The sequence below is a fragment of the Conyzicola lurida genome (genome assembly GCF_014204935.1).
Taxonomy (GTDB): Bacteria; Actinomycetota; Actinomycetes; order Actinomycetales; family Microbacteriaceae; genus Conyzicola; species Conyzicola lurida.
Window position 1 is genome coordinate 683992 of the sequence record NZ_JACHMJ010000001.1, and the last position, 114300, is coordinate 798291.

A 114300-nucleotide genomic window follows, 5' to 3' on the forward strand; every position below is an offset into this window, starting at 1 on the left:
GCGCCGCCGAGTAACCACCCGCACCACAACGGAAGCCGCAGTGAATACAGCAGGAACGTCACCCCAGAACAGGTTCGTGGTAGCCCTCCGCTACCTCGCGCCCAAGATCGTCCAATTCGTCTTCGTGATCTGGGCGACCTACACGGTGACGTTCCTGCTGATCCACCTGCTTCCCGGCGACCCGTTGCTCGCCGCCCTGTCCGTCAAGGGCGGCGACGCGACGGCCACCGACCCGGAGTCGCTCGCGCTGCTCCGGGCGCAGTACGGCCTCGACGGTTCCCTCTGGGACCAGTACGTCGGCCACATCGTCTCCGCCCTCCAGGGCGACCTCGGCGTCTCGATCGCCACCGGGCAGCCGGTCGGCGACATGATCGCCCGCGCCCTGCCGAACACGGTGAGCGTGGCGCTGCTCGCCCTCGTGCTCGGTGTCGTCACCTCGGTCGTCATCACCTACTTCGCCTACATCGCCCGCTGGCGCTGGGTACGCACCACGCTGCTCCAGATCCCGCCGCTCGGCGTCGCCATCCCGGCGTTCCTCAGCGGCCTCGTGCTGGTGAGCGTCTTCGCCTTCGGGCTCGACCTGCTCCCGTCATCCGGCAGCCGCAGCCCTCTCAGCGTCGTGCTGCCCGCGGTCACCCTCGCGCTGCCCGTCGGTGCCATCTTCTTCCAGGTCTTCTCCGCCGCCGTGCTCGAGGCCATGGCGAGCCCGTACGTCTTCACCGCCGTCGCCAAGGGTCTCGCGCCGCGCACGATCTTCGCGCGCCACGTGCTGCGCAACTCGCTCCTGCCCTCCATCACCATCCTCGGCCTGCTCATCGGCTACCTCGCCGGCGGCACCGCCGTGGTCGAGACGGTGTTCTCACGAGACGGCATCGGCCGCCTCACCGTGGACGCCGTGCTGTCGAGGGACTCCAACGTCATCCAGGGAATCATCATCGTCGTCGCGCTCGTCTACTCGGTGGTCAACCTGATCGTCGACCTCTCCTACGGCATCATCGACCCGCGCACCCGCGCCAAGCTCAGCGGCACCTCGGTGGCCCGCGCCAAGGACGAAGCGGCGGTCGAACTGTGAGACTCCTCCGTCAGCCCGGCATCATCGTCTCGGGCCTCGTCATCCTCCTCTCCGTCGTCGTGATGCTCTGGCCCTCGCTCTTCGCCACGCACGACCCGTACGAGAGCATCGCCCTCGACCGGCTGCAGGGTCCGAGCGGCGCCCACTTCTTCGGCACCGACCACCTCGGCCGCGACCTCTACTCGCGCGTCGTCTACGGCGCGTTCCTCTCCCTCGCCGCGGCGGGCGCGGCGGTGCTCGTCGGCGTGATCGTCGGCGCCGTCGTCGGACTGCTCTCGGGCTTCATCGGCGGCCGGTTCGACTTCGTCGTGATGCGCTTCGTCGACGTGCTGATCGCCGTGCCGAGCATCCTGCTCGCGCTCATCGTCGTGGCGAGCCTCGGCTTCGGCCCGTGGTCGGTCGCCCTCGGCGTCGGACTCGGCGCCACCGGCTCCTTCACCCGCATCATGCGCTCGCAGGTCGTGCGTGTGCGTAACGAGGAATACGTCGAAGCCGCCCGAACGCTCGGTGTGCGCTGGCCCTCAATCGTCTTCACCCACATCCTGCCCAACTCGGCCCGCCCCGTCATCGCCTACGCGGCGCTCGAACTCGGCTCGGCGATCCTCGCCGTCTCCGCGCTCAGCTTCCTCGGCTTCGGCGCCCAGCCGCCCGAGCCCGAGTGGGGCGCCCTCGTCTCCGCCGGCCGCGACTTCGTGTCGACGGCCTGGTGGCTCAGCGTCATCCCCGGTTTCGTGATCCTCGTGATCGTGCTCGCCGTCAACCGCATTGCCCGCGCGATCGGAGAGAACCGATGAACGACAACATCCTGACGGTCAGCGACCTCATCGTCGACTACACCTCCCGCAGCGGCACCACGCACGCCGTGCGCGGCGTCGACTTCAGCGTGCCCCGCGGAGCGATCGTGGCCATCGTCGGCGAGTCCGGCTCCGGCAAGAGCACGATCTCGCAGGCGCTCGTGCGCAGCCTCGCCGAGGGCGGCAGCATCGTCGCGGGCGCGATCGACTTCGACGGCCGCGACCTCGCCATGCTGCCCGAGCGCGCCCTGCGCCGCATCCGCGGTGCCGAAATCGGCTTCGTGCCGCAGGACCCGAGCAACTCGCTCAACCCGCTCATCCGCGTGGGCGAACAGATCGCCGAGATCCTGCGCCTGCACAAAAAACTGAGCAAGGCGGATGCCGCGGCTGAGGCCGTACGGATCCTCGACGAGGTCGGCATCCCCGACGCCGCCGCCCGCGCCGCCCAGTACCCGCACGAACTCAGCGGCGGAATGAAGCAGCGCGTGCTCATCGGCATCGCGTGGGCCTGCACGCCCAAGCTCGTGATCGCCGACGAGCCGACGAGCGCCCTCGACGTCACCGTGCAGCGCCACGTTCTCGACCGCCTCGAACAGCTCGCCCGCGAGCACGGCACCACCGTGCTGCTCGTCACGCACGACCTCGCGGTCGCCGCCGACCGGGCCGACCAGATCATCGTGATGCACCGCGGCCTCGTCGTCGAGACGGGCACCGGCGCCGAGGTGCTCGGCAACCCGACCCACGAGTACACCCGCGAGCTCGTCGCGGCCGCGCCCGGCCTCTCCAGCGCGCGGCTCGTCGCGCAGGCCGCGACGGTCGAGGCACAGGGCGCGCGCGAGGCTCTCACGCTCGGCTTCCGCGCGCCGACGGCCGCCGCGGCCGACGACATCCTCCAGGTGTCGAACCTGACGAAGACCTTCGTGCTCAAGAGTGGCGGCGTCGCGACATCCTTCACGGCTTCCGACGACGTCTCGTTCACCGTCCCCCGGGGCAGTACCTTCTCGATCGTGGGGGAGTCCGGCTCGGGCAAGACCACCACCGCGCGTATGGTCGCCCGCATCACCCCCGCCGACTCCGGCACGGTGCGGTTCGACGGCGAGGACATCTCGGCGGTGAAGGGCGAACAGCTGCGCCAGTTGCGCCGCCGCATCCAGGTCGTCTACCAGAACCCGTTCGGCTCGCTCGACCCGACCATGTCGGTCACCCGCATCGTCACCGAGCCGCTGCGCGCGTTCGGCATCGGCACGCGCGACCAGCGCGCCGAGACCGCGCGCGCCCTACTGCACGCGGTGCGCCTCGACCCCTCGCTCGCCGACCGCCGCCCCGTGCAGCTCTCGGGCGGCCAGCGCCAGCGCGTCGCGATCGCCCGCGCCCTCGCGCTCGGCCCCGAGCTGCTCGTGCTCGACGAGCCCGTCTCGGCGCTCGACGTCTCGGTGCAGGAACAGATCCTGCAGCTGCTCGTCGACCTGCAGGCCGAGTTCGGGCTGAGCTACCTGTTCATCTCGCACGACCTCGGCGTCATCCGCCAGGTCTCCGACCACATCGCGGTCATGCGCCTCGGCCGCATGATCGAGCAGGGTCCCGCGAAGATCCTCATGGCGAACCCCGCCGAGCAGTACACCCGCGAGCTTCTCGAAGCCATTCCCGGAAGGCGTCACGCGTGACCCTCGCAGACCTGACGACCGCGGACACCCGCGTCGACGAAGAGACGATCCGCGCCCTGCCCAAGGCCGAGGTGCACGTGCACCTCGAGGGCGGTTTCGACCTCATCGACCTCATCGACCTCGCCAAAACGGCGGGCGTCCCCCTGCCCGGCCCCGCACGCTCGCTCTTCGACGTGAGCACGCACGACGCGGTCGAGGCCCCCCAGATCACCTCCGGCGGCGGTGCCAAGAACGGTGTCGGCGTCGGAGGCCTCAGCGGCTTCCTGAAATTCCTCGACTGGGAGTGCGGACTCGTCACCACCCCCGAGCAGGCCGCCCGCACCGCGTACAAGTTCGCCGCCCGCGAGAGCGCATCCGGCATCCGCTACGCCGACGCCGTGATCAACCCCACCCACTGGAGCGCGTGGGCCGGCCGAACCCCGCAGCTGTTCGAGGCCTTCGCCGCCGGACTCGACGAGGCGGCCCAGGACGGCCTCGCCGAGATCGGACTCTGCCTGTCGCTGCTGCGGTCGCAGAGCGGCGCCGAGGCCGTCGAGATCGTCGAGTGGATGTCGGCCGCCCGACCCGCGCGTGTCGTGGCGCTCTCGGTCGACGGCGACGAGCGCGTCTCCGGTCGCACCGGCGCGAAGTTCGCCGACGCCTTCACCCTCGCCCGCGACGCCGGATTCCACCGCACGGTGCACGCCGGCGAATCGAGCGGACCCGAGGGCGTATGGGACGCCGTCGACCTGCTGCACGCCGAACGCGTCGACCACGGCGTGCGCTCCATCGAAGATCCCGCCCTCGTCGCCCGCCTGGTCGAGAGCGAGGTGTCGCTCGGCATCTGCCCGCGCTCCAACGTCACGCTCGGCATCTACCCGGACTGGGCGAGCCACCCGATCGAGAGACTCCGCGAGGCCGGCGTCACGGTCACGGTCAACACGGACGACCCGGCACCCCTCGGCACCCGTCTCGAGTCCGAGTGGGCCATGTGCGCCGACACCTTCGGCTGGTCGCTCGCGGACCTCGGCGAACTCGCGCACAACTCGGTGCGCGCGAGCTTCGCCAACGACGACCTCAAGCGCGACCTGCACAGCGAAATTTCCTCTTTTATTACGGATGCCGCGGCCGCCGATACGGCAGAATCACAGTCATGAGCACCGCGCTGCGGCCAGACCTGCTCCCGACCAACGAGGAGCTGGCGGTGCTGCGCCGGGTCGCGATCGGGCAGGCGCCCGCCGACCTGATCATCCGCGGCGGATCGGTACTGTCGGTGCACACGGGCGAGTTCCTGCTGCGCGACGTGGTCGTCTCGGGCCGGCACATCGCGGCGGTCACCCCGGTCGGGCACTTCGACTGCGAGACCGTCATCGACGCCGCCGGAAAGCACGTCCTGCCCACGTTCATCGACGCGCACCTGCACATCGAGTGGACGATGCTCACGCCCGGCGAGCTCGCCCGGCTGAGCGTGCCGCGCGGCACCACGACCGTGCTCACCGACCCCGACGGGCTCGCCAACGTCGCGGGCATCGACGGTATGGACTTCATGCGCGAGACCGGCACCCCGTTCCGCATCTTCGAGCAGGTCAGCCCCTCGACCCCGGTCAACGCTGCACTGGAGCGAGGGGGAGCGGTGATCGCCGAACAGCTCGTGCTCGACCGCCTCGACGACGCCCGCTCGGTCTCGCTCGGCGAGGGCAACCCGTTCGACCTGAGCGACGTCGCCACCAACCGGTTCCGCCAGGCGATGGTCGCCGGCAAGCGCATCACCGGCCACTCGGCGCGGCAGAGCGGCGAGGGACTGTGGGGCTACCTCGCGGCCGGCGTCGGCGACGACCACAACGCGGCGACGATCGACGAGGTGCTGGAGCGCGTGCGTCTCGGCGCCATGATCACCCTGATGAGCGGCTCGATGAACGACAACACGGTCGAGGTCTTCGCCGACCTCGACCGGGTCGGCCCCGCCCTCGACCACATGTCGTTCTGCGCCGACGACAAGCACGTGCTCGACATCGCCACCGAGGGCCACATCGACCACCACGTGCGTCAGGCGATCGCCGCGGGCATCCCCGCCGCGCAGGCCTACCGCATGGCCAGCTGGCAGCCCGCGCTGTACTACCGGCTCGACCACCTGATGGGTTCGGTCACCCCGGGCCGGCTCGCCGACCTGCAGATCATCGACGACCTCGCCGGAGTGCGGGCCGAGCGCGTGATCGTCGGCGGAGAGCTCGTCGCCGTCGACGGCGTGCCGTACTTCGACAACACCGACGACGTGCCCGAGTGGCTCACCGCCACCATGCACGTGCCGGAGGAGTTCCCCGCCTCTCTGCTCGCGGTGCCGGCTCCCGGCGAGACCGCGACGGTGCAGGCGATGGAGATGTACGACGGCTACTTCAAGCGCGCCTTCCACGTGGCCCTGCCCGTCGTCGGCGGGGCGGTCACGTCCGACGTCGAACGCGACGTACTCAAGATCGCCGTGGTCGACCGGCACTACGGCGACGGCCAGTGCGGGGTCGGATTCGTGCGCGGCTTCCAGCTCGCCCGCGGCGCCCTCGCCGTCACCATCAACTGCACGAACGCCAACATCGTCGCGGTCGGCACCAACGACGACGACATCGCGGTCGCCGTCGGCGCGTTGCGCGACCAGGGCGGCGGTTTCGTCGTCGTCGACGGCGGCGAGGTCGTCGCCCGGGTTCATCTGCCGGTCGGCGGCATGATGAGCGCGGCCCCGTGGGAGACCACCGCGGCGCAACTCTCCACCGCGAACGACGTGGCATTCGAACTGGGATGTCGCATTCGCTCGCCCTTTATGGTTCTGTCGTTTGTGGGGCTCGGTGTCGTTCCCGACCTTGGGCTCACGGAACTCGGTCTGATCGACGCCACGAGCCAGAGTTTCATCGACCTGGTTCTCACGTCGGGCCCCGACGGCATCGCCTGCCGCTGCCCGAATCACGACTATCCCGTGCACAGCATCATGGAGGACCACTCGTGACAATCAACCGACCGCTGCCCGTCGACGCCGCGGCCCGTTCCGAAGACGACCGCATCCGCGGGGGAGTTCTGCGCTTCGTCCGCGAGGCGGCACTCGCCCACGAGTCGCTGCCCGGCGAGGTCGAACTCGCCAAGCGGCTCGAGTGCACGCGCCAGCAGGTGCGCCACGCGCTCTCGTCGCTCGAACGCCAGGGAATCGTCAAGCGCCGCCAGGGCGCGGCGACCGTCGTCGACCCGGTCGCCCTTCGCATGAGCGTGCGGCTCGAAGAGCAGCTCGAGCACTCCGAACTGCTCGCCCGCATGGGCTACCAGTCCGCCGTCGAGGTGATCGAGTCCGAACTCATAGCGATGCCCGGCTCGATCGCGCCGCTGCTCACCTCCCAGGCCGGACCGACCGCACTCCGCGTGGTCAAACGCTGGACCGCCGACGGCGTGCCCGCCATGGTCGCGGAGAACCACGTGGCGTTCCCGCGGGACGTGCCCGACGACATCGTCGGCGAAGAGTCCGTCTTCACCCTCGCCGAGCGGGTCTGGGGCGAGTCGATCGTCTGGGAGGTCGCCACCCCCGGCGTCACCATCCTCGACGCCGAACGCGCGGAACTCCTCGGCCTGCCGGTCGGTGCCGCCGCCCTCACGCTCGAGATCATCGGCACCACCGTGAGCGGCCGCCGCACCTTCCACGCGTTCGAGACGCACAACCCCGCCATCGTCAGCTACTCCTTCGTGCGCACCGTGCGGCCGCCGTGGAGCAACTCGTACTCCGGCGACTAGCCGGCTCCGTCATCCGCCCGACCCAAGGACCAGCATGATCTCGCGCCTCTCACCGACCGCCCCGCCCGCCGACGAGCAGGCCTGGATCGACACCGTCACCGAGCTCGCCGTCGGCTTCGCCGAGCGGGCGTCCCACTACGACGAAGTCGGCGAGATCCCCGTCGAGAATCTCGAGGCGCTCGCGACGAGCGGGCTGGATGTCGCGTGCCTGCCGGTCGCGGCCGGGGGACAGGGCCTCTCCTTCCGCACCATCGGCGCGGTCATCTCGATCATCTCCGCGGCCTGCCCCTCGACCGGGGCTCTCTGGCTCATGCACATCGGCGCCGCCTACGGTCTCGTCACCCTCGGCTCGCCGACGGCATCGGCGTTCTTCGCCGCGGAGCTCACGGCGGGCAAGCGCTTCGCGAACGCCCTCTCCGAGCCGACGAGCGGCAACATGTTCCTCATGCCGCAGCAGGCGGCCGAGCCCGTGGAGGGCGGCTACTCGCTCGCGGGCGCGAAGCGGTTCGTCTCCGGCTGCGAGATCGCCGACTACTACCTCACCAACACGCTCGTCGACGGCGCGCCCGCGTTCTTCGGCGTCGCCCGCGACGAGACGGTCAGCTTCGTGCCGATCTGGGACACCATGGGCATGCGCGCCACCCGCAGCCAGCTGATGAGCTTCAACGGCACGCTGCTGCGCGAGGAGTTCCGCTGCGCCCGCCCCGCGCCCGAGCAGGCGAACCTCATCTCGGCGGGGTTGCCCTTCGTGTCGATCGGCATCGCCCAGTCGGCGCTCGACGCGTTCTCGGCGCAGGCGCGCGGACGCGTCATCCCGAGCACGGGGGAGCCCCTCTCGAAAATGCAGTGGCTGAAGTTCGACACCGCCGCGCAGTACACGCAGCTGCGGGCGGCACGCCTGCTCGCCGAGCAGACGATGTGGCTCGCCGACATCGCGCACCCCGACGCGACGATGGTCGCGGTCGAGGCGAAGTACCTGGCGAACGAGGTCGCGAAGACCGTCGCCGCGCTCGGCGTGAAGGTGGGCGGCGGTTCGGGCTACCTGCGCACGTCCCCGATCCAGCGGCACTTCCGCGACGCGCAGGCCGGCGCGCTGATGGCCTACTCGGTCGAGGTCTGCCAGGACGTCATCGGCGGCTGGGTGCTCGACCCCGAGCCCGCCCCCTGACTCCGGTTCGTCGGAGCGACGCTGAGCGACGTCGCGCTCGCGGTGTTGTGTCGCGGGGCCGCTGAGGTTTGTGCCGCACGCGGATGCTCGTGCAGGCGCGTGCGCGACAAATCACCGCGCGCCGCTGGCGAGACGGCTACGGCTCCGGCGTGAGCTCGGGCGCGCCGTCGATGGTGCGGCCGAGGCGGTTGCTCGCCGTCGTCATGTGCGTGCCCATCGCCGCGGCGACCGCGGCGGGGTCGCGCGTCGTCAGCGCCTCGAACACGGCGCGGTGCTCGTCGAGTGCGTTGACGGCGTCGTCCTCGGCCTGCAGGCCGCGCTCGACCCAGACGCGCAGCAGCGACCGGATGCTCTGCAGCAGGTCGAGCAGCACCTGGTTGCGCGAGCCGCGGGCGATCTGCAGGTGGAACTTGAGGTCGGCCTCGATGAACCGGCTGCGGTCGTTCACCGTCTCGCTCATGATCTCGACCTGGCGCCCCAGCTCGCGTAGCTCGCGGTCGGTGAGGTTGACGGCGGCGAGGGTCGCGGCGAACACCTCGAGCTGTGCGCGCAGCTCGATGAGGTCGGCCGTGCGCGGCGCGCCGAGCATGAGCCCCCAGCTGAGCGTCTCGGGCAGCAGCTCCGAGGCGTTGCCGCGCAGGTAGGTGCCGGAGCCGGGACGCACGTCCACGATGCCCAGGATCTCGAGGGCCGCGAGGGCCTCCCGTACGGCGGAACGGCCGATACCGAGGGATGTCGCGAGCTGCCGTTCCGCGGGCAGGCGGGTTCCGGGCTCGATCTCCCCGCTCGTGAAGTAGTCGAGCAGTCGCTTGGCGACCGCGCTCACGGCGGTGCCGCTCGGAACGCTTCCGATCGCGGCACTCATTTGGTCGGCGGTGTTACCGGGATAGGCAGGCATGGGAGAACTCAGAATACCCGCTCGGTGAGCGGACTTTAACTATTTGCAAATTGGTCAACCGGTTGTTAGGTTTGACCCTCGAGTGCGAGCGAACTGCATCGAACGATCTACCGAGCGATAACAAGGGAGTTACCAGTGGCCAACCCGAGCGTGGAAACCAAGGTTTCCGCCGTCGAGAAATCGACCATCAGGAAGGTGTCGATCCGGCTCGTCCCGTTCGTCGCCCTCATGTTCTTCATCAACTACCTCGACCGGTCGGCCATCGGCTTCGCCGGACCGAACGGTATGAACGACGACCTCGCACTGACCGTGACCCAGGTCGGATTCGCCTCCGGCGTGTTCTTCATCGGCTACATCCTCCTCGAGGTCCCCTCCAACCTGGCGCTCGCCCGCTTCGGCGCCCGCCGCTGGCTCGCCCGCATCATGGTCACCTGGGGCATCGTCGCGGTCCTCTTCACCTGGGTCGGCAGCTTCGAGCACCTCGCGATCCTGCGCTTCATCCTCGGTGTCGCCGAAGCCGGCTTCTTCCCCGGCGCCATCCTGTTCCTCAGCCTCTGGGTCCCTTCGCGTCACCGCGGCAAGATCCTCGCGCTCTTCTACCTGGCTCAGCCGCTCAGCACCGTCATCGGCGCACCGCTCGCCGGCCTCCTCATCGGCGCCCACGGCTTCCTCGGCCTCGAGGGCTGGCGCGTGATGTTCCTCGGTGTCGGCCTGCCCGCGATCATCGTCGGCCTCATCGCCTGGTTCTACCTCAAGGACAAGCCCACCGACGCCAAGTGGCTCACGCGTGAAGAGCAGCAATGGCTCACCGCAGAGCTCGCGGCGGAAAAGACCAAGACCGAGGCCCTCCACGTGGTCAAGGGCAAGCAGCACGGCGGACTCCGCACCGCGTTCTCGAGCGGCCGCGTCTGGGTTCTCGCGTTCATCTACTTCGGCTTCATCTACGGCCTGTACACCCTCGCGTTCTTCCTGCCGACGATCATCGCCGGGTTCCAGGAGATCTACAACGTGGAGTACAACGTCTTCGAGCGCGGCCTGATCACCGCCATCCCGTACATCCCCGCCGCCTTCGCCCTCTGGTTCTGGACCAAGGACGTCTCCAAGCGCGGACTCAAGACCTGGCACATCGCCGGTCCCGCGGTCGTCGCTGCGCTCACCATCCCGCTCGCGCTGTTCGCCGGTTCGCCCGCGCTCACCGTCGCGATCATCGCGCTGACGGCCATAGCGATCTTCGCCGTGCTGCCGAACTTCTGGACCCTGCCCACGCAGTTCCTCACCGGTGCCGCAGCCGCGGCCGGCGTCGCGCTGATCAACACGGTCGGAAACCTCGCCGGCTTCGGTGCCCCGTACATCACGGGTGCCGTCGCGGACGCCACGAAGGACGCCAACGGCGAACCGCAGTACTTCGTCCCGATGGCGATCGTGGGCTTCTTTATGCTGCTCTCCGCCGTTTTGATGGTGTTGCTGGCCCGTGCCGGGAAGAAGAACGCCCCGGCAGACGGCGACGTCGCCGTCACCATCGCACATTAGTCACCCGGGGCAGCCGCGATCGGCGGCTGCCCCGCCCTCAGCTTCAGGAGTTCACCCCATGACTCGTCTGTTCAACGATCCGACCGAGTTCGCCGACGAAATGATCGACGGCTTCGTCGCCGCGAACCACCTGCAGGTGCGCCGCGTCTCCGGCGGAGTCGTGCGCTCGACGCGCTCGACCCCCGACTCCGTGGCCGTCGTCATCGGCGGCGGTTCCGGCCACTACCCGGCCTTCGGCGGTCTCGTCGGCCAGGGCCTCGCGCACGGCGCGGCCATGGGCAACCTCTTCGCCTCCCCCTCGGCCGGGCAGGTCTACTCGGTCGCCACCGCCGCGAACAACGGCGGCGGCGTCCTGCTCAGCTACGGCAACTACGCCGGCGACGTGCTGCACTTCACCCAGGCGCAGGAGAAGCTGCGCAACGAGGGCGTCGACTGCCGCACCGTCACCGTCACCGACGACATCGCGAGCGCCTCCATCGCCGAGAAGCACAAGCGTCGCGGCATCGCCGGCGACCTCACCGTCTTCAAGGCAGCGGCCGCCGCCTCCGAGGCCGGATACTCGATCGACGACGTCGAGCGCGTCGCCATCCTCGCCAACGAGCGCACCCGCAGCATCGGCGTCGCCTTCACCGGCTGCACGCTCCCCGGCGCGGACACCCCGCTCTTCACCGTTCCCGAGGGCCGCATGGCCGTCGGCATGGGCATCCACGGCGAGCCCGGACTGCGCGAGACCGACGTGCCGAGCGCCGACGGCCTCGCCGACCTGCTCGTGGGCGAACTGCTCGCCGAACTGCCCGACGGAATCGGGCAGGCCGACGGCCAGCGCGTCGGCGTGATCCTCAACGGCCTCGGTTCGGTCAAGTACGAAGAGCTGTTCGTCGTCTACAAGCGCGTCGCCGCCCTGCTCGAGGAGGCCGGCCTCACGGTCGTCGACCCCGAGGTCGGCGAACTCGTCACGAGCTTCGACATGGCGGGCGTCTCGCTCACCCTGTTCTGGCTCGACGACGAACTCGAGACCTTCTGGCGCGCGCCCGCCGACACCCCCGCGTACCGCAAGGGATCGGTCGGCGCCGCCGAGCAGATGGACGAGGCCGAGATGCACGACTCCGTGGCCACCGCCGCGGTCGTCGAGCCCGGCAGCCCCGAGTCGCAGGCCGCCGCCGTCACCGCCCTCGCCGCGATCGAGGCCGTCCTCGCCGTCATCGAGGAGAACGCCGACGAACTCGGGCGCATCGACGCCGTCGCCGGCGACGGCGACCACGGAGTCGGCATGCAGCGCGGCGCCCGTGCCGCAGCCGCCGCCGCCCGCGACGCCCAGGCCAAGGGCGCGGGTGTCGAAACGCTCCTCGTCTCGGCCGCCGATGCGTGGGCCGACCGTGCCGGCGGAACCTCCGGTGCGCTCTGGGGCGTTATGCTCCGTGCACTCGCCGGCGAGGTCGGCGACACCGCCGCCCCGACGGCAGAATCCGTGTCGGCCGGCGTCACCGCCGCCCGCACCGGCATCCAGTCGTTCGGCAAGGCCGAGGTCGGCGACAAGACCATGGTCGACGCGATCGTCCCCTTCACCGACACGCTCGCGGCCGAGGTCGCGACCGGTAAGGGACTGACCGCCGCCTGGTCGACCGCCGCCGACGCGGCCACCGCCGCCGCCCGCGAGACCGCCGACCTCCTTCCCCGCATGGGACGCGCGCGTCCGCACGCGGAGAAGAGCCTCGGCACGCCCGACGCGGGAGCCCACTCGTTCGCGCTCATCGTGCAGTCCATCGCCGTGGTCCTCACGGCAGAAAAGGGAGAAACAGAATGACCGACACCCTCCGTATCGTCATCGGAAGCGACGACGCCGGCTTCGACTACAAGGAGATCCTGAAGAAGGACCTCGAAGCGAACCCCGGAGTCGCCTCCGTCGTCGATGTCGGCGTCGACGCCGACGGCCACACCGCCTACCCGCGCGTCGCGATCGCCGCCGCCGAGCTGGTGGCCAAGGGCGAAGCCGACCGCGCGCTGATCTTCTGCGGCACCGGCCTCGGCGTCGCCATCTCCGCCAACAAGGTCGCCGGCATCCGTGCCGTCACCGCCCACGACAGCTTCTCCGTCGAGCGCGCCGTGCTGAGCAACAACGCGCAGGTTCTCACCATGGGCCAGCGCGTCATCGGAATCGAGCTCGCCCGCCGCCTCGTGCGCGAGTGGCTCACCTACCGCTTCGACGAGTCGAGCGCGAGCGCCGAGAAGGTCGCCGTGCTGAGCGAGTACGAGGCGACAGGCTCCTGCTGATGACCGACCGCAGAGCGACCGTCGGCGTGAGCCTGAAGATGTACTTCGGGCACGCGCAGACGCTCGCGTGGTGCGCAGAAGTCGCACGAGTCGCGCGCGAGCACGACGGTGTCGACGTCTTCGTCATCCCCGACTTCGTCTCCATCGTCGACGCCGTGCGCGTCTTCGACGGAAGCGGCGTGACCGTCGGCGCCCAGGCCCTGTCCTGGGACGACGCCGGCGCGCTAACCGGCGAGGTCAGCGGTTCCGTGCTCGCCGAGGTCGGCGTCGGAGTGGTCGAGGTCGGCCATGCCGAGCGCCGCCGCATCTTCGGCGAGACCGAGGCGATCGTGGCGTCGAAGACGGCCGCCGCGCTGCGCAACGGCCTCGCGCCCGTGCTCTGCATCGGCGAAATCACCGAGGGGCCAGCGGATGCCGCGGCCGACGAATGCCTCCGTCAACTGGAGGACGCCCTGAACGGCGCTCCGGCGGGCAAGGTCATCGTCGCCTACGAGCCCGTCTGGGCCATCGGTGCCGCGCAGCCCGCGCCGACCTCGCACATCCGCGCGGTCAGCGCGCGCCTCCGCGCCGCCGTCGCCGACTGGACGGACCGTGACGGCAGCGTCGTGATCTACGGCGGCAGCGCCGGACCCGGCCTGCTCACCGAACTGGGCGACGACGTCGACGGCGTCTTCCTCGGCCGGTTCGCCCACGACCCCGCCGCTCTCGCGGCCGTACTCCAGGAGGCGACCCGATGATCGGTCTCGGTACCTATTCCTTCTTCTGGCAGCACTCCGAGCTCTCGCCCCAGCGGCTGACGCTCTCCGACATGCTCCAGCTCAGCTCCGACGAGGGCGTCGAGGTCTTCCAGATCTGCGACTACGCGCAGGTCGAGGACCTGTCGACGTCCGGGCTGCGCGAGCTGAAGGCGACAGCCGACGACCTCGGGATCGCACTCGAACTCGGAACCCGGGGCGTGGCATCCGCCCATCTCGACACGTACCTCTCGATGGCGACCGCTCTCGGCGCCACCACGGTGCGCAGCATGATCAACACCGCCACCGAGAAGCCGACGCTCGCCGAAGCGCAGGCCCAGCTCGAGGGCGCGCTGCCTGCCTGGGCCGACGCGGGGGTCGACCTCGCGCTCGAGACGTACGAGCAGATCTCGTCGACCGACCTCGTGTCGCTCGTCGAGGCCGTCGCCCACCCGAATCTGGGCATCTGCCTCGACCCGGCCAACTCGGTCGCGGCGCTCGAGAACCCGCGCGACGTCATCGACCGCACCGCCCCGTACGTGAAGAACGTGCACTCCAAGGACTTCGCGTTCACCCGCCGCGGTGGATGGGTCGGTTTCACTCTCGAGGGCGTGCCCCTCGGAACCGGGCTGCTCGACTACGACTACCTCCTCGAGGTAGTGCGTCCCGAGGAGCGCGGCATCAATCAGATCATCGAGCACTGGCTTCCGCTCGGCGAGTCCATCGAGGACACCATCGCCCTCGAGAACACCTGGAATACCTCCAACCTGCAGTACCTAAGGAGCAAGTAATGTCGAACCCCATTTCCATCGCTGTCATCGGTGCGGGCGGAAAGATGGGCACGCGAGTGTCCAACAACCTCGCCAAGACCGACCACACGGTGTACTACAGCGAGAACTCGCCCGCCGGCCAGGCCCGCATGGCCGACCTCGGCCGCACGGTGACTGCCAGCGAAGAAGCCGTCGTCCTCGCCGACGTCGTCATCCTCGCGGTGCCCGACCTGGCCCTCGGCCCGGTATCGAGCGCGCTCGTCCCGCTGCTGCGTCCGGGCACCGTCGTGCTGACCCTCGACCCCGCCGCCGCGTACGCCGGTCTGCTCACCACGCGTGAGGACGTCGTCTTCGCCGTCGCGCACCCGTGCCACCCGTCGGTCTTCCTCGAGCGTCACACGCCCGAAGAGTACGCCGACACCTTCGGCGGGATCGCTGCCCCGCAGGACGTCGTCGCGGCCATCGAGAGCGACGACGACGAGAAGCGCGCCATCACCGAGGCGACCATCTGCGCGATGTACGCGCCGGTCATCGACGTGCACTGGGTCACCGTCAAGCAGCTCGCACAGCTCGAGCCGACCCTCGTGGAGACCATCGCCTGCATGATCGGCGCACTCCTCAAGGAGTCGCTCGACGAGGCGATCAACACCATGGGCGTCCCGGAGCCCGCCGCCCGCGCCATCCTGCTCGGCCACACGCAGGTCGCCCTCGCGAACTCGCTCAAGGGCGACAACCCGTTCTCCGACGCGTGCCTCATCGCGATGGACTACGGCCGCTCGAACATCATCAAGGAGGACTGGAAGAAGGTCTTCCAGGACGACGAGCTCGACAAGAACCTCGCCGCGATGCTGCACCTCGACGCCATCAAGCGCTGACTGCCGAACGCAGAAAGCCCCGTCGTCCGAGAGGATGGCGGGGCTTTTCGTGTGCGCACCGGCGCACGTCCGACAGGACCGATCGCCCGTCTCGCCCGTCCGACAGGACGGATCGCGCGGCGCCGGCCGCGGCATCCTGTCGACCAGCTCTGCCTGACCAGACGAGTGGATGCCGCGGCCGGCCCACCCGGACCGGCACGGGCCCGGCATGCCCGCCGGCCGCGCGGCAGAATGGAGGCATGGGGTTGTTCGGACGCAAGAAGCGCGTGTATCTGGGCGAGTACGTCGAACCCGCGCCGGTCGAACCGCCGCCGGTCGAGCGCGTCGTGCACGAGGGCGCCCTCATCGGCGAGTCTGTCGTGCGTCTCGTCCTGCGCAACCGTGTGATCGTCGACGCGCTGCGCGAGCACAAAGACCTCGACCGTCCCGGTCTCGCGCAGCTCGCCGCGGTCGAACTCGAGCGTCTCGCCCAGCACGAGCGCGAATCGGCCGAGCGGGTGCAGGGCCGCCGCGAACGCCAGGAGGCGGCCGACGCGACCCGCAAGCGCAGCGCCCTCGACCCCGACGACATCGAGGAGAGCCACCGGCGCGAACGGCTGCATCGGGAGATGGCCGACGCTTTCGTGACGCGGGCCACCGACGGCGCGCTGCTCGACAGCCTGGTCGAACGGTCGTTGGAGGAGGCGTGGTCCGAGATCGGTCCCGTGTTCCTCGAGCGCGCGGGGGAGCAGTCGCTCGTCGTCGACCGGGATTCCCGCTACGAGCAGGAACGCGTCGACCGGGTCGGTACGCTGCTCGCCCTCGACCTGACGAAGCTCGCGATCGAGCGCGGCGTCGAGCTGTAGAACCGAGCCCTAGGACGCGCTCGGCAGGTCGAACTCGAGCGCGGTCAGCGGCCTGGCCGACGACTCGGTCGTCGCGGCGGTGCCGATCACCTTCGACTCGTCGAGAACGTTGAGCTTGCGCGCGGTCACGAGCACCCGGCTCTCGAGCGAGTTCGCGAACGCGTTGTAGTTCGTCACCGTCGAGTCGATCGAGCGGCGCAGCTTGTCGGCGTGCTCCGACAGGAGCGACAGCCGCTGGTACAGCTCCTTGCCGAGGTCGAACAGGTTCTTCGCGTTCTCGGTGAGCACGTCCTGCTGCCAGGTGAACGCGACCGTCTTGAGCACCGACCAGAGCGTGACGGGGGAGGCGAGCGCCACCCGCTTGCCGAACGCGTAGTCCATGATGCTCGGATCGGCCTCCATGGCGGAGGCGACGAGCGACTCGCTCGGGATGAACGCGATCACCAGCTCGGGTGACGCGTCGAGCCCCGCCCAGTACGCCTTGCTCGCGAGCGTGTCGATGTGATTGCGCACCACGCGCACGTGCTGCTTCATCAGCGCCTCGCGGCGCGCGCCTTCTTCGCCGGTCGCGGTGACGGCGATCTGCGACGCCTCGAGGTAGGCGGCGAACGGCACCTTCGCGTCGACCGCGATGTTCTTGCCGCCCGGCAGGTGGATCACCATGTCGGGGCGGCCGGCACCCGCGTCGGAGGAGATCGACGACTGCACGTCGAAGTCGACGCGCTCGATGAGTCCGGCGGCCTGCACGACGTTGCGCAGCTGGGTCTCGCCCCAGACTCCGCGTGTGCCGTTGTTGCGCAGCGCGGAGGCCAGCGACTCCGCGGTGCCGCGCAGGCGCTCCTCCGACTCGGTCGCGTTCTTCAACTGTTCGCTCAACTGCCCGTGCTGCAGGCTGCGCTGCGCCTCGAGCTCGGCGACCGTCTGCTGCATCGTTCGCAGGGTCTCCTGCACGGGCGAGAGCGCCTGCAGTACCCGGCTGTCGTTTTCGTGCCGCTGCTGGTTGACCCGCTGCTGGCCGAGCAACTGCTCGACCTGCTCGCGCAGCGCCACCGCCGTGGCGTCGGCGGCCGCCGCCTCGGCCTTCAGCTCGGCGACGACGTCGAGCGGCTGGCTCGACGCGGGTCGCGAGCGCGCCACGAGCAGCCCGATCACGCCGCCGAGCACGACGCCGATGACCAGACCGAGGAGCAGGGAGATGATGGGGTCCATGGGCCCAGTGTCGCACCGGGTACCGACACGGCCGGGGGCGCGCGCCGCTCTCACACGGATAAATGTCCGGGAAATGTCCACGCACTACAGTGCTGCCATGAACATCGTCGAACACTTCATCAATGGCGCGTCCTTCAGCGGCGAATCGACGCGCACAGCCCCCGTCTACAACCCGGCGGCCGGAGTCGTGCAGCGCGAAGTGCGCCTCGCGAGCGTCGCCGACGTGGACGTCGCGGTGCAGGCGGCCGCGGCGGCCTTCCCCGACTGGGCCGGCGCTTCCTGGGCCAAGCGCCAGGGCGTGCTCTTCACCTTCCGAGAACTGCTGAACGCGCGCAAGGGCGAGCTCGCTGCCATCCTCACGAACGAGCACGGCAAGGTCACCTCCGATGCCCTGGGCGAAGTGGCCCGCGGTCTCGAGGTGGTCGAGTTCGCGACATCCATGCCCCATCTGGCCAAGGGCGAGTACAGCGAGAACGTCTCCACCGGCGTCGACGTGTACTCGATCCGGCAGCCGCTCGGTGTCGTCGGCATCATCAGCCCGTTCAACTTCCCGGCGATGGTGCCGCTCTGGTTCTTCCCGATCGCGATCGCGGCCGGCAACACCGTCGTGCTCAAGCCGAGCGAGAAGGACCCGTCGGCCGCAATCTGGATGGCCGAGCTCATGAGAGAGGCCGGTCTGCCCGACGGCGTGCTCAACGTGGTGCACGGCGACAAGGAGTCGGTCGACGCACTGCTCGAGCACCCCGGCGTCGCCTCGATCAGCTTCGTCGGCTCCACCCCGATCGCGAAGTACGTCTACGAGACCGGCACCCGGCACGGCAAGCGCGTGCAGGCGCTCGGCGGCGCGAAGAACCACATGCTCGTCCTACCCGACGCCGACCTCGACCTCGTGGCCGACTCCGCCGTCAACGCGGGCTTCGGTTCGGCGGGCGAACGCTGCATGGCGATCTCGGTCGTCGTCGCCGTCGAACCCGTGGCCGACGAACTCGTCGAGAAGATCAGAGACCGGATGTCGCAGCTGACGGTCGGCGACGGTACACGCGGCTGCGACATGGGGCCGCTCATCACCCGTGAGCACCGCGACAAGGTGGCGGGCTACATCGACGTGGCGATCGCCGACGGCGCCGACGTCGTGGTCGACGGCCGCGGGGTCGAGGTCGACGGTGAGAGCGACGGCTTCTGGCTCGGCCCGACGCTCATCGACCAGGTCTCGACGACGTCGGACGTCTACACGCACGAGATCTTCGGCCCCGTGCTCAGCGTCGTGCGCGTCGCCACGTACGACGACGGGCTCGCGCTCATCAACGCGTCGCAGTACGGCAACGGCACCGCGATCTTCACCAACGACGGGGGAGCGGCGCGCCGTTTCCAGCGCGAGGCGACCGTCGGCATGATCGGCATCAATGTGCCGATCCCGGTGCCGGTCGGCTACTTCTCGTTCGGCGGCTGGAAGGACTCGCTCTTCGGCGACACCAAGGCCTACGGTCCGGACGCGGTGCACTTCTTCACGCGGCAGAAGGCGATCACCAGCCGCTGGCTCGACCCGAGCCACGGCGGCATCAACCTGGGCTTCCCGCAGAACTGACCCTCGCCCGTACCTGCGCCCGACCGACAGGACCGCGGCCGGTTCACCGGCCGTCTGGTCCTGTCGATCGTGCGACGGGTGCGACGGGTGCGACGCGTCCTGTCGGACGGACGAACCGGGCTCGACGACCCCGCGCTAGTTGACCGGCCCCGTCCACTTCTCGCCGGGGCCCTTGCCCACGGCGTCGGGGATGCTCGACGCCTCGCGGAACGCCAGCTGCACCGTACGCAACCCGTCGCGCAGGGCGAGGGCGTGGTGGTCGCCGAGGTCGGGGGCGCTCGCCGTCACGAGCCCGGCCAGCGCGTTGATCAGCTTGCGTGCCTCGTCGAGATCGATCTGGGACGCGGCATCCGGGTCGTCGGCAAGTCCCAGCTTGACGGCCGTCGCACTGAGCAGGTGGATGGCGACCGTGTTGATGACCTCGATGGCCGGCACCTCTCCGATGTCGCGGATCTCGATGTCCGGATCGAGGTTCGCGCCCGAGTGATCGTGTCCGTCACCGCCGTGGAGAGTGGAGCTGGCGGGGTGATCGTGGGAGTAGGGCTCGCTCATTGGGGACTTCCTTAGTCTTTTCGCGCGGTGTCTGCTATTCTTGTGCAGGCTTCGGGGCTTGCCCCGATACGAAAGTGGAGATTCTCCCACCCGTCAACCGCTTCTCAAGGTTACCGGGTAGTTACACCCCGCCAGCGATGCACCGAACACGTGCGCCGAGGGTAGATAAACAGGGTGTTGGCGTAGCAACTGCAACGCGTGATTCTTCTCTTCGTCCCTGCCCGGCATCCGTCGGCCAGAGTGGCTACCAGATTTACAAGAGGAGCTCCGCATCAGCGATCCCCGTACTAACGACCGAATCCGTGTACCGGAGGTCCGACTCGTCGGACCCGCCGGAGAGCAGATCGGTGTCGTTGCCATTGACGTGGCACTTCGACTTGCCCAGGAGGCCGACCTGGATTTGGTTGAGGTTGCTCCCAACTCCAAGCCCCCCGTCGCAAAGATCATGGACTACGGCAAGTTCAAGTACGAAGAGGCTCAGAAGGCCAAGGAAGCCCGTCGTAACCAGGCGAACACGATCCTCAAAGAGGTCCGTTTCCGCCTGAAGATCGACGTGCACGACTACGAGACCAAGCGCAAGCGTGCCGAGGGCTTCCTCGCCGCGGGCGACAAGGTCAAGGCCATGATCCTGTTCCGTGGCCGCGAGCAGTCGCGTCCCGACCAGGGTGTCCGCCTTCTGAAGCGCTTCGCCGAAGACGTCGCCGAGTTCGGCACCGTCGAGTCCAGCCCCACGATCGACGGCCGCAACATGGTCATGGTCATCGGACCCCTGAAGACCAAGGCGACGGCGAAGGCCGAAGCCGAGGCACGTCGCGTCGCCAGCAAGCCCTCCAAGGGCGGGGCGGATGCCGCGGCAGACGCCGACGAGACCGACGACGTCGACTCCCCAGAAACCACAGACGCAGCGGTGGAAACACCCGCCGCAGCTTCTGCACCTACAGACGCACCAACGAAAGAGGATAAAGATGCCTAAGCAGAAGACGCACTCGGGCGCCAAGAAGCGCTTCAAGCTCACCGGTACCGGCAAGATCAAGAAGCAGGGCGCAGGCATGCGACACAACCTCGAGGTCAAGTCGAGCAAGGTCAAGCGCAGCCTGAACAAGGACCGCCTCGTCGCTCCCGCCGACGCGAAGATGATCAAGAAGCTTCTCGGCAAGTAACGCCGGCGCCCACTAAGAGACTTTGAAGGAATAGAACAATGGCAAGAGTAAAGAGAGCAGTCAACGCTCACAAGAAGCGTCGCGTCATCCTCGAGCGCGCGAAGGGCTACCGCGGACAGCGTTCGCGCCTGTACCGCAAGGCAAAAGAGCAGGTCACCCACTCGCTCGTCTACGCGTACCGCGACCGCCGCGCCCGCAAGGGTGACTTCCGTCGCCTGTGGATCCAGCGCATCAACGCCGCGTCGCGCGCGAACGGCCTGACCTACAACCGCCTCATCCAGGGCCTCAACCTCGCGGGCATCCAGGTCGACCGTCGTATCCTCGCCGACCTCGCGGTCACCGAGCCTGCCACCTTCGCAGCGATCGTCGCCACGGCCAAGGCAGCACTGCCCGCCGACACGAGCGCTCCCAAGGTCTCGGCCTAGTTCGACCACTTTTCACTCCGCCGCGCTGGCACTCCTCGTGAGTGTCAGCGCGGCGGCGGTTAAAGCGCCTGCCGCCCGCCTAAACTTGGCCGCATGATCGACAACCCGCGCTCCCCTCGAGTACGCGGCGTGGCAAAGCTTGCCAAGAGAGACGCCCGGTCCCAGACCGGGTTTTTCCTTTTGGAAGGCCCCCAAGCCGTTACTGAAGCCCTCACCTACCGGTCGGAGCTTCTCGTAGAGCTCTTCGCGACCCCCACAGCACTCGACAAGTACCCCGAGATCGCGAGAATCGCCGACGAGATCGGCCTCGAGGTCGAATTCGTCACGGAGGACGTGCTCGACTCCATGGCCGACACCGTGACGCCGCAGGGCATCATCGCTGTCTGCAAGCAGTTCCCGACCTCGCTCAAGGACATCCTGGCGGGCGAGCCCAAGCTCATCGCCATTCTCGAAGAGGTGCGGGATCCCGGCAACGCCGGCACGATCATCCGCGCCGCCGACGCCGCGGGTGCCGACGCCATCATCCTCACCGGCCGCAGCGTCGACCTGTACAACCCCAAGGTCGTCCGTTCCACCACCGGCTCTATCTTCCACATCCCCGTGGCGATCGCCGCCGACCTCGAGACGGTCATCGAGAAGGTCAAGGGCTACGGCCTGCAGATCCTCGCCGCCGACATCAAGGGCGCCGACCTGCTCGAGGCGCGCACCAGCGGCGTCCTCGACAAGCCGACCGCGTGGCTGTTCGGCAACGAGGCGCGCGGCCTGAGCGACGAACACTTCGCCCTCGCCGACAGCGCGATCACCGTGCCGATCTACGGACAGGCCGAATCGATGAACCTGTCCACGGCGGCATCCGTCTGCCTGTATGAAAGCGCCTTCGCCCACAAACTGGCCTGAATTACGCGACTTGGTTTTGTTTCAGCTGGGTAAAGAAGTAGCTGAGAGTTTGTACCCCGCCCGACCCGTGTGGTTGGGTGGGGTACATGGAACCTCTAGTCGTTGTAGACCACGTCAATAAGCACTACGGCGAACTCCACGTTCTGAAAGACATCACCACCACGATTCACCGCGGCGAAGTGGTCGTCGTCATCGGTCCCAGCGGTTCGGGTAAATCCACGCTGTGCCGGGCGATCAACCGCCTCGAGACCATCGACAGCGGCACCATCAGCATCGACGGAAAGCCGCTCCCGGCCGAGGGCAAGGACCTCGCCCGTCTGCGTGCCGACGTCGGCATGGTGTTCCAGAGTTTCAACCTGTTCTCGCACAAGACGATCCTCGAGAACGTCACCCTCGGCCAGACGAACGTGCGCAAGCGCTCGAAGGCCGACGCCGACAAGAAGGCGATGGAGCTGCTCGACCGCGTCGGTGTCGCCAACCAGGCGAACAAGATGCCGTCCCAGCTCTCCGGCGGCCAGCAGCAGCGTGTGGCCATCGCCCGCGCCCTCGCCATGGACCCCAAGGTCATGCTCTTCGACGAGCCGACCTCGGCACTCGACCCCGAGATGATCAACGAGGTGCTCGACGTGATGGTCGGCCTCGCCAAGGACGGCATGACCATGGTCGTCGTCACCCACGAGATGGGCTTCGCGCGCAAGGCCGCGCAGCGGGTTCTGTTCATGGCCGACGGTGCGATCGTCGAAGAGGCCACCCCCGAGAAGTTCTTCACCGACCCCCAGAGCACGAGAGCCCAAGACTTCCTCTCGAAGGTCCTTACCCACTAACCGGTGGGTGAGCAACACAGCACCACAGCAACCAGGAGGACACCATGAGACTCAAAAAAAGTCTAATGATCTCAGCCATCGCCCTGACCGGTGTGCTCGCGCTCAGCGCCTGCACGAACTCGGCGGCCCCCGAAGCAGAAGTGACCCCCGAGGCGGAGGTCACGTTCGAAGCCGGCACCACCATGGCGGCACTCAACGAGGCCGGCACCATCACTATCGGCACGAAGTTCGACCAGCCGCTCTTCGGCCTGGCCGGCCCCGACGGCGACCCCGTCGGATTCGACGTCGAGATCGGCAAGCTCATCGCCGCCAAGCTCGGCATCGCCGCGGACGACATCGAGTGGACCGAGACGGTCTCCAAGAACCGCGAGCCGTTCATCCAGTCGGGCGAGGTCGACCTCGTCATCGCGACCTACACGATCAACGACACCCGCAAAGAGGTCGTCTCGTTCGCCGGACCGTACTACGAGGCCGGCCAGGACATCCTGGTCCTCGCGGGCAATCCCGACGGGATCGAGAGCATCGACGACCTCGCCGGCCAGACGGTCTGCTCCGTCACCGGCTCGACGTCGGAAAAGAACCTCGTCGACGCCGGCGTGACCGTGCTTCCCGCAGCCGGCTACGGCGACTGCCTCGAGCCGCTGCGCTCGGGCGCCGTGGTCGCGGTCTCGACCGACAACGTGATCCTCGCCGGTCTCGCCGACCAGAACTCGGGTGAGTTCGAAGTCGTCGGCAACCCGTTCACCGAGGAGCCCTACGGCATCGGCCTCGCGCTCGAAGACGACGAGTTCCGCTCGTGGATCAACGACGTGCTGACCGAGTCCTACGAGGACGGAACCTGGGACGCCGCATGGGAGTCGACGGTGGGCAAGGTCCTCGAGACCCCGACGCCCCCGGCCGTGGACAACTACACGCGTCCGTAGTCTCACCGCCGAGATCAGGGCCCGCGCCGCGAGAGCGACGCGGGCCCTGATCTCAGTCACGCAAGTCACCAGCGCCAGTCAACGGGCGAGAAAGGGAGGTGGGCAATGGATGCCATTATCGAAAATCTTCCGACATTCCTGAGCGGTTTCGGCAAGACCCTCGGCCTGCTCGGCCTGTCCGGCAGCCTCGCGCTCGTGCTGGGCGTCGTCGTGGCCGCCATGCGGATCTCGCCGGTCGGTTCCCTGCGCGGCTTCGCCGCCTTCTACACCGAGATCGTGCGCAACACCCCGCTCACCCTCGTCCTCTTCTTCTGCGCCGTGGTCCTCCCGTACCTCGGTGTGCGCCTCGACTACTTCGTGTTCGCGGTCGCCGGCCTCACGGTCTACACCTCGCCGTTCTTCGCCGAGGCCATCCGCTCGGGCGTCAACGGCGTGCCCATCGGCCAGGCCGAAGCGGCACGCAGCCTCGGCTTCGGATTCGGCCAGACCCTGCGCCTCATCGTCCTCCCGCAGGCGATCCGCATGGTGGTCCCGCCGCTCATCAACGTCTTCATCGCTCTCACCAAGAACACCTCCGTCGCCGGCGGCTTCTTCGTGATCGAGCTGTTCGCCTCGGCGAGCGTCGTCATCAACGTCCGGGGTGACGAAGTGATCGCCATCCTGCTCGCGGTCGCGGCCTTCTACCTCGTCGTCACCATCCCGCTCGGCCTGATAGCCGGCCAGGTCGAGAAGAGAGTGGCGATCCTGCGATGAGTAACTCGGTCCTCTACGACGTCCCCGGGCCCAAGGCCCGCCGCCGCTCGTTCATCATCTCCATCATCGGCGGCGTGGTCATCGCGGCCGGTGTCGCCTGGCTCATCGCGGGCCTCGCCGCTCCGCGGGTCTCGGTCAACGGCGCCGTGAGCCCCAGCCTGCTCGACCCCAGCCGCTGGGACATCTTCACCGACGTGCAGCTCTGGCTCGGCGTCGGCGACGGTGTGCTCGCCACGTTGCGCATGGCCGCGGTCGCCGCCGTCCTCGCGCTGACGCTCGGCGTGCTCTTCTGCTTCGGCCGTACCTCCGACACCAAGTGGATCCGCATCCCCACCTCGGTGCTGCTCGAGTTCTTCCGCGGCATCCCGGTTCTGCTCCTGATGCTTTTCACGCTCCTCGTCTTCAGCACCGGCGCGTACTGGGCCGGCGTCATCGGTCTCGGCATCTACAACGGCGCGATCATCGGCGAGGCCCTGCGCGCCGGCGTCAAGTCGCTGCCCAAGGGACAGCGCGAGTCGGGCCTGGCCATCGGCCTGACCCCCGTGCAGACGCGGCTCAAGATCGAATTCCCGCAGGCGTTCCGCCAGATGCTGCCGATCATCATCGCCCAGCTCGTGGTGCTGCTCAAGGACACGTCGCTCGCCTACGTGATCGCCTACCCCGAGCTGCTGCGCCGGGTCATGACGTACCTGTCGAACTACTACGGCAACAACTACCAGTTCTCGCTATTCGTCATCGTTCTCGCGATCTACCTCGCGATGAACTTGTCGCTGTCCTGGCTCGCCCGCGTGGTCGCGCGTCGGACGGCCGGCGGCGCGAAGGGCAAGCGGGGCAGAAAGGACGAGCCCGTGATCGACATGGCGAAGCTCCCCGACGCGGGCATGGGCGGCGGCGTGGGTCCGCTGTAGCGGTTCCGACTAAACTCGGTGCTTGTGTCAGAACCCACCGAGATCACCGAAGAGGCCGTCGCAGCGGCGGTTGACGCCGCCCTCGCCGCGGTCGCCGCAACCACGACGGTGAGCGAGCTCAAGCTCGCCCGCGCCGCCCACACGGGGGAGACCTCGACGCTCGCGCAGCTCAACGCGCTGATGCGCAGCGTGCCCGGCGACCAGAAGGCCGCCGCGGGCAAGCTCGTCGGCGGCGCCCGAGGCACTGTGAACCAGGCCGTCGCCGCGCGCGAGGCCGAGCTGGCCGTCGCCGAGGAGAACGCCAAGCTCGCGGCCGAGGCTGTGGACGTGACGGCGATCCCCGTCCGCTGGAAGGCCGGCGCGCGCCATCCCATCTCTCTTCTGATGGAGAAGATGAGCGACACGTTCATCAGCATGGGCTGGGACGTCGCCGAAGGCCCCGAACTCGAGAACGAGTGGTTCAACTTCGACTCGCTCAACTTCGACGAGGACCACCCGGCCCGCGCCATGCAGGACACCTTCTTCGTCGACCCGGTCGAGAAGCACCTCGTGCTGCGAACCCACACCAGCCCGGTGCAGAGCCGTTCGCTGCTCACCCGCGAGCTGCCCGTCTACGTCGTCGCGCCCGGCCGCGTCTACCGCACCGACGAGCTCGACGCCACGCACACCCCCGTGTTCCACCAGATCGAGGGCATCGCCATCGACAAGGGCCTCACGATGGCGAACCTGCGCGGCACTCTCGAGCACCTCGCCCGCGCCACCTTCGGCGAGGGCGCGCAGATCCGTCTTCGCCCCAACTTCTTCCCGTTCACCGAGCCGAGCGCCGAAATGGACGTCTGGCAGCCGAACGCCAAGGGCGGCGCACGCTGGGTGGAGTGGGGCGGTTGCGGCATGGTCAACCGCAACGTGCTGCGCGCTGCCGGCATCGATCCCGACGAGTACCAGGGCTTCGCCTTCGGTCTGGGCATCGACCGCACGCTGCAGTTCCGCAATGACATGAATGACATGAGAGACATGGTCGAGGGCGATACCCGCTTCAGCCAGCAGTTCGGAATGGTGGTCTGATGCGTATCCCAATCAGCTGGCTCGGCGAGTACGTCGACCTGCCCGAGGACGTCTCGGTCGAGCACCTGCACGCCGCGCTCGTCAAGGTCGGCTTCGAGGAAGAGGGCTTCCACGGCTTCGACCTCACCGGACCCGTCGTGGTCGGCCAGGTGCTCGAGTTCACTCCCGAGCCCCAGACCAACGGCAAGACCATCAACTGGTGCAGTGTGGATGTCGGAGAGCCCGAGCCCCGCGGAATCGTCTGCGGTGCCCACAACTTCGCCGTCGGTGACAAGGTCGTCGTCTCGCTGCCCGGCGCGGTGCTGCCCGGACCGTTCCCGATCGCGGCCCGCAAGACGTACGGGCACGTGTCCGACGGCATGATGGCGTCGGCGCGCGAGCTCGGTCTCGGCGAGGAGCACGACGGCATCCTTCTGCTCAAGAACCTCGGGCTCGACCCCGAGGTCGGCGTCGACGCGCTCGAACTGCTCGGCCTGCACGACTTCGCCGTTGAGATCAACGTCACGCCCGACCGCGGCTACGCGCTGTCGATCCGCGGCGTCGCGCGCGAGTACTCGCACTCGACGGGCGCGGCGTTCCGCGACCCCGTCTCGGTCGCTGCGCCCGTCGAAGCGTCGGGCTTCCCCTTCGCCGCCGCCGACACCGCACCCATCCGCGGCCGCGCCGGCGTCTCGGTCTTCGAGACGCTCGTCGTGCGCGGCATCGACGCGACCCGCCCGACCCCGTCATGGATGGTCGCTCGTCTCGCCCTCGCCGGAATGCGCTCGATCTCGCTCGCCGTCGACATCACCAACTACGTGATGCTCGAACTCGGCCAGCCGATCCACGGCTACGACCTGGCCACGCTCACCGACGGCATCACCGTGCGCCGCGCGACCGCGGGCGAGACGATCGTCACGCTCGACGGCCAGACCCGCACGCTCCACGTCGAAGACCTGCTCATCACCGACGGGTCCGGCCCGATCGGCCTCGCCGGCGTGATGGGCGGCGCGACCACCGAGATCGGCGCGGGCACCACCGACGTGCTCATCGAGGCCGCGAACTTCGACCCCGTGTCGATCGCCCGCAGCGCCCGCCGCCACAAGCTGCCGAGCGAGGCGGCCAAGCGCTTCGAGCGCGGTGTCGACCCGCTCGTCGCGGCTCCGGCCGCCGCGCGCGTCGCCCAGTTGCTCGTCGAGCTCGCCGGCGGAACCGTCGACACGCTCGGCTCCTCGTACAGCACCTACGCGCCCGCCGAGGCGATCGAACTGCCGACCGACTACGCCGCGCGCATCATCGGCGTCGACTACACCCCGCTCGAGATCGAGACGGCGCTCACGACCATCGGCGCGACGATCGCGCCCGCGGCCGGCGCCTACATCGTGACGCCGCCGAGCTGGCGCCCCGACCTCACCGACAAGGCGACCCTCGTCGAGGAGGTCGCCCGCATCGTCGGCTACGACCGCATCCCGTCGGTACTGCCCACCGCGCCTCCCGGCCGCGGCCTGACCCGCCCGCAGCGCCTGCGCCGCGCCGCGTCGCAGGGACTCGCGAGCGGCGGACTCACCGAGGTGCTGTCCTACCCGTTCGTCACCGACGCCGCGAACCAGCTGTTCGGCTCCGCGACCGCCGAAAAGGTCACCGCGATCAAGCTCGCGAACGCGCTCGACTCCGAGTCGGCCTGGATGCGCGTCTCGCTGCTGCCCGGCCTCATCGACGCCGCACGCCGCAACCTGTCGCGTGGTCTCACCGACCTCGCGCTCTACGAGATCGGCCTGGTCTTCCAGCCCGTCGCCGGGGTCTCTTACGGCAGCGGCCCGCTGCCCAGCGGCACCGAGCGCCCCTCCGTCGAGAAGCTCGCCGAGCTCAACGCCGGCATCCCGCCGCAGCCGTGGCACGTCGCCGCGCTCTTCGTCGGCGACGCCAGCCCCAAGCAGCCGGGCGCCGTCGCTGTCGCCTCCGGTCTCGCCGACGCCCTCGGCGCCGCGCACCAGCTCGCGCTCTCGGTCGGTACCGCGCTGACCGTTCGCCAGGGCAGCCACCAGGCCATGCACCCCGGACGCACCGCGTCGCTCTGGGTGGGGGAGACCCTCGTCGGCTACGCCGGCGAACTGCTCCCGGCGATCGCGGACGACCGCGACCTGCCCCGCGTGGTCGCGCTGCTCGAGGTCGACCTCGACGCGCTCATCGCGACCGCCTCCGAGGACGTCACGCCGTCGACGATCGTGTCGTTCCCGGCCGCGACGCAGGACCTGTCGCTCGTCGTCTCCGCCGACACCGCGGCCGGCGACGTGCTCGCCGTCGTGATCGAGGGTGCCGGTGCGCTCCTCGAGAACGCGCGGCTCGTCGACGACTACCGCGGCACCGGCATCGACCACGGCAGCAAGTCGCTGACCTTCGCGCTGCGCTTCCGCGCTCCCGACCGCACGCTGACCGCGGCCGAGGCCACCGAGGCGAAGACCGCCGCGGTGACGCTCGCGGCCGAGCGGTTCGGGGCGACGCTGCGCGAGTAGCTCCTTAAAGCAGCCAGAAGGAGCGCCGGAGATCCTCCTCCCCGTATGTCAACGGTGAAGAATGTCGGGTTCAATCGGTGGCGGTCGCTACCTCACTGTCAGTATTTGATATATGCTCATTGGCAAAAGGGTGGAGGACGAATGTGGACAGGTCGTCGAGCGAGAAACGTTTGGGGAAGCCCGGACTGACGATTGGCTGGCCAGCACTATCGCTGGGACTCGGGATACTGGCTACGGGCTCGCTTGGAACTTTGGCTGTCGTCGCGACGATTAGCGAGGTAGATGCGTTGTCAACCGTCGCTTTGGCGCTGGCAATCCTGGCCTTCGCGGCGCAGATTGTGGTGTCTCTATCGCAGGCGCAGGGACAAGCGCACCAGCAAACGGAAATTGGGAGGGTTAATGCGGAGACTCGCGGGCTATTGGCGCAGATAACTGCCCAGTCTGACTCGCTCCTTGCCAATCAACGTGAGCAGTTCACCAAGGTTCTTGATGCAGCCCTTGGCAGCGACCTCATTCGAAACGCAGTGACGGAAGTTGCCACTGCCGATGGCGACGACGCCGAAAATCCAATGACACCCGGAGAGAATGATTCCGCGCCGAGTATTGATGTAGATGCACTGTCGGAGAATCTCCAAAAGACATTGAAAACGGCCTTCGAAAACGTTTCGGCCTCGAGGACGGCTCAGCGCTCGGCAGGATCGCCCCCGCGCATTCCTGATTCCGACAGGTTTTCTGACCTACTGGATTCGGTGAAATCACTTCCGGACGCTGACCACGACGGCAAGCGTGCTTTCGAAGTATTCAAGTCTTTGTCGCCTCTTGAATTATCCACACTGAGCAGTCGGGCATACTCCGATCTGGATAAAGCACGACGCGGGCGTCAGCCCGAAGGCGTACTGAGAAATGTAACCAACCTCACCCCTGCGACTCAAAGGCTTGTGGACTTGGGTCTAATCGAATTCACCGAGAGGACGAGACCAGCGGAAACCTGGACTCGACGCATAACGCCGCTTGGCTGGAAGGTAGTCAGATTCCTGTTGGGACGAGGAGACATGTCTGCTTTCACCGGGTAGTGCTTCGAGTTAGCATGCTCCGTTCGATGAGGTGTGTCGGCGTCGCGACTCAGTCGACCCATGAATTGAGCGTCGTGTCCAGCTAGCTATAGTCAGCCGCGGTATGTAGTCGCCAGAGCTCTTGTATCCCTAGGTTGCCAATGAAAGCCGGGCAGCAGGCGAGGCAATTCTTGCTTGCGCGCCTTGTTGGGATTACTTGATTCGTCAAATTCAGCGCTGAAATGCCGCGATATGGCTCGCCCATGACCGTATCGAAACCCTGTCGCGTCGCGCCACGGTTTCGATTCGGGCCGTAGACGGCCCTACTCAACCACCGATTCGGCCAACAGGTGCCGCGTACAGTACGCTCGCTCCGTGGCCATTTCTCGCATCGCACTCCCGACCAGCTCCGTGCTGTCTTTCGGGCTGCGACGTCGTGCCACCTCCGAGCGACTCTAGGCGTCGAGCACCCGACAGGGTCGACCCATCCGTGGTCCCCGTCCACCTCGCCGCCGCCTCATTCCCATCACCCCACTGAATAAGGTTGAGTCATGTCACTTTCCGTTGCCGTCGCCGGCGCTAGCGGCTACGCCGGAGGCGAGCTCCTCCGGTTGCTCGCCGCGCACCCGGAGTTCACCGTCACCACCGTCACCGCGTTCAACAACGCCGGGGAGAAGCTCATCTCCCTCCAGCCCCACCTGCGCTCTCTCGCGCACCTCACGCTCGTCGCGACCACCCCCGAGAACCTCGCCGGGCACGACGTCGTCTTCCTCGCCCTGCCGCACGGCAAGTCGGGAGAGATCACGGCGGCCCTGCCCGAGGGAACCCTCGTCATCGACTGCGGGGCCGACCACCGCCTCACGAGCGAGAGCGACTGGGCCGACTTCTACGGCGGCGAGTACTTCGGTGCCTGGACCTACGGCCTGCCCGAGCTGATCCACGCCGACGGCACCAAGCACCGCGACGAGATCGTCGGCGCCAGCCACATCGCCGTCCCCGGCTGCAATGTCACCGCCATCTCGCTCGGCCTCGCGCCGGGCATCCAAGCCGGTGTCCTCGAGGCCGACGACATCGTCGCGATCCTCGCGGTCGGCCCGTCCGGTGCCGGCAAGGCTCTCAAGACGAACCTGCTCGCGAGCGAGATCCTCGGATCCGCTTCCGCGTACGGCGTCGGCGGCACCCACCGTCATACCCCCGAGATCCGGCAGAACCTGGCGCTGGCCGGCGGCACCGCGGTGAGCGTGTCGTTCACTCCGATGCTCGTGCCGATGAGCCGGGGAATCCTCGCGACGTCCACCGCCAAACTCGCCCCCGGCGTCACCGCCGCGCAGGTGCGGTCCGCGTTCGAGACCGCCTACGCCGACGAGCCCTTCGTGCACCTGCTGCCCGAGGGCGAGTTCCCGCGCACCGCGGACACCGTCGGCGCCAACACCGCGCTCGTCGGCCTCGCCGTCGACGAGTCGACCGGCCGCGTCGTCACGGTCACCGCGATCGACAATCTCGTCAAGGGAACCGCCGGCGCCGCCATCCAATCAGCCAATATCGCCCTCGGTTTCGCAGAAACCACGGGTCTCAGCACCAATGGAGTAGCACCGTGAGCGTCACACACCCGGCAGGATTCGTCGCAACAGGAGTCGTCGCCGGTCTCAAATCGACGGGCAAGCAGGATGTCGCCCTGGTGCAGAACCTCGGACCGGAACAGGCCGCGGCCGTCGTCTTCACCAGCAACCGCGCCAAGGCCAACCCCATCATCTGGTCGCAGCAGGTGATCACCGACGGCATCGTCTCGGCGATCGTGCTCAACTCGGGCGGGGCCAACTGCTACACCGGGTCGTTCGGTTTCCAGACCTCGCACGCGACGGCCGAGGCCGTGGCCGAGGGACTCGGCATCTCGTCCGGCGACGTGCTCGTCTGTTCCACCGGCCTCATCGGGGTCGGCGGGCAGGACTTCCGCGACAAGGTGCTCGGGGGAGTCGCCACCGCGGTGCCCGCGCTGAGCGCCGACGGCGGACACGACGCGGCCCTCGCGATCATGACCACGGACTCGAAGCCGAAGGAATCCGTCGTGCAGGGCGCCGGCTGGTCCATCGGCGGCATGGCGAAGGGCGCGGGCATGCTCGCACCGGGTCTCGCCACGATGCTCGTCGTGCTCACCACCGACGCGCTCGTCACGAGTGCCGACCTCGATTCCGCGCTCCGTGCCGCCACGCGCGTCACGTTCGACCGGCTCGACTCCGACGGCTGCATGTCGACCAACGACCAGGTGTCGCTGCTCGCGAGCGGCGCCTCCGGCGTCACCCCGAGCCTCGAGGCGCTCACCGCCGCCGTCACCGCGATCTGCGCCGACCTCGCCGCCCAGCTGCAGGCCGACGCCGAGGGCGCGAGCCACAACATCTCGATCGAGACGATCAACGCGGCCAGCGAGGACGACGCGGTCGAGGTCGGCCGTTCCGTCGCCCGCAACAACCTGTTCAAGGCCGCCGTCTTCGGCAACGACCCGAACTGGGGCCGCGTGCTCGCCGCGATCGGAACGACGACCGCCGAATTCGACCCCTACGACGTTGACGTCACGATGAACGGCGTACGGGTCTGCCGCTCGGGGGAGCCCGACCAGCCGTCCGACGCCGTCGACCTCACCCCGCGCGCCACGCACGTGCTCATCGACCTCAAGGTCGGCACGGCAACCGCGACGATCCTCACCAACGACCTCACGCACGACTACGTGCATGAGAACAGCGCGTACTCCAGCTGATGGGCGTCTTCAGGGAAGCCCAGGGCCTCGAGGTCGGCATCAAGACCGCCGTGCTGATCGAGTCGCTGCCGTGGCTCAAGCAGTTCCACAAGAAGATCATCGTCGTGAAGTTCGGCGGCAACGCCATGGTCGACGACGAGCTGCAGCGCGCGTTCGCCGAAGACATGGCGTACCTGCACTTCGCCGGCATCCACCCCGTCGTCGTGCACGGCGGCGGGCCGCAGATCTCCAAGCGCCTCGCCGAACTCGGCATCGACAGCGAGTTCCGCGGCGGCTACCGGGTCACGACCCCCGAGTCGATCGAGGTGGTGCGCGACGTGCTCTCCGGCACGATCAGCCGCGACCTCGCCGAACTCGTCAACGAGCACCAGCCCGGTCTGGCCGTCGCCATCTCCGGCGAAGACCGCGGACTCTTCGGCGGACGCCGCCGGGGTGCCGTCGTCGACGGACAGCCGGTCGACCTCGGCCTGGTCGGCGACGTCGTCGAGGTGGATGCCGCGGCGATCCTGGAAGCGGTCGAAGCCGGCCGCATCCCGGTGGTGGCGTCTATCGCCCCCGATCTCGACGCGCCGGGCCAGTCCCTCAACATCAACGCCGACTCGGCCGCCGCAGCGCTCGCGATCGAGCTCGGCGCGGCCAAACTGGTGATCCTCACCGACGTCGCCGGTCTCTACCGCGACTGGCCCAACCGCGATTCGCTCATCTCGATCATCGACACGGAGGAGCTCACCGAGCTGCTGCCCGCGCTCGAGTCGGGCATGATCCCCAAGATGACCGCGTGCCTCGAGGCCGTCGAGGGTGGTGTGGCCAAGGCCGCGATCATCGACGGCCGCGAGCCGCACTCGATCCTGCTCGAGGTCTTCACCCACAGCGGTGTCGGCACGGAGGTGGTACCCGTATGAACGACAGCACCGCGGCCTACAAGTCGCGCTTCACCTCCACCATGATGGGCAACTGGTCAGCACCGCTCACCACACTCGTGCGCGGCGAGGGCTGCCAGGTCTGGGACGCCGACGGCAAGCGCTACCTCGACTTCCTCGGCGGCATCGCCGTGAACGCGCTCGGCCACGCCCACCCGGTGCTGGTCGAGGCGGTCAGCCGCCAGGTCGCGACCATCGCCCACGTCTCCAACTACTTCGCCACCCCACCGCAGGTCGAGCTGGCCGAGCGACTGCTGCGTCTGACCGGCGCGGGCGACAGCGGACGCGTCTACTTCGCGAACTCCGGCACCGAGGCGAACGAGGCGGCGGTCAAGCTGGCCCGCCGCAACGGGCAGCACAAGAAGATCATCGCGCTGAACAACTCGTTCCACGGCCGCACGATGGGCGCTCTCGCGCTCACCGGCAAGACCGCGCTGCGCGAACCGTTCGAGCCGCTCGTGCCGAACGTCGTGCACATCGATTCCACGATCGAGGCGCTCGAGGCCGCGATCGGCGACGACGTCTCCGCGATCGTGATCGAGCCGATCAAGGGCGAGGCCGGGGTCATCGACCTGCCGGCCGGGTTCCTGAAGCGCGCCCGCGAACTGACCACGGAGTTCGGTGCGCTGTTGATCCTCGACGAGATCCAGACCGGAGCCGGCCGCACCGGCGTCTGGTTCGCGTACCAGCGCGAGGGCATCGTGCCCGATGCGATCACGCTCGCGAAGGGTATGGGCGGCGGAATCCCCGTCGGGGCTCTCGTGACCTTCGGTGCGGCATCCGGCCTCTTCACTCCCGGCCAGCACGGCACGACCTTCGGCGGCAACCCGCTCGCGACCGCCGCCGCCAACGCGGTGCTCGGCGAGATCGAGGCGTCGGGACTCGTCGAGAACGCGGCACTGCGCGGCGCACAACTGCGCGCGGCGATCACCGCCATCGGCTCTCCGCTCGTCGCCGAACTGCGCGGGGAGGGCCTGCTGATCGGCGTCGGTCTGACTGCGCCGGTCGCCGCGGCCGTCACGGCGCGTGCACTCGAGCTCGGCCTCATCGTCAACGCGCCGAACGAGTCGAGCATCCGACTCGCGCCGCCCCTCATCATCGGCGACTCCGAGATCGCCGAATTCATCACCCTCTTCACCCAGGCCTTGGAGGCTTCCGCATGACCCGCCACTTTCTCCGCGACGACGACCTGACCCAGGCCGAGCAGCTCGAGATCCTCGACCTCGCCGTCGAACTCAAAAAGGACCGCTACGCCTCGAAGCCGCTCGCCGGACCACAGACCGTCGCCGTCATCTTCGACAAGTCGTCGACCCGCACCCGCGTCTCTTTCGCCGTCGGCATCGCCGACCTCGGCGGCAGCCCGCTCATCATCTCCACGGCGAACAGCCAGCTCGGTGGCAAAGAGACGCCGAGCGATACCGCCCGCGTGCTCGAGCGCATGGTCTCGGCGATCGTCTGGCGCACCTACGCGCAGAGTGGCCTCGAGCAGATGGCGCTCGAGACCACCGTTCCCGTGGTCAACGCGCTCAGCGACGACTTCCACCCGTGCCAGCTTCTCGCCGACCTGCTCACCATCCGCGAGCACCGCGGCGAACTCGCCGGCCTCACCGTCACCTTCCTCGGCGACGGCCGCAGCAACATGGCGCAGTCCTACCTGCTGGCGTGTGCCGTGGCGGGCATGAACGTGCGCATCGCGAGCCCCGACGCCTACGTACCCGACCCGCAGGTCGTCGTCGACGCCGAGACGATCGCCGCGGCCAACGGCGGCTCGGTCGCGCTCTTCACCGACCCGGCCGAGTCCGTCACCGGGGTCGATATCGTTGTCACCGACACCTGGGTGTCGATGGGCAAAGAGGACGAGAAGGCCGAACGCGTCGCCACCTTCGGCGCCTACCAGGTCGACTCCGCCCTGATGGCGCTCGCGAAGCCCGACGCGCTCTTCCTGCACTGCCTCCCCGCCGACCGTGGCTACGAGGTGACCGCCGACGTGATCGACGGCGAGCAGAGCGTCATCTGGGACGAGGCGGAGAACCGCCTGCACGCCCAGAAGGCGCTCCTCGTCTGGTTGCTCGAGCGGGCATGAGCCTCTCGCCGACGGACGCGGTGAACCCTGTCGTCGCACGCCTGCGTGCGTACGGCAGGGCGCCGCGGATCGTCGGCATCGACATCGCCCGCGGTCTGGCGGTGCTCGGAATGTACGGCGCCCACGTCGGTCTCACCGAGCCGTTCGACTTTGCCCGGCCTGGCACCTGGCTCGACGTGGTCAACGGCCGGTCGTCGATCCTCTTCGCGTTGCTCGCCGGCGTCTCGATCGCGATCATCTCGGGCGGCACCCGCACCCTCGACGGGGTCGAACTGGTGCAGGCGCGCGTGCGCATTTTCACCCGGGCCGCGATCATCTTCGGGCTCGGCGGGTTCCTCGAGTTCCTCGGCTCGGGCATCGCGATCATCCTGCCGACCTATGCCGCGCTGTTCGTGCTCGCCCTGCCGTTCCTGCGGTGGCGATCGCCGCGGCTCTTCGCGTTGGCCGGGACGGTCGCGCTGATCGCGCCGTTCGTGCAGCTCATCGTCGCCAGCGGGGGAGAGGGCGGAGGCGGAGCCATCATGGAGCTGCTCTTCACCGGCCACTACCCGGGTGTCATCTGGATCGCCTTCGTGCTCGCCGGCGTCGGTATCGGACGGCTCGATCTCGCCGCGATCCGCGTGCAGCTCTGGATGCTCGCCGCCGGCTTCGTGCTCGCGGTCGTGGGGTACGGCGGGGGAGTGGTGGCGCAGGCGGAGGTACCCGCACCGGCCGTGAGCCCGCCGGTCGGGACCGTCGACTTCTCCGTGCTCGCCACGGTCGAAGCGCACAGCGGCAGCCAGTTCGAGGTCGTCGGCTCGGCCGGCTTCGCGATCCTCGTGGTCGCGCTCTGCCTGCTGGCCGCGCGGGTGGCCAAGTGGCCCCTCTTCCCGGTGGCCGCCGTGGGCTCGATGGCGCTCAGCGCGTACACCGTGCACGTGCTCATCGTCGCGGTGATCGGCCGCGACGCGTTCGCGCAGCCCGACAACGGCCTGTACCTCGGCTTCGTCGTCGGGGCACTCGTCGCGTGCAGTATCTGGGCGGTGGCCGTGGGCCGCGGCCCCCTCGAACAGGCGCTCACGCGCGCCTCCCGGTGGGCGGCCGACACGGCCGACCGCCGGTAGTCTTGTCAATGATTTAACCCAAGGAGAAAACACACATGGCGGAACGCGTCGTCCTTGCCTACTCAGGCGGACTGGACACTTCGGTAGGAATCGGCTGGCTCAAAGACGCCACTGGCAAAGAGGTCGTGGCGCTCGCCGTCGACGTCGGCCAGGGCGGCGAAGACATGGACGACATCCGCCAGCGAGCGCTCGACTGCGGCGCCGTCGACTCGATCGTCGTCGACGCGAAGGACGAATTCGCCGCGGACTTCCTCATGCCCGCCCTCAAGGCCAACGCCATGTACCAGAAGACCTACCCGCTGGTCTCGGCACTGAGCCGCCCCGTCATCGCCAAGCACCTCGCGATCACCGCGAAGCGCCTCGGTGCCGACAGTGTCGCCCACGGCTGCACCGGCAAGGGCAACGACCAGGTGCGCTTCGAGGCCGCCGTCGCCGCACTCGCCCCCGACCTCACCAGCATCGCGCCCGTACGCGACCTCGCGCTCACCCGCGACAAGGCGATCATCTACGCGGAGGAGCACAACCTCCCCATCCGCCAGAGCGCCAAGAACCCGTACTCCATCGACAAGAACGTCTGGGGCCGCGCGGTCGAGACCGGATTCCTCGAGGACCCGTGGAACGCCCCGATCGAGGACCTCTACGAGTACACCCAGGACCCCTCGGTCTTCAAGGAGGCCGACGAGATCACCATCACGTTCGAGGCCGGTATCCCCGTCGCCATCGACGGTGTCTCGCTGAGCCCGCTCGCGATCATTGAGGAGCTCAACGCCGTCGCCGGCAAGCACGGCGTCGGCCGCATCGACGTCGTCGAGGACCGCTTGGTCGGCATCAAGAGCCGCGAGGTCTACGAGGCGCCCGGCGCCATCGCGCTCATCGCCGCGCACGAGGCCCTCGAGAGTCTCACTCTCGAGCGCGACGTCAACCGTTACAAGCGCAGCGTCGAAGCCGAATGGTCGAACCTGGTCTACGACGGGCTCTGGTTCTCCGGTCTCAAGCGCAGCCTCGACGCGTTCATCGACCACACCCAGAAGTACGTCTCGGGCGACATCCGCCTCAAGCTGCAGGGCGGCCGCGCCGTCGTCACCGGCCAGAAGAGCGACAAGAGCCTGTACGACTTCAGCCTCGCGACTTACGACACCGGCGACACGTTCGACCAGTCGCTGTCGAAGGGCTTCATCGAGATCTGGTCGCTTCCGAGCAAGATCTCGGCCCGTCGCGACGCAGCGAGCGAGTAGAACGATGGCACAGGGTGACGGCACCGCTGGATCCACGGGCGAAGGCTCCCTCTGGGGAGCACGCTTCGCCAGCGGGCCGTCGCCCGAACTCGCGCGGCTGAGCCGCTCGATCCACTTCGACTGGCAGCTCGCGGGCTACGACCTCGCCGGTTCGAGCGCGCACGCGAAGGCGCTCGCCGCGGCGGGCTACCTGACAGACGACGAACTCGAGCGGATGCTCGCGGCGATTTCCGAGCTGGGCCTCGCCGTGGTCTCGGGAGACTTCGAAGCGCGCGAGGACGAAGAGGACGTGCACGCCGCGCTCGAGCGCGGCCTGATCGAACTCACCGGCACCGAACTGGGTGGAAAGCTCCGCGCGGGGCGCAGCCGCAACGACCAGATCGCCACGCTGATCCGGCTCTACCTGCTCGACCACTCGGCGGCGATCGGCCACCTCGTGGTGCAGCTCATCGACGCGATCGCGAGCCAGGCCGAGAACCACATCGACGCGGTGATGCCGGGCCGCACGCACCTGCAGCACGCGCAGCCCGTGCTGCTCGCGCACCACCTGCTGGCCCACGCCTGGCCGCTCGTGCGCGACCTCGAACGTCTGCGCGACTGGCGCGTGCGCGCATCGACTAGCCCGTACGGTTCCGGCGCCCTCGCCGGCAGTTCGCTCGGCCTCGACCCCGTCCTCGTCGCGCGTGAACTGGGCCTCTCCGGCCCCACCGAAAATTCGATCGACGCGACAGCGAGCCGAGACAACGTCGCCGAGTTCGCGTTCATCACCGCGCAGATCGGCGTCGACGTCTCCCGTCTCGCCGAGGAGATCATCCTCTGGAACACCCGCGAATTCGATTTCGTCAAACTCGACGACGCGTTCTCCACCGGGTCGTCGATCATGCCGCAGAAGAAGAACCCCGACATCGCCGAACTCGCCCGCGGCAAGGCCGGCCGGCTCATCGGCAACCTCACCGGGCTGCTCGCGACGCTCAAGGGCCTGCCGCTCGCCTATAACCGCGACCTGCAGGAAGACAAAGAGCCGGTGTTCGACTCGGTCGAGACCCTCGAGGTACTGCTGCCCGCCTTCACCGGCATGGTCGCCACCCTGCGGTTCAACACCGACCGCATGCGCGACCTCGCGCCCCAGGGTTTCTCGCTCGCGACCGACGTGGCCGACTGGCTCGTGCGCCAGCGCATCCCGTTCCGCGAGGCCCACGAGGTGAGCGGATCGCTCGTGCGGTTCTGCGAGGAGAACGGTCTCGAACTCCACGAGCCGACCGACGAGCAGTACCTCGCCGTGTCGCCCCACCTCACCGCCGGCGTGCGCGAGGTACTCACGGTCGACGGCTCGATCGCGAGCCGCGACGGCGCCGGAGGCACCGCCCCCGTGCGCGTGGCCGAACAGCTCGCCGCCCTCACCGCGCGCGTGCGCGCCCTGAACGCGGCCAGCTGACATGGCCGACAAGAAGAAGCCCGGTTTCAGCTGGTACGAGCCGCTGCAGAACCGCGGCCGCATCATCGTCATCTCCGTCGCGGGCCTGATCCTCGTTGGCGCGATCGTCGCGGCGATCGTGCTCGGCATCCCGGTCTTCTAGGTCCGAAGATACAAGCCCCGATGTTCGACCGGAGCTTCCTCGCCCGCCCCGCGGTCGAGGTCGCCCCCGAGTTGCTCGGCTCCCACCTCGTCGCGGGCGAGGTGGTGCTGCGCATCACCGAGGTCGAGGCCTACCTGGGGGTCGGCGACGACCCCGGTTCGCACTCGTTCCGTGGCAAGACCCCGCGCAACTCGGTGATGTTCGGCGAGCCCGGGCACCTGTACACCTACTTCACCTACGGCATGCACGTCTGCGCGAACGTGGTCTGCTCGCCCGCGGGCACTTCGTCGGCGGTGTTGCTGCGCGCCGGCGAAATCGTCGAGGGACGCGGGATCGCCGCGATGCGCCGCACGACCTCGCGCACCCCGGCCGACCTGGCCCGCGGACCGGCGCGGCTCACCGTCGCCCTCGGAATCACCCTCGCCGACGGCGGCACCGATCTCGCCGCGGGGCCGCTGCGGCTCGAAATGTCGGCCGCGCCATCCACGTTCTCGACGGGCCCGCGCACCGGTGTCTCGGGTCCCGGCGGTACCGACGCCTACCCGTGGCGGTTCTGGCTTCCGGGCGATCCGACGGTCTCGCCCTATAAGGCCCACGCCCCCAAGAAACGATCGTGACCGGTTGGTCGACTAGCCTGTACGGGTGTCTTCTCCAGCAGCCCAGGTACCCGCAGTCCAGCGCAACGACGACTCGTTCGACGACGTCTGGGACGAAATCGTCTGGCGCGGCCTCGTGCACGTCTCGACGAACGAGGAGGAGCTGAAGAAGCTGCTGTCCGGCCCGCCGATCACCTACTACTGCGGATTCGACCCGACCGCCCCCAGCCTGCACCTCGGCAATCTGGTGCAGCTGCTGCTCATGCGCCGCCTCCAGCTCGCGGGCCACAAGCCGCTCGGACTCGTGGGCGGTTCCACCGGCCTGATCGGCGACCCGCGGCCGACGGCCGAACGCACTCTGAACACCCCCGAGGTCGTGAAGGAGTGGGTCGGCTACCTGCAGGGCCAGGTCTCGCGGTTCCTGAGTTTCGAGGGTGACAACGCCGCCCGCCTCGTCAACAACCTCGACTGGACGGCGCCGCTCTCGGCGATCGACTTCCTGCGCGACATCGGCAAGCACTTCAGGGTCGGCACGATGCTGAAGAAGGATGCCGTGAGTGCGCGTCTCAACTCCGACGCGGGCATCAGCTACACCGAGTTCAGCTACCAGATCCTCCAGGGTCTGGACTTCCGCGAGCTCTACCGCCAGTACGACTGCGTCCTGCAGACCGGCGGAAGCGACCAGTGGGGCAACCTCACCAGCGGCACCGACCTCATCCGGCGGTCCGAGGGAGTGTCGGCGCACGCCATCGGCACCCCGCTGATCACCAATTCCGACGGCACCAAGTTCGGCAAGAGCGAGGGCAACGCGATCTGGCTCGACCCGACGATGACGAGTCCGTACGCGATGTACCAGTTCTGGCTCAACACCGACGACGCCGACGTCGTGAACCGGCTCAAGATCTTCACGTTCCTCGACCGTGCGCGCATCGACCAGCTGGCCGAGCTCGTGGCGAGCGAACCGTTCCGCCGTGAGGCTCAGCGCACCCTCGCTTTCGAGGTAACCGCATTCGTGCACGGTGTCGCCGCGACCGAGTCGGCGATCGCTGCGTCGGCTGCCCTGTTCGGGCAGGGCGAGCTCGAGACTCTGGATGCCGCGACCGTCGCCGCGGCGATGGCAGAGCTCCCGTCGGCAACGGTGACCTCGACCACCACGGTCGCGCAGGCGCTCGTCGATACCGGTCTCACCAAGGGTCTCGGCGAATCCCGTCGCGCCATCGGCCAAGGCGGGGTGTACCTGAACAACGTCACGGTCACCGATGATGCGGCCGACTTCACGGGCGCCGCTCTCGCGAGCGGTCATGCCGTGCTGCGGCGCGGCAAGAAGACGCTCGCGGCAGTCCTGATCTCGGAGTAGTCCCCGGCATCACACGCCGATCCATGTAACACGTTCGACACGAACCCTCGCTATCCTCAACTTCAAGCGAGGGAGTGGGCACATGGTGGATCCGGACGGGCACGAGACGGCACTCCGCGACAGCGACACGTTCGACTCCCTAGTCGCGACGGCGCCCGCCGGCCCGTCCCGCATCGATCCGTCCATGGTGCTCGACTTCTCCGACCGGCCCGCGCGCGAGCGCAAGCACACGTCGCCTCTCGAATGGGCGGGTCTCGTGCTCGCCGTGATCCTTCCGCCGCTGGGGTTGCTGGTGACCGTGGTCGCCCGCATCGTCATCCGTCGTCGCCACGGCTGGACCACCGGCGTCGCGGTCGCCGCCACCGTCATCTCGATCGTGCTCACACTGGTCTTGGCCGGGGGAGCGGTCTACCTCAAGAGCGTCAGCGATGCGGATGCCGCGGCCGAGGCACTCCTCGCCGAAGCGGCCCCGCTCTGCGAAGCCATCGCCGCGACCCCCGACGTACTCGACACCCCGGCGTACGGCTGGCCGACCGACGTCGCCGCGTTGCCGGTCACCCTCGAGGCGATGAAGGCGTATCAGGCGCACTGGGCGGAGCTCGCGCAGCTGGCGCCGGCTTCCGCGCAGACCAACGTCGCGGCCATCGCCGACCAGGCGCAGATCCTGGTCTCGGCCGTCGAGTCCTCCCAGATCATCGATCGCGCCGGCAACCTCGCGATCATGTCGACGATCACCGACGCCTCCGGTCTTCCCGGCTGGGTTACCCGCAACTGCTCCTGATCGCCCTCGATTGCAGGCGAACACTGGATGCCGCGCGTTGCGACACGCCCGGGATGCGGGTTGCTTTGCGGGGCTGCGGGGGCACACGTAGAGTAATCACTCGTCACCCCAAAGGTGCGGAAAGCCGCAGAGCTTCCCGGCCTCAAGCAGGGGACTGAATCCCCACTATTTTCCGACTGTGTTCATGTGACCGGTTTGGTATGGTGTTTGGATGAGATTTCCGCCTCTGGCGTGGGGTCTATTGAGATGTTGTTCGGACATGGAAGTGTCCGGCGGGTCGATTTGACACCGGGCCGGGACGTGGTAAGTTATACAGGTTGCCCTGAGCGAGACCGTGAGGTTGAATCAGGAGCGTCCGATCCTTGAGAACTCAACAGCGTGCACAATGTCAAATGCCAAAAACCCGGGCATTCGGAGCCGTTCTAGCGGCGATGGATGTCACGGATTCCTTTGGAAATTGAATTAAAACAAACAAAGCAAGTCAGTAATGATTTGTTCTGTCAGTTTCAAACTTGTCGCATCGACATCCTATTCCGGGTGCGTGCGGCGCTAGATGTGCCGTCAGCTTGCTGGCGTGCAGTCAAACATTTATGGAGAGTTTGATCCTGGCTCAGGACGAACGCTGGCGGCGTGCTTAACACATGCAAGTCGAACGATGACGGGGAGCTTGCTCCTCTGATTAGTGGCGAACGGGTGAGTAACACGTGAGTAACCTGCCCTTGACTCTGGGATAAGCACTGGAAACGGTGTCTAATACCGGATACGAGCTTCAGCCGCATGGCTAGGAGCTGGAAAGAATTTCGGTCAAGGATGGACTCGCGGCCTATCAGCTAGTTGGTGAGGTAACGGCCCACCAAGGCGACGACGGGTAGCCGGCCTGAGAGGGTGACCGGCCACACTGGGACTGAGACACGGCCCAGACTCCTACGGGAGGCAGCAGTGGGGAATATTGCACAATGGGCGAAAGCCTGATGCAGCAACGCCGCGTGAGGGACGACGGCCTTCGGGTTGTAAACCTCTTTTAGTAGGGAAGAAGCGAAAGTGACGGTACCTGCAGAAAAAGCACCGGCTAACTACGTGCCAGCAGCCGCGGTAATACGTAGGGTGCAAGCGTTGTCCGGAATTATTGGGCGTAAAGAGCTCGTAGGCGGTTTGTCGCGTCTGCTGTGAAAACCCGAGGCTCAACCTCGGGCCTGCAGTGGGTACGGGCAGACTAGAGTGCGGTAGGGGAGATTGGAATTCCTGGTGTAGCGGTGGAATGCGCAGATATCAGGAGGAACACCGATGGCGAAGGCAGATCTCTGGGCCGTAACTGACGCTGAGGAGCGAAAGCATGGGGAGCGAACAGGATTAGATACCCTGGTAGTCCATGCCGTAAACGTTGGGAACTAGATGTAGGGGCCATTCCACGGTTTCTGTGTCGCAGCTAACGCATTAAGTTCCCCGCCTGGGGAGTACGGCCGCAAGGCTAAAACTCAAAGGAATTGACGGGGGCCCGCACAAGCGGCGGAGCATGCGGATTAATTCGATGCAACGCGAAGAACCTTACCAAGGCTTGACATATACGAGAACGGGCCAGAAATGGTCAACTCTTTGGACACTCGTAAACAGGTGGTGCATGGTTGTCGTCAGCTCGTGTCGTGAGATGTTGGGTTAAGTCCCGCAACGAGCGCAACCCTCGTTCTATGTTGCCAGCACGTCATGGTGGGAACTCATAGGAGACTGCCGGGGTCAACTCGGAGGAAGGTGGGGATGACGTCAAATCATCATGCCCCTTATGTCTTGGGCTTCACGCATGCTACAATGGCCGATACAAAGGGCTGCAATACCGTAAGGTGGAGCGAATCCCAAAAAGTCGGTCTCAGTTCGGATTGAGGTCTGCAACTCGACCTCATGAAGTCGGAGTCGCTAGTAATCGCAGATCAGCAACGCTGCGGTGAATACGTTCCCGGGCCTTGTACACACCGCCCGTCAAGTCATGAAAGTCGGTAACACCCGAAGCCAGTGGCCTAACCGCAAGGAAGGAGCTGTCGAAGGTGGGATCGGTGATTAGGACTAAGTCGTAACAAGGTAGCCGTACCGGAAGGTGCGGCTGGATCACCTCCTTTCTAAGGAGCACTCGAAGACAGCGTCTGTATACAGCGCTTATCCGCTTCGTAAGCCATTTCGGAGACACACGTTCTCCGGTGGCGCTCATGGGTGGAACATTGACATTGACCAGGACGAGGAGTCCTGACCCAGTACAACCCGCAAGGGTTCGGAACAGTCGTTTTCTTCGGATCGGTCTTGTGCACGCTGTTGGGTCCTGAGGGACCGGGCCGGCAGACGTCGTCTGCCGATCGGACCTCTGGACTCCGGCCGCCTAGAATGCTTCGGCTTTCTGGTGGAGGAGTACCGCCCGTATTTTGAGAACTACACAGTGGACGCGAGCATCTTAAAGATGCAGACGAGATGGATCGGACTTCGGTCTGTGACGGATCGTCTGTGTCACAAATTATCTGGCACCCTTTCCTGGGTGTCAGGTTACTCATGTGATATCAATTTTTTAAGAGCAGACGGTGGATGCCTTGGCATCTGGAGCCGAAGAAGGACGTATAAATCTGCGATAAGCCTCGGGGAGCTGATAATAGAGCTGTGATCCGAGGATTTCCGAATGGGGAAACCCCGCCAGGCGTACTTGTGCGACCTGGTGACTCCCGCCTGAATATATAGGGCGGGTAGAGGGAACGGGGGGAAGTGAAACATCTCAGTACCCCCAGGAAGAGAAAACAACCGTGATTCCGTTAGTAGTGGCGAGCGAAACCGGAAGAGGCCAAACCGATCATGTGTGATAGCCGGCAGGCGTTGCATGGTCGGGGTAGCGGGACTTTTCAGCTGTTACTGCCGTACAGCAAGGATTACAACGCGATATAGACGAATGGTCTTGAAAGGCCAGCCATAGACGGTGCCAGCCCGGTAGTCGAAATGTCGCAATGGTCCGAAGAGTATCCCAAGTAGCACGGGGCCCGAGAAATCCCGTGTGAATCAGCCAGGACCACCTGGTAAGCCTAAATACTCCCAGATGACCGATAGCGGACAAGTACCGTGAGGGAAAGGTGAAAAGTACCCCGGGAGGGGAGTGAAATAGTACCTGAAACCGTCTGCTTACAAACCGTTCGAGCCTCCTTAGTAGGGGTGAGAGCGTGCCTTTTGAAGAATGAGCCTGCGAGTTAGTGATCAGTGGCGAGGTTAACCCGAGTGGGGCAGCCGTAGCGAAAGCGAGTCTTAATAGGGCGTTTTAGTCGCTGGTTCTAGACCCGAAGCGAAGTGATCTATCCATGGGCAGGTTGAAGCGACGGTAAGACGTCGTGGAGGACCGAACCCACTTCAGTTGAAAATGGAGGGGATGACCTGTGGTTAGGGGTGAAAGGCCAATCAAACTTCGTGATAGCTGGTTCTCTCCGAAATGCATTTAGGTGCAGCGTTGCGTGTTTCTTGCCGGAGGTAGAGCTACTGGATGGCCGATGGGGCCCAAAAGCTTACTGACGTCAGCCAAACTCCGAATGCCGGTAAGTGAGAGCGCAGCAGTGAGACGGTGGGGGATAAGCTTCATCGTCGAGAGGGAAACAACCCAGACTACCAACTAAGGTCCCCAAGCGTGTGCTAAGTGGGAAAGGATGTGGAGCTGCATAGACAACCAGGAGGTTGGCTTAGAAGCAGCCACCCTTGAAAGAGTGCGTAATAGCTCACTGGTCAAGTGGTTCCGCGCCGACAATGTAACGGGGCTCAAGCACACCACCGAAGTTGTAGATTTCGTATAGTAGCCCGGCCCGCAAGGGTCCAGGCGTACGGAGTGGTAGGAGAGCGTCGTGTGGCCAGCGAAGCGGCGGTGTAAACCAGCCGTGGAGGCCACACGAGTGAGAATGCAGGCATGAGTAGCGAAAGACGGGTGAGAAACCCGTCCTCCGAAAGACCAAGGGTTCCAGGGCCAGGCTAATCCGCCCTGGGTAAGTCGGGACCTAAGGCGAGGCCGACAGGCGTAGTCGATGGACAACGGGTTGATATTCCCGTACTGACGAAGAACCGCCCAAATCAATCCAGTAATGCTAAGTGTCTGAATCCCCTAGACGGATCCCTTCGGGGTGAAGCGTGGGGCCTAGCACACGACCCTATGCTGGTGCGGTTAGCGTATTAACAGGTGTGACGCAGGAAGGTAGCTGAGCCGGGCGATGGTTGTCCCGGTCTAAGGATGTAGGGCGAACGGTAGGCAAATCCGCCGTTCATATAGCCTGAGACCCGATGGGTAGTCCTCACGGACGAAATCAGTGATCCTATGCTGCCGAGAAAAGCATCGACGCGAGGTTCCAGTCACCCGTACCCCAAACCGACTCAGGTGGTCAGGTAGAGAATACCAAGGAGATCGAGAGAACCATGGTTAAGGAACTCGGCAAAATGCCCCCGTAACTTCGGGAGAAGGGGGGCCTGATGCGTGAAGGGATTTACTCCTGGAGCGTTTGAAGGCCGCAGAGACCAGTGGGAAGCGACTGTTTACTAAAAACACAGGTCCGTGCTAAGTCGCAAGACGATGTATACGGACTGACGCCTGCCCGGTGCTGGAAGGTTAAGAGGAACGGTTAGCCGCAAGGCGAAGCTGAGAATTTAAGCCCCAGTAAACGGCGGTGGTAACTATAACCATCCTAAGGTAGCGAAATTCCTTGTCGGGTAAGTTCCGACCTGCACGAATGGCGTAACGACTTCCCAGCTGTCTCAACCGTGGACTCGGCGAAATTGCACTACGAGTAAAGATGCTCGTTACGCGCAGAAGGACGGAAAGACCCCGTGACCTTTACTATAGCTTTGTATTGGTGTTCGGTGTGGCTTGTGTAGGATAGGTGGGAGACTGTGAAGCTCGGACGCTAGTTCGGGTGGAGTCATTGTTGAAATACCACTCTGGTCACTCTGGATATCTAACTTCGAACCGTGATCCGGTTCAGGGACAGTGCATGGTGGGTAGTTTAACTGGGGCGGTTGCCTCCCAAAAAGTAACGGAGGCGCCCAAAGGTTCCCTCAACCTGGTTGGTAATCAGGTGTCGAGTGTAAGTGCACAAGGGAGCTTGACTGTGAGAGTGACAACTCGAGCAGGGACGAAAGTCGGGACTAGTGATCCGGCAGTGGCTTGTGGAAGCGCTGTCGCTCAACGGATAAAAGGTACCTCGGGGATAACAGGCTGATCTTGCCCAAGAGTCCATATCGACGGCATGGTTTGGCACCTCGATGTCGGCTCGTCGCATCCTGGGGCTGGAGTAGGTCCCAAGGGTTGGGCTGTTCGCCCATTAAAGCGGTACGCGAGCTGGGTTTAGAACGTCGTGAGACAGTTCGGTCCCTATCCTCTGCGCGCGCAGGAAATTTGAGAAGAGCTATCCCTAGTACGAGAGGACCGGGATGGACGAACCTCTGGTGTGTCAGTTGTTCCGCCAGGAGCACCGCTGATTAGCTACGTTCGGAACGGATAACCGCTGAAAGCATCTAAGCGGGAAGCCGGCTTCAAGATGAGATTTCCATGACTTAGGTCGAGAGGCTCGCAGCTAGACTACTGCGTTGATAGGCGGGATGTGGAAGCGAGGACTAAAGACTCGTGAAGCTGACCCGTACTAATAAGCCGATAAATTGATAACACCTTCTGTCTGCAGCAATGCAGATGATGAGTATGCTTGCGTCCACTATGTGGTTCCTGATCTACGGTCGGGAACCGCGAACACAACCACTGTGTTCCACCCCCACAGCCACCAGGCTGCAGGACGGACACACAGTGCGCATGTTTCGCGAAACCTTTTTGATACAGATCAAAAGAGTTTCGGCGGCCATAGCGAGAGGGAAACGCCCGGTCACATTCCGAACCCGGAAGCTAAGACTCTCTGCGCCGATGGTACTGCAAGGGGGACCTTGTGGGAGAGTAGGACACCGCCGGACACAAATTAGACAATGGCCACCCTTCGGGGTGGCCATTGTGCTTTAACAAGGGCGCCGAAAAAGGCGCATGCCGAGCACAACTGCAACAATGGACTGTCGGCTCCAGAGCTACGAGCTCGCCGACTGCCACAGACAAGTACACAGGAGACCCAGTGAGTGATTCCGGAGACCGCGGCCGAGGCCCAGGCGGCCCAGGCCAGGAGCCACGTCGCCCGGGCGGCGGCAATACCGGCGGTCGCGACGACCGCAACGCCGGCCCCGCGAAGGGTCGTCCCGAGAACGGCCGCCCCTCCAGCGGGCGACCCACTGGTGACCGTCCCGAGCGTTCTGCCCGCGACGCCGAGCGAGCCCAGCGCAACAACGACCGTCTCGGCCGCGACAGCAACCGCCCCGCCCGTGACGGCGATCGCCCGCAACGAAGCAACGACAGTCCCGCACGTGACGGCGACCGTCCGCAGCGCAACCATGCCGAGCGCGGTGGCGCCGGCCGTAAGCCCGAAGGCGAGAAGCGCCTCTGGACCAGCGGCGGCAAGCCCGCCCGCGGCGATCGCGACGCCCGCTTCAGCGAGCCCGAAGAAGACCGCGACCCCTTCAACATCCGTTCGGTGCGTCCGCGCCACGACGACCCCGAGATCCCCGAGGGCACGAACCCCAAGGATCTCGACCGCGTCGCCGGCAACGAACTGAAGACACTCGCCAAGGACAATGCGGAGGGCGTCGCCCAGCACCTCGTGATGGCCGCACGCCTGATCGACACCGACCCCGAGCTCGCCCACCGCCACGCGCTGTCCGCGGCCCGTCGCGCCGGCCGCATCGGTGTTGTACGCGAAACCCTGGCGATCACCGCCTACGCGATCGGCGACTTCGCCCTTGCGCTGCGGGAGCTGCGCACCTACCGCCGCATCACCGGGCGCGACGACCAGCTGCCCATGATGGTCGACAGCGAACGTGGCATCGGACGCCCCGACCGCGCCCTCGAGCTTGGCCGCTCCGTGCCCCGCTCGTCGCTGCCGGTGCCCGTGCAGGTGGAGCTGGCGATCGCCATGTCCGGCGCGCGCCTCGACCTCGAGCAGCCCGATCTCGCGCTCATCGAGCTGCAGATCCCGCAGCTCGACCCCACGACAGCGTTCTCCTACAGCCCGAACCTGTTCGCCGCTTTCGCCACCGTGCTCGAAGAGCTCGGCCGCGACGAGGAGGCCGAGCAGTGGTACGCCTACGCGGACGCCGCGGCCGACGCGCTCGAGTTCGCCGACAACGGCGGCGAAGAGGCGACCATGGAGATCATCGAAGAGGACTGGACCGAGAGTGAACTGGACGAGCCCGTTCAAACGGCGACCGAAGGCGACGACAGCAAGTCCGATGACTAGCCCCACCCCGCTCGACGGCATCGATCTCGTCCTCGCCGACCTCGACGGTGTCGTCTACCGCGGACCGGACGCGATTCCGTTCGCCATCGAGGCGCTGAACGCCGCGGCACAGCACCACCGTGTCGGCTACCTGACCAACAACGCGTCGCGCACCGACGCGTCCGTCGCCGAGCACCTCACGTCGCTCGGCCTCACGGTCGCTCCCGAGGAGGTCGTGACCTCTCCGCAGGCTGCGATGCGCGTGATGGCGACCCTCGTTCCCGTGGGTTCGCTGATCCTCGTCATCGGGGGAGCGGGGCTCGTCGACGAGGTCGAGAAGGCCGGCTACACGGTCACCCGTTCGGCCCTCGACTCGCCCGCCGCCGTCGTGCAGGGCTTCTCGCCCGAGGTCGGCTGGACCCAGCTCGCCGAAGCGGCGTTCGCGCTCCACGCACCCAAGGGCGGCACGGGCATCCCGTGGGTCGCCACGAACACCGACTGGACGATCCCGCAGGCCCGCGGCACCGCGCCCGGCAACGGCACGCTCGTGTCGGCCGTGCACACCGCCGTCGGCCGCCTGCCCGTCGTGGCCGGCAAGCCCGAGGTTCCGATGTTCGAGGTGGCGACCGACCGGTTCTCTGCCACGAGCACACTGGTCATCGGCGACCGTCTCGACACCGACATCCTGGGGGCTAATCGCGCCGGTCTCTCGTCGGTACTGGTGCTCACCGGCATCGACCAGGCCAAGCAGGTGCTCGCCGCCGAACCGGCCCAGCGTCCCACCTACATCCTCGAGGACCTGCGCCAGCTCTCCGAGCCGTACCCGCAGACCGTCGAGACGACGGACGGCGCGGCCACGGTCGTCACGGTTGGGGAGTCCGTCGTGCGTCGCGAGGGCGAGAACATCACCGTCGTGAACGCCGGCACGCCCATCGACCTGCTGCGCGCCGGCTGCGCCGCGATCTGGAACTCGGGCGTGGCAATCTACGGACTCCGCGTACCCGCGGAGCTATATTCGTGAGCATGAAGCGAGCACGGTCATGACCGACGACGACGGTACGGTTAGCGGCGACGTGGGCACCCACGAGACCGACGCCCTGCTGTCGCGACTGCGCCTGATCGAAGACCAGCCGCTCGACACCCGCGCCGACGCCTACGCGCACGTGCACGAACAGCTGCAGTCCGAGCTCGAGGGCGGCGACACCCATCGCTGATTCCCGTCTCGACGCGGCACTCTCGGAACGCGGCCTCGCCCGGTCGCGCACCCACGCCGCGCGGCTCATCGCCGACGGCCTGGTGACGGTCGACGGTGTGCCCGTCGTGAAGTCGTCGGCGCGCGTGCGCGAGAACCAGAGCATCGTCGTGGCGGAAACCGACCACTACGTCAGCCGCGCCGCGCACAAGCTCGTCGCCGCACTCGACGCATTCGGTGTCGATCCGGCCGGACGGCTCGCGCTCGACGTCGGCGCCTCCACCGGCGGGTTCAGCCAGGTGCTGCTCGAACGCGGCGTCGACCGCGTCATCGCGCTCGATGTGGGGCACGATCAGCTCGCGCCGACCGTGCGCTCCGACGAGCGGGTCACCGTCGTGGAGGGCTTCAACGCGAGGTTCCTCACGGCCGAGGCGCTCGCTGGCGCATCCGGAATCACCGACGTCCCCACGCTGGTCGTGGCCGACCTGTCGTTCATCTCGCTGCCCACCGTGCTGCCGGCGGTCATCGCGACGGTGGGGACGGGAGCCGAATTCGTGCTGCTGGTCAAGCCGCAGTTCGAGGTCGGCCGCACCGGTATCCGCGAGGGGATCGTGAAAAGCGCGGGACTCCGGGCCGACGCCGTCACCGGCGTGCTCTGGGCCGCTTGGGATCTCGGTCTCCGGACGGCCGGCGTCATCCCCTCCCCAATCGCCGGCGGGTCGGGGAATCAGGAGTATCTGGTCTGGTTGAGCACGAGCTCGGGTTCTAATCCGACAGAATGGTTAGAGCACGTTACTGCGATCACTTGATCGCCGGTGAGGATCGCGAAGGGGTTGCGTACGTGACACAGGCACGACACATTCTCATCGTCGCGCACACGGGCAGGGCCGATTCTCTCGACGCCGCCGTGCGCGTCTGCCGTCAGCTGTCGACGGCCGGGGTTTCCCCCGTGCTCTACGGCGAAGAGTACGACGAGGTCCTCGAGGCCTCGCCCGACCTCGCGCCCGTCGCCAAGCTCGGCGAGTCCGTGCAGGTCTCCGACCTCGAACTCGTGATCGTGCTCGGCGGCGACGGCACCATCCTGCGCGCCGCCGAACTCACCCGCGGCTGCCCCGTGCCCCTGCTCGGCGTCAACCTCGGCCACGTCGGGTTCCTCGCCGAGAGCGAGCGCGAAGACCTCACCGAGACCGTCACGCGCGCCCTGGCCCGCGACTACACGGTCGAAGAACGCCTCACGCTCAACGTGCGCGTCAAGGTGAACGCCGAGGTCGTCTACGAGACCTGGGCGCTCAACGAGGCCACGGTCGAGAAGGCGAGCCGCGAGCGCATGCTCGAGGTCGTCATCGAGGTCGACGGCCGGCCGCTGTCGTCGTTCGGCTGCGACGGCGTCGTGATGTCGACCCCCACCGGTTCCACCGCGTACTCCTTCTCCGCCGGCGGCCCGATCGTCTGGCCGAGCGTCGACGCGCTGCTGCTCGTGCCGCTGAGCCCGCACGCCCTGTTCGCGCGGCCCCTCGTGGTCGCGCCCGACTCCTTCTTCGCGGTCGAGGTGCTCGAGCGCAACCAGGGCATCGGCGTGCTCTGGTGCGACGGCCGCCGCGGCTACGACCTGCCGCGCGGCGCCCGCGTCGTCGTCAAGCGCTCCGACGTGCCCGTGCGCCTCGCGCGTCTCGCCCAAGGACCCTTCACCGACCGACTGGTGGGCAAGTTCAACCTGCCGGTCAGCGGCTGGCGCGGCCCGGTCGGCGAGGGGGCCTCGCAATGATCGAAGAGATCTCGATCCGCAACCTCGGTGTCATCGGCGAAGCCCGTCTTCCGCTCGGCCCCGGGTTCACCGCGATCACCGGCGAGACCGGCGCGGGCAAGACCATGGTCGTCAGTGCGCTCGGCCTCCTCCTGGGCGAGCGGGCGGATGCCGCGGCGATCCGTTCCGGCAGCGCCCAGGCCATCGTCGAGGGCCACTGGATCATCGACCCCGACGGTGCGGTCGCCGAGCGCGTGCGCGACGCCGGGGGAGACCTCGACGACGGCGAACTCATCATCGGCCGCTCCATCTCCGCCGAGGGGCGCGGTCGCGCGACCGTCGGCGGGCGCACCACCCCGGTGAGCGTGCTCGGCGAGATCGGCGAGCAGCTGGTCGTCGTGCACGGGCAGAGCGACCAGATCCGACTGCGCTCGGCCACCGCCCAGCGCGAAGCCCTCGACCGGTTCGCCGGCACCGAGCTCTCCGGGCTCGTCGGCACCTACCAAGACGTCTTCCGGCGCTGGCAGGCCAACCAGGGCGAACTCGACGTGCTCATCGCCGAGGGCGACCGTCGTGCCCGCGAGGCGGAAGACCTGCGTCTCGCCACCGCCGAGATCGAGGCCGCCGCCCCGCAGCGCGGCGAAGACGTCGAACTCGGCGAACGCGTCGACCGCCTCACCAACCTCGAAGACCTGCGGCTCGCCGCCGCCCAATCGCTCGACCTGGTCTCCGGACAGAATTCCGACGATGTCGCCGACGCCCTCACTCTGCTCGACTCCGCGCGCCGCCAGCTCGAGCGCGTCGCGCCGCACGACCCGCAACTGCCGCCCATCGTCGAAGCCCTCGCCGCCGTCGAGATCCAGGTCACCGAGATCTCGGGCCAGCTCTCCAGCTACCTCGGCGCGCTCGACACCGACGGCGGGCGCGAACTCGAGGCGCTGCAGGAACGCCGCGCCGAGCTGAATGCGCTCGTACGCAAGTACGGCCAGTCGCTCGACGAGGTCATCGACTTCCTCGACGCGGGCAGCGGCCGCCTGCTCGAACTCGACACCGACTCCGACCGCATCGAGGCGCTGCAGGCCGAGGTCGCCTCCGACGAGGCCCTCGTCGTGGAGCTCGCCGGCCGCCTCAGCGCCGTGCGGTCCGCCTACGCCGCCCGCCTCGCCGAACGCGTCACCGAAGAACTGGGCGCGCTCGCGATGCCCAACGCCCGGTTGACCGTGGCCGTGGAGGACCGTGCCGAGTACTCGCTGAGCGGCAAGGACCAGGTGTCGATCCTGCTGCAGCCGCATTCCGGCGCCGAGCCGCGCGCTCTCGGCCGTGGCGCGTCCGGCGGCGAGCTGTCGCGCGTGATGCTCGCGATCGAGGTCGTCATCGCCGGCAACGACCCCGTGCCCACCTTCATCTTCGACGAGGTCGACGCGGGGGTCGGCGGTGCAGCGGCGATCGAGATCGGCCGGCGTCTCGCCCAGCTCAGCCATAGCGCCCAGGTGATCGTGGTCACCCACCTCGCCCAGGTCGCGGCCTTCGCCACCAACCACCTGCGCGTGCTGAAAGACGTCGACGGCTCGGTCACCGCGTCGAGTGTCGAACAGCTCGAGGGAGACGACCGCATCGCCGAGATGGCGCGGCTCCTCTCCGGTCTGCAGGACTCCGAGAGCGCGCTCGCCCACGCCCGCGAACTCATCGATACGGCCCGCGCGCTCGACGCCTGATCCGGGCGGGCGCCGGCCGCGGCATCCCTCGAATGTTTCGCTCGCGTGACGGTTCGCCGCAGCCGTGCACGAAACCGCAATCGTGGGATACGCTAGAACCCCGTGGTGAACAATTCTGAAGCGGGCGTAACAAAGCACATTTTCGTCACTGGCGGGGTGGTGTCTTCCCTCGGTAAGGGACTCACAGCCGCCAGTCTGGGCAACCTTCTCACTGCGCGCGGTCTGCGCGTCAAGATGCAGAAGCTTGACCCCTACCTCAACGTGGATCCGGGAACGATGAACCCGTTCCAGCACGGCGAGGTCTTCGTGACCGACGACGGCGCCGAGACCGACCTCGACATCGGCCACTACGAGCGATTCCTCGACATCAACCTCGACCAGGCCGCCAACGTGACGACCGGGCAGATCTACTCGACCGTCATCGCCAAGGAGCGCCGCGGCGAGTACCTCGGCGACACCGTGCAGGTCATCCCGCACATCACCGACGAGATCAAGCGCCGCATGCGCCTGCAGGCCGAAGCGCCCGCCGACGGCAGCCCGCGCCCCGACGTCATCATCACCGAGATCGGCGGCACCGTCGGCGACATCGAGAGCCAGCCGTTCATCGAGGCCGCACGCCAGGTGCGCCACGAGCTCGGCCGCAAAACCGTGTTCTTCGTGCACGTGTCGCTCGTGCCGTTCATGAACGCCTCCGGCGAGCAGAAGACCAAGCCGACGCAGCACTCCGTCGCTGCTCTGCGATCGATCGGTATCCAGCCCGACGCGCTCGTCCTGCGCTCCGACCGCCCCGTCTCCGAGAGCAACAAGCGCAAGATCGCGCTCATGTGCGACGTGGACGAGCAGGCAGTGGTCAACGCTGTCGACGTGCCGAGCATCTACGACATCCCGACCATGCTGCACGACCAGGGCCTCGACGCGTACATCATCGACCAGCTCGACCTCGTCGCCGACGACGTCAACTGGGACGGCTGGAACATCGTGCTCGACGCGGTGCACAACCCCAAGGACGAGGTAACGATCGGCCTCGTCGGCAAGTACATCGACCTGCCCGACGCGTACCTCTCGGTCACCGAGGCGCTCAAGGCCGGCGGTTTCGCCCACCAGGCCAAGGTCAACATCCGCTGGGTGGCGTCCGACACGTGCGAGACCCCGGAGGGTGCCGCGAAGCAGCTCTCCGACCTCGACGGCATCTGCGTGCCCGGCGGCTTCGGCGTGCGCGGCATCGAGGGCAAGCTCGGCGCCCTGCAGTTCGCCCGCGAGAACGGCATCCCCGTGCTCGGCCTGTGCCTCGGCCTGCAGTGCATGGTCATCGAATACGCCCGCGACGTCGTCGGCCTCGAGGGCGCGTCCTCGTCGGAGTTCGACCCCGACACCCTGTACCCGGTGATCGCCACGATCGCCGAGCAGGTCGACATCATCGCCGACGGCGACCTGGGCGGCACCATGCGTCTCGGCCTCTACGAGGCGGCCCTCACCGAGGGATCGATCGTCTCCGGCCTGTACGACGACGCCACGAGCATCGGCGAGCGTCACCGCCACCGCTACGAGGTCAACAACGCGTACCGCGAGCAGATCGCGGAGGCCGGCCTGAGCTTCTCCGGCGTCTCGCCGAACGGCCACCTGGTGGAGTTCGTCGAGCTGCCGCGCGAGGTGCACCCGTTCTACGTCGGAACGCAGGCGCACCCCGAGCTGCGGTCGCGCCCGAACCACGCGCACCCGCTGTTCAAGGGACTCGTCGGCGCCGCCCTCGAGCGCCAGCAGGCCAGCCGCCTCTTCGAGGTGCCGGAGCCCGCAGGTGCCTGAGACCGCTTCGGTCCCTGAGCATGTCGACCCGTCGACAGACTCGGGGACCGGGCTCCTCGCGGACGAGTTCCTCGACCTGCCCGTCGCCTCGAGCGAGGTCGTCTTCCACGGCGCGATCTGGGACGTGCGGCAGGACAAGTTCTTGTACGCCGGGTCGCAGATCACCCGGGAGTACATCGACCACACGGGCGCCGTCGCGGTGCTCGTGCTGGACGACGAGGACCGGGTCTGCCTGATCCGTCAGTACCGTCATCCCATCGCCACCCGCGAGTGGGAACTGCCCGCCGGCCTTCTCGACTTCGCGGGGGAGTCGGCGCTCAGCGCCGCCCAGCGCGAGCTCGCCGAAGAGGTCGACCTCGTGGCGGCCGACTGGGCGCTGCTCGTCGATTTCCACACGTCGCCCGGCGGCAACAACGAGGCGCTGCGCGTCTACCTGGCCCGTGGCATCAGCGACGCGGCCGAGGTGTTCGAGCGCACCGACGAGGAGTCGGAGATCGAGAAGCGCTGGGTGCCTCTCGACGAGGTCGTCGACGCCGTGCTCGGCCGCCGGGTGCAGAACTCGATCCTGGCGATCGCGGCGCTCGCCGCGCATACCTCGCGTGCCCGCGGCTGGTCGAGCCTCGCCGACGCGGATTCGCCGTGGCCGCAGCACCCGGTCGCCCGTCGCCTCGCCCGCTCGGAATGACCGGCGCGGGGTCGGCGCCGCTCGCGATCGCGATCGATCGCTATCTGCGCCACCTCGCGATCGAGCGCGGGCTCGCGCAGAACACCCTCGACGCCTACCGTCGTGACCTCGACGCCTACGCGGCCTTCCTCGCGGAGCGCGGAATCGAGACCCCCGAGGGCATCGCGCCCGCCGAGGTCGCCGCGTTCGCCCGGCACCTCGGCTCCCGGCCGGAGGGTGCTTTCGTCGCGTCATCCATGGCCCGCATGCTCTCGTCGGTGCGTGGACTGCACAAGTTCCTGCTCGGCGAGGGACTGGTCGAGACGGATGCCGCGACCGATACCAAACCGCCGAAACTCGGGTCGCGCCTGCCCAAGGCCATCACGATCGAGCAGATGGGTCGGGTGCTCGCCGCGACCGACGGCGACGAACCGCAGCGGCTGCGCGACAAGGCGCTGCTCGAACTGCTCTACGCGACCGGTGCCCGCATCTCGGAGGCCGTGGCGCTCAACGTCGACGACGTGATCGACGGCGACGTCGTGCGGCTGTTCGGCAAGGGCGGCAAGCAGCGCATCGTGCCGGTCGGCAGCTACGCGCGCGCGGCGATCGACGACTACCTCGTGCGGGCCCGGCCGACGTTCTCGGTGCGTGGCACGTCGACGCCCGCGCTCTTCCTCGGGGCGCGTGGGGCACGGGTGTCGCGGCAGAACGCCTGGCTCATCATCCGTGCTGCGGCCGAGCGGGCAGACCTCGGGTTCGAGATCTCCCCGCACACCTTCCGGCACTCCTTCGCGACGCACCTGCTGGCGGGCGGCGCCGACGTGCGCGTGGTGCAGGAACTGCTCGGCCACTCCTCGGTCGCGACGACGCAGATCTACACGCTCGTCACCGCGGACACGCTGCGCGACATGTACACGACAGCGCACCCGCGGGCGCGATAAGGGTGACCCACCGCCGCCTTACGCGCCGGGGCTGACCGCAGCAGATACAGTTGTAACGCTCAGCTGATGTGTGGCTGGCAGGAACGGGAGTGACCGCGTGACGGCCAAGAAGAACACCGGCGGCGAGCTGTCAGGCCTCGAGACGCCGGTAATGGGTCCGACCGGACGACCGGTCACCGCTTTCCCCGTGCCCGCGCCGCTCGGCGAACACGGACCCGCGCGCATCATCACCCTCTGCAACCAGAAGGGCGGCGTCGGCAAGACGACGACGACCATCAACCTGGCCGCCTCGCTCGCCGAATACGGCCGCAAGGTGCTCGCCATCGACTTCGACCCGCAGGGCGCGCTCTCCGCCGGACTCGGCGTGCGCAACCACGACGTGCCCACGATCTACGACCTCATGCTCGGCACGCTCAAGAACCCGACCGAGGCGATCGTCGAGACCGCCTACCCGGGCCTGCACATCATCCCGGCCAACATCGACCTCTCGGCCGCCGAAGTGCACCTCGTCAACGAGGTCGCGCGCGAGAACATCCTCGCCCGCGTACTCGCCAAGGTGAGCGACAAGTACGACGTGATCCTCATCGACTGCCAGCCGTCGCTCGGCCTGCTCACCGTGAACGCGCTCACCGCCGCGCACGGCGTGCTGATCCCGCTCGAGTGCGAGTTCTTCGCACTGCGCGGTGTCGCCCTACTCGTCGAGACCATCGACAAGGTGCGCGACCGTCTGAACCCGGCGCTCGAGCTCGACGGCATTCTCGCCACCATGTACGACTCGCGCACGCTGCACTCGCGCGAGGTGCTCGAGCGGGTCGTCGACACGTTCGGCAGCAAGGTGTTCGAGACCGTCATCGGCCGCACGGTGAAGTTCCCTGACGCGAGCGTCGCCGGCGCACCGATCACGACGTTCGCGCCCGACCACCAGGCCGCAGAGGCGTACCGCCAGCTCGCACGAGAGTTGATCTTCCGTGGCGCAGCCGCCTAGCAGCGAGACGGCAGTAGCTCCCGCCGAGAGCACCGATCCGGCGACCTTCCGCGTCAACCTCGGCAATTTCGACGGACCGTTCGACCTGCTGCTATCGCTCATCGCGAAGCACGAGATGGACATCACCGAGATCTCGCTGAGCATCGTGACGAGCGAGTTCATCGCCTACCTGCGCGACCTCGACTCAGTCGCGGAGCTCGACCAGGCGTCGGAGTTCCTCGTCGTCGCGGCGACCCTGCTCGACCTCAAGGTCGCGGGCCTGCTGCCGCAGGGCGAGCTCGTCGACGCCGAAGACGTGGCCCTGTTCGAAGCCCGCGACCTCCTGTTCGCGCGCCTGCTGCAGTACCGCGCGTTCAAGGAGGCCACCAAGTGGTTCTCCGGACACTTCGACGACGAGGCGACCCGGCACTACCGGTCGGTGCGTCTCGAAGAGAAGTATCGCCAACAGACGCCCGAACTGGTCTGGACGCTGACGCCCGAGGACTTCGCGGCGCTCGCCGCCCTCGCCATGGCGCCGCGCGAGATCCCCACGGTCGGGCTCGACCACCTGCACGCGCCGCTCGTCAGCATCCGCGAGCAGGCGTCGCACGTCGTCGCCCTGCTGCGGGGTAACGGCACCATGACCTTCCGCCAGCTCATCGCGGGCGCCGACCTCAAGGGTGTCGTCATCGCCCGGTTCCTCGCCGTGCTCGAGCTGTACCGCCACGCGGCCATCTCGTTCGAACAGCTCGAACCGCTCGGCGAGCTCAGCATCCGCTGGAGCGCCGACCACTGGAGCGACGACAGCCTTGCCAATCTGGGAGCCGATTACGATGCCTGAGCCTGTCACCGCGGAACCGGTCGCACTCGACCGCGCGCTCGAGGCGATCTTTATGGTCGCCGACGAGCCGCAGAGCCTGGTCAGCATCGCCACCAGCGTGCAGGTCCCGGTCGCCGAGGTGCGCAAGGCGATCGCCCGGCTCGTCGCCGACTTCGACGGCGAGAACGGGGGAGTTCGTCGCGGTTTCGAACTGCGCGAAGTCGCGGGCGGATGGCGCATCTACGTGCGTGCGGAACTCGACGACGTGGTGCGCGACTTCGTGCTCACCCAGAACCCGACGAAACTCAGCCAGGCCGCGCTCGAGACCCTCGCCGTGATCGCCTACAAGCAGCCGATCAGCCGCGGCGCGGTGGCCTCCATCCGCGCCGTGAACGTCGACTCCGTCGTGCGCACGCTGCTCGGCCGCGGGCTCATCACCGAAAGCTTCACCGACAGTGAGACCGGTGCAATTCACTACGCCACAACCGACCTGATGCTCAGCCAGCTCGGAATCAACAGCATCGACGAACTGCCGCACCTCTCGCCGCTGCTCGCCGATGGATCGGACGGATTCGATGAACGACCATAGCCCCGCCACCGACAGCTACAGCAACCCCGAGGGCGAGCGCCTGCAGAAAGTCATGGCCGCCGCGGGCGTCGCCTCGCGCCGCGTCTGCGAAGACCTCATCGCCGCCGGCCGCGTCGCGGTCAACGGCGTGCGCGTCGAGGAGCCCGGCCGCCGCGTGCTGCCCACCGACCTCGTGTCGGTCGACGGCAAGGCCATCCAGCTCGACACCACGAAGCTGTACATCATGCTCAACAAGCCGGTCGGCATCGTGTCGTCGCTCAACGACGACCGCGGACGCCCCGACCTGCGCCGCTACACGAGCATGTTCGACGAGCGCCTGTTCAACGTCGGCCGCCTCGACGCGCAGACGTCGGGCCTGCTGCTGCTGACCAACGACGGCGAGCTCGCGCACATCCTCGCGCACCCCTCGTTCGGCGTGCTCAAGACCTACATCGCCAAGGTCGAGGGCGTCGTCAACCAGCACACGATCAACAAGCTGGTCGGCGGCATCGAGCTCGAAGACGGGCTGATCGAGGCCGACAAGGCCCGCATCATCGGCACCCCCTCGAACGACGAGACCGTCGTCGAGGTGACGCTGCACTCGGGACGCAACCGCATCGTGCGCCGCATGCTCGAAGAGGTCGGCCACCCGGTGATCGACCTCGTGCGCCGCCAGTTCGGACCCCTGCACCTCGGCAGCCTCGCCCCCGACGCCATGCGCGACCTCACCAAGGAAGAAGTGGGCGAGCTGCTCACCATCTCCCGCGGCGGCAAGGTTTCCGCAGCGTCCGACGGTGAGACGGAGAAAGACGACAGCGATGACTGACCGGCGTCTCGCCGGCCCCGTGCGCATCGTCGGTACCGGCCTGCTCGGCACCAGCATCGCCCTCGCGCTCCGTGCGCGCGGCGTCGACGTGGCGCTCGCCGACATCTCGCCGTCGAGCCTCGCGCTCGCCATCGACTACGGCGCCGGCCGGGCTGCCCAGCCCGACGACACCCCCGAGCTGATCGTCGTCTGCGTGCCGCCGGACGTCGTCGCCCGCATCGCCGCGCAAGAACTCCGCGAGTTCCCGAACGCGCTCGTCACCGACGTGGCGAGCGTCAAGGTCGCGCCCCTGCGCGAGCTGATCGAGCTCGGCGCCGACGTCTCCCGGTACATCGGCTCGCACCCCATGGCCGGCCGCGAACGCAGCGGCGCCATCGCGGCGCGCGCCGACCTGTTCATCGGACGCCCCTGGGTGATCGCGGGCCACGACGGCATCAGCTACGGCCGCGCCGCCCAGGTGGAACAGCTCGCCCTCGACCTCGGCGCCATCCCGATCGAGATGACCGCGGAGGATCACGACCGCAACGTCGCCCTCGTCTCGCACACCCCACAGGTGATCTCCTCTCTGCTCGCCGCCAGACTGACCGATGCCACCGACGCGGCCACGTCGCTTGCCGGACAGGGACTGCGCGACACCACGCGCATCGCCGCCAGCGACCCCGAACTCTGGGTACAGATCCTGCGCGCCAACGCCCCCGAGATCACCGGCATCCTGCGCGCGTACCGTGACGACCTCGACCGGGCTATCAGTACACTCGAGGCCCCGGATGTCGCTGGTGCACGCCGCGCCCTCGCCGAACTCATCGCGGGTGGCAACACCGGCGTCGCCCGCCTGCCCGGCAAGCACGGCCAGGCCAAACACTTCAGCCGGCTCGTCGTCCTCGTGGACGACAAGCCGGGAGAACTCGCCCGACTGCTCACCGAAATCGGCGAGCTCGGCGTCAACATGGAAGACCTCCGGCTCGAACACTCGCCAGGCGCCCAGATCGGCCTCGCGGAAATCTCCGTGCTGCCGGCCGTGGAGACGCGACTGGTGAGCGAACTCGAGTCGCGGGGCTGGAAAATCTCGGAGGCACTCGCGTGAACGCGACGACAGTTGTAGCAATCGACGGACCCGCCGGCAGCGGCAAGTCCAGTGTGAGCCGGGCCGCCGCGCGCGCCCTCGGATTCTCGTACCAGGACACCGGGGCCGCCTACCGCGCCCTCGCCTGGACCGCGCTCGACCGCGAGGTCGACACCGAGAACCCCGCCGAGCTGGTCGCCCTGCTCGCCGACTTTCCCTACTCGATCGGCATCCACCCCGACGACTACTTCGTGCGGGTCGGGGCGGTCGACGTCACCGAGGCGATCCGCGAGCCGCGCGTCACCGCCGTGGTCAGTGCCGTGGCCCGGGTGCCCGAGGTGCGCAGCTTCCTCGTGGAACTCTTCCGCAGCGTCATCCGCTCGACCGACCGCCCGGGAATCATCGTCGAGGGCCGGGACATCACCACCGTCGTCGCGCCGGATGCTAACGCAAGAATTCTGCTCACGGCGACCGAAGAGGCTAGAATGGCTAGGCGTTCAGCCGAACTCTCCACAGAGTCGGCCGCGAAGACCGCGCAGCAGCTCAGCTCGCGCGATGCCCAGGACTCCAAGGTCGTCGACTTCATGAACGCCGCCGATGGCGTTGTGACCATCGATTCAACCGAACTCGACTTCGACCAGACCGTTCAAGCGGTCGTAGATCTCGTGCGCACCAGTGACTGATTAAGGACGACCGACATGGCCGAACAAGACGACTATCCCGCGATCGACGGCGATCTCGCCGACCGCATCATCTCCCTCGACGACGCCGAAGCGGCCCAGCGTGCCGCGAGCCTCCGTGCCGGCCTCGTCGACTACGACCTCGACGAGGAAGACCTCGGTTTCCTCGACTCGCTGAGCGACGACCCCGACGCGATCACGTTCCTGCCCGCCCTGCCCGTTCTCGCGATCGTCGGTCGCCCGAACGTCGGCAAGTCGGCGCTCGTCAACCGCATCATCGGCCGCCGCGAGGCCGTCGTACAGGACACCCCCGGTGTCACGCGCGACCGCGTCAACTACAAGGCCGAGTGGGCCGGTCGGAACTTCACCATCGTCGACACCGGCGGCTGGGAGCCCGACGCCAAGGGCATCAACGCCTCCGTCGCCGCGCAGGCCGAAATCGCCGTCGACCTCGCCGACGCCGTGCTGTTCGTCGTGGACGCCACCGTCGGTGCGACCTCGACCGACGAGCACGTCGTGCGGATGCTCCGCGGAACCAAGAAGCCCGTCATCCTCGTCGCCAACAAGGTCGACGACGTCCGCCAGGAGGCAGACGCCGCCGTGCTGTGGTCGCTCGGACTCGGCGAGCCGTGGGCCGTCTCGGCCGTGCACGGCCGCGGTGTCGCCGACCTGCTCGACAAGGTGCTCACCGTGCTGCCCGAGGTCTCGGCCGTCGCGAAGGAAGAGGTCGGCGGACCCCGCCGCGTCGCCATCATCGGCCGTCCGAACGTGGGCAAGTCCAGTCTCCTGAACAAGACCGCGGGCGAAGAGCGCGTCGTCGTCAACGACCTCGCAGGCACGACCCGCGACCCGGTCGACGAGCAGGTAGAGATCGCAGGCAAGTTCTGGCGCTTCGTCGACACCGCCGGTATCCGCCGTCGCGTGCACCTCGCCCAGGGCGCCGACTTCTACGCCACCCTCCGCACCAGCGCGGCGCTGGAAAAGGCCGAGGTCGCCATCGTCGTGATGGACGTCTCCGAGCCGATCAGCGTGCAGGACCTCAAGATCGTCGACCTGGTCCTCGAGTCGGGCCGCGCGCTCGTGCTCGCGTTCAACAAGTGGGACATCCTGGACGACGAGCGTCGCGAGATGCTCGAGCGCGAGATCGAGCAGGACCTCAGCCACGTCGCCTGGGCTCCCCGCGTCAACATCTCGGCCAAGACGGGCCGTCACATGGAGAAGCTGGTTCCCGCTCTGGAGACCGCTCTCGAGTCGTGGGACACCCGTATCCAGACCGGAAAGTTCAACGCCCTGCTCGCCGAGCTCACGGCGGAGCACCCGCACCCCGTGCGCGGGGGCAAGCAGCCGCGCATCCTGTTCGGCACCCAGGCCGCGTCGCGACCGCCGACGTTCGTGCTGTTCACGACCGGCTTCCTCGACCCGCAGTACCGTCGATTCATCACGCGCCGTCTGCGCGAGATCTTCGGCTTCGAGGGCAGCCCGATCAACGTGAACATGCGCGTGCGCGAGAAGCGTCAGCGCCGCTCGTAGCGTCCAGGTGGATTGAGCCTGTCGAAATCCCTCGTCCTCCGACGGCAGGGGATTTCGACAGGCTCAGTCCGCGTTAACCGGCCAGCGCCACCGCGCCGATGCGCCCGAGCTTCGTTCCGGTGAGCGCTACGAGGTGCTCGAGGTCGAGGGCTTCGTGCCGCTTCGCCGCGTGCACGATGATCGCCGCGCACGCCTCGGCGTCGGCGAGGGCGTCGTGGTGCGCGAAGTCCTCGAAGCCCGCCGCCATGGCCGCGACCGGCAGCTTGTACGAGTCGAGCGTGTAGGTCTTGCGGGCGATCTGCAGGCTGCACGCGTACCCGAAGCTCGGCGTCTCGACGAAGCTCGCGACGCAGCCCCCGGTGATCACTCCCATGTCGAAACCAGCGTTGTGCGCCACCAGGTGGTCGCCGTCGACGAACGCCACGAGATCGGGCAGCTGCTCGCGCCACAGCGGGGCGTCGGCGATGTCCGCCTCGACGATGCCGTGGATGCGGGTGTTCCACTCGTTGAAGTAGTCGTGCCCCAGAGGCGGCCGGATGAACCAGCCCGCCCGGTCGACGACGCGGCCGTCGACCACCTTCACCATGCCCACCGAGCAGGCGCTCGCACTGGAGGAGTTCGCGGTCTCGAAGTCGATGGCGGTGAAGTTGACGGGCATGACCCGATGGTCTCACGCGCCTCCGACGCTCGGCCTGAGCCGTGCGGCGGTTCGCGCGCTCCCTCCGGCGGCGGAACGCTCTCGCCCGCGCGGGGGAGTGCGCCCGGGTCGCGAGTGTCTAGCGTGGAGTCATGACTTCCGCCGACGCGACCCCCGTGCACTACGACCACGCCCTCTACGGCCGTGGCGGGTGGTGGCGCGGCGCTGTCGCGATCGTGCTCTTCGTGATCGGGTACTTCGCCCTGTCGCTGGTGCTCACCGGGGTGGCCCTCGCCGTCGATATCGCCTCGGGTGCGGCATCCGTCGACAACCTGGCCGCGGGCACCATCGCTCTCACGCCGGTCGTGATGCTCGCCAACAACCTCAGTCTCGCCGCGCTCATCCCGCTCTCGTTGCTGTTGCAGCGGGTGTTTTTCGGCGTGAGCCCGCGCTGGATCTTCTCGGTCGTCGGCCGATTCCGCTGGCGGTGGATGGCGCGGCTGGCGCTCATCCTGGTGCCGGTGTGGGTGGTCTACATCGGTGCCTCGTTCCTGCTCGAACCGGCCGGCGACATCAGCGTCGACGGCATGGTGCTCGCACTGCTCGCCGTGGTCGTGTTGACGACCCCGCTGCAGTCGGCGGGCGAGGAGTTCGGCGCGCGCGGTCTGATCCAACGGTCCGCGGGCTCCTGGTTCCGCCATCCGGGTGTCGCATTCGCCGTCTCGACGGTCGTCGCGAGCGCGCTGTTCACGCTCGCGCACTTCGCCGCCGACCCGTGGCTCATCGCCTACTACTTCGTGTTCGGCGTCTCCGCCTCGCTCGCCGCCCGGGGGACCGGCGGCCTCGAGGCGCCCGTGCTCGTGCACGTGCTCAACAACGTGCTGATCCTCGTGCCGGCCGTGCTGCTCGGGCAGCTCGACCAGGGCTTCGACCGCAGCGTCGGCACCGGCGGCCCGTTCATGCTGGTGCCGATGGCGGTCTGCCTGGCCGCCGCCGCGATTAGCACGTGGTGGGCGCGCCGCAACGGCGTGGCCGCGACCGGACGGCCCGCACCGCGGGTGGCGCCACGTCGTCCCACCGCGACCGTGCCGGAGGATTCGTCGGCGGCGTGACGTCGCGCCGAGCGGCATCCGCCCTCTGACTCGGCAGTGGGAACAGCTACGACGGCTCGGCGCGCGGCACCATCACGCGTGCCCGCCGGGTGGCAGCGTCGCCCTTTTTGCCCGCGCGTCGGGCGATCGCGCGGGCGTCGATGCCCAGCTGGCGGATGTTCCCCGTGAGCGGGTTCGAGTAACCGAGAAAGTAGAGACCGTCGAGACCCGGCGCCTGCTCGGCGGCGTTGACCGCCGGCCGGCCGTTCGGCGCCACGACACCGAGGTGCCCGACGAGCGAGTCCAGCCCACGCGTATACCCGGTGGCGACCACCACCGCGTCGGGGCGCAGCACCTCCCCGTCGGCGAGCCTCACGTCGTGGCCGTCGAACGAGGCGACGGCCGCGACCACGGTGACACGTCCCGCTCGCACCGCGGCGACGAGACCGACGTCGAGCAGCGGCGGCACGTCGTCGACCTTCAACCGCGTCACGACGCCGAGCGGTGCGGCAGGCAGCCCGAACCGGGAGAGGTCGCCCACCGAGATGCGACGCACGACGCGTCCGACCCCGTCGCCGACCCACGCCGGGAACGGCGACATCAGGATTGCGAGCAATTGCGACGGGATGCCGGCGACCTGGCGTCGCACGATGTTCGGCGGCGTGCGCACGGCCAGCCACACCCGTTTTCCCGCTTCCGCGAGGTCGGCCGCGATCTCCGCGCCGCTGTTGCCGGGGCCGACGACCAGCACGGAATCGGCGGCGAGATCGGCCGGGTTGCGGTAGTCGCTCGAGTGCATGATCCGGCCCTCGAATCTCTCGCGGCCGGGCCAGTCGGGCAGCACCGGCGTGTGGTTGTAGCCGGTCGCGATGACGACGATCGGGGTGACGATCGTCTGCCCGCGGCATCCGATTCTCCACAGCCCGTCGGCGAGACGGTCGACGGATGTCACGGGGGAGGAGAGGTGCACGTCGAGGCCGTGGCGCTCGGCGTACGCGCGCAGGTAGGAGCGGAAATCGTCCCTGGCCACCCAGCGCCCGCTCGACCGCGGGATCGGCATACCCGGCAGCGCGCTCAGGGCGCGTGCCGTGTGCAGGTGCAGCCGGTCGTAGTGGTGCGCCCAGCTCGAGCCGATCTCGCCGGCCGAGTCGATCACCAGGGCGTGAATACCCACCCGGCCCAGTTCGGCGGCCGCCGCGAGACCGGCGGGACCGGCCCCCACGACGACGGCGGGGGCGGTGTCGGGAAGTGCTCGAGCGTCGTTGCTCACAACTGTCTCCTCGGTGCTGACGTGTCGTTCGAGCACGACTTTAGCCCTCGGAATTCGCCCGCGGCAGGTCGGATGCCCCCGCGCCCGGTACCCTTGACTCTCGTGGCTCTCACTATTGCAATCGTCGGACTCCCCAATGTGGGTAAGTCAACCCTGTTCAACGCTCTGACCAAGAGCTCGGTGCTCGCCGCGAACTACCCGTTCGCGACCATCGAACCCAACACGGGTATCGTGAGCCTGCCCGACGCGCGCCTCGCCGTGCTCGCCGGGATCTTCGGCAGCGAGAAGATCCTGCCGGCCGCCGTGTCGTTCGTCGACATCGCCGGCATCGTCAAGGGCGCCTCCGTCGGTGAGGGTCTGGGCAACAAGTTCCTCGCCAACATCCGCGAGGCCGACGCCATCGCGCAGGTCGTCCGCGGCTTCGAAGACCCCGACGTCGTGCACGTCGACGGCAAGGTCGACGCCGCCAGCGACATGGAGACCATCAACACCGAGCTGATCCTCGCCGACATGCAGACCCTCGAGAAGGCCGAAAGCCGCTACGAGAAGGAACTGCGCGCGAAGAAGATCACCCAGGCCACCGTCGACACCGCCGCGGCCGCCCTCGCCTGGCTCAACGAGGGCAAGCCGCTCTCGTCGAACACCAAGCTCGACCTGTCGCTGCTCGCCGAGTTGGGCCTGCTGACGGTCAAGCCGTTCATTTACGTCTTCAACGTGGATGAAGCGGTCCTCACCAGCGACGACAGAAAAGCCGCTCTCGCCGCACTCGTCGCCCCCGCGCACGCCGTCTTCCTCGACGCGAAGCTCGAGAGCGAGCTCATCGACCTCGACCCCGAAGACGCCGCCGAGCTGCTCGAGTCGACCGGCCAGGAGGAGAGCGGGCTCGACCAGCTCGCCCGCATCGGCTTCGACACCCTCGGCCTGCAGACCTACCTCACCGCCGGTCCGAAAGAGACCCGCGCCTGGACGATCCCGAAGGGTGCCAAGGCGCCCCAGGCCGCCGGCGTCATCCACACCGACTTCGAAAAGGGCTTCATCAAGGCCGAGATCATCGGCTTCGACGACCTCGTCGAGACCGGCTCGATCGCCGAGGCGCGCTCCAAGGGCAAGGCCCGCATCGAGGGCAAAGAGTATGTGATGCAGGATGGCGACGTCGTGGAGTTCCGCTTCAACAACTAGCGCCGCCGCGGCGGGCGCAGGCGGCCGTTTCCTGCTCGTGGGCGCTGTCAGGTGTGGTCGATAAACTTTCCACGACCCGCTTTACCGACCGAAGGAATCCCCATGCCCGTCATCGCCATCATCGGAGCCGGACCCGGACTCGGGGCAGCAGTCGCGCGCAAATTCGGCAGCGAGGGCTTCTCCGTGGCGCTGATCTCCCGGGATCAGTCGAAGCTCGACGGCCTGGCCGCGGAACTCGAGGCGGGCGGCCTGACCGCGCGCGGCTACGCCGCCGACGTGCGCGAGCCGGCCGCGCTCGAGGACGCGCTCGCCCGAGCCGCGGCGGAACTGGGACCGATCACCGCTCTGCAGTACAGCCCGCTGCCGTCGCGCGACTACCTGAAGCCGGTGCTCGACCTGACTCCCGAGCTGGCGCTCGAGGCGCTGCGGTTCTCGGCGCTCGGTCTCATCCACGCGGTGCGCGCGGTACTGCCGGCCATGCGCGAGGCGGGCGACGGAAGCGTCATCCTCATCAATGGAGGCACCTCGGTGAAGGCACGTGCCGGCTTCGCGGGAACCTCGGTCGCATTCCCCGCCGAGAGCGCCTATGGCGAGATGCTGCACGACGCGCTCGAAGACGAGGGCGTCCGCGTGCGCCAGCTCGTCATCCCGGGCGGCATCCCGCAGCTCGACCTACCCAACGGCATCGACGACGTCGCCGCCCGCATCTGGGAGCTGCACGCGGAGCCGGGTGAGTTTCGCACGATGCTCATCCCGCTCGAGGACGGCAGGGAGTGACGGTCACCTTCGTGCCCGCCGACGTCGTCGGCGCCGACCGCGGCGAGTTCACGCGGTTCATGTCGCGTGACCGGTTCCCGTTCCACATGGTGGCGAGCCCGACCGAGGAGCAGGTGGCGCTCACCCTCGACGCCGGGCGCTACAAGTCGCGGGCGCCGTTCTGGGTCGAGGAGACCGAACACGGGCGCATCGGCGTCGCCGTGCTCGACGGGCTCCGCAGCGCGACCCTGTCGTTCGACCTGCGCCTCACGACCCGCTACCGGGCGCGCGGTCTCGGTGTGCCGATCGTGCGGGCGCTGACCACCCTCGCGTTCGAGGCGTACCCGCGGGCGACCCGGCTCGAGGGCGAGACGCGGGAAGACCACACGGCCATGCGGAAGACCTTCGTGCGTTCCGGCTTCGTCAAGGAAGCCCACCGCCGTGACGCGTGGCCGGTCGACGGTGGACCGGCGCTCGCCTCCGTCACCTACGCGATCCTCCGCCGCGACTGGGAGACCGGCACCACGACCGAAATCGTTTGGGACGATCTGGCCGTCTAACTGCCGAGCGCCCGCTCGCTGCGCGACGTCGGCCGGCAGACCAGTACCGGGCACGGCGCCGAGTGCTGCACCCGCGAGGCGGTACTGCCGAGCAGGATGGTGCGGCTGAGGCCGCGGCTGCCCGACGCCATCGAGATGAGGTCGGCGTCGAGGTCTTCGGCCGCCCGGATGATCTCTTGGGCGGGGGAGCCGCTGCGAACCTGCGTGTGGATCGTCGGGCCCCAGCCCTCGAATTCTGCGGCGACGATGTCGACGGCCGACTTGGCGTCTTCGCGATAGCTCAGCTCGGTCATCCCACCCGTGTGCTGCGGGCCCAGCTCGTTCGCGAACGGCGCCGCCGCGTACGGGCTCACCACCGCCACGATCGTCACGTCGGTGATCTCGCGGGAGTCGGCGATCCACTTGAACTGGCGGGCGCCGACGAGTGACGCTTGCGATCCGTCGGTGGCGACGATGACGTGCATGGCTCAGAGCTCCTTGTTCCCGGAGGGAGGTTCGACTGCCGCTAGGTTGGGCTTCTTCTTGCCGAAGAAGTTCTGGAAGAGGTAGAGGACGAGCCCGACGGCGAGCAGTCCCGCGACCCAGAAGAGAGCGTCGGGGTCGTCGATCAGTGTGTAGACCAGAACGGCGAGGTTGCCGATGATGCCGAGCATGAGCAGGACCGTGTTCGCCCGGTACACGCCCTCGCCCTCGTTGGTTCCCCGCAGTTTCAGGCAGGCGACGATCACGAGCGCGTAGATGAACAGCAAGAAGACCACGGTGATGGTGGCGAGCCGGTCGACGATGTCGAGCTGCTCGTCGGCCGGGATGCCGGCTTGGCTCGTGCGGATCGCCGCGCCGATGACCAAGAGCGAGCCCACGATGGCGGCGCCGAAGATGAGCGCGACGTACGGGCTGCGCCGAGTCGGGTGCACCTTGGCGAATACCGCGGGCACGACGTTCTCGCGCGCCATCCCGAACAGAATTCGTGACTGCGCGACAACGGTCACCAGCGCGGTGTTGCTGATCGCGATCATGGCGATCACGCCGAAGACGACGAGCATGATCGAGGCGGGCACGAAGAACAGGTCGGCGCGGATCACCTCGAGCAGGGTGTTGCCGGCGAGGGTCTCGATCGGCACGGCGAGGGCCGCCGCGATCGAGACGAGCACGTACACGACACCCGCGGTCACCATGCCGCCGATGAGTGCACGGGGGAACGCTTTCGACGGGTTGATGGTCTCCTCCGCCACGTTCGCGGCGTTCTCGAAGCCGGTCATCGCGAAGAACGCGAGCGACACCCCCGCGAGCACCGCGAGGATCGGCCCGCCGCTGTTTCCGTCGACATTGAACTGCAGCAGTACCGAGGGGTCGCCCACACCCTCGACCAGGGCGATGACACCGATGATGACGACGATGATGAGTCCGCTGATCTCGATGAAGGTCATCACGACGTTCGCCACGACCGACTCGGTGATGCCGATCAGGTTGACCACCGTGATCAGCGCGACGAAGACGAGTGCGATGATCGCGGCTCCCCAGACGGCGTCCTCCGGCAGGCCGATGAGACCCCCGAAGTACCGCACGAAGCCGGACGCGAGCGAACCGACGGCGGCCATGTTGGCCGACAGCATGCAGATGGTGATGAAGAACGTCAGCACCGGGCTGCGGAAGGCTTTGTTGATGTACAGGGAGGCGCCGGCGGCCTGCGGGTACTTCGTGACCAGCTCGGCGTAGGCGAGTCCTGTGACGGTGGCAATCGCCACGCCGACGAGGAACGCCATCCAGAAAGCGCCGCCGACGGCCGCCGCGACCAGCCCGACGAGGACGTAGATGCCGGAGCCGAGAACGTCTCCGACCACGTAGAAATACAGCTGTCTGGCCGTGATCGACCGCTTCAGCTCACCGTGCTGGACGACGTTTGGTTCTGCTGGCATCACCATTTCGCAACCCTAGGGCCATTCGTCGCCGCGGTCGAGAAGTTTTTCACAGACGGCGGCGCGCGTCGCCCGCTATTAGCGGAAATCGCGCGCGGCGCAAGCCTCCATCTCCGGCGGGGAACTGGCACCATGTGACTGACCGTCAACGACGCAGAGGAGCACCGACGAATGGCCGAGAAATCGACGAAGAGCGGATTCACCGCCGAGGAGCGCGCCGCGATGAAGGAGCGCGCCAAGGAGCTGAAAACAGCCCAGACCAACGCCGAGGCACTCGCCGCGCAGCTCGAGAAGATCGCCGAACTGCCGCCCGCCGACCGCGCCCTCGCGGAGGGGATCCACGAGATCGTCACCGAGAACGCACCGACGCTCACCGCCAAGCTCTGGTACGGCATGCCCGGGTACGCGCTCGACGGCAAGATCCTCTGCTTCTTCCAGTCCGCCGAGAAGTTCGGCTCCCGGTACTCGACCCTCGGCTTCAACGACGTCGCGACACTCGACGACGGCGAGCTGTGGCCGACCGCGTTCGCCGTCACCGAGCTGACTCCTGCGGTGAAGAAGACGATCGCCGAGCTGGTGAAGAAGGCGGTCAGCTGATCGGAATGCCGGGCGCCTCGAAGGCGTTACTCCAGTCGAGACGCGGCAGCGGCCGCTCAGCCCGAAGGAGACCGGCATGACCTCGCCCACCACCATTGGCATCCTCGGCGCGGGCAAAGTCGGCACCGTGCTCGCCCGCCTCGCCCTGCACGCCGGCTACGAGGTACTGATCGCCGGGTCGGGCAAGCCGCAGCGCATCAGTCTCATCATCGACGTGCTCGCACCGGGTGCGAAGGTCGAGACCTCGGAGAACGTCGCACTGCACTCCGACGTGGTGATCCTGGCGCTGCCGCTGGGCAAGCTGGCATCCGTTCCCGCGCAGGCGCTCGAGGGCAAGGTCGTCATCGACGCCATGAACTACTGGTGGGAGACCGACGGCGTGCGCGACGACCTCCTCGACCCGCGCACCTCGACGAGCGAGATCGTGCAGGAGTTCTTGCCCGGTTCGACGGTGGTGAAGGCCTTCAACCACATGGGGTACCACGACCTCGACGAGGGCTACCGGCCGCGGGGGAGCGAAGGCCGCCGAGCCATCGCCATCGCCGCTGACGACTCGGACGCCGTGCACACCGTCGCCACGATCGTCGATGCCCTCGGCTTCGATCCTCTCCCTCTCGACACACTCGCAGACGGCGTCATCCTGCAACCGGGGAATCCCGCCTTCGGTGCCAATCTCGAAGCACCCGACCTGCGGCGTCTCGTCGACGCGTTCCCGGATTCCGAACAGGGCCGCGCGCTCGCCGAGGCACGCGCCGACGAAGCCGCCTAGTCGAGCGCGAGCCGCATGACGATGCGAGGGATGCCGCCGGAGACCGAATCCGTCTTCGCGACGGTGGCGAATCCCGACCGCTCGAACATGCTGCGAGTACCGACGAACGCCATCGTCTGATCGACCCGCTTCGTTCCGTTGTCGACCGGGTAGCTCTCGACGGCCGGCGCGCCCGAGGTGCGCGCGTAGTCGACGGCCCCATCGATGAGCGCCGTCGTGATGCCCTGCTTGCGGTAGCCGGGTCGCACGCGGATGCACCAGATGGACCAGACGGGGAGGGCGTCGACGTGCGGGATCTTGCGCGAGTGCTCGATCGGGTGCAGGTCAGATCGGGGAGCGACGCCGGCCCAGCCGACGACTTCGCCGTCGAGGTAGGCGAGCACGCCCGGGGCCGTCTTTCGCCGGGTCAGCTGACGGACCTTGTCCGCCCGCTCGGTGCCGACGAGCGCTTTGTTTTCCGCGGAGCTCAGCCGCCATGACAGGCACCAGCAGACCGACGACTCCGGCTTCTTCGGCCCGAGCATCGTCGCTACACCGTCGAAGTCGTGCGCCGGCTTCACCTCGATCACGCGCCACCTCCTCGCATCATCGTGGCACGGAGGGGTGGCGCGGATAAAGGGCCGCTTCGTCAGCCTGTCCGGTAGACGTCGCGTCGGTGCGCGATGGCGACGATCTCGATAACCAGTACGTCGTCGACGATCCGATAGATCACCCGGTACTCACCCCGGCGTGCCGAATAGAGCGGAAACAGGGGCGCCGCGAGCTGTTTGCCGACGCGGCGCGGGTTCTCCGCCAGTGCTCCGGTGATGAACTGCCAGGCGGCCGTCGCCACCTTCTCGGGAAGGATTTCGGAAAGTGCTCTTGAGGCCGCCCGGCTGAGCCGTACCTCGTAGGTCACTCGCGAAGCCGTCCGGCCCGGCGCATTGCATTTTCCACCTCGACGATGCCGACCGTCTCGCCGGCATCGAGCTCGGCCAGACCCGCGCCGATGGTCGCGACGAGCGCGCTGTCACCGAGAATCGCAAGGGTTTCCATCAGTGCGTCGTAGTCGTCTGCGCCCAGCAGCACCGCGGCTCGACGTCCGTTCCGCGTCACGTCAAATCGCTCGTGAGTCGTTTCCGCCGCATCGACGATCTTGGAGAACGTCGCTCGAGCCTCGGCGATAGACAGCGTCATCATGTACATAATTCTAGCGTTCCAGTCTCCCAATCGTCCTGTGACTGTGCCTTCCCCGGGGCGGATTGCGAGGTCGCCGCTCGCTATCTGTGGATAGGCGACGGGACCGCGCGGCTGGGCAGGACTGCGGCTTGTGCCCGGCGCGGCCGCTCGGCGGCCAGCACGACCGCCACCGCCACCGCGCTCACGCCGAAGCCGACCGCGGTGATCCAGGTGAACGGCTCCCCGAACGCGATGGCCCCGGCGACCGCGGTGGTCGGAGCGACGGCGAACAGCAGCGCGTTCAGCGAGGTCACGCCGATGCGGCGGATCAGCCACCAGTACAGCCCGTACGCGAGCAGCGACGGTACGGCTGCCGCGAACGCGGTGGTAGCCCAGAACGTCGAGGATGCCGGCGGCGTCGCGTCCCCCGTCACAACGGCGATCGCTGTGAGCGCTAGGGCAACCACCATGACGTGGATCGTCAGTGTGGCGAGAATCGGGAGATCGTTGGGGTGGCGGCGGTCGATGAACGTCGCGGCGATGAGGCACGCCATGGCGAGCGCGGGCAGCGCATAGGCGACGGGCGGTGCCGACGAGATCTGGGAGCCGACGACGAGCACCACGCCGACGGCGCCGAGCGCGAGTCCCGCCCACGACGCGCCTCGCACCCTGGTGCCGAGAAGCGGTCCGACGAGGGTGGCGACGACGAGCGGCTGCACCGCGTCGATGAGGGCTGTGGTGCCGGTGCTGATGCCGACCGCGACCGAGGCGTAGACGAAGACCACGTAGCCGAGCTGCGAGAACGCGCCGACGGCGATCTGGCGCCGGACCGCCGTGCGCCCGAGCCCGCGCAGTGCGCCGGTCGACAGGCTGACCGCGACTAGCACGCCTGCCAAGAGCAGATAGCGCCAGAGCAGGAGGGTCCACATCGAGCCGTCGACGGTGGCGACTTTCGCGGCGACGAATCCCGAACTCCACGCGAGCACGAAGGCGGCCGATGCGGCGATGGTGACACCGCTCCGGAGTAAACAGGTCTGTGTAGTCATCGATGAAACTATACAGGTCGGTATACTCGAACCATGACCACAGCCGTGCCGGAACTCGCCCCCCTCACGCCCGGCGCACGCCGAGTGCTGGATGCCGCGTCCGAACTGTTCTACGAACGCGGCATCCACGCCGTCGGGGTCGACACCATCTCTGAAGCCGCCGGCGTCTCGAAGAAGACGCTCTATGACCGGTTCGGCTCGAAAGACGCCCTCGTCGTCTCCTACCTGCAGCACCGCGACGAACGGTGGCGTGCCCATCTCGCCGCGGCGCTCGCCGAGGTTCCCGAGCCGGGCATCGACCGTGTGCTCGTGGTTTTCGACGCCTCCATCTCGTGGAGCGATGCCAACACCCCCAAGGGATGCAGTGCGATCAACGCGCGTGCCGAGGTCAGCGACGACGACGGTGCGAACTCGGTGTTCCCCGAGGTCAGCCGGCAGAAGATCTGGCTGCTGGAGCTGTTCGCCGGACTGTGCCGCGAGGCGAACATCGCCGACCCGGACGCGACGGCGAAAACCCTGATGCTGCTCTACGAGGGCGCGATCGTCACGGTAGGGATGCAGACGTTCGCCGGCCCGTTCGAGGTCGCCCGCGATGTCGCGCGGCGGCTGCTCTCCGCCTGACCCGGGTATCCTGAGAGCCGCTGAGCCCGTCGAAGCGCACCACCTCGAGAGGACCCGGCATGAGCCTGATCAGACTGAACGACGTCGAACTGAGCTTCGAGAACGCCCCGGTGCTGCGCGAAGCCTTCTTCCGACTCGAGGCGAAGGACCGCGTCGGCCTCATCGGAAAGAACGGCTCGGGCAAGTCGACCCTCCTCAAGCTCGCCCTCGAGCAGGTACACCCCGATTCGGGAACCGTCACGGTCGAGGCCGGCGTCAAGCTGGGCTACTTCTCCCAGTTCTCGGAACTCAACGGCGCGTCATCCATCACCGAGGTTCTGGAGGGGCTCTTCTCGCACATCCACGAGATCGAAGCCGAACTCGCCTCGATCGACGCGCTCATCGCCGCCGACCCGATGGGTTCGCAGGTCGACGACCTGATCCAGCGCCAGGCCACGCTGTTCGAAGACATGGACCGCCTCGACGGCTGGGACTATAAGCGCCACATCGACACCGCGCTCACCACCCTCGGCTTCACCGAGGCGCACCGCGTCTGCCCGATCGACGACCTCTCGGGCGGATGGCGCAACCGGGCGGCTCTCGCCAAGATCCTGCTCGAGGCCCCCGACGTGCTGCTGCTCGACGAACCCACCAATTATCTGGATGTCGCTGGCGTCGAGTGGCTCGAAGCGTGGTTCCGCGACTTCCGTGGCGCGGCCATCATCGTGTCGCACGACCGGCGCTTCCTCGACTCCGTCGTCACGCGGATCATCGAGGTGGAGAACTTCCACCTGCACGAGTACCCCGGCAACTTCGACGAGTACATCGTGCAGAAGCAGTTCCGCCTCAAGACGCTCGAGGCGCAGTTCGTACACGAGAACGAGTTGCTCGCGTTCGAGGCCGAGGGAATCTCCGACCGCCGCGAAGCCGCGAAAGCCGCGAGCCGCGGGCTCGACAAGAAGCTGTCGACGATCAAGAAGTCGCGTGCCCCACGCCCCGTCGACCAGATCATCACCGAGATCTACGGAGGCCTGCACGTGAAAGACGTGCTCTGCCGCATCGAGGGACTGAGCAAGTCCTACGGCGACAAGGTGCTGTTCGAGGACCTCACGCTCGAGGTGCGCCGCGGCAACCGCATCGTCGTGCTCGGCTCGAACGGCAGCGGTAAGAGCACGCTGTTGCGCGTGCTGATGGGGGAGGAGAAGGCCGACCACGGCTCGGCCAACTGGGCGAGCGGTGCGGGAGTCGTCTCGTACAACCAGATGCTCGCCGAACTCGACGACGACGACACGGTCACCCACGCCGTCAACGCGATGCCCGGGAGCCTCGCGTTCAGCGCGACGCGAAAGTCGGTCGGGCGCTTCCTGTCGATGTTCCAGTTCTCCGAGGTCGATCTCAAGAACCGCATCGGCAACCTGTCGGGCGGCCAGCGCGCCCGCGTCGCCATGGCGCAGTGCCTGCTCTCCGGCGCATCCGTGCTGGTGCTCGACGAGCCGACCAACCACCTCGATATGTCGAGCACCCAGGTGATGGAACGCGCACTGCTGCACTTCCCCGGTGCCGTCATCGTCGTCAGCCACGACCGCTTCTTCACCGACAAGATCGCCAACAGGCGGCTCGTCTTCGACGCGTCGAAGCCCGGCGAAATCGCCGTCGGCGCGGCGTAAGGGAGCACCGCTCTAGTCGAGGATCTGTTAGCTTTCAGCCATGACCTTCCGATCCGTTTCTGTGATGGCGCTGGTCGCCGTTTCCATCGTGCTGGCGGGATGCAGCGTGCAGGAGCCGCCGGCCGAGGTGACACCCTCGGTGACCGCGGTCGATACGAGCGGGTGGGAGACGATCAGCCTCAGCGGCAGCAGTTCGCTCAGCAATCAGACATTCGAGATTCCATCGGAGGCTCGGTCGATCGACCTGACCGTCGCGTGTGCTCAGGGGAGCGTGGTGTTCGTCAGCAGCGGTGACCCGGCGGACCCGATGGCGACTCCGGGCGCGGAAGCATGGTGCGGTTCGGTGACGACGCAGCGGCTCCCGCTGGTGGAAACACCGCGCATACTGAGGCTCTCCGTGGGAGTGCCCGACGGTGCGACGTTCGCCATCACGGGGGAGTTCAGTACGGAACAGGCGACTTCTCCGGACCCCGCTGTCGAGGCAGACTGCAAGCGGTACTTCGACCTCTACTCAGCCGTGTACAACGCTGACGATGGATTCCGGCTGGGCCTCACCTCGCCTGAGGACTGGGCGAACCAGATTGCGATCGCGGGACGCGATGCGTCGGCACTGGATGCGGACAGTAGCGAGATTATGGCCCTGCAGTTGCCAGCCATCGTAGCTACGTTGAATCGGACTGACCTCGTGCCGGGCAGCCTCACTGGAGTGCTGGGTATTGAGCGGATTCCGGAATTCTCGGCAGCCACCAACATTTTTCAGCAGGTGTGCAACCGTAACGGCAACGCGTTGACGATCATGGCCCAATACGGCGGTTAACGCGCAGGGCGGCACGCGACCGAAGTCGCGTACCGCCGTCGAGTGCGCGGAACTAGACGCGCGGCGAGATCGAGAAGCGCACTGCTCCGTCGTCGTCGCGGTTGGCGTCGAGCTGCTTGTCGGCGAGGGAATCCGCCGCGTTCTTCTCGAGGAAGACGTGGGCGCCGTTGTTCTCGACGACCTGGTCGTAGAGCTCGGCGGTGGGGGCCATGGTGACCTCGAAGTTGCTGGTGTCGTTCTCGAGGGTGGCGATGCGAAGGCCGCCCTCCGTGCTTCCGGTGCTGCGACCGGCGAGGTCCTTGACGATGGTGGCGGCGTTGTCGGTGAGTGTGAGCATGGTTGCTCCTTCCGGTTTGGCTTTCACGAGTCAGCTACGTTCGTCGCCTCGGCGGCCCGATGCAAACTCTGGGGCCGACTCGGAGGTACTTCACAAGTTCGTGACGGCCGGTTTTCTCCACAGAAACCTGACTCCCGTCCGAAACCTGGTGGCGACTCCGTAGGGTTCGATCGTGGTAGCCACGAGGTGGAGATGAGCGGGATACCTGTCGACGGCGCGCTGATCGCCGCGAGTTTCTCCGCCATTGTCGGGCTCACGTCGTGGTTCTTCACACACCGGCAACTTCGTCAGGTGAGCGCGAGGCAGGAATGGAGTCTGCGCTACCAGAGTGCTCTTGAATCATTGACCTCGCGGGACAATACTCGGAGGCAAGCTGGGCTCGACCTCATGAAAAGCCTCGTCGAGGCGCGCTGGTCGAGCAAAAGCGACAAGACTCTGGCTTTGGACGCGGTGTCGCTGTTTGAGAACGGGTTGAAGGGGCGTTCCACGTGGAAGAAATAACCGATCTAGATCTCCTCCGACAGGCTCGCGCGCTTCGCATCAAGCTCCTCAGAGACCTCGGTCGCGAAGATGAAATCGCCGACCTCGAACCCATCGAGCCGGCGGACAAAGCGAAAGGCGCGTGACCCGTCGACACTCGTACCGGCCGGATCCGGGGCGCCCGTCACCTAGCGGCGCGTGAGCAGCAGCACGGGAATCGTGCGGTCGCCCGCGCGCTGCTCGTAGGCGGCGAATCCGGGGGAGCGGCTGGTGAACTTCGCCCAGGCCGCGTCCCGCTCGTCTCCTTCGAGAACGGATGCCGCGACCGGCACGGTCTCGACCGCACCGGCGCCGGGCGACTCGACAACGGTCGACGGCCCGGCGACGAGGTTGTGGAACCATGCCGGGTGCTTCGGGGCCCCGGCCGCCGACGCGGCGACGAGCCAGCCGTCACCATCGGGGATCGCCATGAGCGGCGCGACCCGCTCGGCACCGGACTTCGCACCGCGGTGGTGCACGAGGATCAGGGCGTCGCCGAAGCCGTTCGCCGTGACGACGCCGTTGTTCTGGCGGAACTCGGCGATGATCTGGTCGTTGAATGACGTCATTTCACTACTGTACGGGCGCTACCCGCGCTGCGAGCCGTGCCGTCAGCGCTTACGCGCACGCCACGCGGCGAAGGCACCGGTCGACCACAGCGCCCAGAGCACGAGCACCGGCTGGAAGATCAGGCGGATACCGCGGGCGGCGTCGGTCGAAAGGCCGAACGCGTCGGTGCGGGTGACCAGCTGCGAGATATTGCCGGGGAAGATCGCGACGAAGAACGCGGCGACGATGAAACCGACGGCGACCTTCTGGCGGGGCAGACCCACGAGGGAGGCGCCGAGACCGATCTCGACGATGCCCGAGGCGAGCACCACGAAGTCCTTGTCGAGCGGCAGCCACTCCGGAACCTGCGCCTGGAACGAGTCGCGGGCGAACGTGAGGTGGCTGATGCCGGCGAGCATCAGCACCGCCCCCAGACCGATGCGTCCGATGGTGCGCGGTACGGAGGAGGGCGCGAGTTTCGCCAGTTCGGTCGTCATGTCGCCCAGCCTACGTCTGTGTCACGCCCTCCGCGGCGAGAGCGCGCGACACGGCAGCGACGGTGGTCGCCACGTCCGCGTCGTCCGTCGACCAGTTGCTCACCGAGATGCGCAGCACGTCCCGGTCGTGCCACCGCGAGCCCGACATCCACACGGTGCCCTCGTCCATCACCCGCTGGGTGACACGGCGCGTGCGCTCGTCGGTGCCGAAGGCCAGACTCACCTGGGTGAACGCGACCTCGTTCAGCACCTCGACCCCGGGCAGGGCGCCGAGCCCGTCGGCCAGCGCCCGCGCGTTCGCGGCGAGTCCCTCGACGAGGGCGACGGTGCCCGACCGGCCGAGCGACCGCAGTGCCGCCCAGACCGGCAGCTCGCGTGCCCGACGCGACATCTCCGGAACCTTCTCCCACGGGTCGGCGGGGGCGCTGCCCTCCTGGATGAGGTAGCTCGCGTGTGCCCCGAACGCCGACTGGACCGCCTCGGGGCGGGCGACGACAGCGACCCCGCAGTCGTACGGCACGTTGAGGGTCTTGTGCGCGTCGGTCGCCCACGAGTCGGCCCCGTCGACGCCGTCGAGCGCCTCGCGGTAGCGCGGGCTGGCCGCCGCCCAGAGTCCGAACGCGCCGTCGACGTGCACCCACGCACCGTGGTCGTGCGCGAGCCGGATGCACTCGCGCATCGGGTCGAAGGCCCCCGAGTGGATGTTGCCGGCCTGCAGCCCGACGATGACCGGCCCGTCGACGGCGTCGAGGGCTTCGCCGAGCGCCGCGGGCAGGATGCGCCCCTGGTCGTCCGTCGCGACGGTGCGGGGTTCGCCGAGGCCGAGATACCGCAGGGCGAGGTCGACCGAGACGTGGCTCTCGTCGCCGACGAGGACGGTGATGCGCGGCGACCCCGTGAGCCCGTCGCGGTGCAGGTTCCAGCCAGCGGCATCCAACACCGCCTTTCGTCCCGCCGCCAGCCCGACGAAGTTGGCCATCGTTCCGCCGGTGGTGAAGCCGAGCGCCGCCGTCGACGGCAGGCCGAGCAGGTCGATCAGCCACCGGCCGGCGATTCCTTCGACGGCGGCCGTCGCCGGGGTCGCGAAGCGCATCGCCGCGTTCTGGTCCCACGCGCTCGCGAGCCAGTCGGCGGCCAGGGCGGCGGGCAGCGTGCCGCCCATGACCCAGCCGAAGAAGCGGCCGGACGGGATCGCCATGAGGCCGGGCTCGCACATCGCCGCGAGCTCGTCGACGACCGTCGCCGCGTCAGTCGGCCCGTCGGGCAGCGGGCCGGAGAACCGCGCTTCCAGCTCGTCGGCCGTCGTCGCGGGGGCGACCCGCCGGGTGGGGACCGAGTCGAGCCAGTCGAGAGCCCTCTCGTGGGCGCGTTCGAGCGCGGGCCGGTATCGGTCGGGCGGGCCGTCGCCGACGAGGGCAACGGCGAGTTCGTCGTCGAGCTCGGTCGGGTCGAGTTCGATGGCCAGAGATTGGATGGCGCGGCTGTAGAAATTGCGGGCCGCGGCGGCCAACGCGATATCGACGATCTCGCGGTCGGTGTAGCCGGCATCGCGCAGGCTCTGGCTGTCGGCCTCCACCATCGAGACGGACGACGTGCTGACCTTCTCGGCGAACTCCATCAGGGTCACCTCGGCCGGGGTCAGGCCGGCGTGGTGGTAGTCCCGGGCGATGGCGAGCAGCTGCTCGCGCCCGAAGATGCCGAGTGACTTGCGGCCGTGCGCGAGCAGGCAGTGCGACGACCGGAGCCCGCGCGCCGCGGCCAAGGTCGCGAGCTCGTACCGGCGCAGGCCGAGGGACGCGGCGATCGACCCGGTGAGCGACTCCCAGGCGGCGTACGCCTCGGAGTTCGCGGAGAGGATGCGGGTGTGGGCCGCGACGAAGCCGACGTCGGCGATGTCGGCATCGAAGAGTTCGGCCTGGTAGTCGTCGACGGGTTGGCGGGCGGTGTTCTTGAAGATGGACATTGAATCACTCCGGTGTGAATCGTGGACCTCTCCATCGTGGCACCGCCGCCCGGCGTTATGAACCCCAGCGCTGCTCCCAGATGACGAGCGGCTGCAGCGATTCCAGCAGGTCGGCGCCGCGTGGCGTGAGCCGGTAACGCACCTGCACCGGGGTGCTCGCGACGACCTCGCGTTCGAGCATTCGGGCGGCCTCCAACTCCTTCAGCCGCTGGGAGAGCAGGCGGTCGGACAGCCCGGGCACGGCTGCCACGATGTCGCTGAACCGGGTCGCACCGCGGGCGATCGCGAGCAGGATGCCGGAGCTCCAGCGCTTGCCGACGAGCTCGACCGAGCTCTGGAAGCGGCGGCACGCCTCGTCGTCGATGTGCTGGATGTCGGTGGGAATCGTCTGAGTCACTTACACATGATAAGCAGCTAATCGGGTGTTTGCACGGACCGTGCGCGGTGGGAGAGAGTGAGACCATGCCCGACTACGGTTCCCCCCTCCAGTTCGGAACGTTCATCACGCCCTCCAACGCCGACCCGCAGCAGACGGTCGCACTCGCCGTGCTGAGCGAGACGCTCGGCTACGACCTCGTGACGTTCCAAGACCACCCGTACCAGGCGTCGTTCCTCGACACCTGGACGCTGATGACCTGGGTCGCCGCGCAGACCTCGACCATCCACATCGCGCCCAACGTGCTCAACGTGCCGCTGCGGCCCGCCGCCGTCACCGCGCGGTCGGCCGCGAGCCTCGACCTGCTGTCCGGCGGACGGTTCGACCTCGCGCTCGGGTCCGGCGCGTTCTGGGACGCGATCGAGGCCATGGGCGGCACGAAGCTGACGCCCGGGCAGGCGGTCGACGCTCTGAGCGAAGCGATCGACGTGGTCCGCGGCATCTGGGCGGCGGGCGAGCGAGCGCCGTTGCGGCTCGAGGGGGAGCACTACCATCTGCGCGGTGCCAAGCGCGGGCCACTGCCAGCCCACGACATCCCGATCTGGCTGGGTGCCTACAAACCGCGGATGCTGCGCCTCACCGGGCGCAAAGCCGACGGCTGGCTGCCCTCGCTCGGGTACCTGAAGCCGGGCGAGTTCGCCGCGGGCAACGCCGCCATCGACGAAGCGGCGCTCGCCGCGGGGCGCGACCCGCGCGAGATCCGGCGGCTCGCCAATATCGGCGGGCGGTTCGCCGCGGTCAACGGCGGATTCCTGAACGGGCCGAGCGCCCAGTGGGCCGACGAGCTGCTGCCGTACGTCGTCGACGACGGCGTCGGCACGTTCATCCTCGCCTCCGACGACCCGGCGACGCTGCAGCGATTCGCCGAGGAGGTCGCCCCCGCACTGCGCGAGGCCGTCGCCCGCGAACGCGCCACCGCCGGCACGACGACCGGTACGGTCAAGCGCGCATCGGTGCTCGCCGCCCGGCGCGACGGCATCGACTACGACGCCGTACCAGCTGGCCTCGCCGCGGTCGAGCCGGGCGACATCGGCTACGCCGGCGTGCGCAATACCTACATGCGCGGCGGCGCCCCGGGCCTCGTGCTGCAGCCCCGCGACACCGCCGAGGTCGTGTCGGCGCTCGCCTTCGCCCGCGCTCAGGGCGTACCGCTCGCCGTGCGCAGCGGCGGACACGGCATCAGCGGCCGCTCCACCAACGACGGCGGGGTCGTCATCGACCTCGGCGCGCTCGACACGATCGAGATCGTCGACGAGGCGACCCGTCGCGTCCGGGTCGGGCCGGGCGCCCGCTGGATGGACGTCGCCGCGGCCCTCGAGCCGCACGGCTGGGCGCTGAGCTCGGGCGACTACGGCGGGGTCGGCGTCGGCGGGCTCGCCACGGCCGGCGGCATCGGGTGGCTCGTGCGCGAGCACGGCCTGACGATCGACCACCTGCGCCGCGTCGAGATCGTGCTCGCCGACGGCAGCGTGGTGACGGCGAGCGACGACGAGAACGCCGACCTGTTCTGGGCCGTGCGCGGTGCCGGCGCCAACTTCGGCATCGTCACCTCGTTCGAATTCGAGGTCGACGAGGTCGGGCCGCTCGGCTTCGCGCAGCTGGCCTTCGACGCGAGCGATACCGCGGCGTTCCTCGAGGGCTGGGGAGCGACCGTCGAGGCGTCACCCCGCGACCTCACCAGCTTCCTCATCATGGGTGCGCCGCGGCAGGGGCAGATGGTCGCGCAGACCATGAACGTCGTCGACTCCGACGATCCCGAGACCATCGTGGCCCGCCTCCAGCCGATCGCCGACCTCGCGCCCATGCTGCAGCAGTCGGTGCAGCTCACCTCGTACGCGGCCATCATGGCGAACGCGTCGGGCGAGCCGCACAACGGGCAGGGCGAGCCGATCGCGCGCTCGGGCCTGCTCGAGTCGATCACCCCGGCGTTCGCGGCGGCCGCCCAGCGGATGCTCGCCACCGGCGACATCCACTTCTTTCAAATCAGGTCGGTCGGCGGTGCCGTCTCGGACGTGCCGGCGGATGCGACGGCATACGCCCACCGGTCGGCGAACTTCTCCGTCGCGGCGATAGGCAGAAACGTCGAGCGGATGACGCAGCTGTGGGACGAACTCTTCGAGCACTTCAGCGGCCTCTACCTGAGTTTCGAGACCGACCTGGGCGCGGCGAGCCTCGAGGCCGCGTTCCCGCCGGCGACGATCGAGAGGCTGCGCGTGTTGAAGCGGCGGTACGACCCGCAGAACACGTTCCGCGACAACTTCAATATCGTCTGAGGCTCAATCCGCGAGAGATTGTCAGCGCGACTGCCGCCGCTTGCCCGGCTTGCGCTCGCCCTTGACGGCGGGGGCGCGCCCCTTGCCCTTGGAGGCCTTGGCCTTGCCGCCCGGTGCGGCGACGTTGGCACGCGCCGAGGCGGCCATCGCCTTCAGCTGGCGGTGCGTCTCGACCAGGAACTCCTCACCCTGTGGCGTGAGAACCGTCGTCGGGGCGGTGCGGTCGAACAGGTGGTAGCCCAGCTCGTCTTCGAGCGCGCGGATCGACAGCAGCAGCGACGAGCGCGGAACGCCGACCCGCTTCGCGGCGTGCGCGAAGTGCAGCTCCTCGGCGGCGGCTTCGAAGTGCCGCAGGAGAGTGGTGTCCACGGGGAATGCCTTTCGTTTCGCTCGCGAGGAAAACGCGGCTGCTCACAGGCTACGCGCATGCGGCACTAGCCGAATCTCCGAGTCCGCGCGCACGCTAGCGCGACACCGGTTCGCGTGCTTCGCTGGGCACATGACCGAACTGCCCATGTTCCCCCTCGGATCCGTGCTCTTCCCGCACATGCCGCTGCAGTTGCGCGTCTTCGAGGACCGCTACGTCGTCATGCTGTCGCAGATCCTCGAGCGGGAGCCGTCGGAGTTCGGCGTCGTGCTGATCGAGCGCGGGCAGGAGGTCGGCGGCGGCGAGCACCGGTTCACCGTCGGCACCGTGGCCCAGATCCTGCAGCTCGAGGCGGCCGAGGGCTTCATCGCCGTCGTCGCGCAGGGCGACCGCCGGGTCGAGGTCGAGGAGTGGCTCGACGACCAGCCGTTCCCGCGCGCGGTCGTGCGAGAGCTGCCCGAGCTGCAGTGGAACGACAGCCTGCAGCCGCTCCGCGAGCGGGCCGAGCACGAGGTCCGCCGGGCTCTCGCGCTGGCGAGCGAGTTCGCCGACATGCCGTGGGCGGCGTCCGTCGAGATCTCCGACGACCCGGTCGAGGCGGCCTGGCAGCTCGCCGCGATTTCGCCGCTCGGCCCGCTCGACCAGATCGACCTGGTGCGCTGCGAGACCATGGAGCAGCTGCTGATCTCGCTCATCGAACTCACCGACGCGGCCGCCGCCGGCCTGGGCGAGGCCTGGCCCGAAGAATAGGCCCAGCGGAATGCCGCCCCGGGGAATGACAAACTAGTCGGATGACCGCCACACTCGTCGCCAAAGGCCTGGCCGGCGGGTACGCCCACCGCACGCTGTTCGATTCCCTCGACCTCACCGTCGCGCCGGTCGACGTGGTGGGCGTCGTCGGCGTCAACGGCGCCGGAAAATCGACCCTGCTGCGCATCCTCGCCGGCGAGACCGAACCGCAGGCGGGCACCGTGAGCCTCGCCCCGGCCGACGCGTTCGTCGGCTGGCTGCCCCAGGAGCACGAGAGGCTCGAGGGCGAGACCATCGCCGCGTACGTCGGCCGTCGGACCGGCTGCGCCGAGGCGACAAGAGACATGGATGACGCGGCTCTCGGCCTCGCCGACCCGACTCCCCGCGCCGACGGCGCCGATCCCGCCGACGTCTATTCGGCGGCGCTCGACCGTTGGCTCGCCAGCGGCGCCGCCGACCTCGACGAGAGGCTGCCGGTCACGCTCGCCGACCTCGGCCTCAGCCTCGACGCCGACGCTCTGATGACCTCCCTCAGTGGCGGTCAGGCGGCCCGCGTCGCGCTCGCCGCCCTGTTGCTCAGCCGGTTCGACATCGTTCTGCTCGACGAACCCACCAACGACCTCGACCTCGACGGGCTCGAGCGGCTCGAGTCGTTCGTCACCGGCCTGCGCGGCGGCGTCGTGCTGGTGAGCCACGACCGCGAGTTCCTCGCCCGCTGCGTCACCCGCGTGCTCGAACTCGACCTCGCGCAGGGCGCGAACCGCGTCTTCGGCGGCGGCTACGACTCCTACCTCGAGGAACGCGAGACGGCCCGCCGCCACAAGCGCGAGGAGTACGACGAGTTCGCCGACAAGAAGGCCGACCTCGTCGGCCGCATGCGCGTGCAGCGCGAGTGGTCGAGCCAGGGCGTGCGCAACGCGATGAAGAAGGCGCCCGACAACGACAAGATCCGCCGCAAGGCGTCGATGGAGTCGAGCGAGAAGCAGGGCCAGAAGGTGCGCCAGATGGAGAGCCGCATCGCGCGGCTCGAGGAGGTCGACGAGCCGCGCAAAGAATGGCAGCTCGAGTTCACGATCGGTGCGGCACCGAGATCGAGCACCGTGGTCTCCACGCTGAGCGAGGCGGAGTTCCGGCAGGGCGACTTCACCCTCGGCCCGGTCTCGCTGCAGGTCAACGCGGGGGAGCGCATCGGTATCACCGGCCCGAACGGGGCCGGAAAGTCGACGCTGCTGCGCGCGCTGCTCGGGCGGCAAGCGGCCGACGAGGGCACCGCGAGTCTCGGCGCGAGCGTCAAGGTCGGCGAGATCGACCAGGCGCGCTCCCTGCTCGCCGGACCCACCCCGCTCGCGACCGCCTTCGAGGCGCTGGTGCCCGAGTGGCCGATCGCCGAGGTGCGTACCCTGCTCGCCAAGTTCGGGCTCAAGGCCGACCACGTGAACCGTCCGGTCGACGAGCTCTCGCCCGGCGAACGCACCCGGGCCGGCCTAGCGCTGCTGCAGGCCCGCGGCATCAACCTGCTCGTGCTCGACGAACCGACCAACCACCTCGACCTCGCCGCCATCGAACAGCTGGAGCAGGCGATCGAGGGCTACGAGGGCACGCTGCTGCTCGTCACCCACGACCGCCGCATGCTCGACAACGTCCGCACCGACCGCCACTGGCGGGTCGAGTCGGGTGTCGTGACCGAACAATGACCGGTCGAACCCGACGAGTCTCCGAACACGTGCCCACCGAACTCCGCCTGACAGACTGGGAAGCATGACCGAACCACTCTGGCGTCCGCACGAGAGCGCCTTCACCGAGTCCAACCTGGCGCGGTTCGCCCTGGCCAACGGGTTCGATCCCCACGACTACGCGGCCCTGCACGAGTGGTCGATCACCGAGCGCGGCGACTTCTGGAGCGCGCTCTGGGACTTCGCCGGCGTGATCGGCGAGCGGGGAACCGTCGCCGAGGTGCTGCCTCCCGCCCCCGCCCATATGTTCGGTACCCGCTACTTTCCCGAGGCGCGGCTCAATTTCACCGAGAACCTGCTGCGCGGCGACGACGACCGGCGGGCCGTGGTGGTCGCCGACGAGTCCGGCGTCGCCCTCACCCTGACCCTCGGCGAACTGAAGCAGCGCGTCGCCGGCGCGCAGCAGGGCCTGCGCCGTCTCGGCATCGGCCTCGGCGACATCGTCGCCGGCATCCTGCCCAACGGCATCGACAACCTCGTCGCCTACCTCGCGACCGTCTCGCTCGGCGCGGCGTGGGCCGGCTGCTCTCCCGACTTCGGGGCGGCGGGTCTCCGCGACCGCATCGGCCAGGTCTCGCCGAGCGTGCTCATCGTGGCCGACGGCTACGACTACAACGGCACGACCTTCGACATCACCGGGCGCGTGGCCGACGTCGTCGCCGCATTGCCGAAGACCCCGACCGTGATCGTCGCGGGCGCAGCCTCATGGGACGAGCACTTCGTCGACGAGTCCGCGGTGCTCGAGTACGAGCGTTTCCCCTTCGCCACCCCGCTGCTGGTCATGTTCACCTCCGGCACGACCGGACTGCCCAAGTGCATCGTGCACACGGCGGGCGGCGTGCTCCTGCAGCACCTCAAAGAGCACGTGCTGCACGGCGACGTGCGTCCGGGCGACGTGCACTCCTGGTACACCTCCACCGCGTGGATGATGTACGGCTGGGTGGTCTCGGTCCTCGCCGCCGAGGCGACCGTGCTGCTCATCGACGGATCCCCGTCTCCGGGCGGCGACAGCGAACACCTGTGGCGGATGGCGGAAGAGGCCGGGGTCACGCACTTCGGCACGAGCCCCCGCTACCTCGCGAGCATCGCCGACGCGGGCTACCGGCCGCGCGATCACTTCGCCCTCGAGAGCCTGCGGTCCGTGCTGTCGGCGGGCGCACCGGTCAGCGTCGAGCAGTACCACTGGGTGTACGACGCCATCAAGCCCGACATGGTCTTCGCGTCGATCAGCGGCGGCACCGACATCCATGGCTGCTTTATGCTCGGTTCGCCCGTGCACCCGGTGTACGCCGGCGAGATCACCTGCATCGCGCTCGGCCACGCCGTCACGGCGATGACGGAGGCGAACGTGCCCGTGATCGGCGAGAAGGCCGACCTCGTCATCACCGAACCGTTCCCGAGCATGCCGCTGACGTTCCTCGGCGACGACGGCGAGGCGCGCTACCGCACGGCGTACTTCGCGGTGCGCGACGACCTCTGGACCCACGGCGACCTCGTCGAGGTGACCGAGCGCGGCACCGTGATCGTCTACGGCCGCAGCGACGCCACCCTCAACCCGAGCGGCGTGCGCATCGGCACCGCCGAGCTGTACCGGGTGCTCGACCAGCGGCCCGAGATCGCCGACTCGATCGCCTTCGGCTACGTCGACGACGGAAACGAGGAGGTGGCGGTCTGCGTGGTGCTCGCCGACGGCGTCGACCTCACCGACGAGCTCGCGCGCGACCTGCGGCGCGACCTGCGCGACACGGCGTCGCCGCGGCACGTGCCCAAGTACCTCAAGGCCGTCAGCCAGATCCCGTACACGACCAACGGCAAGAAGGTGGAGACGGCCGCCAAGGCCGCCGCCGCCGGTACCGCCGTGCCCAACGTCGGCTCGCTGTCCAACCCGGAGGCGCTCGACGAGATCGCGGCGCTCTTCGCATGAGCGGCACCCGGCCCACCGGTGCCATCGTCGGCGTCGGCGAACTGACGCCCACGCGCACCACCTCGGGCAAGACCACACTCGGCATGCTCGCCGAAGCGAGCAGGCTCGCCCTCGAGGACTCCGGACTCGACCGCGACCGGATCGACGGACTGCTTGTCGGACCGCAGGTGGGGGAGACCCCGCAGCACGTGCCGGCGACGGTCGCCGAGTATCTGGGAATCACGCCGCGCATGAGCAACGTCGTCGACCTCGGCGGTGCCTCGGGGCCCGGCATGATCTGGCGCGCCGCCGCGGCGATCAACGCCGGCATGGCGACCGCCGTGCTGTGCGTGCTCGGCAACCACCGCGAACCCGTGCCGTCGCGGTCGCCCAACCGCAACCCGATCCGCGAGTTCGACGTGCCGTTCGGAGCGAGCGGCGCGAACACCGCCTATGCGCTGCTCAAGACGCGCCACATGCACGACTTCGGCACCACCGACGAGCAGTTCGCGTCCCTGGCGGCCGTCTCGCGGGCGAACGCGCAGTCGAACCCCGACGCCATCTTCTACGGCAAGCCCATCGACACCGCGGGCATCCTCGCGTCGCCGATGATCGCCGAGCCGCTGCACCTGCTTGAGATCGTGATGCCCGTGGCGGGCGGCGACGCCGTGATCGTGATGGGCGCTGAGGCTGCAGAGGCCGCGACGCTCAGGCACGCACCCGTGTATCTGCGCGGCGCGGGAGAGATGGTGACCCACCGGGCGATGAGCCAGGCGCCGAGCTACACGACCGGTCCGCTCAAGCCGTCGATGGCGCAGGCGCTCGCGCAGGCCGGTATCGGCATCGACCGGATCGACCTGCTCTCGCTCTACGACTGCTACACCGTGATGCTCGCCATCACGATCGAAGACGCCGGCCTGTGCGCGCCCGGCCAGTTCGGCGCGTGGGCTGCCGGCCGCGACCTGTCGCACACCGGCGACGTCGCGCTCAACACCCACGGCGGCCAGCTCGGTTTCGGCCAGGCCGACCTCGCCGGCGGGATGAGCCACGTCGTGGAGGCCGTGCGGCAGCTCCGGGGCACCGCCGACGGCCGACAGATGGCCGACGCGGCCCTTGCCCTCGTCACCGGCAACGGCGCGACGATGAGCGAGGCCGTCGCGCTGGTGCTAGGGAGGGACCGATGACCATCCATCCGAGCGAATTGATCGTGCCGGGTCCGACTCCGACCGGGGAGTCGGAAAAATTCTGGGCGGGATGCCGCGACGGCGAGCTGCTCCTCCAATTCTGTGAGCGCTGCGAGCACTGGGTCTTCTACCCCCGGACCGTCTGCCCGCACTGCTGGAGCGACCGGCTCGACTGGCGGCGGGCCGCCGGAACGGGCAGCGTGCGCAGCTTCACCGTGGTGCACAAGCCGGGGCATCCGGGATGGGCCGTCGCCGCGCCCTACGTCGTCGCCGTCATCGACCTCGCGGAGGGACCGACCATGCTCACCGCGCTCGTCGGCGTCGAACCCGCCGGCGTGCGGGTCGGCCTGCCGGTCGCCGTGCGCTTCGAGACGGTGGGCGAGTTCGTGTTGCCGTTCTTTGCGCCGGTACCGCCCACGGCGTAACGCGGGGAAACAAACGGGGCAGCGGATTAGCCAACGCGTGTAGTCGGGCAGCAGGCTGGGGCGAGTTCACCGATCCGAGGAGACCCGCACCGTGGCCGATTCCGCAACACTCGACACGCCCGACACCGTTCCGGTGCGGACGCCGGAGCAGCGCCGCGAGGCCCGCAAGGTCGCGGTATCGAGCCTGATCGGCACCTCGATCGAGTGGTACGACTACTACCTCTACGGCACCGCCGCCGCGCTCATCTTCCCCGCGATCTTCTTCTCCGAAGACGACCCGGGCGTCGGCGTGATCAAGGCCTTCGTCACCTATGCCGTCGGCTTCGCCGCGCGTCCGTTGGGCGGCTTCATCTTCGGCCACTACGGCGACCGCGTCGGCCGTAAGGCGATGCTGATGATCTCGCTCGTCCTCATGGGCGCCGCGACCTTCCTGATCGGGCTCCTGCCCGGCTACGCCGAGATCGGTATCTGGGCGCCGATCCTGCTCTGCGTCCTGCGCCTCCTGCAGGGCTTCGCCGTCGGCGGCGAGTGGGGCAGCGCCGTCGTCATGTCGGTGGAGCACGCGCCGAAGAACAAGCGCGGACTGTTCGGCAGCTTCCCGCAGATCGGGGTGCCGGTCGGCCTGCTCCTGTCGTCGGCCGTCTTCGGCATCGTCAACGGGGTCACGACCGACGAGCAGTTCCTCGCCTGGGGCTGGCGCATCCCGTTCCTGCTGAGCGCCGTGCTCGTGATCGTCGGCATCGTCATCCGCCTCGTGATCACCGAGTCGCCGCTGTTCCAAGAGCTGCAGAAGAACGACGAACTCGCCGAACAGCCCACCCGCGAGGTGATCGTCAAGCACTGGCGCACGCTGCTGCTCACCATCGGCATGAAGCTGTTCCAGAACGCGATCTTCTACCTGTACAGCGTCTTCCTGCTCAGCTACATCGCCAACACGATGCAGCTGGACAATCAGATCGGCCTCAACGCCATCATCATCTCGTCGCTCATCGGCTTCGTCTCGGTGCCGGGCTGGTCGTACCTCACCGACAAGATCGGCCGCAAGCCGGTTTACCTCGCGGGCACAGTCCTCGGCGTGATCTTCTATCCGATCTCGTTCGTCATGGTCGGCACCGGCAACGTGGTCTTCATCACGATCGCCATGATCATCGGGCTCAACCTCCTGCACGACATGATCTACGGCCCGCAGGCCGTGTACTTCTCCGAGCTGTTCGGCACGCGGGTGCGCCTCTCCGGCGCCTCGATCGCGTACCAGATCGGCGCCATGCTGTCGGGCGGCCTCGCGCCGCTGATCGCAGCCGCACTGCTCGTCGCCCAGAACGGCGAGACGTGGGGCATCGTGATCTACGCCGTGGGGCTCGGCGTCATCAGCATCGTCTGCACGATCCTGTCGCCCGAGACCTTCCGGGGGACCCTCCGGGACAGGGTCTAGCGAGCGTCATCCGCCCGGTTTTGTCACATTCTTTGGAGCGTGGCCGCCGGACGGGGAGAATGAGGGGCACGGGAACGCCGACAGGCGTCCCGGCCCGTCGGATGGAGTCCACACTGTCTCGTATCACACGCTCGTCGCTCGCCGACCAGACGACCGAGCTGCTCCAGGCGCTCATCCAGAACCGGTGCGTCAACGACGGAACCCCCGACTCCGGCCACGAGATCCGCACGGTGCGCACGCTGCAGGAGTTCTTCGAGGGCTCGGGGCTCGACGGCGTCGTCGTCGAACCGCATCCCGGCCGCGCCTCGCTCATCATCCGGATCCCGGGCACCGACCCCGCCGCGCCGTCGCTGGCGCTGGTCGGGCACACCGACGTCGTGCCGGTCGAGGCCTCCGGGTGGGAGCGCGACCCGTTCGCCGGCGAGATCGTCGACGGCGTGCTCTGGGGCCGCGGCGCCATCGACATGCTCAACCTGACCGCCGCCTACGCCGTCGTCACGCGCGCGATCGCCCGCGGCGCCGAGGGCGTCGCCCCGTTCCGCCCGCGCGGCGACCTGATCTTCGCCGCCGTCGCCGACGAGGAGAGCGGCAGCACCTTCGGCGTCGAGTGGCTCACCGACAACCGTCTCGACCTGATCGACGCCGACTACGTGCTCACCGAGTCGGGCGGCGCCCCCGCCGGCAACCAACCCGGCATCGGCGTGATGATCGGCGAAAAGGGTGTCGCCGGGCGCACGCTCCGGGTCAAGGGCACCCCGGGCCACGGATCCGCCCCGTGGGGGTCACGCAACGCCGGTGTCATCGCGGCCGAGGCCGTGCGCCGCCTGTCGCGCTTCCAGACCCCGACGGTCATCTCCCCGCAGTGGCGCCGCTACGTCGCGGGGCTCGACCTCGACGAGGTGGTCAGCGGCCAGCTCGTCGACCCGCACCAGATTTTCGAGGCGCTGCCGAAGATCGGCAAACTCGGCAACTTCGCGCACGCCTCGACGCACACCACCATCTCGCCGAACGTCATCCGCGCCGGCGAGAAGCTCAATGTGATCCCGGGGGAGGCGACCGTCGACCTCGACATCCGAGTGCTGCCCGGCGTCACCTCCGACGACGTCGACGGCTACCTCCGGGAGGCGCTCGGCGACCTGATGTCCGACATCACGTTCGAGGGCGACATTTTCGGTCCGTCATCGATCTCGTCGACCGAGACCCCGCTGTTCGACGTGCTCGGCCGCGCCGTGCGCCGTGCCTACCCCGGTGCCGACCTGCTTCCCATGCTGGCGGCGGGCGGCACCGACGGGCGGTTCTACCGCCGACGCGGAGTCCCCGCCTACGGCTTCGGCGTGCTCAGCGAGCGCTGGGACTACGGCACCTTCCGCCAGCTATTCCACGGCCACAACGAGCGTGTCGACCTGGAGTCGATCGGCCTCACCGTGAACGCGCTCGACTACGTGGTGCGCGAGTTCCTCGGCGAGGGCCTCGGTCTGCGTCGTGACTAACCGTGCGCCATCAGCGGCGCGTCGATCTCGGCGATGCGCCGCTGCACGATGAGCCGCACGGTCGTCGCGCTCAGAGGCTCGTCGGGCGTGAAGTGCAGGGTCGCACCCTCGAGCTCGCCCTCGGCGAGCAGCCCTTTGAGTTCGCGGGCCAACGGCGGGCTCATCAGATGCAGGCTGCAGTGCTCCTGGGCCACCGACAGACCGACGAGGCCGCGACGGCGGTAGTCGAAGATCGGGATGCCGTAGCCGATGTGCTCGCCCGCCCCCGGTATCGCTTCCAGAATCACCCGACGGATCGGCGCGAGTGCCGCCCGCTGCGCGTCGGGGATGGCCGCGAGGTACTCGTCGACCGTGTGTGCCGGATATCCACGCTCCATTGCGCTTCCTTACTCTCCCGGCAACCGTAACCCCGTCGCGCGCAAAAGGGCAGGGGGATTCGTCACTCGCCCGAAACACGGGGCTTGATAGGCTGGGCCCACAATCGAATATCGGGCCGCCGCCGCGCTCAGACGCGGTAGCAGGCGATGCGGGAGAGTCCATTCCGGTGGACACCGAAGGAGCAAGCCTCCCTGCCAATCTCTCAGGTTCAGTACCGCATCACCGAGGCCACTCTGAAAAGAGGGTGTGGCGTCTGACGCGCACACCCCACCCACGGTGAAAACTGACCACAGTCGGTGAAGCTCTCAGGTATATGACAGAGGGGGAGTTCCGCCCGCGCGCCGAGGAGAACTCTTGACCGATCCAGCAGAACGCTACTCACCGCTCCACCAGATACACGTCGACGGTGGAGCCAGCTTCACCAATTTCGCCGGCTGGCAGATGCCCGTGAGCTACGGCTCCGATCTCGCCGAGCACCACGCCGTGCGCACCACGGCCGGAATCTTCGACATCTCGCACATGGCCGAGATCCTCGTCGACGGCGTGCAGGCGGGCGAATTCCTCGACTACGCCCTCGCCGGAAAGCTCTCCGCCATCGCCACGAGCCAGGCGAAGTACAGCCTGCTGCTCACCACCGACGGCGGCATCATCGACGACCTGGTCGTCTACCGTCTCACCGCCGCATCGTTCCTCGTGGTCGCCAACGCGGGAAACCGCCACGCTGCGGCATCCGCCCTCAAAGAACGGTCCGCGGGATTCGACGTCCGCGTCACCGACCTCAGCGACAACTTCTCGCTCATCGCCGTGCAGGGCCCGAACGCCCGGGAGATCGCCAAGGCGACGGCCGGCATCACCGATCTCGGCGTCTCGCTCGACGACCTCAAGTACTACTGGAGCACCGACGGCCGCTTCGAGGGCTCGCCGCTGCTGATCGGACGCACCGGCTACACCGGCGAAGACGGCTTCGAATTCTACGTACAGACTGATGCCGCGGCAGCACTCTGGGCGGCCCTCGTCGCCGCGGGAGCCGACCACGGTCTCGTCCCCGCGGGACTCGCCAGCCGCGACACCCTTCGCCTCGAAGCGGGCATGCCGCTCTACGGACACGAGCTCGGTCTCGACAGCTTCCCGGTGCAGGCCGGTCTCGGCCGCGTCGTGAACCTGAAGAAGGAGGGCGACTTCGTCGGTCGCGCGGCCGTCGAAGCCGGACCCCCGCACGGCGCCCACGTGCTCGTCGGCCTCACCACGGAGGGCAAGCGCGCCGGCCGCGCGGGCTACTCCGTCGTCACCGACGAGGGTCACGTCGGCCAGATCACCTCCGGCGCCCTGTCGCCCACCCTCGGACACCCCATCGCCATGGCCTACGTCGACCCCTCGGCGCTCGAGTCAGGAACCCCGCTCTACATCGACGTGCGTGGAACGCGCATCGCGGCATCCGTCGTCGACCTCCCCTTCTACAAGAGAGACAAATAATGACCGACCAGACTTCGCTCCAGTACACCGCCGAGCACGAGTGGATCCTCGTCGACGGCGACACCGCCACCGTGGGCATCACCGCGTATGCCGCCGACAAGCTCGGCGACGTCGTCTACGTCGACCTCCCCGCCGCGGGGTCCGTCGTCGCGTCGGGCAAGGTCGTCGGCGAGATCGAGTCCACCAAGTCGGTCGGCGAGCTCTTCGCTCCCGTCGACGGCACGATCGTCGAGTCCAACGCCGACGTCGACGCCGACCCGAGCCTCGTCAACAGCGACCCCTTCGGCGCCGGCTGGCTCATCAAGGTGAAATTCACCGCACTCCCGACGCTGCTCAGCTTCGACGAGTACTCCGCCCTCATCGCCGAGTAGAACCCCCAAGGACTATGCCTTTCACTTTCGCCGAACGCCATATCGGCACCACCGCCGACGCCCAAGCGCGCATGCTCGAGACTCTCGGTTACGAATCGGTCGAGGCCCTCGTCACGGCCGCCGTGCCGGAGTCGATCCACGTGCTGCCCGTCGTCGGGTCCGTCATCCCCGCCGCCGCCTCCGAGCGTGAGGCGCTCGCCGAGCTGCGCACGCTCGCCAACCGCAACGTCGTGCGCCGCTCGATGATCGGTCTCGGCTACTACGACACCGTCACGCCCGCCGTGATCAAGCGCAACGTGCTCGAGAACCCGAGCTGGTACACGGCCTACACGCCGTACCAGCCGGAGATCAGCCAGGGCCGCCTCGAGGCGCTCATCAACTTCCAGACGATGGTCGCCGACCTCACCGGTCTCGCCACCGCGAACGCCTCGATGCTCGACGAGGGCACGGCCGTCGTCGAGGGCATGCTGCTCGCGCGCCGCGGCTCCGGCGCCTCGACGAACGTGTTCCTCGTCGACTCCGACGCGCTGCCGCAGACCAAAGCGCTCCTCGCCAACCGCGCGGAGGCCGTGGGCATCGAGCTCGTCGAGCTCGACCTGTCGCGGGTCGAGCCTGTCGACACCCTCCCCGATGCTTTCGGTGTCTTCATCCAGTACCCGGGCGCGTCCGGCCGGGTCTGGGACCCGACCGCCGTCATCGCCGCGGTCAAGGAGAAGGGCGGCCTCGCCGTCGTCGCCGCCGACCTGCTCGCCCTCACGCTGCTCACCTCGCCCGGCGAACTCGGCGCGGACGTCGCCGTCGGCACCTCGCAGCGCTTCGGCGTCCCGATGGGCTTCGGCGGTCCGCACGCCGGCTACATGTCCGTGCGCAAGGGCCTCGAGCGCCAGCTGCCCGGCCGCCTCGTCGGCGTGTCGAAGGACGCGGTCGGCAACACCGCCTACCGCCTCACCCTGCAGACCCGCGAGCAGCACATCCGCCGCGAGAAGGCCACGTCGAACATCTGCACCGCCCAGGTGCTGCTCGCCGTCATGGCCGGCATGTACGCGGTCTACCACGGACCCGACGGCCTCAAGCGCATCGCGACCCGGGTCAACCTGCGTGCCCGCGAGCTCGCGGCACTCCTGCGCGCGTCCAGCATCGACCTGGTGAACGACGACTTCTTCGACACCCTCACGGTGCGTGTTCCCGGCGAGGCCGCGGCCACCGTCGCGCGCGCCCGCCTCTCGAACATCAACCTGTACCAGGCCGACGAGAACACGGTGCAGATCGCGCTCGACGAGACGACGACCGAGGAAGACGTGCTCGCCCTGACCACGGTCTTCGACGCCGTGCCGACGAGCCTGTCGGTCTACGACGAGATCGTCGGTTCGCTGCCGACCGCGCTCGACCGCAAGAGCGACTACCTCACGCACTCGGTCTTCAACACGCACCGCTCGGAGACGAGCATGATGCGCTACCTGAAGTACCTCGCCGACAAGGACTACGCGCTCGACCGCGGCATGATCCCGCTCGGTTCGTGCACGATGAAGCTCAACGCCGCCAGCGAGATGGAGGCCGTCACCTGGCCCGAGTTCGCCGGAATCCACCCCTTCGCCCCCGAGGCCGACGTCGAGGGCTACCTCACGCTCATCGAGCAGCTGCAGGCCTGGCTGGCCGAGGTCACCGGGTACGACTCGGTGTCGCTGCAGCCGAACGCCGGCAGCCAGGGCGAGCTCGCCGGTCTCCTCGCGATCCGCGGCTTCCACCGAGCCGCGGGCGACTTCGACCGCACCGTCTGCCTCATCCCGTCGAGCGCGCACGGCACGAACGCCGCCAGTGCCGTGCTGGCCGGCATGAAGGTCGTGGTCGTCGCCTGCGACGAGCTGGGCAATGTGGATGTCGCAGACCTGCGAGCCAAGATCGCGGACCACGCGCACGAGCTCGCCGCGCTGATGATCACCTACCCGTCGACCCACGGTGTGTACGAGCACGAGGTACGCCAGATCACCGACGCCGTGCACGAGGCCGGCGGCCAGGTCTACGTCGACGGCGCCAATCTCAACGCGCTGCTCGGCTACGCGCGTTTCGGCGACTTCGGCGGCGACGTCTCGCACCTCAACCTGCACAAGACGTTCTGCATCCCGCACGGCGGCGGCGGACCCGGCGTCGGTCCCGTGGCGGCCAAGGCGCACCTGGCGCCCTTCCTGCCCGGGCACCCGCTCGCGCAGCGCGACACCATCGCCCACCGCGACGGCGCCGCGCTACCCGCCCACGCGAACATCGTGAGCGCCGCGCCGTTCGGCAGCCCGAGCATCCTGCCCATCTCCTGGGCCTACGTGCGCATGATGGGCTCCGCAGGGCTCAAGGAGGCGACGGGTGCCGCGGTGCTCGCCGCCAACTACGTCGCCGCGCGGCTGCGCGACCACTTCCCGGTGCTGTACGCGGGCGACAACGGTCTCGTGGCGCACGAGTGCATCCTCGACCTGCGTCCGCTCAAGGAAACGACCGGCATCTCGAACGACGACGTGGCCAAGCGCCTCGTCGACTACGGGTTCCACGCGCCGACGATGTCGTTCCCCGTGGTGGGCACGCTGATGGTCGAGCCCACCGAGAGCGAAGACCTCGGCGAGATCGACCGGTTCATCGACGCGATGATCGCGATCAAGGCCGAGGCCGACGAGCTCGCCGCGGGTTCGTGGAGCGTGGAGGATAACCCTCTGCACAACGCACCGCACACGGCCGAGAGCGTCATCGTGGGGGAGTGGGAGCACCCGTACTCGCGCGAGACCGCCGTCTACCCGCTGCGTTCGCTCGTGAGCGGCAAGTACTGGCCGCCCGTGCGCCGCATCGACCAGGCCTGGGGCGACCGCAACCTGTTCTGCAACTGCCCGCCGCCGGAGGCGTTCGAGGCGTAGGCGCACAGCGGGCCGAGCCTGTCGAAACCCGGGTTTCGACAGGCTCAGCCCGCTACTCCCTCAGTGCTTCGTCGCCTCCTCGGCGCCGTGGCCCGTGAGCGACCGCACCTCCATCTCCGCCGCGATGGCGGGGTTTTCGAGCGTGCGGCTCGTCACCGTGCCCAGCCAGCCGAGGAAGAACCCGAGCGGGATCGACACGATGCCCGGGTTGTTCAGCGGATACCACTGGAAGTCGACGTCCTTGAAGATCGACGTCTCCGCGCCCGACACCACCGGCGAGAAGACGATCAGCAGGACCGCCGATCCGAGCCCGCCGTACATACTCCACAGCGCGCCGCGGGTCGAGAACCGCTTCCAGTACAGCGAGTAAAGGATCGTCGGCAGGTTGGCCGACGCCGCCACGGCGAACGCCAGCGCCACCAGGAACGCCACGTTCTGGCCCTGAACCCCGATGCCGCCGATGATCGCGATGATGCCGATCACCACCACGGTGATGCGTGCGACCCGCACCTCCGTGCCCGGCGCCGCCTTGCCCTTCTTCACCACGCTCGCGTACACGTCGTGCGCGAACGAGGTCGCCGCCGTGATCGTGAGCCCCGCGACCACCGCGAGGATCGTGGCGAACGCCACCGCCGAGATCAGCCCGAGCAGGATCGGCCCGCCCAGCTCGAACGCGAGCAGCGGTGCCGCCGAGTTCACCCCGCCCGGAGCCGCGAGGATCGTGTCCTTGCCGATGAGCGCGCCCGCGCCGTAGCCGAGCACGAGCGTGAACAGGTAGAAGATTCCGATCAGCCAGATCGCCCAGACCACCGACCGCCGGGCCTCGCGTGCGGTCGGCACCGTGTAGAACCGCATCAGCACGTGCGGCAGGCCCGCGGTTCCGAGCACCAGCGCGAGCGCGAGCGACACGAAGTCGAGCCGTGTGATATCGGTCAGCCCGTACTGCAGGCCCGGAGCGAGCACCGCCTCGCCGCCCTGCTCCGCAGCGGCGCCGAGCAGCTCGGAGAGGTTGAATCCGTAGAGCGCGAGCACCCAGACCGTCATGATGAAGGCGCCGGCGATGAGCAGGGCCGCCTTGATGATCTGCACCCAGGTGGTGCCCTTCATGCCGCCCACCAGCACGTAGAGGATCATCAGCGCGCCCACCACGGCGACCACGATCGACTGCCCGACCGCCTGGTCGATGCCGAGCAGCAGCGAGACCAGACCGCCGGCGCCCGCCATCTGCGCCAGCAGGTAGAAGAAGCACACGGCGAGGGTGGTCGTCGCGGCCGCGAGACGCACGGGGCGCTCCTTGAGCCGGAACGACAGCACGTCGGCCATCGTGAACTTGCCCGTGTTGCGCATCAGCTCGGCGACGAAGAGCAGGGCGACGAGCCAGGCCACGAGGAACCCGATCGAGTAGAGGAACCCGTCGTACCCGTTCACGGCGATCGCGCCGCAGATTCCCAAGAAGGATGCCGCCGACAGATAGTCGCCGGCGATGGCGGTACCGTTCTGCGGCCCGGTGAACGAGCGACCGGCGGCGTAGTAGTCGGCCGCCGTTTTGTTGTTGCGGCTGGCGCGCAGCACGACGATGAGGGTGATCGCGACGAAGCCGCCGAAGATCGCGATGTTGAGCAGCGGTTCGCCGACGCTCGTGGTCTCGGCCACGGCCGCGCGGATCACCGGTCCACCCCGCTCGCGCGCTTGCCGTGGCTGACCTCGAGCGATGCCCGCAGCTCGTCCGCGAGCGGGTCGAGGCGGCGGTTCGCGTAGGAGACGTACCAGGTCGTGATCGCGAAGGTCGTGACGAACTGGCCGAGACCGAAGAGCAGTCCGACCGTGATGTTGCCGAGCACCCGGGTGGCCATGAAGTCGTGGGCGTAGTCGGCGAGCAGGACGTAAGCGAAGTACCAGACGAGGAAGGCGACGCCGACCGGGAAGACGAAACTGCGATGGCGGCGTTTGAGCCGCTGGAAAGGTTCAGACGCCTGCGCGCCCTCGAAATTGGATACCGGGTCGCTCGTGGCGGCCCCGGGAGCATCGTTGCTCATGGGTTCCCCTTTGTCCCTCGCCCCGCGGTGCAGCACACCGCGGCACTTCACACCTCGGTGTGTGATGTGACAAGAATGGAGTACCCCTCAAAAGGGTGTCAACCCCGCGAACCGCTCAGCCGAACAGCGTGGGGAAGGTGTCGGCGGCCCACGGGTAGCCGACGAAGATCGCCGCGTCGAGCACGAAGTGCGCCACGACGAGCGGTACGAGCCGGCCGAAGCGCGTGTACAGCCAGCCGAAGAGCAGACCCATCGCGAAGTTACCGACGAAGGCGCCGAAGCCCTGGTACAGGTGGTACGTGCCGCGCAGCAGGGCCGCGCCCACGATGATCTTCCAGCGTCCCCAGCCGAGGTCGAGCAGCCGGGCGTAGAGGTAGCCGACGACGATGACCTCCTCGGTGAGCGCCGCCCGCAGCGCGGAGAGGATCAGCACCGGCACCGTCCACCAGTAGGCGTCCAGGGCGGCGGGGTTCACGTCGACCGAGATGCCGAGCGCACGGCCGCCGAGGTACACGGCCAGTCCGGGGATGCCGATCGCTGCGGCGAGGGCGACCCCGCCGAGCCCGTCGCGCAAAGGGCGGGTGCCGTCGATGCCGAGCCGGCCGAGGTGCGGGCGGCCCGCCTGCCAGAGCAGGAACACGACGAGCGCCACCGGCATCAGGTCGAAGAACACACCGAGCACCTGATAGACGAGATCGAACGTGGGGCGCGAGCTGAGCGAGGTGTTGAGGCTCGCCGACTGGTCGCCGAGAGCCTGCTCGAGCGTCAGCCGGTTGACGATCGAGACGACCGAGTACACCGCCGATGCCCCGAGCGAGAGCCCGAGCACGATCGCGATCTCCCAGCGGATCCGTCGGGGCGACGCATCGAGCGTCGGCCTGGTGAACGTCTCGTTCACGCGGCGTCGGGTCGCGGCATCCTGCACGCGGGGGTGCCGCCGGGCAGGCGGTGACGGTTCAAGGCGATCAGCCGGTAGCCGACGGTCGCGGCCCAGGAGAACGGGGGAGTGGCGAGCAGGTTGCCGGCGAGCCGGAGCGCGAAGGACGGTTGCATGCGCAGGATGGCGGAGAACGCGAGATGCCCGGCGTACTGGTGTGTGGGCGTGACGAACCACGCGTACCGGGCGACGTCGTCGCGGGTGAGCCCGAGCGCGTCGAGGTCGGCCCACTGCGACGGGATGGTGCGCGGGAACCGCGGGAGGCCCGATTCGAGCCGCTCGACCCAGGTGCTGCAGAACGCACAGTCACCGTCGAAGACGAGGAGGAAATCGCGGTCGGCGTCGTTCTGCGGGGCTTCGATCACGCGCTTATGCTACGCCCCCTAACGGAGCGGGGTACATCGTGACCGCGGCTCACCTACGCAACGACGGTGTGAAACCACCGGCATCCACGCACGAAACCTGTGCGCAACGCAAAAATGTGGATAAAGAGTTACCGGCGTGTAACGTTTATGCCCTCTGGTTTGCCCACTGGCAACCACCGATTTAGGGTACATCTATCCAATACGGCAGGTCGCAGCAGTTTGCCATGCCGTTTGCACATCTCGCACAGGAGGAAAATTGAAAATCAGGTCTATCGGCGTTACCGCAGTAGCGGTGGCCATGGCGAGTGCTCTTGCACTCTCCGGCTGCGCCACTGACTCCGCACCGGAGGAATCCACCGGCGGCGACAGCAGCGCGATCATCACCGCGAACGGTTCAGAACCTCAGAACCCTCTGATCCCCACCAACACCAACGAGGTTGGCGGTGGAAAGATCCTCGACGAGATCTTCGCCGGACTTGTCTACTACGACGCCACCGGAGCTCCGGTCAACGACGTCGCAGAGTCCATCGAGACCGACGACGCGACCACCTTCACGATCAAGATCAAGCCCGACCTGACATTCACCAACGGTGACCCGGTCGACTCGCAGAGCTTCATCAAGGCGTGGAACTACGGCGCACTGCTGTCGAACGCTCAGCTCTCCAGCTACTTCTTCGAGGACATCGAGGGCTTCAGCTACGACGAGGACAGCGAACTGACCGGTCTCGTCGAGGTCGACGCCACCACGTTCACCGTGACCCTGAAGGAAGCCCGTTCGGACTTCCCGCTGCGCCTCGGCTACTCGGCCTTCTACCCGCTGCCCGCAGCGGCGTGGGACGACCTCGAAGCGTTCGGTGAGAACCCGATCGGCAACGGACCCTACATGCTCGACGGTGAAGGCGCCTGGAAGCACGAGGAGAGCATCGACCTCGTCGTCAACCCCGACTACGACGGTGGACGCGTCGCCCAGAACGGTGGCCTGACCATCAAGTTCTACCTCGACCAGGCTGCGGCATACGCCGACCTGCTCGACGGCAACCTCGACGTCCTCGACGCAATCCCGGACAGCGCCTACTCGACCTTCGAGTCGGACCTCGGCGACCGCGCCATCAACCAGGCAGCCGCCGTCTTCCAGTCCTTCACCATCCCGGAGCGCCTCGAGCACTTCAGCGGTGAAGAGGGACAGCTGCGTCGCCAGGCGCTCTCGATGGCGATCAACCGCGAAGAAATCACCGACGTGATCTTCGAGGGCACCCGCACCCCCGCGACCGACTTCACCTCGCCGGTGATCTCGGGCTACTCCGACGAGCTCGAGGGTGCAGAAGTCCTCGAGTACAACGAGGACAAGGCCAAGGAGCTGTGGGCCGAGGCCGACGCTATCTCCCCGTGGACCGGTACCTTCAGCATCGCGTACAACGCCGATGGTGGACACCAGGGCTGGGTCGACGCCGTGAGCAACAGCATCAAGAACACGCTCGGCATCGACGCTGCGGGTGCACCGTACCCGACGTTCAAGGAAGCCCGTACGCTCATCACCGACCGTACGATCCAGACCGCGTTCCGCACCGGATGGCAGGCCGACTACCCCGGTCTGTACAACTTCCTCGGCCCGTTGTACGCCACGAACGCCGGCTCCAACGACGGTGACTACTCGAGCGAAGAGTTCGACACCCTGCTGAACGACGGAGCGTCGGAGACCGACGTCGAGGCCGCGAACGCCGACTTCCAGGCCGCACAGGAGATCCTGCTCCAGGACCTCCCCGCGATCCCGCTCTGGTACTCGAACGTGACCGGTGGCTTCGGCGAAGGCGTCTCGAACGTCGAGTTCGGATGGAACTCCGTGCCGCTGTTCTACGCGATCACCAAGTAACTAGTTCATCACCCAAGTCGGGGGTGGCGGCCACAAGCCGCCACCCCCGACCCATGGCTGGCACAGCCCCGAGTACTCTGGTGAAAAAGCTCGTGGCCCGCTCGCAGTTAGGTTTCACCATCACGATGTTCAGACTTACCTTCCCGGCAGGCACCGTCGCCTCATGACCGGATACATTCTCAGACGCGTCCTCCAGGCGATTCCGGTCTTCTTCGGAACGACCTTCCTCATCTATTTCATGGTCTTCGCCATGCCGGGTGACCCGATTCTCGCCCTCTTCGGCGACAAGTCCCCGAACCCCGCGGTCCTCGCACAGCTCCGCGCCCAGTACCACCTCGACCAGCCGTTCATCGTGCAGTACTTCCTGTACATCGGCGGGATCTTCCAAGGCGACCTCGGTACCGCGTTCAACGGCGAGCCGGTGGCCGACATCCTCGCCCGCACCTTCCCGGTCACGACGCGGCTCGCGATCCTGGCGCTCATCTTCCAGTCGGTCGCCGGCATCCTGGTCGGACTCGTCTCGGGTCTGCGCAAGGGCAAGCTGTTCGACTCGAGCAGCCTCGTCATCAGCCTCATCCTGATCTCGCTGCCGATCTTCGTCATCGCGTTCGTCGCGCAGTACGTCTTCGGCGTGCAGCTCGGCTGGGCGAGAGCGACCGTGGGGCCAGGCGCGCCGATTCAGGACCTGATCCTGCCGGCGCTCGTGCTCGCGAGCGTGAGCTTCGCGCAGATCGTGCGGCTCACCCGCTCCTCGGTGATCGAGACCTCCGGCCTCGACTTCGTGCGCACCGCGTACAGCAAGGGCCTCTCGAAGCGCCGCATCATCCCCGTGCACATCCTGCGCAATTCGCTGATCCCGGTCGTGACCTACCTCGCCACCGACTTCGGCGTGCTGCTCGTCGGCGCGACCATCACCGAGGGAATCTTCAACGTCCCCGGTGTCGGCAACACGCTCTATCGCGCGATCATCGGCGGACAGAGCCCCACCGTGGTGTCGTTCGTCACCGTGATGGTGCTCCTCTACCTCGTCGTCAACCTCGTGGTCGACCTCCTGTACGGCCTGCTCGACCCAAGGATCCGCTATGTCAAATAACACACCCGAGGACGCCGCGGCCAAGCCCGCGCGTTCCGCGGACCACTACGTGGCCCCGCTCGAAGAAACACCCCTCGTCGCGGTCGACAGCGTCAAGGTCAGCGAGGAGACGAGCAACCTCTGGATCGACGCCTGGCGCGACCTCCGTCGTCGCCCGCTGTTCTGGATCTCGTCGGCGCTCATCGTGCTGGTCGCGTTCGTCGCCCTGTTCCCGTTCCTGTTCACGCAGACCCCGCCAGACAACAACTGCCTCCTCGCGAACAGCAACGCCGGCCCCACGGCCGGTCACCCGCTCGGTTTCACCAAGCAGGGCTGCGACATCTACTCGCGCATCATCAACGGCACCTCGACCTCGGTCTCGGTCGGATTCATCGTGATCGTGCTGACCACGGTCCTCGGCCTGCTGTTCGGTGCCTTCGCCGGTTTCTACGGCGGCTGGGTCGACTCGGTGCTCTCCCGTGTCGGCGACATCTTCTTCTCGATTCCCTACATCCTCGCGGCCGTCGTCATCATGTCGGTGTTCTCGCAGTACCGGAACATCTGGACGATCTCGCTCGCGATCGGATTGTTCGCGTGGCCGTCTACGGCCCGCGTGCTGCGGTCGGAGATCCTGCGGGTGAAGACCGCCGACTACGTGATGGCCTCCACTGCCCTCGGGGTCTCGCGGTTCAGGATCCTGCTGCGTCACGTTCTCCCGAACTCCATCGCCCCGGTCATCGTGATCACCGCGATCTCGCTCGCTGGAGCCATCGTCGCCGAGGCGTCGCTGTCCTTCCTCGGTGTCGGTCTCGGCGGACAGGTCATGTCGTGGGGTAACGACATCGGCCAGGCCCAGAAGGATCTCCGAGTCGCTCCGCAGACGCTGATCTACCCCTCCATCGCCCTCTCCATCACCGTGTTCGCTTTCATCATGCTGAGCGAACTCGTGCGAGACGCACTCGACCCGAAGGCGAGGGCCCTCCGTTGAGCGCCACACCCCTGCTCCAAGTCAACAACCTGCAGGTCGGGTTCCGTAACCAGCGCGGCATCGTGCCTGCCCTCAACGGCGTCGATTTCACGATCAACGCCGGCGAGACCGTCGCGATCGTCGGCGAGTCCGGTTCCGGCAAGTCGACGACCGCGCACGCGATCATCAACCTCCTGCCCGGCTCGGGCGTCATCACCGGCGGCGAGGTCCTTTTCGAGGGCCGCGACCTCACGAAACTGACCCCCAAGCAGGTCGAAGACGTGCGCGGCAAGCAGATCGGTTTCGTTCCGCAGGACCCGATGGCGAACCTCAACCCCGTGTGGAGCATCGGCTTCCAGGTCGAAGAGGCGATCCGTGCGAACGGTGTCGCCACCGGCCGCGCCGCCGTCAAGCGCCGCGCGATCGAGGTGCTGAAAGAGGCGGGTCTGGCCGACGCCGACCGCCGTCTGCGTCAGTTCCCGCACCAGTTCTCGGGCGGAATGCGCCAGCGCGTGCTCATCGGAATGGGCCTCGCCGCCCACCCGAAGCTGCTCATCGCCGACGAACCGACGAGCGCCCTCGATGTGACCGTGCAGCGCGTCATCCTCGACCACCTCGCAACGCTGACCCGTGATCTGGGCACCGCCGTGCTGTTCATCACCCACGACCTCGGCCTCGCCGCCGAGCGTGCCGAGAAGCTCATCGTGATGTACAAGGGCAAGATCGTCGAGTCCGGCCCGTCGCGCGAACTGCTCGAGAACCCGCAGCACCCGTACACGCAGCGTCTGGTCGCCGCGGCCCCGAGCCTTGCCTCGCGCCGCATCCAGTCGGCGCACCAGCCGCTCGTCGAGATCGAGCACGAGACCCCGCGTTCCGCCGAGGGCTTCGACCTCATCGAGGCCGCGGAAGCCCGCGCCGAGGTGCAGGCCGCGGCTCCCGTCACGGCTCCCGCGATCGTGATCGAGAACCTGACCAAGGTGTTCAAGATCCGCGGAGACAAGCTCACCGCGCGCGAGTTCAAGGCCGTCGACGACGTCTCGTTCTCGATCCCGCGCGGCAGCACCATGGCTCTGGTGGGGGAGTCGGGTTCCGGCAAGTCCACCGTCGCCAAGCTGCTGCTCAAGCTCGAAGACGCCACCAGCGGAAAGATCAGCGTCGACGGCACCGACATCACGACGCTCAAGGGCAAGGACGTGCTGGCCTTCCGTCGCAAGACGCAGCCGGTCTTCCAGGACCCCTACGGCTCGCTCGACCCGCTGCGCAACATCGGCAACACCATCGCCGAGCCGCTCCACGTGCACAAGGTGGGCACCAAGGCCGAGCGCCGCGCGCGTGTGCTCGAACTGCTCGACCAGGTGGCGCTGCCGCAGTCGCTCGCGACCCGTTACCCGAACGAGCTCTCGGGCGGACAGCGTCAGCGCGTCGCCATCGCCCGCGCCCTCGCGCTGAAGCCCGAGATCGTCGTGCTCGACGAGGCGGTCTCCGCCCTCGACGTGCTCGTGCAGGCGCAGGTGCTCAAGCTCCTCGCCGACCTGCAGGCCGAGCTTGGACTGACGTACCTCTTCATCACCCACGACCTCGCGGTCGTGCGCGTGATCGCCGACAACGTCTGCGTCATGCAGGCCGGCCGCATCGTCGAGGCATCGACGGTCGACGAGGTGTTCGACAACCCGCGCGAGCAGTACACCCGCGATCTGCTCAACGCGATCCCGGGCGCCGACCTCCAGCTCGGCGTCTGATGTTCCGGCAGCCGGGGCAGGGGGGCGAGCGAGAGCCCGCCAGCCTGCCCCTGCCGCCCGACATCACGCTGAAAGTACCCGTGGCTCCGATATCCGGGGCGGATGCCGCGGCGAGACGTCTCCCCGCACGGACACGGGACGAGCGCCGCCTGGCCCGGATCGACCGCAAAGTCGCCGCGCGCGACAGCCCCGCGGAGTAGCGCCGCCCGTCTCGGGGGAGCGGCCGCGGCCGCGGCATCCGTGTGCCTACAGCGAACACGGAGTAATTAGCCAGTACACTCGTATGTGCAGGGCACCATCGACGTGATCCTGAGATCCCCACAAACCACCTCCCGCGTTTGTGCGTGGTCGTGCCCATGCCGCGAAAGCGCAACGCGCGCGCCCGTCACCGCTGAAGCAGTCAAGGAAAACACCTATGGCAATCGCCACCCGTACCGACCTGCGCAACGTCGCAATCGTCGCCCACGTTGACCACGGCAAGACCACCCTGGTCGACGCCATGCTCCGCCAGACCAACTCGTTCGAGGCGCACGCGCACCTCGAAGACCGCGCCATGGACTCCAACGAGCTCGAGCGCGAAAAGGGCATCACGATCCTCGCCAAGAACACCGCGGTGCTCTACAACGGCAAGCACGCCGAAGAGAACCACGCCGGCGGCAACATCACGATCAACGTGATCGACACCCCGGGTCACGCCGACTTCGGTGGAGAGGTCGAGCGCGGCCTGTCCATGGTCGACGGTGTCGTCCTCCTCGTCGACGCCTCCGAGGGCCCGCTGCCCCAGACGCGCTTCGTGCTGCGCAAGGCCCTCGAGGCCAAGCTCCCCGTCATCCTGCTCGTCAACAAGACCGACCGTCCCGATGCCCGCATCGACGAGGTCGTCGCCGAGAGCCAGGACCTCCTCCTCGGCCTCGCGTCCGACATGGCCGACGAGCACCCCGACCTCGACCTCGACGCGATCCTCGACGTTCCCGTCGTCTACGCCTCGGGCCGCGCCGGTGCCGCCAGCTGGAACAAGCCCGAGAACGGCACGCTGCCCGACAACGAGGACCTCGAGCCGCTGTTCGACGCGATCCTCAAGCACGTCCCCGCCCCGTCGTACGACGACGAGCACCCCCTTCAGGCCTGGGTCACCAACCTCGACTCCTCGCCGTTCCTCGGTCGCCTCGCACTGCTGCGCATCTTCCAGGGCAACATCAAGAAGGGCCAGACGGTCGCCTGGGTCAAGCACGACGGCTCCGTCGCCAACGTGAAGGTCACCGAGCTCCTGATCACCAAGGCGCTCGACCGCTATCCGACCGAGACCGCGGGCCCCGGCGACATCGTCGCCGTCGCCGGCTTCGAGGACATCTTCATCGGCGAGACCCTCGCCGACCCGAACGACGTGCGCCCCCTGCCGACCATCACGGTCGACGACCCGGCCATCTCGATGACCATCGGAACCAACACCTCGCCGATCATCGGCAAGGTCAAGGGCCACAAGCTCACCGCGCGTATGGTCAAGGACCGTCTCGACCGCGAGCTCGTCGGTAACGTCTCGCTCAAGCTGGTCGACATCGGACGCCCCGACGCCTGGGAGGTCCAGGGCCGTGGAGAGCTCGCGCTCGCCATCCTGGTCGAGCAGATGCGTCGCGAGGGCTTCGAGCTCACCGTCGGCAAGCCGCAGGTGGTCACGAAGCGCGTCGACGGCAAGTTGCACGAGCCCTTCGAGCACCTCACGATCGACGCTCCCGAGGAGTACCTCGGCGCCATCACGCAGCTCCTCGCCGCCCGCAAGGGCCGCATGGAGGGCATGAGCAACCACGGCACCGGCTGGGTCCGCATGGAGTTCATCGTCCCGTCGCGTGGCCTCATCGGCTTCCGCACCGAGTTCCTCACCGTCACCCGCGGTGCCGGTATCGCCAACGCCGTCTCGCACGGCTACGAGGCCTGGGCCGGATCGATCGAGACCCGAACCAACGGCTCGATCGTCGCCGACCGCGCCGGTGTCGCCACCCCGTTCGCCATGGTCGCCCTGCAGGAGCGCATGTCGTTCTTCGTGGAGCCGACGCAGGAGGTCTACGAGGGCATGGTTGTCGGCGAGAACTCGCGCGCCGACGACATGGACGTCAACATCACCAAGGAAAAGCAGCTCACCAACATGCGCCAGTCCACCTCGGACTCCTTCGAGCGCATGACGCCGTCGCGTCGCCTGACTCTCGAGGAATGCCTCGAGTTCGCGCGCGAAGACGAGTGCGTCGAGGTCACGCCCGAGTTCGTGCGTATCCGCAAGGTGGAGCTCGACTCGAGCGCCCGCCAGCGCAGCACCGCTCGCCTGAAGAAGCAGAACGCGTAAAGCACCGACGCTGAGAAGCCCCTCCCGGACACGTCCGGGAGGGGCTTCCTCGTTTAAGCTGGTGCGCATGAGACTCCGCAGCACCCTCGTCATCGCCCTGACCGTCGTCGTCGCTCCCGCCCTCGTGGGCTGCAGTGTGGCCGAGAACATCGTCGGCGGCGTGGTCAGCGAGGCGCAGAACCAGGCGGGCGACGCGATCAGCGAGGCGCTCGGCGGTGCGGGCGTCACCACCGACGGCGAACTTCCCAGCGGCTTCCCGGCCGACGCGATCCCGGTCGTCGGCACCGTGCAGGGCGGGGGAGCGGCTCCCGACGGCGCCGGCTGGGTCGTGATCAGCACTCTCGGCGCCGACGAGGACTTCGCCGCCGCGCAGGCCGCGCTCGAGGGTGCCGGCTTCGTCAGCAGCGCCGTGAACTCCGACGCCGACAGCGGGTTCGGCAATTTCGCGCTCGCGCCGTACGGCGTGGTGTTGACGGTCGCGACCGACACCGACGACGTGACGACGGCGACCTACGTGGTGTCGGCGACGACGGAGTAGTCAGCAGCGGGTTGAGCCTGTCGAAATCCTTTGCGGCTCGGGTTGCAGGGATTTCGACAGGCTCAATCCACATCTAGTCGAACAGCCCCGCCCCGATCGGCCGGTCGGCGGTCGCCCCCGGCGGTACCGCGAAGATGCCCGAGCCCACGTGGCGCAGGTACTCGTTCATGGCGTCGTTCTTCGCCAGTTGCAGCTGGATCGGCACGAACTGCGCGCGCGGATCCCGCTGGAAGCAGATGAAGAACAGCCCGGCGTTGAGGCGCCCCAGGTCGTCGTTGCCGTCGACGAAGTTGTAGCCGCGGCGCAGCAGCGCGGCCCCGTCGTTCATGGACGGGTGGGCGAGCCGCACATGCGAGGCCGTGTCGATGAGCGGTGCGTCGGCGCGCCCGGTGGCGTCGAAGTCGGGTTCGCTGAACTCGGTGCCTCCGCTGAGCGGCGCACCCTCGCCCTTCGTGCGGCCGACCACGCGTTCCTGCTCCCGGAGCGACGTTCGGTCCCAGGTCTCGATCGTCATGCGGATCTTGCGGGAGACGAGGTACGACCCGCCCGTCATCCACGACGCCCCGTCGCCGGGCTGTACCCAGACGTCTTTCGCCGTCTCGGCGTCCTCGGCACGCAGGTTGGCGGTGCCGTCTTTGAAGCCGAAGAGGTTGCGGGGCGTGGCCTGAGCGCGCGTCGTCGACGACGTGCGGCCGAAGCCGAGCTGCGACCAGCGCAGGCTCGCGCGCCCGAAGGCGATGCGCGACAGGTTGCGAATCGCGTGCACGGCAACCTGCGGGTCGTCGCTGCAGGCCTGGATGCAGAGGTCGCCGCCGACGAGGGTGTCGACGAGCGCGTCTCCCGGGAAGTGCGGAAGGTCGACGAGGGCGTCCGGGCGTTTGCCGGCCAACCCGAAGCGGTCGTCGAACAGGGACGGCCCGAAACCGAACGTGATGGTGAGACCGGATGGCGGAAGGTCGAGTGCCTCGCCCGTGTCGTCGGGCGGTGAGTCGTACGGGCCGCTCGCGGGTCCGTATTTGCCGGCGCCGAGGCCGGTGGTCATGCGGTTGGCGGCGTAGGTCCAGTCGGCGAGCAATTCCTCGAGCTCGGACGCCGTGATGTCGCTGACGTCGAACGCGGCGAAGTGCAGCCGGTCCTGCGCGGCCGTCACGATGCCGGACTGGTGCTCGCCGTAGAACGGGTAGGACGCGGCAGCGCCGGAGACGGCGCCCGCCTCGGGCGTGACGACGCGGTCGATGCCGAACCCGATCCCGGCACCGACGACGCCGGCACCGGCCAGTCCGAGGAGCCCCCTCCGGGAGAGTCCTGGACGTGCCGGTGCCGAGTCGTCTGTCATATGCCGATAGTAGGTTGCTTAGCCGACGAGAACGGCCGTGAGCTTGCTGAGCGGTTCGGCGAGGGCGTTGACGCCGTCGGCGAGGGCCTTCACCTGCTCGGTGGTGAGCTCGTCGTAGTAGACGAAGCCGTCCTCGAGGGTGCCGTAGGCGGCGAGCTCGTCCTCGAGCGACGTGAACTCGTCGTCGATCTGCGCGACCAGGTCGGCGTCCTTGGGCTCGACGATGTCGCGCACGCCCTCGTAGGCCACGCGGGCGCCCTCGAGGTTGGCCTGGAAGTCCCAGAGGTCGGTGTGCGACCAGATCTCTTCCTCGCCGGTGATCTTGCCGCTGGCGACCTCGTCGAGCAGGCCGATGGCGCCGTTGCTGATCGCGTCGATCGAGACGGTGTAGTCGGCCGCGTGCACGGCGTCGTTGAGGGCGGCGGTGTCGGTCTCGAGCAGGTCGGCGAAGCGCGTGCGCTCCTCGGCGGTCAGCGGCACGTACGTCTCGCCGCCGTTGTCCTCGGGCGCCGGCTGCCAGAGGTCCTTCTCGATGCGGTGCCAGCCGGTCCACTCGGTGCCCTCTTCGACGTCCGCCTCGCGGAAGTCGATCTTGGGGTCGAGGTCGCCGAACGACTCGGCGACGGGCTCGATGCGCTCGTAGGCCGCGCGGGTGGGTGCGTAGAGGGCGCGGGCCGTCTCGTCGTCGCCGGCGCGGTAGGCGTCGAGGAACGTGGTCGTGGAGACGACGAGGCCCTCGAGCTGGTTCTTCACATAGGCCACGTAGTTCACGGCGGCGGCGTCGACCAGTTCCGCGTCGTCGCCGTCAGCCGCGAGGTCGGCGCCCGAGTCGGTGACGGTGAAGGCGGCCTTGCCGATGCCCTCGCCGATCATGCCGGGCTTGCACACCGTGTAGTAGTCGCCGGGCTTGGCCTGCACGACGAGGTCGCGGGTGATGCCGGGGCCGACGTTCTCGACCTCGCCGACGATGCGCAGCTCGTCGTCGGCCAGCAGGTAGAACTCGGTGACCTGGTCGCCCGAGTTCGTGATGCTGAAGCTCACGGTGCCGCTCGGCGCCTCGGAGGCGGAGACGGCGCAGTCGCTCGCGCTCGAGTCGACCGTGAGCGCCGTGGCCGCCGCGTCCTCGGTCGCGGCGGGGTTGTTCGCCACACAGGCGGAGAGCGCGAGCAGTGCTGCCGCGCTCAGGGAGACGGCGACGAGCGCGCGCGCTCGGATCGGGGTCGCTGCGGACCGGTTCATAGGGCTCCTTCAGGGGTGATTGCGGACGGTGCGGGGGTACTCGGTCGCGCCGGCGTGCTGTGTCGGCGGGCGGAGCGGAGGAAGAAGAACATGACGGGCACCACGTAGGCGACCCAGGCCGCCGCCTCGAAGACGGTGGTGGCGGGGGAGAAGTTGAAGACACCCTTGAGCAACGTGCCGTACCAGCTGTCCGGCGGAACCGCCGCGGAGACGTCGAAAGCCAGGGTGTTGAGGCCAGGGAGGAACCCGGCCTCCTGCAGGTCGTGCACGCCGTAGGCGAGCACGCCGCCGGCGACCACGATCAGGAAGACGCCCGTGTAGGTGAAGAACCGGGAGAGGTTGATCGACAGCACGCCGCGGTAGATCAGGTAGGCGAGCACCACCGAGACCACGATGCCGAGCGAGGCGCCGAT

At 67.9% G+C, this 114300-nt stretch carries 108 protein-coding genes, 3 rRNA genes and 1 riboswitch (2 of these 112 cut by a window edge); of the genes, 85 read left to right on the forward strand and 26 right to left on the reverse strand.

Going from position 1 to position 114300, the window contains the following annotated elements:
* From HD599_RS03320 to HD599_RS03355, 8 genes are all read left to right on the forward strand, one after another.
* On the forward strand, positions 1-14 hold the final stretch of the coding sequence (locus HD599_RS03320) for an ABC transporter substrate-binding protein (protein WP_184233615.1). The gene continues 1591 nt to the left of window position 1, outside the view; 14 of the gene's 1605 nt are visible here — the last part of the coding sequence; its start codon lies off the left edge, out of view; it ends in the stop codon at positions 12-14.
* Between the two features lie 62 nt (positions 15-76).
* Positions 77-1072 carry an ABC transporter permease subunit gene (locus tag HD599_RS03325; protein WP_184233617.1) on the forward strand — a complete coding sequence of 332 codons (996 nt, stop codon included), beginning with the start codon at positions 77-79 and terminating at the stop codon, positions 1070-1072.
* The gene (locus tag HD599_RS18265; RefSeq protein WP_184233619.1) at positions 1069-1866 is read left to right on the forward strand and encodes an ABC transporter permease subunit; all 798 of its coding nucleotides are present in this window, start codon (positions 1069-1071) and stop codon (positions 1864-1866) included. Before HD599_RS03325 ends, HD599_RS18265 begins: the two co-directional genes overlap by 4 nt.
* A complete protein-coding gene (locus HD599_RS03335) occupies positions 1863-3530 on the forward strand; it encodes a dipeptide ABC transporter ATP-binding protein (protein WP_184233621.1) in 1668 nt (555 codons plus the stop codon). Before HD599_RS18265 ends, HD599_RS03335 begins: the two co-directional genes overlap by 4 nt.
* Positions 3527-4666 carry an adenosine deaminase gene (gene add, locus HD599_RS03340; protein WP_221420428.1) on the forward strand — a complete coding sequence of 380 codons (1140 nt, stop codon included), beginning with the start codon at positions 3527-3529 and terminating at the stop codon, positions 4664-4666. The genes HD599_RS03335 and add overlap by 4 nt, the downstream gene beginning before the upstream one ends.
* Complete coding sequence (locus HD599_RS03345) at positions 4663-6501, forward strand: adenine deaminase C-terminal domain-containing protein (protein WP_184233623.1); 1839 nt, start codon at positions 4663-4665, stop codon at positions 6499-6501. The genes add and HD599_RS03345 overlap by 4 nt, the downstream gene beginning before the upstream one ends.
* Positions 6498-7271 (forward strand): UTRA domain-containing protein, encoded by a 774-nt coding sequence (locus HD599_RS03350; protein ID WP_184233625.1) that lies wholly within the window; start codon positions 6498-6500, stop codon positions 7269-7271. The genes HD599_RS03345 and HD599_RS03350 overlap by 4 nt, the downstream gene beginning before the upstream one ends.
* Positions 7272-7305: 34 nt before the next feature.
* Positions 7306-8439, forward strand: a complete 1134-nt coding sequence (locus HD599_RS03355; protein ID WP_184233627.1) for an acyl-CoA dehydrogenase family protein — start codon at positions 7306-7308, stop codon at positions 8437-8439.
* A 136-nt stretch (positions 8440-8575) separates the two neighbouring features.
* Here HD599_RS03355 and HD599_RS03360 read toward each other — a convergent pair whose 3' ends face one another.
* Positions 8576-9337: a FadR/GntR family transcriptional regulator gene (locus HD599_RS03360; protein WP_184233629.1), complete on the reverse strand. Its 762-nt coding sequence runs from the start codon at positions 9335-9337 to the stop codon at positions 8576-8578.
* Between the two features lie 150 nt (positions 9338-9487).
* Between HD599_RS03360 and HD599_RS03365 the strand changes: the two genes are divergently transcribed.
* The 7 genes from HD599_RS03365 to HD599_RS03395 all read left to right on the forward strand — a co-directional run bounded on the left by HD599_RS03365 (position 9488) and on the right by HD599_RS03395 (position 16362).
* On the forward strand, positions 9488-10867 hold the full coding sequence (locus HD599_RS03365; RefSeq protein WP_343062153.1) for an MFS transporter: 1380 nt from the start codon (positions 9488-9490) through the stop codon (positions 10865-10867).
* Between the two features lie 58 nt (positions 10868-10925).
* Positions 10926-12671 (forward strand): dihydroxyacetone kinase family protein, encoded by a 1746-nt coding sequence (locus HD599_RS03370; RefSeq protein WP_184233631.1) that lies wholly within the window; start codon positions 10926-10928, stop codon positions 12669-12671.
* The gene (locus HD599_RS03375) at positions 12668-13138 is read left to right on the forward strand and encodes a ribose-5-phosphate isomerase (protein WP_184233633.1); all 471 of its coding nucleotides are present in this window, start codon (positions 12668-12670) and stop codon (positions 13136-13138) included. The genes HD599_RS03370 and HD599_RS03375 overlap by 4 nt, the downstream gene beginning before the upstream one ends.
* On the forward strand, positions 13138-13875 hold the full coding sequence (locus tag HD599_RS03380; RefSeq protein WP_184233635.1) for a triose-phosphate isomerase family protein: 738 nt from the start codon (positions 13138-13140) through the stop codon (positions 13873-13875). Before HD599_RS03375 ends, HD599_RS03380 begins: the two co-directional genes overlap by 1 nt.
* On the forward strand, positions 13872-14663 hold the full coding sequence (locus HD599_RS03385) for a sugar phosphate isomerase/epimerase family protein (RefSeq protein ID WP_184233637.1): 792 nt from the start codon (positions 13872-13874) through the stop codon (positions 14661-14663). Before HD599_RS03380 ends, HD599_RS03385 begins: the two co-directional genes overlap by 4 nt.
* Positions 14663-15517, forward strand: a complete 855-nt coding sequence (locus tag HD599_RS03390) for a phosphogluconate dehydrogenase C-terminal domain-containing protein (RefSeq protein ID WP_184233639.1) — start codon at positions 14663-14665, stop codon at positions 15515-15517. Before HD599_RS03385 ends, HD599_RS03390 begins: the two co-directional genes overlap by 1 nt.
* A 239-nt stretch (positions 15518-15756) precedes the next feature.
* Complete coding sequence (locus HD599_RS03395) at positions 15757-16362, forward strand: hypothetical protein (RefSeq protein ID WP_184233641.1); 606 nt, start codon at positions 15757-15759, stop codon at positions 16360-16362.
* A gap of 9 nt (positions 16363-16371) precedes the next feature.
* Here HD599_RS03395 and HD599_RS03400 read toward each other — a convergent pair whose 3' ends face one another.
* Complete coding sequence (locus HD599_RS03400; RefSeq protein ID WP_184233643.1) at positions 16372-17571, reverse strand: DNA recombination protein RmuC; 1200 nt, start codon at positions 17569-17571, stop codon at positions 16372-16374.
* A gap of 97 nt (positions 17572-17668) precedes the next feature.
* On the opposite strand from HD599_RS03400, the gene HD599_RS03405 reads away from it, so the two are divergent.
* Positions 17669-19156 (forward strand): CoA-acylating methylmalonate-semialdehyde dehydrogenase, encoded by a 1488-nt coding sequence (locus HD599_RS03405; RefSeq protein ID WP_184233645.1) that lies wholly within the window; start codon positions 17669-17671, stop codon positions 19154-19156.
* Between the two features lie 135 nt (positions 19157-19291).
* Here HD599_RS03405 and HD599_RS03410 read toward each other — a convergent pair whose 3' ends face one another.
* Positions 19292-19708 (reverse strand): DUF1844 domain-containing protein, encoded by a 417-nt coding sequence (locus HD599_RS03410; RefSeq protein WP_221420429.1) that lies wholly within the window; start codon positions 19706-19708, stop codon positions 19292-19294.
* A 271-nt stretch (positions 19709-19979) separates the two neighbouring features.
* Here HD599_RS03410 and infC point away from each other — a divergent pair, with 271 nt between their 5' ends.
* The 42 genes from infC to der all read left to right on the forward strand — a co-directional run bounded on the left by infC (position 19980) and on the right by der (position 64416).
* Complete coding sequence (gene infC, locus HD599_RS03415) at positions 19980-20681, forward strand: translation initiation factor IF-3 (protein ID WP_184240260.1); 702 nt, start codon at positions 19980-19982, stop codon at positions 20679-20681.
* Positions 20674-20868, forward strand: a complete 195-nt coding sequence (rpmI, locus tag HD599_RS03420) for a 50S ribosomal protein L35 (protein WP_184233647.1) — start codon at positions 20674-20676, stop codon at positions 20866-20868. Before infC ends, rpmI begins: the two co-directional genes overlap by 8 nt.
* A gap of 38 nt (positions 20869-20906) precedes the next feature.
* The gene (rplT, locus tag HD599_RS03425) at positions 20907-21293 is read left to right on the forward strand and encodes a 50S ribosomal protein L20 (protein ID WP_184233650.1); all 387 of its coding nucleotides are present in this window, start codon (positions 20907-20909) and stop codon (positions 21291-21293) included.
* Between the two features lie 93 nt (positions 21294-21386).
* Complete coding sequence (locus HD599_RS03430; RefSeq protein WP_184233652.1) at positions 21387-22190, forward strand: TrmH family RNA methyltransferase; 804 nt, start codon at positions 21387-21389, stop codon at positions 22188-22190.
* Between the two features lie 86 nt (positions 22191-22276).
* The gene (locus HD599_RS03435; protein WP_184233654.1) at positions 22277-23014 is read left to right on the forward strand and encodes an amino acid ABC transporter ATP-binding protein; all 738 of its coding nucleotides are present in this window, start codon (positions 22277-22279) and stop codon (positions 23012-23014) included.
* Between the two features lie 65 nt (positions 23015-23079).
* A complete protein-coding gene (locus HD599_RS03440; protein WP_246376081.1) occupies positions 23080-23937 on the forward strand; it encodes a glutamate ABC transporter substrate-binding protein in 858 nt (285 codons plus the stop codon).
* Positions 23938-24042: 105 nt separating this feature from the next.
* Positions 24043-24690 carry an amino acid ABC transporter permease gene (locus HD599_RS03445; protein ID WP_184233658.1) on the forward strand — a complete coding sequence of 216 codons (648 nt, stop codon included), beginning with the start codon at positions 24043-24045 and terminating at the stop codon, positions 24688-24690.
* The gene (locus HD599_RS03450) at positions 24687-25598 is read left to right on the forward strand and encodes an amino acid ABC transporter permease (RefSeq protein ID WP_184233660.1); all 912 of its coding nucleotides are present in this window, start codon (positions 24687-24689) and stop codon (positions 25596-25598) included. Before HD599_RS03445 ends, HD599_RS03450 begins: the two co-directional genes overlap by 4 nt.
* A 24-nt stretch (positions 25599-25622) precedes the next feature.
* Positions 25623-26663, forward strand: a complete 1041-nt coding sequence (gene pheS / locus HD599_RS03455) for a phenylalanine--tRNA ligase subunit alpha (RefSeq protein WP_184233662.1) — start codon at positions 25623-25625, stop codon at positions 26661-26663.
* Positions 26663-29155: a phenylalanine--tRNA ligase subunit beta gene (gene pheT / locus HD599_RS03460; protein WP_184233664.1), complete on the forward strand. Its 2493-nt coding sequence runs from the start codon at positions 26663-26665 to the stop codon at positions 29153-29155. The genes pheS and pheT overlap by 1 nt, the downstream gene beginning before the upstream one ends.
* A gap of 143 nt (positions 29156-29298) precedes the next feature.
* Positions 29299-30228, forward strand: a complete 930-nt coding sequence (locus tag HD599_RS03465; RefSeq protein ID WP_184233666.1) for a hypothetical protein — start codon at positions 29299-29301, stop codon at positions 30226-30228.
* Between the two features lie 530 nt (positions 30229-30758).
* A complete protein-coding gene (argC, locus tag HD599_RS03470) occupies positions 30759-31805 on the forward strand; it encodes an N-acetyl-gamma-glutamyl-phosphate reductase (RefSeq protein ID WP_184233668.1) in 1047 nt (348 codons plus the stop codon).
* Positions 31802-32959 (forward strand): bifunctional glutamate N-acetyltransferase/amino-acid acetyltransferase ArgJ, encoded by a 1158-nt coding sequence (argJ, locus tag HD599_RS03475; protein WP_184233670.1) that lies wholly within the window; start codon positions 31802-31804, stop codon positions 32957-32959. Before argC ends, argJ begins: the two co-directional genes overlap by 4 nt.
* Positions 32959-33861 carry an acetylglutamate kinase gene (gene argB / locus HD599_RS03480; RefSeq protein ID WP_184233672.1) on the forward strand — a complete coding sequence of 301 codons (903 nt, stop codon included), beginning with the start codon at positions 32959-32961 and terminating at the stop codon, positions 33859-33861. The genes argJ and argB overlap by 1 nt, the downstream gene beginning before the upstream one ends.
* The gene (locus HD599_RS03485; RefSeq protein WP_184233674.1) at positions 33858-35042 is read left to right on the forward strand and encodes an acetylornithine transaminase; all 1185 of its coding nucleotides are present in this window, start codon (positions 33858-33860) and stop codon (positions 35040-35042) included. Before argB ends, HD599_RS03485 begins: the two co-directional genes overlap by 4 nt.
* Positions 35039-35962 carry an ornithine carbamoyltransferase gene (argF, locus tag HD599_RS03490; RefSeq protein ID WP_184233676.1) on the forward strand — a complete coding sequence of 308 codons (924 nt, stop codon included), beginning with the start codon at positions 35039-35041 and terminating at the stop codon, positions 35960-35962. The genes HD599_RS03485 and argF overlap by 4 nt, the downstream gene beginning before the upstream one ends.
* Entirely contained in the window at positions 35959-37065 is a 1107-nt protein-coding gene (locus tag HD599_RS03495; protein WP_184233678.1) for a DUF418 domain-containing protein, read from the forward strand. Before argF ends, HD599_RS03495 begins: the two co-directional genes overlap by 4 nt.
* Before the next feature lie 35 nt (positions 37066-37100).
* On the forward strand, positions 37101-38300 hold the full coding sequence (locus HD599_RS03500) for an argininosuccinate synthase (protein WP_184233680.1): 1200 nt from the start codon (positions 37101-37103) through the stop codon (positions 38298-38300).
* Positions 38301-38304: 4 nt separating this feature from the next.
* Positions 38305-39735 carry an argininosuccinate lyase gene (gene argH / locus HD599_RS03505; protein WP_184233682.1) on the forward strand — a complete coding sequence of 477 codons (1431 nt, stop codon included), beginning with the start codon at positions 38305-38307 and terminating at the stop codon, positions 39733-39735.
* Between the two features lies 1 nt (position 39736).
* Entirely contained in the window at positions 39737-39877 is a 141-nt protein-coding gene (locus tag HD599_RS03510) for a hypothetical protein (protein ID WP_184233684.1), read from the forward strand.
* Between the two features lie 20 nt (positions 39878-39897).
* On the forward strand, positions 39898-40494 hold the full coding sequence (locus HD599_RS03515) for a DNA-3-methyladenine glycosylase (RefSeq protein ID WP_184233686.1): 597 nt from the start codon (positions 39898-39900) through the stop codon (positions 40492-40494).
* Between the two features lie 25 nt (positions 40495-40519).
* Positions 40520-41830, forward strand: coding sequence for a tyrosine--tRNA ligase (gene tyrS, locus HD599_RS03520; RefSeq protein WP_184233688.1), 1311 nt, complete (start codon positions 40520-40522; stop codon positions 41828-41830).
* 82 nt (positions 41831-41912) lie between these two features.
* Positions 41913-42611 carry a hypothetical protein gene (locus HD599_RS03525; protein ID WP_184233690.1) on the forward strand — a complete coding sequence of 233 codons (699 nt, stop codon included), beginning with the start codon at positions 41913-41915 and terminating at the stop codon, positions 42609-42611.
* A gap of 587 nt (positions 42612-43198) precedes the next feature.
* Positions 43199-44719: ribosomal RNA gene (locus HD599_RS03530) — 16S ribosomal RNA — on the forward strand.
* A 427-nt stretch (positions 44720-45146) separates the two neighbouring features.
* A 23S ribosomal RNA gene (locus tag HD599_RS03535) occupies positions 45147-48265 on the forward strand.
* A gap of 178 nt (positions 48266-48443) precedes the next feature.
* Positions 48444-48560, forward strand: a 5S ribosomal RNA gene (gene rrf / locus HD599_RS03540).
* Together the 16S, 23S and 5S rRNA genes form the textbook arrangement of a ribosomal RNA operon.
* 152 nt (positions 48561-48712) lie before the next feature.
* Complete coding sequence (locus HD599_RS17875; protein WP_246376083.1) at positions 48713-49927, forward strand: hypothetical protein; 1215 nt, start codon at positions 48713-48715, stop codon at positions 49925-49927.
* Positions 49920-50927 (forward strand): HAD-IIA family hydrolase, encoded by a 1008-nt coding sequence (locus tag HD599_RS03550; RefSeq protein WP_184233692.1) that lies wholly within the window; start codon positions 49920-49922, stop codon positions 50925-50927. Before HD599_RS17875 ends, HD599_RS03550 begins: the two co-directional genes overlap by 8 nt.
* Positions 50928-50946: 19 nt before the next feature.
* Positions 50947-51120, forward strand: a complete 174-nt coding sequence (locus HD599_RS03555) for a hypothetical protein (RefSeq protein WP_184233694.1) — start codon at positions 50947-50949, stop codon at positions 51118-51120.
* Complete coding sequence (locus tag HD599_RS03560; protein WP_184240263.1) at positions 51113-51907, forward strand: TlyA family rRNA (cytidine-2'-O)-methyltransferase; 795 nt, start codon at positions 51113-51115, stop codon at positions 51905-51907. Before HD599_RS03555 ends, HD599_RS03560 begins: the two co-directional genes overlap by 8 nt.
* Positions 51908-51939: 32 nt before the next feature.
* The gene (locus HD599_RS03565) at positions 51940-52863 is read left to right on the forward strand and encodes an NAD kinase (RefSeq protein ID WP_343061863.1); all 924 of its coding nucleotides are present in this window, start codon (positions 51940-51942) and stop codon (positions 52861-52863) included.
* Positions 52860-54557: a DNA repair protein RecN gene (gene recN, locus HD599_RS03570; RefSeq protein WP_184233697.1), complete on the forward strand. Its 1698-nt coding sequence runs from the start codon at positions 52860-52862 to the stop codon at positions 54555-54557. Before HD599_RS03565 ends, recN begins: the two co-directional genes overlap by 4 nt.
* A 105-nt stretch (positions 54558-54662) precedes the next feature.
* Positions 54663-56360, forward strand: a complete 1698-nt coding sequence (gene pyrG / locus HD599_RS03575) for a CTP synthase (protein WP_184233699.1) — start codon at positions 54663-54665, stop codon at positions 56358-56360.
* Positions 56353-57045, forward strand: coding sequence for an NUDIX domain-containing protein (locus tag HD599_RS03580; protein WP_184233701.1), 693 nt, complete (start codon positions 56353-56355; stop codon positions 57043-57045). The genes pyrG and HD599_RS03580 overlap by 8 nt, the downstream gene beginning before the upstream one ends.
* Positions 57042-57965 carry a site-specific tyrosine recombinase XerD gene (gene xerD, locus HD599_RS03585; RefSeq protein ID WP_184240265.1) on the forward strand — a complete coding sequence of 308 codons (924 nt, stop codon included), beginning with the start codon at positions 57042-57044 and terminating at the stop codon, positions 57963-57965. The genes HD599_RS03580 and xerD overlap by 4 nt, the downstream gene beginning before the upstream one ends.
* A 151-nt stretch (positions 57966-58116) precedes the next feature.
* A complete protein-coding gene (locus HD599_RS03590; protein ID WP_184240267.1) occupies positions 58117-58950 on the forward strand; it encodes a ParA family protein in 834 nt (277 codons plus the stop codon).
* Complete coding sequence (locus HD599_RS03595; protein WP_184233703.1) at positions 58934-59770, forward strand: segregation/condensation protein A; 837 nt, start codon at positions 58934-58936, stop codon at positions 59768-59770. The genes HD599_RS03590 and HD599_RS03595 overlap by 17 nt, the downstream gene beginning before the upstream one ends.
* Positions 59763-60338, forward strand: a complete 576-nt coding sequence (scpB, locus tag HD599_RS03600; RefSeq protein ID WP_184233705.1) for an SMC-Scp complex subunit ScpB — start codon at positions 59763-59765, stop codon at positions 60336-60338. The genes HD599_RS03595 and scpB overlap by 8 nt, the downstream gene beginning before the upstream one ends.
* Entirely contained in the window at positions 60325-61143 is an 819-nt protein-coding gene (locus HD599_RS03605) for a pseudouridine synthase (RefSeq protein ID WP_184233706.1), read from the forward strand. The genes scpB and HD599_RS03605 overlap by 14 nt, the downstream gene beginning before the upstream one ends.
* Positions 61136-62227 (forward strand): prephenate dehydrogenase, encoded by a 1092-nt coding sequence (locus HD599_RS03610; protein ID WP_184233708.1) that lies wholly within the window; start codon positions 61136-61138, stop codon positions 62225-62227. Before HD599_RS03605 ends, HD599_RS03610 begins: the two co-directional genes overlap by 8 nt.
* The gene (gene cmk / locus HD599_RS03615) at positions 62224-62889 is read left to right on the forward strand and encodes a (d)CMP kinase (RefSeq protein WP_184233710.1); all 666 of its coding nucleotides are present in this window, start codon (positions 62224-62226) and stop codon (positions 62887-62889) included. The genes HD599_RS03610 and cmk overlap by 4 nt, the downstream gene beginning before the upstream one ends.
* A gap of 15 nt (positions 62890-62904) precedes the next feature.
* On the forward strand, positions 62905-64416 hold the full coding sequence (gene der / locus HD599_RS03620) for a ribosome biogenesis GTPase Der (RefSeq protein ID WP_184233712.1): 1512 nt from the start codon (positions 62905-62907) through the stop codon (positions 64414-64416).
* A 73-nt stretch (positions 64417-64489) separates the two neighbouring features.
* On the opposite strand, the gene HD599_RS03625 is transcribed toward der, so the two are convergent.
* Complete coding sequence (locus HD599_RS03625; protein WP_184233714.1) at positions 64490-65074, reverse strand: exonuclease domain-containing protein; 585 nt, start codon at positions 65072-65074, stop codon at positions 64490-64492.
* Between the two features lie 131 nt (positions 65075-65205).
* Between HD599_RS03625 and HD599_RS03630 the strand changes: the two genes are divergently transcribed.
* Positions 65206-66165 (forward strand): CPBP family intramembrane glutamic endopeptidase, encoded by a 960-nt coding sequence (locus tag HD599_RS03630; RefSeq protein ID WP_184233716.1) that lies wholly within the window; start codon positions 65206-65208, stop codon positions 66163-66165.
* A gap of 46 nt (positions 66166-66211) precedes the next feature.
* On the opposite strand, the gene HD599_RS03635 is transcribed toward HD599_RS03630, so the two are convergent.
* Positions 66212-67414 carry an NAD(P)-binding domain-containing protein gene (locus HD599_RS03635; protein ID WP_184233717.1) on the reverse strand — a complete coding sequence of 401 codons (1203 nt, stop codon included), beginning with the start codon at positions 67412-67414 and terminating at the stop codon, positions 66212-66214.
* A 102-nt stretch (positions 67415-67516) separates the two neighbouring features.
* Between HD599_RS03635 and ychF the strand changes: the two genes are divergently transcribed.
* The 3 genes from ychF to HD599_RS03650 all read left to right on the forward strand — a co-directional run bounded on the left by ychF (position 67517) and on the right by HD599_RS03650 (position 69909).
* Positions 67517-68593 (forward strand): redox-regulated ATPase YchF, encoded by a 1077-nt coding sequence (ychF, locus tag HD599_RS03640; RefSeq protein WP_184233718.1) that lies wholly within the window; start codon positions 67517-67519, stop codon positions 68591-68593.
* A gap of 102 nt (positions 68594-68695) precedes the next feature.
* Entirely contained in the window at positions 68696-69370 is a 675-nt protein-coding gene (locus HD599_RS03645; protein WP_184233719.1) for an SDR family NAD(P)-dependent oxidoreductase, read from the forward strand.
* Complete coding sequence (locus tag HD599_RS03650) at positions 69367-69909, forward strand: GNAT family N-acetyltransferase (protein ID WP_184233720.1); 543 nt, start codon at positions 69367-69369, stop codon at positions 69907-69909. Before HD599_RS03645 ends, HD599_RS03650 begins: the two co-directional genes overlap by 4 nt.
* Here the strand turns inward: HD599_RS03650 and HD599_RS03655 are convergent.
* Together HD599_RS03655 and HD599_RS03660 are read right to left on the reverse strand one after the other, a co-directional pair.
* Complete coding sequence (locus HD599_RS03655; protein ID WP_184233721.1) at positions 69906-70373, reverse strand: universal stress protein; 468 nt, start codon at positions 70371-70373, stop codon at positions 69906-69908. The genes HD599_RS03650 and HD599_RS03655 overlap by 4 nt on opposite strands.
* Positions 70374-70376: 3 nt before the next feature.
* The gene (locus tag HD599_RS03660; RefSeq protein WP_184233722.1) at positions 70377-71831 is read right to left on the reverse strand and encodes an APC family permease; all 1455 of its coding nucleotides are present in this window, start codon (positions 71829-71831) and stop codon (positions 70377-70379) included.
* Between the two features lie 165 nt (positions 71832-71996).
* Between HD599_RS03660 and HD599_RS03665 the strand changes: the two genes are divergently transcribed.
* Together HD599_RS03665 and HD599_RS03670 are read left to right on the forward strand one after the other, a co-directional pair.
* Positions 71997-72422 carry an iron chaperone gene (locus tag HD599_RS03665; protein ID WP_184233723.1) on the forward strand — a complete coding sequence of 142 codons (426 nt, stop codon included), beginning with the start codon at positions 71997-71999 and terminating at the stop codon, positions 72420-72422.
* 76 nt (positions 72423-72498) lie between these two features.
* On the forward strand, positions 72499-73191 hold the full coding sequence (locus HD599_RS03670) for an NADPH-dependent F420 reductase (protein ID WP_184233724.1): 693 nt from the start codon (positions 72499-72501) through the stop codon (positions 73189-73191).
* Here the strand turns inward: HD599_RS03670 and HD599_RS03675 are convergent.
* The 4 genes from HD599_RS03675 to HD599_RS03690 form a co-directional block, all read right to left on the reverse strand.
* A complete protein-coding gene (locus HD599_RS03675) occupies positions 73188-73760 on the reverse strand; it encodes a GNAT family N-acetyltransferase (protein WP_343061864.1) in 573 nt (190 codons plus the stop codon). The two genes, HD599_RS03670 and HD599_RS03675, sit on opposite strands and share 4 nt — an antisense overlap.
* A 59-nt stretch (positions 73761-73819) precedes the next feature.
* Positions 73820-74089, reverse strand: coding sequence for a type II toxin-antitoxin system RelE/ParE family toxin (locus tag HD599_RS03680; protein ID WP_184233725.1), 270 nt, complete (start codon positions 74087-74089; stop codon positions 73820-73822).
* Positions 74086-74370, reverse strand: a complete 285-nt coding sequence (locus HD599_RS03685) for a type II toxin-antitoxin system Phd/YefM family antitoxin (protein ID WP_221420431.1) — start codon at positions 74368-74370, stop codon at positions 74086-74088. The genes HD599_RS03680 and HD599_RS03685 overlap by 4 nt, the downstream gene beginning before the upstream one ends.
* An 80-nt stretch (positions 74371-74450) precedes the next feature.
* On the reverse strand, positions 74451-75395 hold the full coding sequence (locus HD599_RS03690; protein WP_184233727.1) for a DMT family transporter: 945 nt from the start codon (positions 75393-75395) through the stop codon (positions 74451-74453).
* Positions 75396-75428: 33 nt separating this feature from the next.
* Between HD599_RS03690 and HD599_RS03695 the strand changes: the two genes are divergently transcribed.
* From HD599_RS03695 to HD599_RS03705, 3 genes are read left to right on the forward strand one after another with little or no spacing between them, the layout of a single operon-like run.
* A complete protein-coding gene (locus tag HD599_RS03695) occupies positions 75429-76016 on the forward strand; it encodes a TetR/AcrR family transcriptional regulator (RefSeq protein ID WP_184233728.1) in 588 nt (195 codons plus the stop codon).
* Between the two features lie 59 nt (positions 76017-76075).
* Positions 76076-77662, forward strand: a complete 1587-nt coding sequence (locus HD599_RS03700; protein WP_184233729.1) for an ABC-F family ATP-binding cassette domain-containing protein — start codon at positions 76076-76078, stop codon at positions 77660-77662.
* Positions 77663-77702: 40 nt separating this feature from the next.
* Complete coding sequence (locus HD599_RS03705) at positions 77703-78479, forward strand: hypothetical protein (RefSeq protein WP_184233730.1); 777 nt, start codon at positions 77703-77705, stop codon at positions 78477-78479.
* Positions 78480-78531: 52 nt separating this feature from the next.
* Here the strand turns inward: HD599_RS03705 and HD599_RS03710 are convergent, their stop codons facing one another.
* Complete coding sequence (locus HD599_RS03710; protein WP_184233731.1) at positions 78532-78816, reverse strand: Fe-S cluster assembly protein HesB; 285 nt, start codon at positions 78814-78816, stop codon at positions 78532-78534.
* Positions 78817-79008: 192 nt separating this feature from the next.
* Between HD599_RS03710 and HD599_RS03715 the strand changes: the two genes are divergently transcribed.
* Entirely contained in the window at positions 79009-79317 is a 309-nt protein-coding gene (locus tag HD599_RS03715; protein WP_184233732.1) for a hypothetical protein, read from the forward strand.
* 5 nt (positions 79318-79322) lie between these two features.
* Here the strand turns inward: HD599_RS03715 and HD599_RS03720 are convergent, their stop codons facing one another.
* The 5 genes from HD599_RS03720 to HD599_RS03740 form a co-directional block, all read right to left on the reverse strand.
* Entirely contained in the window at positions 79323-79484 is a 162-nt protein-coding gene (locus tag HD599_RS03720; protein ID WP_184233734.1) for a hypothetical protein, read from the reverse strand.
* Entirely contained in the window at positions 79485-79904 is a 420-nt protein-coding gene (locus HD599_RS03725; protein WP_184233736.1) for a nitroreductase family deazaflavin-dependent oxidoreductase, read from the reverse strand.
* A gap of 42 nt (positions 79905-79946) precedes the next feature.
* Positions 79947-80381: a DoxX family protein gene (locus HD599_RS03730; protein WP_184233738.1), complete on the reverse strand. Its 435-nt coding sequence runs from the start codon at positions 80379-80381 to the stop codon at positions 79947-79949.
* Positions 80382-80391: 10 nt separating this feature from the next.
* Positions 80392-81840 carry a pyridoxal phosphate-dependent decarboxylase family protein gene (locus HD599_RS03735; protein WP_425489173.1) on the reverse strand — a complete coding sequence of 483 codons (1449 nt, stop codon included), beginning with the start codon at positions 81838-81840 and terminating at the stop codon, positions 80392-80394.
* A gap of 559 nt (positions 81841-82399) precedes the next feature.
* Positions 82400-82741, reverse strand: coding sequence for a winged helix-turn-helix transcriptional regulator (locus HD599_RS03740; protein ID WP_343061865.1), 342 nt, complete (start codon positions 82739-82741; stop codon positions 82400-82402).
* Between the two features lie 65 nt (positions 82742-82806).
* Between HD599_RS03740 and HD599_RS03745 the strand changes: the two genes are divergently transcribed.
* Positions 82807-85053: an LLM class flavin-dependent oxidoreductase gene (locus tag HD599_RS03745; protein ID WP_184233740.1), complete on the forward strand. Its 2247-nt coding sequence runs from the start codon at positions 82807-82809 to the stop codon at positions 85051-85053.
* 21 nt (positions 85054-85074) lie between these two features.
* Here HD599_RS03745 and HD599_RS03750 read toward each other — a convergent pair whose 3' ends face one another.
* A complete protein-coding gene (locus HD599_RS03750) occupies positions 85075-85422 on the reverse strand; it encodes a LysR family transcriptional regulator (protein WP_184233742.1) in 348 nt (115 codons plus the stop codon).
* 130 nt (positions 85423-85552) lie between these two features.
* Here HD599_RS03750 and HD599_RS03755 point away from each other — a divergent pair, with 130 nt between their 5' ends.
* The 7 genes from HD599_RS03755 to HD599_RS03785 all read left to right on the forward strand — a co-directional run bounded on the left by HD599_RS03755 (position 85553) and on the right by HD599_RS03785 (position 94337).
* The gene (locus HD599_RS03755) at positions 85553-86170 is read left to right on the forward strand and encodes an LON peptidase substrate-binding domain-containing protein (RefSeq protein ID WP_184233744.1); all 618 of its coding nucleotides are present in this window, start codon (positions 85553-85555) and stop codon (positions 86168-86170) included.
* Between the two features lie 41 nt (positions 86171-86211).
* Positions 86212-87864 carry an ABC-F family ATP-binding cassette domain-containing protein gene (locus HD599_RS03760; protein ID WP_184233746.1) on the forward strand — a complete coding sequence of 551 codons (1653 nt, stop codon included), beginning with the start codon at positions 86212-86214 and terminating at the stop codon, positions 87862-87864.
* 64 nt (positions 87865-87928) lie between these two features.
* Positions 87929-89827 carry an acetoacetate--CoA ligase gene (locus HD599_RS03765; protein WP_184233747.1) on the forward strand — a complete coding sequence of 633 codons (1899 nt, stop codon included), beginning with the start codon at positions 87929-87931 and terminating at the stop codon, positions 89825-89827.
* Positions 89824-90990, forward strand: coding sequence for a thiolase family protein (locus tag HD599_RS03770; RefSeq protein ID WP_184233749.1), 1167 nt, complete (start codon positions 89824-89826; stop codon positions 90988-90990). Before HD599_RS03765 ends, HD599_RS03770 begins: the two co-directional genes overlap by 4 nt.
* A complete protein-coding gene (locus tag HD599_RS03775) occupies positions 90987-91415 on the forward strand; it encodes a Zn-ribbon domain-containing OB-fold protein (protein ID WP_184233751.1) in 429 nt (142 codons plus the stop codon). The genes HD599_RS03770 and HD599_RS03775 overlap by 4 nt, the downstream gene beginning before the upstream one ends.
* Before the next feature lie 91 nt (positions 91416-91506).
* A complete protein-coding gene (locus tag HD599_RS03780) occupies positions 91507-92847 on the forward strand; it encodes an MFS transporter (RefSeq protein WP_221420432.1) in 1341 nt (446 codons plus the stop codon).
* 101 nt (positions 92848-92948) lie between these two features.
* Complete coding sequence (locus HD599_RS03785) at positions 92949-94337, forward strand: M20/M25/M40 family metallo-hydrolase (protein WP_184233754.1); 1389 nt, start codon at positions 92949-92951, stop codon at positions 94335-94337.
* On the opposite strand, the gene HD599_RS03790 is transcribed toward HD599_RS03785, so the two are convergent.
* Complete coding sequence (locus HD599_RS03790; protein ID WP_184233756.1) at positions 94334-94714, reverse strand: iron chaperone; 381 nt, start codon at positions 94712-94714, stop codon at positions 94334-94336. The genes HD599_RS03785 and HD599_RS03790 overlap by 4 nt on opposite strands.
* Positions 94715-94854: 140 nt before the next feature.
* Positions 94855-94942, forward strand: a riboswitch (glycine riboswitch).
* A gap of 127 nt (positions 94943-95069) precedes the next feature.
* Between HD599_RS03790 and gcvT the strand changes: the two genes are divergently transcribed.
* From gcvT to gcvP, 3 genes are read left to right on the forward strand one after another with little or no spacing between them, the layout of a single operon-like run.
* Positions 95070-96188 (forward strand): glycine cleavage system aminomethyltransferase GcvT, encoded by a 1119-nt coding sequence (gene gcvT / locus HD599_RS03795; protein ID WP_184233758.1) that lies wholly within the window; start codon positions 95070-95072, stop codon positions 96186-96188.
* Positions 96188-96559 (forward strand): glycine cleavage system protein GcvH, encoded by a 372-nt coding sequence (gene gcvH / locus HD599_RS03800; protein ID WP_184233760.1) that lies wholly within the window; start codon positions 96188-96190, stop codon positions 96557-96559. Before gcvT ends, gcvH begins: the two co-directional genes overlap by 1 nt.
* Positions 96560-96573: 14 nt before the next feature.
* On the forward strand, positions 96574-99453 hold the full coding sequence (gene gcvP, locus HD599_RS03805) for an aminomethyl-transferring glycine dehydrogenase (RefSeq protein WP_184233762.1): 2880 nt from the start codon (positions 96574-96576) through the stop codon (positions 99451-99453).
* Between the two features lie 60 nt (positions 99454-99513).
* Here gcvP and HD599_RS03810 read toward each other — a convergent pair whose 3' ends face one another.
* The 4 genes from HD599_RS03810 to HD599_RS03825 form a co-directional block, all read right to left on the reverse strand.
* Positions 99514-101121: a sodium:solute symporter family transporter gene (locus HD599_RS03810; protein ID WP_184233764.1), complete on the reverse strand. Its 1608-nt coding sequence runs from the start codon at positions 101119-101121 to the stop codon at positions 99514-99516.
* On the reverse strand, positions 101118-101489 hold the full coding sequence (locus tag HD599_RS03815) for a DUF485 domain-containing protein (protein WP_184233766.1): 372 nt from the start codon (positions 101487-101489) through the stop codon (positions 101118-101120). Before HD599_RS03815 ends, HD599_RS03810 begins: the two co-directional genes overlap by 4 nt.
* A 115-nt stretch (positions 101490-101604) precedes the next feature.
* Positions 101605-102387, reverse strand: coding sequence for a CPBP family glutamic-type intramembrane protease (locus HD599_RS03820; protein ID WP_184233768.1), 783 nt, complete (start codon positions 102385-102387; stop codon positions 101605-101607).
* Positions 102384-102791, reverse strand: a complete 408-nt coding sequence (locus HD599_RS03825; RefSeq protein WP_184233770.1) for a DCC1-like thiol-disulfide oxidoreductase family protein — start codon at positions 102789-102791, stop codon at positions 102384-102386. Before HD599_RS03825 ends, HD599_RS03820 begins: the two co-directional genes overlap by 4 nt.
* A gap of 298 nt (positions 102792-103089) precedes the next feature.
* Between HD599_RS03825 and HD599_RS03830 the strand changes: the two genes are divergently transcribed.
* From HD599_RS03830 to HD599_RS03855, 6 genes are all read left to right on the forward strand, one after another.
* Complete coding sequence (locus tag HD599_RS03830) at positions 103090-104661, forward strand: peptide ABC transporter substrate-binding protein (RefSeq protein WP_184233772.1); 1572 nt, start codon at positions 103090-103092, stop codon at positions 104659-104661.
* A 163-nt stretch (positions 104662-104824) separates the two neighbouring features.
* Positions 104825-105754 carry an ABC transporter permease gene (locus HD599_RS03835; protein ID WP_184233774.1) on the forward strand — a complete coding sequence of 310 codons (930 nt, stop codon included), beginning with the start codon at positions 104825-104827 and terminating at the stop codon, positions 105752-105754.
* On the forward strand, positions 105744-106721 hold the full coding sequence (locus HD599_RS03840; protein ID WP_184233776.1) for an ABC transporter permease: 978 nt from the start codon (positions 105744-105746) through the stop codon (positions 106719-106721). The genes HD599_RS03835 and HD599_RS03840 overlap by 11 nt, the downstream gene beginning before the upstream one ends.
* Complete coding sequence (locus HD599_RS03845) at positions 106718-108439, forward strand: dipeptide ABC transporter ATP-binding protein (RefSeq protein ID WP_184233779.1); 1722 nt, start codon at positions 106718-106720, stop codon at positions 108437-108439. Before HD599_RS03840 ends, HD599_RS03845 begins: the two co-directional genes overlap by 4 nt.
* A gap of 415 nt (positions 108440-108854) precedes the next feature.
* Positions 108855-110774: a translational GTPase TypA gene (typA, locus tag HD599_RS03850; protein WP_184233781.1), complete on the forward strand. Its 1920-nt coding sequence runs from the start codon at positions 108855-108857 to the stop codon at positions 110772-110774.
* Positions 110775-110841: 67 nt separating this feature from the next.
* Positions 110842-111312, forward strand: a complete 471-nt coding sequence (locus tag HD599_RS03855) for a hypothetical protein (RefSeq protein ID WP_184233783.1) — start codon at positions 110842-110844, stop codon at positions 111310-111312.
* A 73-nt stretch (positions 111313-111385) separates the two neighbouring features.
* Here the strand turns inward: HD599_RS03855 and efeB are convergent, their stop codons facing one another.
* The 3 genes in view from efeB to efeU are tightly spaced (at most 18 nt apart) and all read right to left on the reverse strand, a layout consistent with a single transcriptional unit that may run on beyond the window.
* Positions 111386-112648 carry an iron uptake transporter deferrochelatase/peroxidase subunit gene (gene efeB / locus HD599_RS03860; protein ID WP_184233785.1) on the reverse strand — a complete coding sequence of 421 codons (1263 nt, stop codon included), beginning with the start codon at positions 112646-112648 and terminating at the stop codon, positions 111386-111388.
* 18 nt (positions 112649-112666) lie between these two features.
* Entirely contained in the window at positions 112667-113887 is a 1221-nt protein-coding gene (efeO, locus tag HD599_RS03865; protein ID WP_184233787.1) for an iron uptake system protein EfeO, read from the reverse strand.
* Positions 113884-114300: the end of an iron uptake transporter permease EfeU gene (gene efeU, locus HD599_RS03870; RefSeq protein WP_184233789.1), read on the reverse strand. The gene runs 447 nt beyond the window's last position; only the last 417 of its 864 coding nucleotides appear in the window; its start codon lies off the right edge, out of view — the gene reads right to left on this strand; its stop codon occupies positions 113884-113886. The genes efeO and efeU overlap by 4 nt, the downstream gene beginning before the upstream one ends.

What these genes read in the sequence shown, in the direction of transcription:
- HD599_RS03335 (WP_184233621.1), top strand. Translation starts at nt 1,863, where the DNA reads ATGAACGACAACATCCTGACGGTCAGCGACCTCATCGTCGACTACACC.
- HD599_RS03345 (WP_184233623.1), top strand. Translation starts at nt 4,663, where the DNA reads ATGAGCACCGCGCTGCGGCCAGACCTGCTCCCGACCAACGAGGAGCTG.
- HD599_RS03355 (WP_184233627.1), top strand. Translation starts at nt 7,306, where the DNA reads ATGATCTCGCGCCTCTCACCGACCGCCCCGCCCGCCGACGAGCAGGCC.
- HD599_RS03360 (WP_184233629.1), bottom strand. Translation starts at nt 9,337, where the DNA reads ATGCCTGCCTATCCCGGTAACACCGCCGACCAAATGAGTGCCGCGATC.
- HD599_RS03370 (WP_184233631.1), top strand. Translation starts at nt 10,926, where the DNA reads ATGACTCGTCTGTTCAACGATCCGACCGAGTTCGCCGACGAAATGATC.
- HD599_RS03375 (WP_184233633.1), top strand. Translation starts at nt 12,668, where the DNA reads ATGACCGACACCCTCCGTATCGTCATCGGAAGCGACGACGCCGGCTTC.
- HD599_RS03380 (WP_184233635.1), top strand. Translation starts at nt 13,138, where the DNA reads ATGACCGACCGCAGAGCGACCGTCGGCGTGAGCCTGAAGATGTACTTC.
- HD599_RS03385 (WP_184233637.1), top strand. Translation starts at nt 13,872, where the DNA reads ATGATCGGTCTCGGTACCTATTCCTTCTTCTGGCAGCACTCCGAGCTC.
- HD599_RS03390 (WP_184233639.1), top strand. Translation starts at nt 14,663, where the DNA reads ATGTCGAACCCCATTTCCATCGCTGTCATCGGTGCGGGCGGAAAGATG.
- HD599_RS03395 (WP_184233641.1), top strand. Translation starts at nt 15,757, where the DNA reads ATGGGGTTGTTCGGACGCAAGAAGCGCGTGTATCTGGGCGAGTACGTC.
- HD599_RS03400 (WP_184233643.1), bottom strand. Translation starts at nt 17,571, where the DNA reads ATGGACCCCATCATCTCCCTGCTCCTCGGTCTGGTCATCGGCGTCGTG.
- HD599_RS03405 (WP_184233645.1), top strand. Translation starts at nt 17,669, where the DNA reads ATGAACATCGTCGAACACTTCATCAATGGCGCGTCCTTCAGCGGCGAA.
- HD599_RS03410 (WP_221420429.1), bottom strand. Translation starts at nt 19,708, where the DNA reads ATGAGCGAGCCCTACTCCCACGATCACCCCGCCAGCTCCACTCTCCAC.
- rpmI (WP_184233647.1), top strand. Translation starts at nt 20,674, where the DNA reads ATGCCTAAGCAGAAGACGCACTCGGGCGCCAAGAAGCGCTTCAAGCTC.
- rplT (WP_184233650.1), top strand. Translation starts at nt 20,907, where the DNA reads ATGGCAAGAGTAAAGAGAGCAGTCAACGCTCACAAGAAGCGTCGCGTC.
- HD599_RS03430 (WP_184233652.1), top strand. Translation starts at nt 21,387, where the DNA reads ATGATCGACAACCCGCGCTCCCCTCGAGTACGCGGCGTGGCAAAGCTT.
- HD599_RS03435 (WP_184233654.1), top strand. Translation starts at nt 22,277, where the DNA reads ATGGAACCTCTAGTCGTTGTAGACCACGTCAATAAGCACTACGGCGAA.
- HD599_RS03440 (WP_246376081.1), top strand. Translation starts at nt 23,080, where the DNA reads ATGATCTCAGCCATCGCCCTGACCGGTGTGCTCGCGCTCAGCGCCTGC.
- HD599_RS03445 (WP_184233658.1), top strand. Translation starts at nt 24,043, where the DNA reads ATGGATGCCATTATCGAAAATCTTCCGACATTCCTGAGCGGTTTCGGC.
- HD599_RS03450 (WP_184233660.1), top strand. Translation starts at nt 24,687, where the DNA reads ATGAGTAACTCGGTCCTCTACGACGTCCCCGGGCCCAAGGCCCGCCGC.
- pheT (WP_184233664.1), top strand. Translation starts at nt 26,663, where the DNA reads ATGCGTATCCCAATCAGCTGGCTCGGCGAGTACGTCGACCTGCCCGAG.
- argC (WP_184233668.1), top strand. Translation starts at nt 30,759, where the DNA reads ATGTCACTTTCCGTTGCCGTCGCCGGCGCTAGCGGCTACGCCGGAGGC.
- argB (WP_184233672.1), top strand. Translation starts at nt 32,959, where the DNA reads ATGGGCGTCTTCAGGGAAGCCCAGGGCCTCGAGGTCGGCATCAAGACC.
- HD599_RS03485 (WP_184233674.1), top strand. Translation starts at nt 33,858, where the DNA reads ATGAACGACAGCACCGCGGCCTACAAGTCGCGCTTCACCTCCACCATG.
- argF (WP_184233676.1), top strand. Translation starts at nt 35,039, where the DNA reads ATGACCCGCCACTTTCTCCGCGACGACGACCTGACCCAGGCCGAGCAG.
- HD599_RS03495 (WP_184233678.1), top strand. Translation starts at nt 35,959, where the DNA reads ATGAGCCTCTCGCCGACGGACGCGGTGAACCCTGTCGTCGCACGCCTG.
- HD599_RS03500 (WP_184233680.1), top strand. Translation starts at nt 37,101, where the DNA reads ATGGCGGAACGCGTCGTCCTTGCCTACTCAGGCGGACTGGACACTTCG.
- argH (WP_184233682.1), top strand. Translation starts at nt 38,305, where the DNA reads ATGGCACAGGGTGACGGCACCGCTGGATCCACGGGCGAAGGCTCCCTC.
- HD599_RS03510 (WP_184233684.1), top strand. Translation starts at nt 39,737, where the DNA reads ATGGCCGACAAGAAGAAGCCCGGTTTCAGCTGGTACGAGCCGCTGCAG.
- HD599_RS03515 (WP_184233686.1), top strand. Translation starts at nt 39,898, where the DNA reads ATGTTCGACCGGAGCTTCCTCGCCCGCCCCGCGGTCGAGGTCGCCCCC.
- HD599_RS03525 (WP_184233690.1), top strand. Translation starts at nt 41,913, where the DNA reads ATGGTGGATCCGGACGGGCACGAGACGGCACTCCGCGACAGCGACACG.
- HD599_RS03550 (WP_184233692.1), top strand. Translation starts at nt 49,920, where the DNA reads ATGACTAGCCCCACCCCGCTCGACGGCATCGATCTCGTCCTCGCCGAC.
- HD599_RS03555 (WP_184233694.1), top strand. Translation starts at nt 50,947, where the DNA reads ATGACCGACGACGACGGTACGGTTAGCGGCGACGTGGGCACCCACGAG.
- recN (WP_184233697.1), top strand. Translation starts at nt 52,860, where the DNA reads ATGATCGAAGAGATCTCGATCCGCAACCTCGGTGTCATCGGCGAAGCC.
- xerD (WP_184240265.1), top strand. Translation starts at nt 57,042, where the DNA reads ATGACCGGCGCGGGGTCGGCGCCGCTCGCGATCGCGATCGATCGCTAT.
- HD599_RS03590 (WP_184240267.1), top strand. Translation starts at nt 58,117, where the DNA reads ATGGGTCCGACCGGACGACCGGTCACCGCTTTCCCCGTGCCCGCGCCG.
- scpB (WP_184233705.1), top strand. Translation starts at nt 59,763, where the DNA reads ATGCCTGAGCCTGTCACCGCGGAACCGGTCGCACTCGACCGCGCGCTC.
- HD599_RS03605 (WP_184233706.1), top strand. Translation starts at nt 60,325, where the DNA reads ATGAACGACCATAGCCCCGCCACCGACAGCTACAGCAACCCCGAGGGC.
- HD599_RS03610 (WP_184233708.1), top strand. Translation starts at nt 61,136, where the DNA reads ATGACTGACCGGCGTCTCGCCGGCCCCGTGCGCATCGTCGGTACCGGC.
- der (WP_184233712.1), top strand. Translation starts at nt 62,905, where the DNA reads ATGGCCGAACAAGACGACTATCCCGCGATCGACGGCGATCTCGCCGAC.
- HD599_RS03625 (WP_184233714.1), bottom strand. Translation starts at nt 65,074, where the DNA reads ATGCCCGTCAACTTCACCGCCATCGACTTCGAGACCGCGAACTCCTCC.
- HD599_RS03630 (WP_184233716.1), top strand. Translation starts at nt 65,206, where the DNA reads ATGACTTCCGCCGACGCGACCCCCGTGCACTACGACCACGCCCTCTAC.
- HD599_RS03645 (WP_184233719.1), top strand. Translation starts at nt 68,696, where the DNA reads ATGCCCGTCATCGCCATCATCGGAGCCGGACCCGGACTCGGGGCAGCA.
- HD599_RS03655 (WP_184233721.1), bottom strand. Translation starts at nt 70,373, where the DNA reads ATGCACGTCATCGTCGCCACCGACGGATCGCAAGCGTCACTCGTCGGC.
- HD599_RS03660 (WP_184233722.1), bottom strand. Translation starts at nt 71,831, where the DNA reads ATGGTGATGCCAGCAGAACCAAACGTCGTCCAGCACGGTGAGCTGAAG.
- HD599_RS03665 (WP_184233723.1), top strand. Translation starts at nt 71,997, where the DNA reads ATGGCCGAGAAATCGACGAAGAGCGGATTCACCGCCGAGGAGCGCGCC.
- HD599_RS03670 (WP_184233724.1), top strand. Translation starts at nt 72,499, where the DNA reads ATGACCTCGCCCACCACCATTGGCATCCTCGGCGCGGGCAAAGTCGGC.
- HD599_RS03685 (WP_221420431.1), bottom strand. Translation starts at nt 74,370, where the DNA reads ATGATGACGCTGTCTATCGCCGAGGCTCGAGCGACGTTCTCCAAGATC.
- HD599_RS03690 (WP_184233727.1), bottom strand. Translation starts at nt 75,395, where the DNA reads ATGACTACACAGACCTGTTTACTCCGGAGCGGTGTCACCATCGCCGCA.
- HD599_RS03695 (WP_184233728.1), top strand. Translation starts at nt 75,429, where the DNA reads ATGACCACAGCCGTGCCGGAACTCGCCCCCCTCACGCCCGGCGCACGC.
- HD599_RS03700 (WP_184233729.1), top strand. Translation starts at nt 76,076, where the DNA reads ATGAGCCTGATCAGACTGAACGACGTCGAACTGAGCTTCGAGAACGCC.
- HD599_RS03705 (WP_184233730.1), top strand. Translation starts at nt 77,703, where the DNA reads ATGACCTTCCGATCCGTTTCTGTGATGGCGCTGGTCGCCGTTTCCATC.
- HD599_RS03710 (WP_184233731.1), bottom strand. Translation starts at nt 78,816, where the DNA reads ATGCTCACACTCACCGACAACGCCGCCACCATCGTCAAGGACCTCGCC.
- HD599_RS03715 (WP_184233732.1), top strand. Translation starts at nt 79,009, where the DNA reads ATGAGCGGGATACCTGTCGACGGCGCGCTGATCGCCGCGAGTTTCTCC.
- HD599_RS03725 (WP_184233736.1), bottom strand. Translation starts at nt 79,904, where the DNA reads ATGACGTCATTCAACGACCAGATCATCGCCGAGTTCCGCCAGAACAAC.
- HD599_RS03730 (WP_184233738.1), bottom strand. Translation starts at nt 80,381, where the DNA reads ATGACGACCGAACTGGCGAAACTCGCGCCCTCCTCCGTACCGCGCACC.
- HD599_RS03745 (WP_184233740.1), top strand. Translation starts at nt 82,807, where the DNA reads ATGCCCGACTACGGTTCCCCCCTCCAGTTCGGAACGTTCATCACGCCC.
- HD599_RS03755 (WP_184233744.1), top strand. Translation starts at nt 85,553, where the DNA reads ATGACCGAACTGCCCATGTTCCCCCTCGGATCCGTGCTCTTCCCGCAC.
- HD599_RS03760 (WP_184233746.1), top strand. Translation starts at nt 86,212, where the DNA reads ATGACCGCCACACTCGTCGCCAAAGGCCTGGCCGGCGGGTACGCCCAC.
- HD599_RS03765 (WP_184233747.1), top strand. Translation starts at nt 87,929, where the DNA reads ATGACCGAACCACTCTGGCGTCCGCACGAGAGCGCCTTCACCGAGTCC.
- HD599_RS03770 (WP_184233749.1), top strand. Translation starts at nt 89,824, where the DNA reads ATGAGCGGCACCCGGCCCACCGGTGCCATCGTCGGCGTCGGCGAACTG.
- HD599_RS03775 (WP_184233751.1), top strand. Translation starts at nt 90,987, where the DNA reads ATGACCATCCATCCGAGCGAATTGATCGTGCCGGGTCCGACTCCGACC.
- HD599_RS03785 (WP_184233754.1), top strand. Translation starts at nt 92,949, where the DNA reads ATGGAGTCCACACTGTCTCGTATCACACGCTCGTCGCTCGCCGACCAG.
- HD599_RS03790 (WP_184233756.1), bottom strand. Translation starts at nt 94,714, where the DNA reads ATGGAGCGTGGATATCCGGCACACACGGTCGACGAGTACCTCGCGGCC.
- gcvH (WP_184233760.1), top strand. Translation starts at nt 96,188, where the DNA reads ATGACCGACCAGACTTCGCTCCAGTACACCGCCGAGCACGAGTGGATC.
- gcvP (WP_184233762.1), top strand. Translation starts at nt 96,574, where the DNA reads ATGCCTTTCACTTTCGCCGAACGCCATATCGGCACCACCGCCGACGCC.
- HD599_RS03815 (WP_184233766.1), bottom strand. Translation starts at nt 101,489, where the DNA reads ATGAGCAACGATGCTCCCGGGGCCGCCACGAGCGACCCGGTATCCAAT.
- HD599_RS03830 (WP_184233772.1), top strand. Translation starts at nt 103,090, where the DNA reads ATGGCGAGTGCTCTTGCACTCTCCGGCTGCGCCACTGACTCCGCACCG.
- HD599_RS03835 (WP_184233774.1), top strand. Translation starts at nt 104,825, where the DNA reads ATGACCGGATACATTCTCAGACGCGTCCTCCAGGCGATTCCGGTCTTC.
- HD599_RS03840 (WP_184233776.1), top strand. Translation starts at nt 105,744, where the DNA reads ATGTCAAATAACACACCCGAGGACGCCGCGGCCAAGCCCGCGCGTTCC.
- typA (WP_184233781.1), top strand. Translation starts at nt 108,855, where the DNA reads ATGGCAATCGCCACCCGTACCGACCTGCGCAACGTCGCAATCGTCGCC.
- HD599_RS03855 (WP_184233783.1), top strand. Translation starts at nt 110,842, where the DNA reads ATGAGACTCCGCAGCACCCTCGTCATCGCCCTGACCGTCGTCGTCGCT.
- efeB (WP_184233785.1), bottom strand. Translation starts at nt 112,648, where the DNA reads ATGACAGACGACTCGGCACCGGCACGTCCAGGACTCTCCCGGAGGGGG.
- efeO (WP_184233787.1), bottom strand. Translation starts at nt 113,887, where the DNA reads ATGAACCGGTCCGCAGCGACCCCGATCCGAGCGCGCGCGCTCGTCGCC.